Source organism: Leptospira koniambonensis (genome assembly GCF_004769555.1).
Lineage (GTDB): Bacteria > Spirochaetota > Leptospiria > Leptospirales > Leptospiraceae > Leptospira_B > Leptospira_B koniambonensis.
Window position 1 is genome coordinate 173,015 of the sequence record NZ_RQFY01000012.1, and the last position, 115,343, is coordinate 288,357.

Annotated in this window: 100 protein-coding genes, 1 tRNA gene and 1 riboswitch (2 of these 102 running past the window's edge); of the genes, 57 read left to right on the plus strand and 44 right to left on the minus strand. The window is 39.2% G+C overall.

Annotated features, from left to right (window positions below; all coding sequences use genetic code 11):
• On the plus strand, positions 1-60 hold the final stretch of the coding sequence (locus tag EHQ52_RS18700) for an acyl-CoA dehydrogenase family protein (RefSeq protein ID WP_100710386.1). 1,104 nt of this gene lie to the left of the window's left edge; 60 of the gene's 1,164 nt are visible here — the last part of the coding sequence; its start codon lies beyond the left edge, outside the window; it ends in the stop codon at positions 58-60.
• A 53-nt stretch (positions 61-113) separates the two neighbouring features.
• On the opposite strand, the gene EHQ52_RS18705 is transcribed toward EHQ52_RS18700, so the two are convergent.
• The 4 genes from EHQ52_RS18705 to EHQ52_RS18720 all read right to left on the minus strand — a co-directional run bounded on the left by EHQ52_RS18705 (position 114) and on the right by EHQ52_RS18720 (position 4,070).
• A complete protein-coding gene (locus EHQ52_RS18705; RefSeq protein WP_135616892.1) occupies positions 114-704 on the minus strand; it encodes a Crp/Fnr family transcriptional regulator in 591 nt (196 codons plus the stop codon).
• Positions 705-808: 104 nt separating this feature from the next.
• The gene (locus tag EHQ52_RS18710; RefSeq protein WP_135617124.1) at positions 809-1,645 is read right to left on the minus strand and encodes an alpha/beta fold hydrolase; all 837 of its coding nucleotides are present in this window, start codon (positions 1,643-1,645) and stop codon (positions 809-811) included.
• Positions 1,646-1,890: 245 nt separating this feature from the next.
• Entirely contained in the window at positions 1,891-2,886 is a 996-nt protein-coding gene (gene sigJ, locus EHQ52_RS18715) for an RNA polymerase sigma factor SigJ (protein ID WP_135616894.1), read from the minus strand.
• Positions 2,883-4,070, minus strand: coding sequence for an NAD(P)/FAD-dependent oxidoreductase (locus tag EHQ52_RS18720; RefSeq protein WP_135616896.1), 1,188 nt, complete (start codon positions 4,068-4,070; stop codon positions 2,883-2,885). The genes sigJ and EHQ52_RS18720 overlap by 4 nt, the downstream gene beginning before the upstream one ends.
• A gap of 157 nt (positions 4,071-4,227) precedes the next feature.
• Here EHQ52_RS18720 and EHQ52_RS18725 point away from each other — a divergent pair, with 157 nt between their 5' ends.
• A complete protein-coding gene (locus EHQ52_RS18725; RefSeq protein WP_135616898.1) occupies positions 4,228-5,166 on the plus strand; it encodes a cytochrome-c peroxidase in 939 nt (312 codons plus the stop codon).
• A 12-nt stretch (positions 5,167-5,178) separates the two neighbouring features.
• On the opposite strand, the gene EHQ52_RS18730 is transcribed toward EHQ52_RS18725, so the two are convergent.
• Positions 5,179-6,822 (minus strand): TolC family protein, encoded by a 1,644-nt coding sequence (locus EHQ52_RS18730; protein WP_135616900.1) that lies wholly within the window; start codon positions 6,820-6,822, stop codon positions 5,179-5,181.
• A 95-nt stretch (positions 6,823-6,917) separates the two neighbouring features.
• Here EHQ52_RS18730 and EHQ52_RS18735 point away from each other — a divergent pair, with 95 nt between their 5' ends.
• Positions 6,918-9,005, plus strand: coding sequence for a thioredoxin domain-containing protein (locus EHQ52_RS18735; RefSeq protein ID WP_135616901.1), 2,088 nt, complete (start codon positions 6,918-6,920; stop codon positions 9,003-9,005).
• On the opposite strand, the gene rsfS is transcribed toward EHQ52_RS18735, so the two are convergent.
• From rsfS to rplU, 10 genes are all read right to left on the minus strand, one after another.
• Positions 9,002-9,379: a ribosome silencing factor gene (gene rsfS, locus EHQ52_RS18740; protein ID WP_135616902.1), complete on the minus strand. Its 378-nt coding sequence runs from the start codon at positions 9,377-9,379 to the stop codon at positions 9,002-9,004. The genes EHQ52_RS18735 and rsfS overlap by 4 nt on opposite strands.
• A 2-nt stretch (positions 9,380-9,381) precedes the next feature.
• Positions 9,382-10,530 (minus strand): LCP family protein, encoded by a 1,149-nt coding sequence (locus tag EHQ52_RS18745; RefSeq protein ID WP_135616903.1) that lies wholly within the window; start codon positions 10,528-10,530, stop codon positions 9,382-9,384.
• 42 nt (positions 10,531-10,572) lie between these two features.
• Complete coding sequence (yqeK, locus tag EHQ52_RS18750) at positions 10,573-11,166, minus strand: bis(5'-nucleosyl)-tetraphosphatase (symmetrical) YqeK (RefSeq protein WP_135616904.1); 594 nt, start codon at positions 11,164-11,166, stop codon at positions 10,573-10,575.
• Positions 11,167-11,186: 20 nt separating this feature from the next.
• Positions 11,187-11,795 (minus strand): nicotinate-nicotinamide nucleotide adenylyltransferase, encoded by a 609-nt coding sequence (locus EHQ52_RS18755; RefSeq protein WP_135616905.1) that lies wholly within the window; start codon positions 11,793-11,795, stop codon positions 11,187-11,189.
• Between the two features lie 17 nt (positions 11,796-11,812).
• Positions 11,813-13,075 carry a glutamate-5-semialdehyde dehydrogenase gene (locus tag EHQ52_RS18760; protein ID WP_135616906.1) on the minus strand — a complete coding sequence of 421 codons (1,263 nt, stop codon included), beginning with the start codon at positions 13,073-13,075 and terminating at the stop codon, positions 11,813-11,815.
• On the minus strand, positions 13,072-13,938 hold the full coding sequence (gene proB, locus EHQ52_RS18765) for a glutamate 5-kinase (RefSeq protein ID WP_208653543.1): 867 nt from the start codon (positions 13,936-13,938) through the stop codon (positions 13,072-13,074). Before proB ends, EHQ52_RS18760 begins: the two co-directional genes overlap by 4 nt.
• Positions 13,919-14,974, minus strand: a complete 1,056-nt coding sequence (gene obgE, locus EHQ52_RS18770; protein WP_135616908.1) for a GTPase ObgE — start codon at positions 14,972-14,974, stop codon at positions 13,919-13,921. Before obgE ends, proB begins: the two co-directional genes overlap by 20 nt.
• Before the next feature lie 96 nt (positions 14,975-15,070).
• The gene (gene rpmA, locus EHQ52_RS18775; protein ID WP_135616909.1) at positions 15,071-15,325 is read right to left on the minus strand and encodes a 50S ribosomal protein L27; all 255 of its coding nucleotides are present in this window, start codon (positions 15,323-15,325) and stop codon (positions 15,071-15,073) included.
• 2 nt (positions 15,326-15,327) lie between these two features.
• Positions 15,328-15,648 carry a ribosomal-processing cysteine protease Prp gene (locus EHQ52_RS18780; protein WP_135616910.1) on the minus strand — a complete coding sequence of 107 codons (321 nt, stop codon included), beginning with the start codon at positions 15,646-15,648 and terminating at the stop codon, positions 15,328-15,330.
• Positions 15,645-15,956, minus strand: a complete 312-nt coding sequence (gene rplU / locus EHQ52_RS18785) for a 50S ribosomal protein L21 (protein WP_008593635.1) — start codon at positions 15,954-15,956, stop codon at positions 15,645-15,647. The genes EHQ52_RS18780 and rplU overlap by 4 nt, the downstream gene beginning before the upstream one ends.
• 177 nt (positions 15,957-16,133) lie before the next feature.
• Between rplU and EHQ52_RS18790 the strand changes: the two genes are divergently transcribed.
• From EHQ52_RS18790 to EHQ52_RS18810, 5 genes are all read left to right on the plus strand, one after another.
• Positions 16,134-16,991 (plus strand): pirin family protein, encoded by an 858-nt coding sequence (locus EHQ52_RS18790; RefSeq protein WP_135616911.1) that lies wholly within the window; start codon positions 16,134-16,136, stop codon positions 16,989-16,991.
• A gap of 126 nt (positions 16,992-17,117) precedes the next feature.
• The gene (typA, locus tag EHQ52_RS18795; protein ID WP_100723037.1) at positions 17,118-18,932 is read left to right on the plus strand and encodes a translational GTPase TypA; all 1,815 of its coding nucleotides are present in this window, start codon (positions 17,118-17,120) and stop codon (positions 18,930-18,932) included.
• A gap of 950 nt (positions 18,933-19,882) precedes the next feature.
• The gene (locus EHQ52_RS18800) at positions 19,883-20,803 is read left to right on the plus strand and encodes an esterase/lipase family protein (RefSeq protein WP_135616912.1); all 921 of its coding nucleotides are present in this window, start codon (positions 19,883-19,885) and stop codon (positions 20,801-20,803) included.
• Between the two features lie 161 nt (positions 20,804-20,964).
• Positions 20,965-21,396 (plus strand): SRPBCC family protein, encoded by a 432-nt coding sequence (locus tag EHQ52_RS18805; protein ID WP_135616913.1) that lies wholly within the window; start codon positions 20,965-20,967, stop codon positions 21,394-21,396.
• A gap of 21 nt (positions 21,397-21,417) precedes the next feature.
• Entirely contained in the window at positions 21,418-21,867 is a 450-nt protein-coding gene (locus EHQ52_RS18810; protein ID WP_135616914.1) for a MarR family winged helix-turn-helix transcriptional regulator, read from the plus strand.
• A 63-nt stretch (positions 21,868-21,930) separates the two neighbouring features.
• Here EHQ52_RS18810 and EHQ52_RS18815 read toward each other — a convergent pair whose 3' ends face one another.
• The gene (locus EHQ52_RS18815) at positions 21,931-22,899 is read right to left on the minus strand and encodes an LIC12353 family lipoprotein (RefSeq protein ID WP_135616915.1); all 969 of its coding nucleotides are present in this window, start codon (positions 22,897-22,899) and stop codon (positions 21,931-21,933) included.
• A gap of 105 nt (positions 22,900-23,004) precedes the next feature.
• On the opposite strand from EHQ52_RS18815, the gene EHQ52_RS18820 reads away from it, so the two are divergent.
• On the plus strand, positions 23,005-25,086 hold the full coding sequence (locus EHQ52_RS18820; RefSeq protein WP_135616916.1) for an adenylate/guanylate cyclase domain-containing protein: 2,082 nt from the start codon (positions 23,005-23,007) through the stop codon (positions 25,084-25,086).
• Between the two features lie 9 nt (positions 25,087-25,095).
• Here the strand turns inward: EHQ52_RS18820 and EHQ52_RS18825 are convergent, their stop codons facing one another.
• From EHQ52_RS18825 to EHQ52_RS18835, 3 genes are all read right to left on the minus strand, one after another.
• Positions 25,096-26,448: a DNA recombination protein RmuC gene (locus EHQ52_RS18825; RefSeq protein ID WP_135616917.1), complete on the minus strand. Its 1,353-nt coding sequence runs from the start codon at positions 26,446-26,448 to the stop codon at positions 25,096-25,098.
• A 111-nt stretch (positions 26,449-26,559) separates the two neighbouring features.
• Positions 26,560-28,095, minus strand: a complete 1,536-nt coding sequence (locus tag EHQ52_RS18830) for a DEAD/DEAH box helicase (RefSeq protein WP_135616918.1) — start codon at positions 28,093-28,095, stop codon at positions 26,560-26,562.
• A 182-nt stretch (positions 28,096-28,277) separates the two neighbouring features.
• Positions 28,278-29,036 carry a DNA alkylation repair protein gene (locus EHQ52_RS18835; RefSeq protein WP_135616919.1) on the minus strand — a complete coding sequence of 253 codons (759 nt, stop codon included), beginning with the start codon at positions 29,034-29,036 and terminating at the stop codon, positions 28,278-28,280.
• Between the two features lie 134 nt (positions 29,037-29,170).
• Here EHQ52_RS18835 and trhO point away from each other — a divergent pair, with 134 nt between their 5' ends.
• The 3 genes from trhO (at position 29,171) to ygiD (ending at position 31,646) form a co-directional block, all read left to right on the plus strand.
• Positions 29,171-30,220, plus strand: a complete 1,050-nt coding sequence (trhO, locus tag EHQ52_RS18840; protein WP_135616920.1) for an oxygen-dependent tRNA uridine(34) hydroxylase TrhO — start codon at positions 29,171-29,173, stop codon at positions 30,218-30,220.
• 107 nt (positions 30,221-30,327) lie between these two features.
• Positions 30,328-30,768, plus strand: coding sequence for a nuclear transport factor 2 family protein (locus tag EHQ52_RS18845; RefSeq protein ID WP_135616921.1), 441 nt, complete (start codon positions 30,328-30,330; stop codon positions 30,766-30,768).
• Positions 30,769-30,770: 2 nt separating this feature from the next.
• Positions 30,771-31,646 carry a 4,5-DOPA-extradiol-dioxygenase gene (gene ygiD / locus EHQ52_RS18850; RefSeq protein WP_135616922.1) on the plus strand — a complete coding sequence of 292 codons (876 nt, stop codon included), beginning with the start codon at positions 30,771-30,773 and terminating at the stop codon, positions 31,644-31,646.
• On the opposite strand, the gene EHQ52_RS18855 is transcribed toward ygiD, so the two are convergent.
• From EHQ52_RS18855 to EHQ52_RS18865, 3 genes are all read right to left on the minus strand, one after another.
• On the minus strand, positions 31,643-32,245 hold the full coding sequence (locus tag EHQ52_RS18855; protein ID WP_135616923.1) for a 2-hydroxychromene-2-carboxylate isomerase: 603 nt from the start codon (positions 32,243-32,245) through the stop codon (positions 31,643-31,645). The two genes, ygiD and EHQ52_RS18855, sit on opposite strands and share 4 nt — an antisense overlap.
• Positions 32,245-33,144 (minus strand): bile acid:sodium symporter family protein, encoded by a 900-nt coding sequence (locus tag EHQ52_RS18860; RefSeq protein ID WP_135616924.1) that lies wholly within the window; start codon positions 33,142-33,144, stop codon positions 32,245-32,247. The genes EHQ52_RS18855 and EHQ52_RS18860 overlap by 1 nt, the downstream gene beginning before the upstream one ends.
• A gap of 65 nt (positions 33,145-33,209) precedes the next feature.
• Positions 33,210-34,337, minus strand: coding sequence for a TauD/TfdA family dioxygenase (locus tag EHQ52_RS18865; protein WP_135616925.1), 1,128 nt, complete (start codon positions 34,335-34,337; stop codon positions 33,210-33,212).
• A gap of 108 nt (positions 34,338-34,445) precedes the next feature.
• Between EHQ52_RS18865 and EHQ52_RS18870 the strand changes: the two genes are divergently transcribed.
• The 4 genes from EHQ52_RS18870 to EHQ52_RS18885 all read left to right on the plus strand — a co-directional run bounded on the left by EHQ52_RS18870 (position 34,446) and on the right by EHQ52_RS18885 (position 39,038).
• Positions 34,446-35,597: an LLM class flavin-dependent oxidoreductase gene (locus EHQ52_RS18870; RefSeq protein WP_135616926.1), complete on the plus strand. Its 1,152-nt coding sequence runs from the start codon at positions 34,446-34,448 to the stop codon at positions 35,595-35,597.
• Positions 35,594-36,499, plus strand: coding sequence for an aldo/keto reductase (locus EHQ52_RS18875; RefSeq protein ID WP_135616927.1), 906 nt, complete (start codon positions 35,594-35,596; stop codon positions 36,497-36,499). Before EHQ52_RS18870 ends, EHQ52_RS18875 begins: the two co-directional genes overlap by 4 nt.
• Positions 36,500-36,588: 89 nt before the next feature.
• The gene (locus EHQ52_RS18880; protein ID WP_135616928.1) at positions 36,589-38,004 is read left to right on the plus strand and encodes a jacalin-like lectin; all 1,416 of its coding nucleotides are present in this window, start codon (positions 36,589-36,591) and stop codon (positions 38,002-38,004) included.
• Positions 38,005-38,141: 137 nt separating this feature from the next.
• Positions 38,142-39,038 carry a DUF4349 domain-containing protein gene (locus tag EHQ52_RS18885; RefSeq protein ID WP_135616929.1) on the plus strand — a complete coding sequence of 299 codons (897 nt, stop codon included), beginning with the start codon at positions 38,142-38,144 and terminating at the stop codon, positions 39,036-39,038.
• 1 nt (position 39,039) lies between these two features.
• Here the strand turns inward: EHQ52_RS18885 and EHQ52_RS18890 are convergent, their stop codons facing one another.
• Positions 39,040-40,887, minus strand: a complete 1,848-nt coding sequence (locus tag EHQ52_RS18890) for an SLC5 family protein (RefSeq protein WP_244244959.1) — start codon at positions 40,885-40,887, stop codon at positions 39,040-39,042.
• Positions 40,888-41,005: 118 nt separating this feature from the next.
• Between EHQ52_RS18890 and EHQ52_RS18895 the strand changes: the two genes are divergently transcribed.
• Positions 41,006-41,404, plus strand: coding sequence for a SufE family protein (locus EHQ52_RS18895; protein WP_100710609.1), 399 nt, complete (start codon positions 41,006-41,008; stop codon positions 41,402-41,404).
• Positions 41,405-41,410: 6 nt separating this feature from the next.
• Here EHQ52_RS18895 and EHQ52_RS18900 read toward each other — a convergent pair whose 3' ends face one another.
• The 4 genes from EHQ52_RS18900 to EHQ52_RS20145 all read right to left on the minus strand — a co-directional run bounded on the left by EHQ52_RS18900 (position 41,411) and on the right by EHQ52_RS20145 (position 43,705).
• The gene (locus EHQ52_RS18900; protein ID WP_135616931.1) at positions 41,411-41,965 is read right to left on the minus strand and encodes a TPM domain-containing protein; all 555 of its coding nucleotides are present in this window, start codon (positions 41,963-41,965) and stop codon (positions 41,411-41,413) included.
• Positions 41,966-41,970: 5 nt separating this feature from the next.
• The gene (locus EHQ52_RS18905) at positions 41,971-42,867 is read right to left on the minus strand and encodes a TPM domain-containing protein (protein WP_135616932.1); all 897 of its coding nucleotides are present in this window, start codon (positions 42,865-42,867) and stop codon (positions 41,971-41,973) included.
• Positions 42,868-42,881: 14 nt separating this feature from the next.
• A complete protein-coding gene (locus EHQ52_RS18910; RefSeq protein WP_135616933.1) occupies positions 42,882-43,493 on the minus strand; it encodes a LemA family protein in 612 nt (203 codons plus the stop codon).
• A 74-nt stretch (positions 43,494-43,567) separates the two neighbouring features.
• A complete protein-coding gene (locus EHQ52_RS20145; protein WP_165780257.1) occupies positions 43,568-43,705 on the minus strand; it encodes a hypothetical protein in 138 nt (45 codons plus the stop codon).
• Positions 43,706-43,846: 141 nt separating this feature from the next.
• Between EHQ52_RS20145 and EHQ52_RS18915 the strand changes: the two genes are divergently transcribed.
• Positions 43,847-45,577, plus strand: coding sequence for a SpoIIE family protein phosphatase (locus EHQ52_RS18915; RefSeq protein ID WP_135616934.1), 1,731 nt, complete (start codon positions 43,847-43,849; stop codon positions 45,575-45,577).
• Positions 45,578-45,665: 88 nt separating this feature from the next.
• Here the strand turns inward: EHQ52_RS18915 and EHQ52_RS18920 are convergent, their stop codons facing one another.
• A complete protein-coding gene (locus EHQ52_RS18920) occupies positions 45,666-46,592 on the minus strand; it encodes a DMT family transporter (RefSeq protein ID WP_135616935.1) in 927 nt (308 codons plus the stop codon).
• Between the two features lie 2 nt (positions 46,593-46,594).
• Entirely contained in the window at positions 46,595-47,281 is a 687-nt protein-coding gene (locus tag EHQ52_RS18925; RefSeq protein ID WP_135616936.1) for a hypothetical protein, read from the minus strand.
• Positions 47,282-47,386: 105 nt separating this feature from the next.
• Between EHQ52_RS18925 and EHQ52_RS18930 the strand changes: the two genes are divergently transcribed.
• The 4 genes from EHQ52_RS18930 (at position 47,387) to EHQ52_RS18945 (ending at position 49,979) form a co-directional block, all read left to right on the plus strand.
• On the plus strand, positions 47,387-47,881 hold the full coding sequence (locus EHQ52_RS18930; protein ID WP_135616937.1) for a hypothetical protein: 495 nt from the start codon (positions 47,387-47,389) through the stop codon (positions 47,879-47,881).
• Positions 47,882-47,923: 42 nt separating this feature from the next.
• Positions 47,924-48,655 carry an LIC_13076 family protein gene (locus tag EHQ52_RS18935; RefSeq protein WP_135616938.1) on the plus strand — a complete coding sequence of 244 codons (732 nt, stop codon included), beginning with the start codon at positions 47,924-47,926 and terminating at the stop codon, positions 48,653-48,655.
• Between the two features lie 130 nt (positions 48,656-48,785).
• Positions 48,786-49,307, plus strand: a complete 522-nt coding sequence (locus EHQ52_RS18940; RefSeq protein WP_135616939.1) for a hypothetical protein — start codon at positions 48,786-48,788, stop codon at positions 49,305-49,307.
• Between the two features lie 141 nt (positions 49,308-49,448).
• On the plus strand, positions 49,449-49,979 hold the full coding sequence (locus EHQ52_RS18945; protein ID WP_135616940.1) for a hypothetical protein: 531 nt from the start codon (positions 49,449-49,451) through the stop codon (positions 49,977-49,979).
• A 3-nt stretch (positions 49,980-49,982) separates the two neighbouring features.
• On the opposite strand, the gene EHQ52_RS18950 is transcribed toward EHQ52_RS18945, so the two are convergent.
• Positions 49,983-50,852, minus strand: a complete 870-nt coding sequence (locus EHQ52_RS18950) for a class I SAM-dependent methyltransferase (protein WP_135616941.1) — start codon at positions 50,850-50,852, stop codon at positions 49,983-49,985.
• Between the two features lie 157 nt (positions 50,853-51,009).
• Between EHQ52_RS18950 and EHQ52_RS18955 the strand changes: the two genes are divergently transcribed.
• Both EHQ52_RS18955 and EHQ52_RS18960 read left to right on the plus strand, forming a co-directional pair.
• Positions 51,010-51,519 (plus strand): hypothetical protein, encoded by a 510-nt coding sequence (locus EHQ52_RS18955; RefSeq protein ID WP_135616942.1) that lies wholly within the window; start codon positions 51,010-51,012, stop codon positions 51,517-51,519.
• A 61-nt stretch (positions 51,520-51,580) separates the two neighbouring features.
• Positions 51,581-52,627 (plus strand): CapA family protein, encoded by a 1,047-nt coding sequence (locus EHQ52_RS18960; RefSeq protein ID WP_208653537.1) that lies wholly within the window; start codon positions 51,581-51,583, stop codon positions 52,625-52,627.
• 104 nt (positions 52,628-52,731) lie between these two features.
• On the opposite strand, the gene lsa26 is transcribed toward EHQ52_RS18960, so the two are convergent.
• A complete protein-coding gene (gene lsa26, locus EHQ52_RS18965) occupies positions 52,732-53,472 on the minus strand; it encodes a surface adhesion protein Lsa26 (RefSeq protein WP_135616943.1) in 741 nt (246 codons plus the stop codon).
• 442 nt (positions 53,473-53,914) lie between these two features.
• Positions 53,915-54,091: riboswitch (cobalamin riboswitch) on the plus strand.
• Between the two features lie 26 nt (positions 54,092-54,117).
• On the opposite strand from lsa26, the gene EHQ52_RS18970 reads away from it, so the two are divergent.
• The 3 genes from EHQ52_RS18970 (at position 54,118) to EHQ52_RS18980 (ending at position 58,116) form a co-directional block, all read left to right on the plus strand.
• Positions 54,118-56,220 carry a TonB-dependent receptor gene (locus tag EHQ52_RS18970; RefSeq protein WP_135616944.1) on the plus strand — a complete coding sequence of 701 codons (2,103 nt, stop codon included), beginning with the start codon at positions 54,118-54,120 and terminating at the stop codon, positions 56,218-56,220.
• A gap of 1 nt (position 56,221) precedes the next feature.
• Positions 56,222-57,382, plus strand: coding sequence for a YncE family protein (locus tag EHQ52_RS18975; RefSeq protein WP_135616945.1), 1,161 nt, complete (start codon positions 56,222-56,224; stop codon positions 57,380-57,382).
• Between the two features lie 95 nt (positions 57,383-57,477).
• The gene (locus tag EHQ52_RS18980; RefSeq protein WP_167492242.1) at positions 57,478-58,116 is read left to right on the plus strand and encodes an ankyrin repeat domain-containing protein; all 639 of its coding nucleotides are present in this window, start codon (positions 57,478-57,480) and stop codon (positions 58,114-58,116) included.
• On the opposite strand, the gene EHQ52_RS18985 is transcribed toward EHQ52_RS18980, so the two are convergent.
• The 3 genes from EHQ52_RS18985 to EHQ52_RS18995 are packed head-to-tail and all read right to left on the minus strand — an operon-like array spanning position 58,106 to position 60,944.
• Complete coding sequence (locus EHQ52_RS18985; RefSeq protein ID WP_135616946.1) at positions 58,106-58,720, minus strand: tetratricopeptide repeat protein; 615 nt, start codon at positions 58,718-58,720, stop codon at positions 58,106-58,108. The genes EHQ52_RS18980 and EHQ52_RS18985 overlap by 11 nt on opposite strands.
• Positions 58,717-60,078 (minus strand): Kelch repeat-containing protein, encoded by a 1,362-nt coding sequence (locus tag EHQ52_RS18990; protein WP_135616947.1) that lies wholly within the window; start codon positions 60,076-60,078, stop codon positions 58,717-58,719. Before EHQ52_RS18990 ends, EHQ52_RS18985 begins: the two co-directional genes overlap by 4 nt.
• A complete protein-coding gene (locus tag EHQ52_RS18995; protein ID WP_135616948.1) occupies positions 60,075-60,944 on the minus strand; it encodes an LA_3334 family protein in 870 nt (289 codons plus the stop codon). Before EHQ52_RS18995 ends, EHQ52_RS18990 begins: the two co-directional genes overlap by 4 nt.
• A 437-nt stretch (positions 60,945-61,381) precedes the next feature.
• Between EHQ52_RS18995 and EHQ52_RS19000 the strand changes: the two genes are divergently transcribed.
• From EHQ52_RS19000 to EHQ52_RS19010, 3 genes are read left to right on the plus strand one after another with little or no spacing between them, the layout of a single operon-like run.
• Positions 61,382-68,473, plus strand: a complete 7,092-nt coding sequence (locus EHQ52_RS19000; RefSeq protein WP_135616949.1) for an FG-GAP-like repeat-containing protein — start codon at positions 61,382-61,384, stop codon at positions 68,471-68,473.
• Complete coding sequence (locus EHQ52_RS19005; RefSeq protein ID WP_244244960.1) at positions 68,470-69,147, plus strand: hypothetical protein; 678 nt, start codon at positions 68,470-68,472, stop codon at positions 69,145-69,147. Before EHQ52_RS19000 ends, EHQ52_RS19005 begins: the two co-directional genes overlap by 4 nt.
• A 51-nt stretch (positions 69,148-69,198) precedes the next feature.
• Positions 69,199-69,636 (plus strand): TIGR04452 family lipoprotein, encoded by a 438-nt coding sequence (locus EHQ52_RS19010; RefSeq protein ID WP_135616950.1) that lies wholly within the window; start codon positions 69,199-69,201, stop codon positions 69,634-69,636.
• Positions 69,637-69,644: 8 nt separating this feature from the next.
• Here EHQ52_RS19010 and EHQ52_RS19015 read toward each other — a convergent pair whose 3' ends face one another.
• The 4 genes from EHQ52_RS19015 to EHQ52_RS19030 form a co-directional block, all read right to left on the minus strand.
• A complete protein-coding gene (locus EHQ52_RS19015) occupies positions 69,645-70,286 on the minus strand; it encodes a TetR/AcrR family transcriptional regulator (RefSeq protein ID WP_135616951.1) in 642 nt (213 codons plus the stop codon).
• The gene (locus tag EHQ52_RS19020; protein ID WP_135616952.1) at positions 70,283-71,740 is read right to left on the minus strand and encodes a phytoene desaturase family protein; all 1,458 of its coding nucleotides are present in this window, start codon (positions 71,738-71,740) and stop codon (positions 70,283-70,285) included. The genes EHQ52_RS19015 and EHQ52_RS19020 overlap by 4 nt, the downstream gene beginning before the upstream one ends.
• The gene (locus tag EHQ52_RS19025) at positions 71,740-73,383 is read right to left on the minus strand and encodes a DUF3556 domain-containing protein (protein WP_135616953.1); all 1,644 of its coding nucleotides are present in this window, start codon (positions 73,381-73,383) and stop codon (positions 71,740-71,742) included. Before EHQ52_RS19025 ends, EHQ52_RS19020 begins: the two co-directional genes overlap by 1 nt.
• Before the next feature lie 70 nt (positions 73,384-73,453).
• Positions 73,454-74,959 (minus strand): ATP-binding cassette domain-containing protein, encoded by a 1,506-nt coding sequence (locus tag EHQ52_RS19030; protein ID WP_135616954.1) that lies wholly within the window; start codon positions 74,957-74,959, stop codon positions 73,454-73,456.
• A gap of 239 nt (positions 74,960-75,198) precedes the next feature.
• On the opposite strand from EHQ52_RS19030, the gene vapB reads away from it, so the two are divergent.
• A complete protein-coding gene (gene vapB, locus EHQ52_RS19035) occupies positions 75,199-75,429 on the plus strand; it encodes a type II toxin-antitoxin system antitoxin VapB (protein ID WP_135616955.1) in 231 nt (76 codons plus the stop codon).
• A complete protein-coding gene (gene vapC / locus EHQ52_RS19040; protein WP_135616956.1) occupies positions 75,426-75,827 on the plus strand; it encodes a type II toxin-antitoxin system tRNA(fMet)-specific endonuclease VapC in 402 nt (133 codons plus the stop codon). Before vapB ends, vapC begins: the two co-directional genes overlap by 4 nt.
• A 296-nt stretch (positions 75,828-76,123) precedes the next feature.
• On the opposite strand, the gene EHQ52_RS19045 is transcribed toward vapC, so the two are convergent.
• Positions 76,124-76,195: transfer RNA gene (locus EHQ52_RS19045), tRNA-Arg, on the minus strand.
• A gap of 70 nt (positions 76,196-76,265) precedes the next feature.
• Here EHQ52_RS19045 and omp85 point away from each other — a divergent pair.
• Together omp85 and EHQ52_RS19055 are read left to right on the plus strand one after the other, a co-directional pair.
• Positions 76,266-77,708 carry an Omp85 family outer membrane protein gene (gene omp85 / locus EHQ52_RS19050; RefSeq protein WP_135616957.1) on the plus strand — a complete coding sequence of 481 codons (1,443 nt, stop codon included), beginning with the start codon at positions 76,266-76,268 and terminating at the stop codon, positions 77,706-77,708.
• Between the two features lie 275 nt (positions 77,709-77,983).
• A complete protein-coding gene (locus tag EHQ52_RS19055) occupies positions 77,984-78,328 on the plus strand; it encodes an LIC10421/LIC12816 family protein (RefSeq protein WP_135616958.1) in 345 nt (114 codons plus the stop codon).
• On the opposite strand, the gene tmk is transcribed toward EHQ52_RS19055, so the two are convergent.
• Positions 78,322-78,915 (minus strand): dTMP kinase, encoded by a 594-nt coding sequence (gene tmk / locus EHQ52_RS19060; RefSeq protein ID WP_135616959.1) that lies wholly within the window; start codon positions 78,913-78,915, stop codon positions 78,322-78,324. The two genes, EHQ52_RS19055 and tmk, sit on opposite strands and share 7 nt — an antisense overlap.
• 93 nt (positions 78,916-79,008) lie before the next feature.
• Here tmk and EHQ52_RS19065 point away from each other — a divergent pair, with 93 nt between their 5' ends.
• Genes EHQ52_RS19065 through EHQ52_RS19075 form a run of 3 tightly spaced genes read left to right on the plus strand, consistent with a single transcriptional unit; the run spans position 79,009 to position 82,102 of the window.
• Positions 79,009-80,148: a trypsin-like peptidase domain-containing protein gene (locus tag EHQ52_RS19065; RefSeq protein ID WP_167492237.1), complete on the plus strand. Its 1,140-nt coding sequence runs from the start codon at positions 79,009-79,011 to the stop codon at positions 80,146-80,148.
• 9 nt (positions 80,149-80,157) lie between these two features.
• Positions 80,158-81,189, plus strand: coding sequence for a Holliday junction branch migration DNA helicase RuvB (gene ruvB, locus EHQ52_RS19070; protein WP_135616961.1), 1,032 nt, complete (start codon positions 80,158-80,160; stop codon positions 81,187-81,189).
• Positions 81,167-82,102 carry an energy transducer TonB gene (locus EHQ52_RS19075; protein ID WP_135616962.1) on the plus strand — a complete coding sequence of 312 codons (936 nt, stop codon included), beginning with the start codon at positions 81,167-81,169 and terminating at the stop codon, positions 82,100-82,102. Before ruvB ends, EHQ52_RS19075 begins: the two co-directional genes overlap by 23 nt.
• A gap of 34 nt (positions 82,103-82,136) precedes the next feature.
• Here the strand turns inward: EHQ52_RS19075 and EHQ52_RS19080 are convergent, their stop codons facing one another.
• Positions 82,137-84,182, minus strand: a complete 2,046-nt coding sequence (locus tag EHQ52_RS19080; RefSeq protein ID WP_135616963.1) for an adenylate/guanylate cyclase domain-containing protein — start codon at positions 84,180-84,182, stop codon at positions 82,137-82,139.
• 224 nt (positions 84,183-84,406) lie between these two features.
• Here EHQ52_RS19080 and EHQ52_RS19085 point away from each other — a divergent pair, with 224 nt between their 5' ends.
• The gene (locus tag EHQ52_RS19085) at positions 84,407-84,637 is read left to right on the plus strand and encodes a type II toxin-antitoxin system Phd/YefM family antitoxin (protein ID WP_135616964.1); all 231 of its coding nucleotides are present in this window, start codon (positions 84,407-84,409) and stop codon (positions 84,635-84,637) included.
• Positions 84,638-85,048, plus strand: coding sequence for a type II toxin-antitoxin system VapC family toxin (locus tag EHQ52_RS19090; RefSeq protein WP_135616965.1), 411 nt, complete (start codon positions 84,638-84,640; stop codon positions 85,046-85,048).
• Between the two features lie 5 nt (positions 85,049-85,053).
• Here the strand turns inward: EHQ52_RS19090 and EHQ52_RS19095 are convergent, their stop codons facing one another.
• A complete protein-coding gene (locus tag EHQ52_RS19095; protein ID WP_135616966.1) occupies positions 85,054-85,413 on the minus strand; it encodes an LIC12806 family lipoprotein in 360 nt (119 codons plus the stop codon).
• A gap of 3 nt (positions 85,414-85,416) precedes the next feature.
• Positions 85,417-86,409, minus strand: a complete 993-nt coding sequence (locus EHQ52_RS19100) for a hypothetical protein (RefSeq protein WP_135616967.1) — start codon at positions 86,407-86,409, stop codon at positions 85,417-85,419.
• A 106-nt stretch (positions 86,410-86,515) separates the two neighbouring features.
• Here EHQ52_RS19100 and EHQ52_RS19105 point away from each other — a divergent pair, with 106 nt between their 5' ends.
• The 13 genes from EHQ52_RS19105 (at position 86,516) to EHQ52_RS19165 (ending at position 105,692) form a co-directional block, all read left to right on the plus strand.
• Positions 86,516-86,707, plus strand: coding sequence for a hypothetical protein (locus EHQ52_RS19105; RefSeq protein ID WP_135616968.1), 192 nt, complete (start codon positions 86,516-86,518; stop codon positions 86,705-86,707).
• On the plus strand, positions 86,677-87,279 hold the full coding sequence (locus tag EHQ52_RS19110) for a hypothetical protein (protein WP_425269409.1): 603 nt from the start codon (positions 86,677-86,679) through the stop codon (positions 87,277-87,279). Before EHQ52_RS19105 ends, EHQ52_RS19110 begins: the two co-directional genes overlap by 31 nt.
• On the plus strand, positions 87,276-87,869 hold the full coding sequence (locus EHQ52_RS19115; RefSeq protein WP_135616970.1) for an RsmD family RNA methyltransferase: 594 nt from the start codon (positions 87,276-87,278) through the stop codon (positions 87,867-87,869). Before EHQ52_RS19110 ends, EHQ52_RS19115 begins: the two co-directional genes overlap by 4 nt.
• Positions 87,850-90,111, plus strand: a complete 2,262-nt coding sequence (locus EHQ52_RS19120) for a sulfatase family protein (RefSeq protein WP_135616971.1) — start codon at positions 87,850-87,852, stop codon at positions 90,109-90,111. The genes EHQ52_RS19115 and EHQ52_RS19120 overlap by 20 nt, the downstream gene beginning before the upstream one ends.
• Before the next feature lie 70 nt (positions 90,112-90,181).
• Positions 90,182-93,493: a carbamoyl-phosphate synthase large subunit gene (gene carB, locus EHQ52_RS19125; protein WP_135616972.1), complete on the plus strand. Its 3,312-nt coding sequence runs from the start codon at positions 90,182-90,184 to the stop codon at positions 93,491-93,493.
• A 1,213-nt stretch (positions 93,494-94,706) separates the two neighbouring features.
• On the plus strand, positions 94,707-94,904 hold the full coding sequence (locus tag EHQ52_RS19130) for a hypothetical protein (RefSeq protein WP_135616973.1): 198 nt from the start codon (positions 94,707-94,709) through the stop codon (positions 94,902-94,904).
• Positions 94,905-95,149: 245 nt separating this feature from the next.
• Positions 95,150-96,703: a catalase gene (locus tag EHQ52_RS19135; RefSeq protein WP_279638309.1), complete on the plus strand. Its 1,554-nt coding sequence runs from the start codon at positions 95,150-95,152 to the stop codon at positions 96,701-96,703.
• A gap of 110 nt (positions 96,704-96,813) precedes the next feature.
• Positions 96,814-97,332: an ankyrin repeat domain-containing protein gene (locus EHQ52_RS19140; protein WP_167492238.1), complete on the plus strand. Its 519-nt coding sequence runs from the start codon at positions 96,814-96,816 to the stop codon at positions 97,330-97,332.
• Positions 97,333-97,473: 141 nt separating this feature from the next.
• Positions 97,474-98,949: a flagellar hook-length control protein FliK gene (locus EHQ52_RS19145; RefSeq protein WP_135616976.1), complete on the plus strand. Its 1,476-nt coding sequence runs from the start codon at positions 97,474-97,476 to the stop codon at positions 98,947-98,949.
• Positions 98,950-98,959: 10 nt separating this feature from the next.
• Positions 98,960-99,676 carry a flagellar hook capping FlgD N-terminal domain-containing protein gene (locus EHQ52_RS19150; protein WP_135616977.1) on the plus strand — a complete coding sequence of 239 codons (717 nt, stop codon included), beginning with the start codon at positions 98,960-98,962 and terminating at the stop codon, positions 99,674-99,676.
• A 30-nt stretch (positions 99,677-99,706) separates the two neighbouring features.
• On the plus strand, positions 99,707-101,101 hold the full coding sequence (gene flgE / locus EHQ52_RS19155; protein WP_135616978.1) for a flagellar hook protein FlgE: 1,395 nt from the start codon (positions 99,707-99,709) through the stop codon (positions 101,099-101,101).
• 157 nt (positions 101,102-101,258) lie between these two features.
• Positions 101,259-103,613 carry a patatin-like phospholipase family protein gene (locus EHQ52_RS19160; RefSeq protein ID WP_135616979.1) on the plus strand — a complete coding sequence of 785 codons (2,355 nt, stop codon included), beginning with the start codon at positions 101,259-101,261 and terminating at the stop codon, positions 103,611-103,613.
• A gap of 96 nt (positions 103,614-103,709) precedes the next feature.
• Entirely contained in the window at positions 103,710-105,692 is a 1,983-nt protein-coding gene (locus EHQ52_RS19165) for an HD domain-containing phosphohydrolase (RefSeq protein ID WP_135616980.1), read from the plus strand.
• Positions 105,693-105,694: 2 nt separating this feature from the next.
• On the opposite strand, the gene murD is transcribed toward EHQ52_RS19165, so the two are convergent.
• Complete coding sequence (gene murD, locus EHQ52_RS19170) at positions 105,695-107,044, minus strand: UDP-N-acetylmuramoyl-L-alanine--D-glutamate ligase (protein ID WP_135616981.1); 1,350 nt, start codon at positions 107,042-107,044, stop codon at positions 105,695-105,697.
• A 73-nt stretch (positions 107,045-107,117) separates the two neighbouring features.
• Here murD and EHQ52_RS19175 point away from each other — a divergent pair, with 73 nt between their 5' ends.
• The 5 genes from EHQ52_RS19175 to EHQ52_RS19195 all read left to right on the plus strand — a co-directional run.
• On the plus strand, positions 107,118-107,456 hold the full coding sequence (locus EHQ52_RS19175; RefSeq protein WP_008596972.1) for an STAS domain-containing protein: 339 nt from the start codon (positions 107,118-107,120) through the stop codon (positions 107,454-107,456).
• Positions 107,457-107,459: 3 nt separating this feature from the next.
• The gene (locus EHQ52_RS19180; RefSeq protein ID WP_135616982.1) at positions 107,460-108,212 is read left to right on the plus strand and encodes a beta/alpha barrel domain-containing protein; all 753 of its coding nucleotides are present in this window, start codon (positions 107,460-107,462) and stop codon (positions 108,210-108,212) included.
• Between the two features lie 401 nt (positions 108,213-108,613).
• Complete coding sequence (locus tag EHQ52_RS19185) at positions 108,614-109,687, plus strand: TMEM43 family protein (protein WP_135616983.1); 1,074 nt, start codon at positions 108,614-108,616, stop codon at positions 109,685-109,687.
• Between the two features lie 431 nt (positions 109,688-110,118).
• Complete coding sequence (locus EHQ52_RS19190) at positions 110,119-113,757, plus strand: hypothetical protein (protein WP_135616984.1); 3,639 nt, start codon at positions 110,119-110,121, stop codon at positions 113,755-113,757.
• Between the two features lie 32 nt (positions 113,758-113,789).
• A protein-coding gene (locus EHQ52_RS19195) for an Ig-like domain-containing domain (protein ID WP_135616985.1) crosses the window boundary here: on the plus strand, positions 113,790-115,343 show its 5' portion. The gene runs 1,545 nt beyond the window's last position; the window shows 1,554 of its 3,099 coding nt (coding positions 1-1,554); its start codon is at positions 113,790-113,792; its stop codon lies off the right edge, out of view.

A 115,343-nucleotide genomic window follows, 5' to 3' on the forward strand; every position in this document is an offset into this window, starting at 1 on the left:
CAAATTCAGAAAAATGAGATCGCAGCTTATGTGATCCGTGAAGCAGCTTCCGCAAAATAAGAATTTTCTAATATTGCAAAGCTTTAAGAAGGCGTCGGTTTCCGGCGCCTTTTTTATTTCCTCTTCGCTCTAATCCTGCTTAAGGATACTGGTGTGATGCCCAGATAAGAAGCGATATGATATTGAGGAATAAGTTCTTCAATATCAGGTCTGGATTCTAAAAGTAGATTGTATCTTTCTTCTGCGCTTAAGGCTAAGAGTTCATATTCTCTTCTGGCTTTTTTTAAAAATAAGTTTTCGGCAAAAATCCGGCCCAATCTTTCCCAGGCGATGTCTTGGGAGAATAGTTTTCTGAATTCTGAAAACTTTGCAACTGCAAGTTCACAATTTGTAATTGCTCTAATATTGCAGGTAGAAGGTTGTTCTGTGAGTAGATCAAAATAAGATCCTGTAAAGTCTCCAGGGAAATTGAAACTTTTGATATATTCGTTTCCTTGGTCAGTGAGATAATATTCTCTCAAAACGCCAGAGAATACAAATGCAAACTCTGTGGGCCTGGCTCCCTGTTTGATCAGAAAATCTCCGTATTCTAATTTGCGGATCGTATATAGCTGTTCTGATTTTTTCCAGACTTCTTTTGGGATGGGAGAGACCTGGTTCACAGTTTGATAAATTTTTTCCCAATTTAGATCTTTCTGATCCATACAATTCCCGTTAACGGATTTCTAAGGAAAGTCCGCAAACGGAAATTTTACAAATCTAATTATTGGGAATATCCAAAAACATTCGAGGTTCGAGTGTAAGTCCCTTAGATAGAATCTAGAAAGGGAAGGGTGACCTTTAGGAATTCTTTTGGATTTTCTGCAAAAGGCACATGTCCTGTTTTTAGATAAGCTAACTTAGATCCTTTTACTTTTTCATGAAGCCTGAGTGCGAGTTTTGGATCTATGACTGGATCATATTCTCCCCATACGATCAATGTAGGCGCTTGGATCTGGGAGACTTTTTCTCTTAAGTCATGTCTTTCGTCTAAAAAACTTTTCCAAATGGAAGCATTCACTTCTTTTGCGCCTTCTACATCTTCTCTTTCTTTGATTCGGGATAGAATGGACTCTGTATATTTATTTCTGATCTTGATATAATGATTTGGGAAGAAGTTCCAGACGAGCCCTGTAAACCAAACCTTGGATTTTAATCCCGCAAAACTTTTAGTGATCCAATCTGGATCATTTAATCCGCCAGAGTCCACGATCACGAGGCCTTTTACCAATTCAGGTTTTTTCAGGGCAAGATTCATGGAAGCGAATCCTCCAAGTGAATTCCCTATAAAAATCCCACCTTCTGGAGCTAACTGTGCAACCAGGTCTGGCAAAATTTCTGCATATTCTACTGCAGAAGCTGAAGTTGCAGGTTGCGGATTCTCCGATAATCCATGACCTGGCCAATCCAGAGAAATCACTTTATATTTTTCTGATAAACTTGGCAGAATAGATTCAAAATCATTATGATCATGACCGGCAGAATGGAGTAGAAAGATCGGTTTTCCTTTTCCTTCTATCCAATAAGCTACCTTTCCTAATTTAGAAGTATAATATCCGCTTGGTAATTTTAGTGATGTAGTTTTGTTTTCTAAAACTGTTTCCATCTTCTCTCCTCCGCTGCAATGAATGAGTAACAAACTTAGCATTAGGTTTGTCATTAGTATTCGTTTCATGCTTGGATCTTCTCTTAAAGATGGATCAAAGTCAAGAGAGGAGAAAGGTATCTATAGATAATCAGATTATCCTATGTTAATTGCTTTTATAGTCGCAACACAACGCAAGGCGGCTTCAGGAGCGAAGCGACTATAGTCGCAACACAACGCAAGGCGGCTTCAGGAGCCGTAGGCTCTTATCTTACGATTGCCCATTTAACTAATTTGGCCACTGGGTTTAACCATTTAGCTACCTTCTTACGATATGTATGGGGGAATAATAAGAAGTTCTCTAATGGGAAGATCAGTCCTTCTTCTATCAATTTATGTTTGTTCTCCATCGATTTCAATTTATCAGGATTGAGAACTGAATAGATTTTTGAAATTCCGTCTTCCTCTATGAAGAAACTTTGCATATATGCAGGTTGATCATTATAATATCCGATCAATGTTTCCGCACCATTAACCATTCCGAAATAAAAATCCAAAGTATGTTTGAGCTTGTTACTTCCTGTCCGGATAAAGAAATGAGAAGCCCTTTCTTGCCCAATGATAGGGATCCTGGCGGCGTTTACTTTTCCTCCACCATCAGACCAAAGAACAATTTCTTCCTTTAAAAAAGGAACAAGCAGCTCTGGTTTCCCTTTGGAAGAAGCGAGTAAAAAATCTCGAAAGATCTTTTTTCTTTTTTCAGAAGGTGCATCATACTTTTTACGATCCGATTTGAGTGATTCTTTGGCTCGTTTTAAGATTTGCCTACAATTCTCCTGATTTTTTCCGACCACTTTCGAGATGGAGTCGTAACCCATCTCGAAACTTTCTCTTAATAAAAAAACTGCCCTTTCAATAGGATTCAATTTTTCTAATAAATGTAAAAATGCCAGATCTAAGGTTTCAGGATCAGGTTGTTCTTCCATAGGTTCCGGAGCCAGCGGCTCCGGTAACCAAGGACCGATATACGTTTCCCTTTTTCTTTTTGCTTTTCTTAAAGAGTCCAGGGAAAGTCTGGCTGCAACCGTAGATAAGAATGCTTTTGGAGATCTAATCTTTTCTTCTTTGGATTTTTCCCATCTCAGAAAAGTTTCCTGAACTATATCCTCGGCTTCTACCACACTCCCTGTCATCTTATAGGCGATCCCAAAGACCAAACCTTTGTTTTCTATAAATTGATCTAGTCTTTCTTGGGTGTTCATTTTTCTGCCGTCGCTAATCTTTCGTTTTGTTTAACTAAAGTTTTTTCTTTAGGCTGAGGGATCGCATAAAAATCGAAATATTTTTCGGCCTTAAAGGAGAAGACAGTGAATTTGCAAATAAGCTCTTTCACGAATGCTCCCAATCTTCCGGTCCAGAATTTTTCCTTAGGACTATCATCATAGTTTAAGAATTGGAATAGACCTTCTTTTCTTCCTAAACTTACACAACGTCCTACATATGCCAGCTCGAAAGGTTTTTCCCCGATTGCAGATTTATTTCCGATTAGGTTTGAGATCCTTTCTCCCAAATAAATCCCCATTGGAAGTGCTGTTGCACATGCCATTCTTAAATAAGAATATTCTTCACCCGGGACTTTTACGGCATCTCCTGCTCCTATAATATTGGAATATTCAGGAACCTGCATGTACTCGTTCAGATATACCTGGCCGATCTTATTTGATCCTAATCCCGAATTTTTTCCAAGATCAGAAGCTACTAATCCGGCTGAGATCACACAATAATCATGAAGGACTTGAGTTCCACTAGAAGTTTTGATCTTATCTTCTAACAGATATTCTCCTCTTTCTCCTTCTATCAGATTTACATGAAGATTTTTCATGACTTCTTTCATATAGAGAACTGCGCTTGAAGAAAAATTTTTCCCAATCTTATCTGAATCCAAAAGTGTTATTTTTGCATTTGGATAATTTTCTGCGAGTTCAGTTGCTACTTCTATCCCAGAAAGTCCTCCGCCTAATACCGTAACTCTTGAATCAGGGTGGGCGCTTAATTCTTTTCTCAATCGTTCCGAATCCTGGAAACTTGCCACTGAGAAATAATTGGTCCCTTTTGTGCCTGGATCTCCTGCTCTCATTCCTGCAGTATAACCCAGATAGTCGTATTCGAAGTAGGTCCCATCATTTAAGAGAACTTTGTTTTCCTTTGGAAATATTTTTTCTACTCTTTGGATGATAAGGCTTACCTTAGAATTCAATAAATTTCGGATCTGGAAATCTTTTCCTTTGGTTCCTGCGATTATTTGGTGGTTTCTGATCTTTTCTCTAAAGATCGGCTCTGCAGTGACTAAGGTAATTTCTACCTCTGAACTTTTGCGGGCTAATCTGTTTGCCGCAGCGATTCCTGCATAACCTCCACCTACGATCAATACCTTCTTCTTTGACATAGTTGCCTCCGGTTCTAAAGACAAGACGCGTGAGGGTTATTGCTTGTGACATTGGTTTGAATTTTCTTTGAGAAGAGGTCTCAGGTGGCTTTTGGAGCAGTCTTGATTAGGAGATTGACAGAGGCATTCTTTTGGGCATCCTGGATACCGAAGAACTATGAAGCGTATTTTTTTCCTGATCTTATTCTTGGTTTCGATCTTAGGATTAATTGTATGTAAGGAAAAAAAGCCAATCCCTGAACTGGAAGGATTTGTTGTTAAGAATGTAATTCATCCAAGTAATAACCCATTCAATCAAGAAAAGGTGGAGCTAGGTAAGACCTTATATTTCGATTCCAGACTTTCTTTCAACCAAGATGTAAGTTGCGCAAGCTGTCATAATACTGCCTCTCCTTCCGAAGGTTTTCCTCGTACTAAAATCCATAATCCTGCTCCTTCTCTTACTAACGTAGCATTGTATAAGGATGTATTTAAAGATCCGGAAGCAAGAGAGTTAGAGGATCTTGTAAAAGACAAGGTACATTCTAAACTATTATTCCAAAATGAAACAAAACTTATCCAAAGGATCTCTTCTATCCAAGGTTATAAGGAACTTTTTGAAAAGGCGTATGGAGATCCTGAAATTTCAGGAGAAAGAATTGTTTTGGCTCTTTCTACATTCCAAAGAACCATCGTAAGTAAAAATTCAAGCTTCGATAAATTTGTAATGGGGGAAGAGACTGCGCTCACTCCTGCTCAGATCCGTGGTTGGGATGTTTTCCAGAACAAGGCAAAATGTATCCAATGTCACCAAGGTCCTAACTTCTCCGATTCCGAATTGCATACAACAGGTCTTGCAGGTATCAAAGATAAAGTTAGAACTCCTACATTAAGAGATGTTACCAAAAAGAAAACTTTCATGCATAATGGGATTTTCGGATCGATTGAAGATACAGTGAACCATTTTGCAGAAGGTGGTCATTCCAAAGCGGTTCATGATCCAATGTTAAGACCTGCGGAACTTTCGGATCAGGATAAAAAGGATTTGATTGAGTTCTTAAAAGCGTTAGAAGGGGAACCAATCCAATTGGAAATCCCTTCTATTCCAAAAGCTTAATTAGATATAAATTTAATTATTAGATGGAGTAGCTTGGCGCGCGCGTTCTACTTCATTTTTGATGATCGTATCTACGATCTCATCCACATTCACTCCGAACTTTTCGAAAACAGAGTTTCTTGCTAGTTCGTAACGGATGATATCCACGTTAAAATTGATCCTTGCTTGAGCCACTTGTAACTCAGCTTGGATTAAACCATCTAAAGCAGACTTAACTAATACAGCAGTAAATCTACCTTGATTGAAACGTGCTTGGACACCTTTGTAAAACTTCTCCGCTTCTTCTTTACGAGTATTAGCGGTTTCTAAAAGTTCCTGTCCTGCAACGATTGCATAATATCTATTATCTAATTCTTCTTTGATCAGAGTTCTGAGTTCGGTCTCTTGTTTTGATAAGATATCCAGTTTGAGTTTTGCATCTCTAATATCCGTTTGGATCCCGGTATCGAATAGAGGATAAGATAAAGCAAAGTTTAAAGTTTTTTCAGGATACTTAAAGGACATCATCCCTGTATCAGGATTTACGTAGTTCGTTTGAGGATTTAAGAATGTTTGCCCTCTTGTAGAGTAACTTCCAGTAATCTTTAAGGAAGGCATATCTTCTGCATTCTTGATCTTCAGTTCTAATTCTGCGATCTGTCTTTGGCGGATTAAATTTTTAAGATCGATCCTATGATCTAACGCATATTGGTAATCTTTAGTAGGATTGATATCGTTTGGAACTTTTTCTTGAAGATCAGTGATCCCAGAAATTTTAGAACTTGGATCTACATTTAAAACTCGGATCAAATTTCTTTCTGCTTCTGATCTTGAAAGTTTTGCTCTTTCTAAACTATTCTCAGTTTGAGTGAGAGCACTATTCCATTGATTGACCTCGAAACCTTCTGAAAGACCAAGATTACGTTTTCTAACAGTCAAATCCCTGATGTTTTTGGTATTCTTTTCCAATCTGTCGAAAGTTTCTACCTGAGAATCGTAAACACTCAAACTCCAATAATCTACCAGAGTTTTTACTACAAGCTGTGCTAGAATATTGACTAGCTCATCTTTACGAATGACTGCGTTTTGTTGTAAGACTTTCTGTTTTTCTTTCTCAGTCTGCCCGAAGGAATACTTTAAAAGTTCCTGACCAAGAGTCACAGTCAATGCATCAGTGTATTGAGGAGGAGCAGCTAAATAAGAACCTACTGCACCTAGTCTTGCAGCAGCAGCCTGGGTCTCGAATGCGTCCGCGTCAAATCGTGTATGGCTGAGTTCTAAGCTAAAATAAGTCAGAGTTTGGAAGTTTTTTTGGATCCCAACGTTTATCCGATCGTTGGAGATCTTTGTTCCAGAGAGAACGTTATTATTATTCAGAGGAAGATTAGTTTTTGTTTTCGAAAAACCGCCGACCAGCGTCCATGCATATTGAGATAGATTTTTTAACTCGGCAGTATCCGCTTTCACGAATTCCATCCCAGCGTTTCTAACTGTGATATTATTCGCTAGGACATAATTGACCGCTTCTTTCAGAGTAAGCTTAAGAACTCTAGGCTTATTTTGAAGGGAAGGGTCTAACTCTTGGGCGAAGTGTGAAGCTGGAAAACCAAAAGCTCCGACAAGCAAGAGTCGCAGATAAAATTTCCTTAACGAAGGAATATTTACAGGCCTAAGCATAATGTCGTTGGTCTTCCTACGGAGCATGGTTTTTGGTTCGGAAGAATTTGCCAAATCGAAAAATCTAAAGTAAAAGTCTAGACAGCTTAAAATCGATGAAAACTCCAGATAAAAAATTGAACCGACTCGCGTCTGAAAAAAGTCCTTATCTACTCCAACATTCTACGAATCCTGTGGATTGGTTTCCTTGGTCAGAAGAAGCCTTTGCAAAGGCAAAATCCGAGAATAAAATGATCTTCTTATCCATTGGTTATGCCACCTGCCATTGGTGCCATGTGATGGAGAAGGAATCGTTTGAGAATGAAACCACTGCAGAAGTTTTAAATAGAGATTACGTTTCCATTAAGGTGGATCGGGAAGAAAGACCAGACGTGGATCGGATCTATATGGACGCGTTACATGCCATGGGGCAGCAGGGTGGCTGGCCTTTGAATATGTTCCTAACACCTGAAGGTAAGCCGATTACAGGTGGGACTTATTTTCCTCCGGTTCCTAAATATGGCCGAAAAAGTTTCACAGAAGTTTTGGGGATTTTGACCGGATTATGGAAGGATAAAAAAGAAGAATTACTCGAAGCTTCCGAAGATCTGACCAAACATCTAAAAGAATCTGAGGAAACAAAAGCTCTCTCTGCAGAAACATCCGGCTCTTCTCCAGGACCAGAAGTATTCGAGAATGGATTTTTATTATATGATCGACTTTACGATCCAGATTATGCGGGTTTCAAATCCAATTCTGTAAATAAATTTCCTCCGAGCATGGGCCTTAGCTTTTTATTACGTTATCATAAATCTACAGGCGAACCAAAAGCTCTAGAAATGGTAGAAGAGACACTTACTGCTATGAAAAAGGGTGGGATCTACGACCAGATTGGCGGGGGACTTTGTAGGTATTCCACTGATCATCATTGGCTCGTTCCTCATTTCGAAAAGATGCTCTACGATAATTCACTCTTCTTAGAGGCATTGGTAGAATGTTACCAAGCGGTGGGAGAGGAAAAATACAAAGACTATGCCTACGACGTAATCGAATACCTTCATCGTGACATGAGATTACAAGGCGGCGGGATAGCAAGTGCAGAAGACGCAGATTCAGAAGGGGAAGAGGGACTATTCTATCTTTGGACAAAAGAAGAAATAAGAGAAATCTGCGGACAAGACTCTTCTCTTTTAGATGAATTTTGGAATGTAACTGAAAAAGGAAACTTCGAAGAGAAAAATATTCTGCACGAAACATTCAGAATGAATTTCTCCAGATTACATGGTTTGGAACCTTCCGAGTTAGAAGAGATTGTTTCCAGAAACAGAAAAAAACTTTTAGAAAAACGTTCCGAACGGATCAGACCTCTTAGGGATGATAAGATCTTATTCTCTTGGAACTGTTTGTACATTAAGGCTCTAACAAAGGCTGCGATGGCATTTGGGGACGGAGATCTATTAAGAGAAGCAGAAGAAACATATAAATTTTTAGAAAAAAATCTGATCCGAGAAGACGGAAGATTGCTCAGAAGATTTAGAGAAGGAGAAGCGAGATTCCTGGCTTATAGCACTGATTATGCGGAATTTGTATTAGCTTCTTTATACTTATTCCAAGCAGGAAAAGGATTCAGATATTTAGAGAATGCGATCAGATATACTGAAGAAGCGATCCGACTTTTCAGAAGTCCATCAGGTGTGTTTTTCGATTCAGGAAGCGATGGAGAGACATTACTCAGAAGAACGGTAGATGGTTATGATGGAGTGGAACCTTCTGCAAATAGCTCTTTTGCGACGGCTTTTGTTTTACTTTCAAAATTAGGTGTAGTAGATTCAGAAAAATATCTGCAATATGCGGATTCTATCTTCTCCTATTTCAAACCTGATATGGAAACCTATCCAATGAATTATCCATATATGCTTTCTGCATTATGGCTTAGAAAATCTCCAGGAAGAGAACTCGCAGTGGTATATTCTTCCCAAGAAGAATTATTACCTATTTGGAAAGGAGTAGGCTCCTTATTTTTGCCGGAGACAGTTTTTGTTTGGGCTAATGATAAAGAAGCAGAAGAGAATGGTGAAAAATTCCTACTTCTAAAAAACAGAAATTCAGGAGGGGGAGTGAAAGCATACGTTTGCGTAGGATTTCACTGCGAACTTCCTGTATCAGATTGGTCTAGCTTGAGAGCAAGATTGGTAGAAGATTAAGAGAGTTCAATTCTCTCTGCGTCTCTCCAGAGTCTGTCCAGATTATAATATTCTCTTTTTTCAGGGGTCATGATATGGACTATAAATTCGCCATAGTCCAGCAAGGTCCAACCTGAAGAAGAGGATGTTCCTGTTTTATCAGTTTCCTTATGAGGTAGTTTAAAACTTTTTAATGCTTTTTTGATCTCTCTTGCTACTGCATTTGCTTGTACAGCAGAATTTACAGTACAGATCAGAAAGAAACTTAAGTATGAATGCACAGATTCCAGGTTTAAAACCGCAATCTCTTCGCATTTTTTATCCTGCATGATCTTATGGATAGTTTTCAGGATTTCCATTGTGTTTTCCGGGGTATTTTTAGGAGAAGGACTCATATTTATTTTTTAGGCTCTATATCGGATCCTAAGAGCACGGTAGAGTCCAGTCCTAGATCCTTTCTTAATACATGATATACTTTTGTTTTTTCTAATATGGAGGAAATTTTATCCGCCACTGCAGTATTCCCAGAACGATCTAATATGATCGTTTTTTTGATATCTTTGGTCCAGGCGTTATCAACGGAAAGGACCTTGATCCTTTTGTCAGCCAATGTGGTCCTTACATCTTTTGCAAGACCAGCAACTTCAGTTCCGTTTAGCACTTCTGTTCTTGCATATTCTCCATCTGTGAAAATTTCAGCAGATACATCTTTATGAAATTTTCGGATGGCAACCGATGCTCTGGCAGGATCTGCAGTTAAGAATAAACGTCTTGTTTTTGGATCTAATGCAGGCTCTCCAGGAAGTTCTGTAATTCCAAATGCGAGTCTATGAGAAGTAGCAAATTTTAGAAGAGTGTAAAAATCTTCTTTGGAAAAATCAGAATCTACTAAACTGAAAACCATCTCTGACCAAAATGAATTTAGTAATTCTTTGTTTTCGTATAAAGTTTCGTAAATAGACAAAACTGCACTTTCTTGCCTGCTGATACGATCCAGATAATCCAAGGTTTCCTTCTTATCCATATAAGAAACGTAATCATACGCATCTTCTCCAGAATAAGAATACAAACCAGGTTCTCTTACATAAGAAGGAGAAATTCTGTTAGTACGATTATCAGTGTATAAATTCACTCCACCTAAGATATCTACTATCTTAATAAAGGCGGAAGCATTTATCTTTACTGTATAATTTGGCTTAGAACCTAAAATATCTTGGACAGCATCTTTTACTGCAGAAGTAGCCTTGGATTTAATTTGTTCTAAACTATCTTCCGGATCTTCGAACGTAGTGATCGGATGAAAGAAGAATAATCCGACTCTTTCTTGAGAAGGGAAGATAGTCGCTAAAAATCCAAATTCATATACATCGTCGTTTCCTACAGCATGGAAAAGTATATGGATCGGTTTACCTGAACTGATCTTTTCGTCCAGGCCTGTTCTTCTGAAATTGCGGAATAGGAAAAATAATAACGCCAAAAATAGAAAGCCTGCAGCGATCCATAATGGAATAAGATTAAAAGGTCGAATCGGTTTGTTAGGACTCAAATCAAAGCCTCGGATTCCATTCAGAAAGAAAAATTAACCCTGTCAATTGGTTAATTTTCCCAAGGCGAAATGATACATGGCGATCGTCCTTTTATGGATTTCTCTTTTATGATCCAAAAGGTCCTGCATGGTATGGACTGCCTTATTCAAAACGGCAGAGTACAGATTTTCCTTGGCATTGTTTCTCCATTCCGAATATTCTGTTTGTCTTTCCGCAAATTCTGAACCCAAAAAGTCAGCCGCATATAATATATAATCCAAAAGATTCAAGTCATCTCCACCAAGTGTATGGTGTTTCACTGCATCTAAAACGGATCTTGTTTTTAAGCCATATTCTGTTTCCAAATAATAAGCAGCGGATCGGGAATGCCAGGCAGCTTCCGGAAGTTTAGAAGATTCTGAATCTCCTAATTTTGCAAAAAGTTCCAAATGGAATTCTTTGGTTTTTTGTTTGGTGATATCGTGAACTACGCCGGCTAAATAAGCTTCTTTGCTTTCATTTGGAGAATGAATATTTGCGAGTTCTTCTGCGATCTCGGCTACTCTAAGGCTATGTTCCCAACGGGTTTTAGTGATCTCATTTGGAACAATATCTTTAAAATATTTTATCTGTTCAGGGGTAGTGGTCGGAAGCATCTGTAAGTATGATTGGTCGTCTAAATGTAAGATCTATTCTTAAGTATGATATCCCACACTTCATCCGACAATGCAATCGGTTTCCTATGATCCAAAATACATTTGGGAAGTTCTTCTCTCAAATCAACAGAAGCAGCTTCTATGATCCGATTTTGTAAAAATACGATCTTATTTTGGGATTTTTGCAGGTTTTCATTCAGGGGAATAGATTCTGAGAACCTTCTGAACACCAAAAGAGAATGCAGTTTATCTAAGATATTCTCCCAATTTTTCCATTTATGGAATTCCGAATAATTATCTTCTCCGATTAGAAGTGCGAGTTTTGCATCTGGTTTTATATTCAAAAGTTCTAAAATAGTTTCTTCAGTGAAACTGGGAGTTTCTCTTTTGATTTCCCAGTCCCAAACTTTTGTATTTGGAAAATTTTTAAACTGAGCCTGAACAAGATCTAAGATCAGTTTCGGAGGAGTTTTTTTATTCTGTTTCCAGGGAGATGTATGATTCGGAACGATCAGAAGTTCTTGGGCTTTTGGAAAATTCTCCCAAAAACTGGATGCCACTTCTGCATGGCCTAGATGAGGAGGATCAAAACTCCCGCCAAAAACTCCGACCAAACCGGAAGAGCTCATGAAAAAAAGAAGGTCCCTTATCCTCGGACCTGTCCTTCTCCTTCCGCGTATGTTGTAGTAGTTGTAAGATGTACAAGACCCATCGGACCTCTTACATGTAATTTACCTGTTGAAATTCCAACTTCTGCTCCGAGTCCGAATTCTCCTCCATCATGAAAACGAGTGGAGATATTCACAAAGATCGCAGCTGAATCTAAGGAGCGACTGAAAAAATTCGCTGCACTTACATCCTCGGTCACAATTGCTTCTGTATGACCAGAACTAGTTGCCTCAATGAATTCGATTGCTTCTTCTATCTTATCTACTGTTTTGACTGAAAGTCTTAGATCTAAAAACTCTTCTAGGTAATCTTCTTCCTTAACAGGTTGGCCTTGAGGGAAAATTGCAAGAGATCTTGGATCTAAAAGGAGTTGTACACCTTTGGATGCGAGTCCTTCTAATAATTCTTTAGTATAAGGATATTCAGAATGTATAATTAAGTTTTCTGCGGCGTTACAAACTCCAGGTCTTTGTACCTTGGAATTGATTGCGATCGGTAAAACTTTTTTAGGATCTGCCGATCTATCTATATAAAGATTCACCACTCCTTTATCATGTTTCACCACAGGGATAAGAGAATTTTCAGAAACGAAGCGGATGAGACCTTCTCCGCCCCTTGGAACAACAATATCAATATAAGAAGTTTGTTTTAGGAAAGGGATCATATATTCTCTTTCCGTTCTATCTACGAAGGTGACTGCATTTGGAGGCAGACCTTCCTCTCTTAGACAATCTTGGAAAATTTTAGCGAGTATCGTGTTGGAATGAATTGCTTCAGAACCACCACGCAAAATACATGCGTTCCCTGATTTGAAAGACAAAGCTCCCACATCAATAGTAACATTCGGTCTGGATTCGTAAATCACCATGACCACACCCAATGGAACTCTTTTCGTATTTAAGCGCACTCCGTTTGGAAGAGTAGTTCCTCTTACAGTTTCTCCCACTGGATCAGGAAGAGCTTTGATCTCTAAAACTGCATTAGATAAACTTTGGATCCTTTTTTCATCCAAGGTCAATCTGTCCAAAAGCGCGGAGGATAATCCTTTTGATTTTCCTGCTTCTAGATCTTTTGCATTCTCTTTTAAAATTTCGGATTTTCTGGAAACTAACGCAGAGGCAAGTTTTTCTAAAACCTTATTCTTTTTGGAAGTATCGATCGATCGAATTTGTCTATAAGCATCTTTCGCGGATTTACAAAGTTCGTCTACGTAGATGGATTCTGCGGATCTTTGGATCATTCCTGACCTCCGTTACGTTTGGCTCGGAGAATGGATTTAATTTCCTCCTCCGTAAAGTTTTTCTTCTTACCGTTAGAGACAACCAATGTCCCGAGTGTATTCTTTTCTATAAACTCACGCACGCAATTTTTAAGATTACCATCTATGATCCCGCAAGGAATTCCTGCCTCGCTGGAGATAGAAGCCGCCTTGAGTTTTGTATACATTCCTCCGGTGCCTGGGCCGCTTGGGCCTCCCGCTTGGGAAAGTTCGGATTTTCCTACTTCTTCCAAGAATGGGATCAGTTTTCCATCTTTTAGAAAACCTTCTACACCTGTGAGAATGATCAGAAGATCTGCTTCTACGATTAGACTTACGATAGCGGAAAGAACGTCGTTATCGCCGAATTTTACTTCTTCCGTGGCGACTGAGTCGTTCTCATTTACGATTGGCAGAATGCCCCAATCTAAAAGTTGTCGGAAGGTATTTTTCAGATTTTTAAATCCTTCCGGATTCTCCATATCTAAAACACCGAAAAGTATCTGAGCGATCGGAAGATTTACCTTAGAAAAAAAACTATCGTATAAGTTCACTAAGCGGTTTTGGCCCATTGCAGCCAGAGCTTGCTTTTCGGGGAGAGATTCTCCTGCTTCTGCCGGGTTGGAAAGTGTGGATAAAAGTTTTCTTCCTCTTGCGATTGCTCCAGAGGAAACTAAGATCACTTGTTTTCCAAGATCTCTTAGATGTCGTATGTCCGAAACCAGACTGAAAAGGAAATCATTCACTTCCTCTTCTGAGCCTGAAAGTCTTGCGGAACCTATCTTAATTACTATTTTATTGGATGTTTTGATTCTCTCGTTCAGATCATTTCTGTTCATCTGAATTTTCCCGGTGTTCTTCTTCGTTAAAATGTAATTCTTCCAATTCTTTTTGGAAGAAGGTGGAATCCATTACGGAAAGTAATTCTTCTAAATTGAGTTCTTCTTGTGCGGAGATTGGGATCACCCTTCCCAAAGAAGAAACAGATTTGAGTAATTCTTCCGTAAAACTCTGGTCTTCCCAGATATCTATTTTATTTAAAACAATCAAATGGGGTCGGTTTAGAAGTTCCGGATTATAAGATCTCAATTCTGACTGAAGCATTTTGAAATCTTCTATAATATCCAATGCAGCTGCATCAAAAACGTATAATATACCTTTTACTCTTTCTATATGTCTTAAAAAGGAAAGTCCTAGGCCCACACCTTTACTTGCTCCTTCTATAATCCCAGGAATATCCGCCATAGTATAACGGTAGATATCTCCCTTTCTTTTAACCACTCCTAGGTTGGGTGCAAGAGTAGTGAATGCGTATCCTGCGATCTTAGGGTGGGCTTCCGTAATTTTAGAAAGTAGGGTAGACTTACCTGCATTAGGAAGTCCTACAATCCCAACATCTGCCAAAAGTTTTAGACTGAGTCGTAGATGTTTATATTCTCCATCTTCTCCAGGTTGAGAAAATTTAGGAGTTTGGTGGGTAGAAGATTTGAAATGGGTATTCCCTTTTCCCCCTCTTCCCCCTTTGACAACTTGGAATTCTCCGTCGTCTTTTACAAAATCGTAAAGTAGTTCTCCACTTTCTTCGTCGAAAACTTGGGTTCCGAGTGGAACAAAAAGGATTAGATCTTCTCCTTTTTTACCGGATCTTTCGTTGCCTTCTCCAGGAAATCCGTCCTGAGCTCTAAATCTTCTTTTAGTAAGATAACGATCTAGGGTAACCATGGAAAGGTTAGCGCGCATGATAATATTGCCGCCAATTCCTCCGTCACCACCATCAGGTCCTCCGAATTCTACATACTTCTCTCTTCTGAAATGCATAGATCCGGCTCCACCATGCCCGGCGGTAACTTCGATCAATACTTCATCTAAAAACTTTTCCATGTGAATCAGAGGCCTAAAAATAAAAAAAGAAAGGCTCGAGGAAAAAATCCCCGGAAGGCCTTTCTTTTTCCACGCACTAAATCTGAGATCTAATGCTTATTTCGGGTAAACGGAAACTTGCATTTTAGTTTTGGAAACTTGTTCAAATTTAACGTGACCTTCGACGAGAGAGTAAAGTGTATGATCTTTACCTACACCTACGTTTCTTCCAGCGTTCAGTTTAGTTCCTCTTTGACGAACAAGAATATTGCCCGCTAAAACCAACTCTCCTCCGAAACGTTTTACACCAAGACGTTTGGATTGGGAATCACGTCCGTTTTTGGATGAACCGCCACCTTTCTTATGTGCCATGTTTATTCTCCTATGAGTTCAATTTCTGAAGGATATTGTTCCTTCAAGTTGACCAATCCACTTTTCACGAGATCGAAACTCGTAAGAACAATTGGATCAGTCTTTTTTCCGGAGACGATCTTGAAGTCCAAGAGTCCGTCTCCGATCACCGCTTCTTCTGCCAAACCCTCTTTGCTTAAATGCAAGTAAAGAGTTTGGATGAGTACTCCGACAGCGGCACAGAGAAGATTTTGTCCTTTGGATCCGTGCATCTTAGAAGCGTGCCCGGAAGATTCCAAACCTAGGATTTCTTCTCCTTTTCGGAGTATCTTAATCCGGATCAAACTGCCGAAAGAGAAACTACCTTAACTTTTTGCAGTTGTTGTCTATGTCCCCAGGTTCTCTGAGAGTTTTTACGTTTTTTGTAAACGTATCCTCTTACTTTTTCTCCCTTTACGTCTTCCAATACTTTCAGGGAGACTTTAGCGGATTTGAGTTCCGGAGATCCGATATGGACCTTATTATTTTCAGCGAATAGTAGAACCTTAGCATCGAAGGTATCACCAGCATTTTTACCGGTTTTTTCAGTCAGGAATTCAAGATCCTGAGTGACTTTGAATTGTCGGTTGCCGACAGAGATGATCGCGAACATGATTACTGGCCTAGTTTTCTCGAGTTTTGACCAGTTTTGACTGGTCCGAGCCGGTGTCAAGGGTTTTGGGGTACGATTTGCAAGGAAGAAGATTGGCTTTCACTAAAGGACTTCCGTTATTCGGGTTTTAAATCTTGCTTAGATTTCTGGGACTCCGATCTAATAGTCTATACTATTATGAGATATCTTATCGCTAAGAAAAAAGATTTGGGAGACGGTTTTTTTGTAAGAAGGGTACTTCCACAGATCGAATCCAGAAATGTGGGACCTTTCGTTTTTCTGGATCATATGGGTCCACTTCCCATTAAGACAGGTGCCGAAATTGTAGTTCGTCCTCATCCTCATATAGGTCTTGCAACAGTTACTTATCTGTATGACGGAGTGATCACTCACAGGGATAGCATAGGAAAGGTAGAAGATATTCGCCCCTTCGAAGTCAACTGGATGACTGCTGGTTCCGGAATCGTACATAGCGAAAGATCTAAATTAGATCCTGAATTTAATATTTTAGAAGGTATCCAAACCTGGGTGGCATTGCCCAAAGAATTCGAAGAGACTTCTCCTGAATTTTTCCATCATGGAAGAGAAGAATTGCCGACAGTCAGCGGCGGAGGCTGGGAACTCAGGCTGATCGCAGGTTCCTTCATGGGAGAAGTTTCCCCTGTTAAAGTATATTCTCCCTTATTCTATGCTGACCTAGAAGTTGAGGCTGGCGCAGAAGTAGAACTTCCGGTTCCAGCTGAACAAGAAGCAGGCATTTATGTTGCCAGAGGTAAGGCCGACGCAGAAGGAAAGATCGTTTCTATAGGAGATATGGCTATCTATCCAAAAGGTGGGGCAGTAAAATTTAGAGCAGAAGAAACTTCCAGGATTGTGCTCTTAGGCGGTGTCCCACTTTCTACTCCAAGGCATATGTATTGGAACTTTGTATCCAGTTCTTTGGAAAGAATTGAACAAGCAAAAGTGGATTGGAAAGAAGATCGATTTGCTCATGTGCCAGGGGAGACTGAAAGGATCCCATTGCCTGAACATTAAGAATAGCCGGATCGTTTAAAACCGGTTATTAATAGCGATTTAGCGCGTTCTTTTTAATCTCTTTGAAAAGAATTTCCTAAAATTCCACCTTGTCACCCTGGCCCTTACGTAAATTTTGGTCATAGCATGGAAATCCGCAATATCGCCATTATCGCACACGTTGACCACGGTAAAACAACCCTTCTAGACGGTATTTTACGCCAAACAGGCGCAGTTACTGCAAAAGAAGACGGTGAAAGAATCATGGATAGTAATGATCTCGAAAAAGAAAAAGGGATCACGATAAAGGCCAAAAACACCGCAGTTGTTTATAAAGGCACACGTATTAACGTGGTAGATACCCCAGGTCACGCAGACTTCGGAGGAGAGGTGGAGCGAGTTCTTTCCACAGCGGATTCCTGTCTTCTTCTTGTAGACGCATTCGACGGACCTATGCCTCAAACAAGATTCGTACTTGGAAAGTCCTTACAATTAGGACATAGACCTATCTTAGTTATCAATAAGATCGATAGAGATGGAGCTCGTCCTGACGCTGTAGTCGATATGGTTTTCGACTTGTTCAGTGATTTGGGAGCAACAAACGAACAATTGGATTTTCCAATTGTATATGCTTCTGCAAAACAAGGTTGGGCAGTTAGCAAATTAGAAGATGCTCCTAGCACAAATTTGGACGCATTACTTGATACTGTACTTTCTCATGTTCCTCCTGTAAAAGCGAATATAGAGGCTCCTCTGCAATTCCAAGTTACTTCTTTGGATTATAATGATTACGTTGGTCGTATTGCGATCGGTAAGATCTATAACGGAAAACTGCAAAGAGGAATGAGTGTAGTTCAACTTTCCCCTAAAGCAAACGGCAGGGACGAGACCCAAGTTTTAAAGATTACTAAACTTTATAATTTCGAAGGACTCAAAAGAAACGAGATCGAAGAAGCAGAAGCAGGAGATATCGTTTCCATCGCTGGGCTACCTGATGTATTTATCGGAGATACAGTTTGTGAACCCGGAAAGCCGGCGCCAATGCCTGCGATCGAGGTAGAAGAGCCTACCGTATCCATGTATTTTATGGTAAACAATTCTCCTTTTGCGAGTAAGGAAGGTAAGTTCGTAACTACCCGAAATATCCGCGAACGTCTAGACAGAGAATTAGAAACAAACGTAGCAATGCGTTTGGAAGAAACTGAAGATAAAGACCGTTTCAAGGTTTTAGGTCGTGGTGAATTACATCTTTCCGTACTCATCGAAACAATGAGAAGAGAAGGTTTCGAGCTGCAAGTTTCCCGTCCTGAGGTAATCATCAAGAAGGGAGAAAACGGAGAAAAACTGGAGCCGTACGAATATCTCGTAATGGATCTACCAGACCAATTCACCGGAAGTATTATTTCAGAGTTAAACCGTAGAAAGGGAGAGCTTCAATTGATGGATGCTCATCCGTCCGGAATGACCAGAGTGGAATTCGTAATTCCTACAAGAGGTATCATCGGATTCAGAGGTTACTTCGTAACTGAGACTAAGGGAGAAGGAGTTGCATCCAGCCGATTCCTTAGATTCGATGCCTATAAGGGAGAAATTCCTGGAAGAAAGAATGGCGCATTGATCTCCATGGACTCCGGAGAAACGACAGGTTACGCTCTATGGAAAATCCAGGAAAGGGGAGAGTTACTAATCGATCCTCAAACTGCTGTATATCCAGGAATGATCATTGGTATCCACTCCAGAGACAACGACCTGGAAGTGAACCCTGTAAAAGAGAAAAAGCTTACGAACGTAAGATCTTCTGGAGCGGATGAGGCCATCAGACTTGTTCCTCCTCGTAAGTTCAGCTTAGAGCAGAATATTGAATTCTTAGACGATGACGAACTTCTGGAAGTAACTCCTCAGAGTATGCGTCTTCGTAAAAGACATTTGGATGCAAACGCAAGAAAGCGCGCTGCCAAATAATCAATTTCGAAAAGTTATCTAAAGAAGAAGGCTCGCTTTTGCGGGCCTTTTTTTGTGTCCTTCAATATGATTCAAAGGGATTTATAATCTGATAATCATTTGGTCTCGGATATTCAATATGAATGACTTTTGTCGGAATAGGGTTGTAATAGCCTTCTTAATAATTCCTTTGATTAACTGCTTTGGGTTAATGTTTTCTTCTACAAGGGACAGCTACGTAGAACGTCGATTCGGGGCCGAGGACATAAATTATTATCAAAAATCTTTGGCTACTTATCCGCCTTTAAGGATTGAGAATAAGGGCACGTGTGCTTTGCATTACCATAAAGGATATTCTAATAATAAGAATGGGCTTATTTTCGGTCCCATTCCGATCTCTTGGTCTTCCATTTCGACACGAGAATCGGTTGTTTTTCTAAAAAGCGAAATCCCAGTCATGGAACTTTCAAATCGTTCTGCAAATTGCGACTATGGTTGTTTTTGTAGTTTAAAACTCTCCCTTTGGAGTAGTGGCGGTTGTTCGTGCTCTTGGGGATGCTCTGATACTATTTCCCTTTCTGAGAAGATTGAAAATATGTGTTCTAAATAACTATCTCTCCTTCTTGTATCGATCGTTACAGAATTTTCATTACACCAAATGGTATAAAACATATTATAATTTTAGAATATTCCCCTCTTTTATTTTTGATTGAACGATCGATTTAAGATTATTTTTTCCTGTACACTTATAATTCTCTTATTTTCTCAATTGACAATTTAACACTGTTCTATAATCAACTTTCTGAGCTTGCGTTCATATATAACGAACAAGAGTTCAAATAGCGAACGTTCGAAATTAAATATTTAAATCGATTGTTTGTTATATATAAAAAGAACTCCTTCCAAAAGAGGCGAAGCCAGGGAAGAGAGATCCGTAGAGAGAATAGTTTAAAAGAAGAGGGTTAAGGAGAATGTTAAAAAGAGCAAAGTTAATGGTAGCTGGGGTTCTATTCCTAGCAGCGGGAGCAGTGAGCGCGTCTGGGGGAGGATCTTCAAGTAAGCCTCTTGCAGGAGCTTATCCAATCGTATTGACTCATGGTATTTTCGGTTGGGGTAAATCTACTGGTATTGTTGATTATTGGGGCGGAAACGCAGCTTATCTTCAATCTCAAGGAGCCACTGTTCTTACTCCTACTGTAACTGCTACAAACTCTTCTGCAGCAAGAGCAGCTCAGTTAAAAACAGCAATCCAAACTGCAATGGCAGCAAATAACTACACTGGAAAAGTTCATATCCTTGGACATTCTCAAGGTGGATTGGACGCTCGTTATCTTGTTTCAAATCTTAGTTTTGCAAGTAAAGTAGCAACTCTTACCACAATCAACACTCCTCACAGAGGAAGCCCTGTTGCGAGCGTGATAGAAGCTGTGATCCCTAATTGGGCACTTCCTTATGTAGGAACTGTTGTAAATGCTTTGGTAGGAGTTGTTTACGGACAATCCAGCCAAAACGCAGTTGCTGCACTAAAACTTCTTACTGTAAGCGGAGCTGTTACTTTTAACGCAAGCGTTCCGAACGCTTCTGGAGTTAAGTATTTCTCATACGGATCTTATATGATCGGGAATGATCTTATCCAGCACCCTGCAATGGGACTTCTTGCACCAATCTGTTCCATCGGAGCACCATTCTATGGAATGAGCGTATGGAATGACGGTGTGGTTCCTGACGATTCTCAAAGATGGGGAACTTGGAAAGGTGGACCTTCTTACGGAGTTCTTACCACAGGTGTTGACCACTTAGAAGCAACGAATGCATTATACCTTGGACAAACTTGGTATGATACTAATGCTTATTACTTAAAAATGGCTTCCAACGCAAAAAGTAATCAATAAGAAGCCAGTTTCGATCTCGTAAAATAGGATGCGCCTCCATTTGGAGGCGTTTTTTTTATTCCCAATTTAGTAAGTATACTTATTAAATTGCTTGCATAATATGTGCACTTATTATATAAGAGTTCCAGATAGTAAGTATGCTTACTATCTGGAGGAATAGGATGTGGAAGTATGAGTACAATACAACTGTAAAAGGAATAGATGCGAAATCACTTTGGGAGGCCAGATCGGATGTTTCCAATTGGTCCAAATGGGATTCTGATATCGAATGGACTAAAATAGAAGGAGAAGTTTCCGTAGGTAAAGAATTCGTCCTGAAGCCTAAGGGAGGATTTGCATGTAAGGTCCTGATCACGGAATCGGAGAAACCATTCGTATTCGGGGACGTGACCAGTCTTCCTGGAGCCAAAATGAAATTTATACATTTTTTTAAGCCCAGTAAAGAAGGAACAGAGATCAAGGTAGAGCTAAGTATCTCCGGACCATTAGGATTTCTCTGGAAAAAGATCTTGGGAGAAGAGCAGGCAAAAGGAATGGAAGAAGAGATCCGCAGATTTTCTGAACTGGTCAGGGAAGGGATCTCGAGGTCTTAAATTTTAAAGGGATGGGTTTGAGTGTCCAAGGAAAAAGTATTTAGATACGATAAATCCGACGATAGTCCTGGATTTTTATTATGGCAGGTCACGAATCTTTGGCAAAGGGAGATCCGAAAGGTTTTAGAACCTTTGGATCTAACCCATGCCCAATTTGTTCTTTTAGCAGTTACACATTGGTTGGAACTCCACGAAGAAGAGACTACTCAGATCAAAATTGCAGATAGAGCTAAAACGGATCCAATGACTACTTCTACCGTACTTAGAACTCTTGAATCTAAAAAGTTAGTGAAACGTATCTCTCATCAAACTGATACTCGCGCAAAATTAGTGAAGACTACTTCTGAAGGGCAGAAGGTTCTAAAGCAAGCAGTCAAAGTGGTAGAAGATTTTGATGAGGATTTCTTTTCTATTTTGGGCGGGAAAAGAAAGGATATGGTTAGCGGACTCCAGATACTTTCCCGGAAATAATCTGGAAAAGTATCTTATGAGTTTTTCTAAAATGTATAGGATCTTGAAACTTGCGGGTTTAACTTAGTCTTTGTTCTTAAGTTTTTCAAGTTCCCGAATTAGTTCGTCTTTAGAAACATTAGGATCTTGTTTTAGTCTTCTGATCAACTCTTCAGTGCTTTCTTTTTGAGAGAATGCCTTAATATCTACAATCCCATCTAAAATCACAGAAGAGAAGTTTTGGATCTTGGGAGGAGCAATCCCTGGCTTTGTTTTATTCAATTCTACGACGGCTAAATGTTCGAATGATTCTTGGACCTGGCCTGGGAATTCAGCAATCCTGATTGGAGTTCCTACTGCAAGAGAATCTGTTGTAGAAAATAAGGCGATGAAGTTTTGTTTTCCTTCTGTCTGAGGAAATGCCTCTGCATCCAAAGGAAATAATACTACTCCTGCTATTTCATTATCTATGGTTTTCTTAAATTTTCCTAGATTGATGGAGATCCTTCCTAAGAGTGGATTGCCTATCCTTTTATAAACATCTCCGTTTGAAAATACGATGGAGTTTTTGTCCTGGGAAAGTTCTGCAGATCTTCCGGTCCCTTCTCCTATTAATTTATTAAAATCTTTTACCTTCATAAAAGGCCCAAAAGAACGGACTGCCCAGCTTTTAGGATCTTCTGTATTGGTGCCGTTATAATTACGATGGAATTCTTTACCATTCGTTTCAAAGAATAAAAGTTCCCTATCGCTAGTCTGAAGTTTTCCTGATTTAACTCTTAGCTCTTCTCTGTTTTCGCTCAAGCTAAATTGGAGTCTTGTCAATATCTGATGATTGAATTCCATCTCTCCTTTTGCGGTACGTCGGATCCAAAGAGTTTGTATTTTGATTTTTCCTTTTTCAAACCATTCTTTGGATCTTTCATTCACATAAAATCCTGCCAGTTCCGGGATTGCAGGAGTGGGTTTACCTCTTAAACTATCTCCGCAGTTTATGAGGATACTAAACAGGGTTAAGAGAATTACAGATATTTTGAAACGGTTTCGAAACATTTGAATTACGTTAGTTTTCTACTGAAAAGGGTAAAGAAAAAAAAGGAAATTCATATTATCTTGACAAAGTTGTCGTTTTCATAGATCAATGAGCGGATAAAAACGATGGATCCTGAGCCGACAGCTTTCCGATTTCAATATTTACTTTCTATAATTTTCTGTATCTTCTTAGTTTCTTGCTCATCTGCGGATGCACCAGTCGCTCAAAAAGGGGTCTTAGATTTAACCCATTGGGATTATAGATCCAACCCCACATTCAATTTGCAGGGAGATTGGTCTTTTTTTCCGAATACTTTTCAGCCTGATCTTAATTCCGAAAAATCTCTTGAATTTCGTAAAATTCCTGGAGTTTGGCCAGGAACAGGTTACGCACTTCTCAAATTAAAAATACTCCTTCCGGAAAAACATGGGCGTTTGGCGATCTATTCTAAGCACCAGGCAACTGCTTTTGAAATTTTGATAAATGGCGTTTCAGCAGGTAGTTCAGGAGAGCCTGGAACTTCTTTTGAAACAAGCGCTCCCGATAATAGGCCAGTTTATTATGAATGGGACGAATCCACTAAGGAAGTAGATATTAGTTTCAAAATTTCTAATTTTCATCATAGGCTTACTGGCTTGTGGTTTGATATACGATTTGGGGATGCGGTCGCGCTTTATAAAGAAACCCTAATGCTTAGGGATTGGGATCTTTTTCTGTCTGGACTTTTTTTCATGTCCACCATCTACCATCTTGGACTTTTCTTCTTGAGAAGACAGGATCGTACTCCTCTTATATTTGCATTATTCTGTTTTTGTTTATTCCTGCGTATATTTGTGACTGAGGAAAAATTGATCCAATTCTATTTCCCTTGGGCAGATTATCCACTTTCCATGAACTTGGAATATCTAACTATGTATGCGGCCTTACCTCTGGGGCTTCATTTTTTGAGGCATTCCTTTCCTGCATATTTCCCTCGGAAATGGATGTTATTATTCTATCTGATTTCATTTACATTTTCTTTAAGTACAATTTTTCCTTTTCCAATCCCTTCTAAGCCTGTTCCATATTTTCAATTTATATTTTTAGGAGGTGTGGCATTTGCAATTGTGGTACTTTTTAGGGCAATCATTCACAAAGAACAATATTCTCTTTCGATAGGATTTGCCATTTTTGCTCTGATAATTGCAGGAATTTTTGATATGCTTGCTGCCAGACAGATCATATTCGCAAGGTTTATTATTCCTATAGGATTGTTTGTCGCCATTCTCACTCAAACATTCATTTTATCTTCTAGATACAGAGACCTATATAGCGAGAAGGAAAAACTTTCGGATCGCCTGCAACGTTTGAACGAGACCTACAGTAGATTTGTTCCTATTAGCTTTTTAGAATTTTTAGGAAAAGGAAAGCTGGAGGATATGCGACCTGGTGACCAGATCAAAAAGGAAATGACCATCCTGTTTGCGGATATCAGATCTTTTACTGAAATTTCTGAAAGTCTGGATTCCAAAGAAAGTTTCGAATTATTAAATTCTTATATTTCAGAGATGGAACCTCTTATCCATTCTAACCACGGCTTTGTGGATAAGTATTTTGGAGACGCGATCATGGCTCTCTTTCCTGAAAGTTCAGATGACGCAGTGAATGCAGCTATTTCCATGCAAAATCGTATTTTGGATTATAACCAAAGAAGAATGGACCAAGGAAATCGTGCGATCGGAGTTGGGATCGGGATACATACTGGTTCTTTGATGATGGGTCTTGTTGGTTCAGGAGATCGTATGGAAAGTACTGTGATCTCTGATGCAGTCCATCTTGCTTCTAAATTGGAAGCTTTGAATAAATATTATGGTTCTAGTATATTGATTAGTGAAGATACTTATTCTAAATTAAAATCTCCAGAAAACTTTTTACTTCGTAAATTGGATAAACTTAAGTTTAGAGGAAAAACGGAACATAGGGCGATCTATGAGTTGGGAGATCATTTAACTAAAACAGAAAAAGAGGCCTTCCAAAAATCCAAAAGTAATTTTGAAAGGGGAGTGGAACTGTTTTATTTCGGAAAATATTTGGATTCGGGAGAATCTTTCAGAGAGGCATTGAGGATCTATTCCGGAGACAGGGCCGCGAACTTATATTTAAAACGTTGCACGGAACAAATTTATTCTTCCGCAGTAAAAGTACAGCCCGGTCCGGATCTAGCTTAAATTTTTAGATCATTCTCCATTTAAGAATAAAGTTTCTTCTGCATCTTCCCCAGAATCTTCGGAACTGGAATCTAAGGACTTACGGACTTTCGCTCCTAGTTTGCGAATATTCTCCGCTCTTCCTAAAAGATTTCCTCTACCAGATTTTAATTTTCCGAGCACAGCATCATAATTATCTTTAGATTTATCTAAAGATTTTCCTAATACTTCCAAAGCGGTGACAATTTCTACGATCTTGTCGTACATCTTACCAGACTCTTCTGCGATCTGTTCAGAGTTTTTGTTTTGTTTTTCCTTTCTCCAAAGATTGGCCACCATCTTTAAGGAAACCATCAATGTAGAAGGAGTAACTATCAGAATATTTTTTGCGTAGGCATCTTCTAAAAATTTAGGATCTGTACGAACTGCTTCATAATAAGAAGGTTCCACTGGAAGGAACATCAACACAAAGTCTAATGATTCTATTCCATAGAGCGACTGATAATTTTTCTTATATAATCCAGAGACATGGTCGTATAAACTTTTGAGATGTCTTTGTAGTGCTGCCTTTTTTATATCTTCTGATTCTGCAGAAGCATATTCTACGTAAGCAGTTAAGGAAACTTTTGAGTCTATGACGATTGATTTTCCTGAAGGAAGTTTGACTACTATATCCGGCCTTAATCTTCCGTCTTCCGTTTGTACGGATTCTTGTGAGGTATATTCTCTTCCTTTGACTAGACCGCTATTTTGAAGAATATTTTCTAAAATACCTTCTCCCCAATCTCCTTGGGTTTTAGAATTCCCTTTCAGAGCAGAGGCTAGACTTTTAGCATCTTCAGAAAGTGTTTTATTCATTTCTAATAGATTATTGATCTGAGCCTTTAAGTTTGCTGTATCATCCTTATGCTCTTTATGAGAAAGTTCTACTTTAACTCCGAACTTTTCTATTTCTTCCTTAAAAGGACGAAGTAGATCATTCATTTTTTCATGAGTTTGTTGGTTAAATTTTTGTGAATTGTCCAGCAGTGCCTGATTGGCTGCATGTTTGAACTTTTCGTCCAACTTGGACATTAATTCTTCGAATTCTTTTTTTTGGTTCTCTAATCTTTCTTTCAAAAGATCAGATTCCTTTTTCATGGCTTGGTAATAGCCGATCGCTTTTTCTGTTTTTTCAGAATTCTCTTTGAACTCTTTTTCTAACTGAAGGATCCTTTCCTTGGATCTTTGTTCAGAAGTGAGAAGGCCCGCTCTTTCTAATTTTAATTTTTCGTGCTCATTCGGATTGATCCCTGACTCTTTGGAATAGAGTGCTTTTGCCAAGAAGAATGCCAGGCCAAAGCCGATCAGGAGACCGGTGAGTAATACGATTGCAAATTCCATTTTGACTCCTTTTTGGAATTCGGTACAATTCAGGATACCACATTCCAGGATAGAATTTCCATTTTATAGGGACCCCGGACAAATCAGGGTCCTTTGAAAAATTTTAGAAAATTAACGTTTCCCGGCTTTTTTGCGAGAAGGGCCGCCGGAACTGGAGCCAGAACTTTTTTTTCCACCGCCGTTACCGCCGCGGTGGTGATTTGAGTTTCGGTTTTTATCTTTATGATCCCGTTTTCCTTTCTGCTTTGGTCTTCCACCAAAACGTCTGTCACGGTCATTGCGAGAAGAACCTTCTTTTTCTCGGAAGCTTCTTTGATCTTGGTCGAAACGCGCGCCTGAGTCGAATTTTTCTGACTTATCTGCGAGAGCTAATTTGAAAAGTGCTGCTGCTAAACGTTCTGCAGGAACTCCTTCTGAGGTGAGCTTCTTTACAAGTTTAGAATATTCGGAAACATCTCCTTCTTCCGCAACTTCTTTAACTATATGAGAATATTCTTCAAATTTCTTTTCAGTAAGTTCTGAAATATCAGGGACTTTTCCGAGTTCCATTTCGAATTCGTGGTCTTCTCTGATTTTGCGTAATGTTCTGAATTCTTTATTGGAAACAAAACTGAGTGCGAGTCCTTTTCTTCCTGCTCTTCCTGTTCTGCCGATGCGGTGAACATAATCTTCAGAATCTCTTGGAATATCGTAATTGAATACTGCTTCTACATCGCTTACGTCGATTCCTCTTCCAGCTACATCTGTTGCTACAAGAACTGTAACCAACCCCGAGCGGAATCCGGACATTACCTTGTTTCTTTGATTTTGGGAAAGATCTCCGTGTAATCCTTCTGAGAATATTCCCTTGGATTTCAGAAATTCTACAAGTTCGTCCACTCTGACTTTAGTATTACAAAATACTAATGAAGCTTTAGGAGTATGGAATTCTAAAAGACGGATCAATGCCTCAGATTTAAGACCATCTCTCATTTCAAAATAGATCTGTTTGATCTTAGGTCTATCCGCTTTTCCACCTGTAACATCTACGATCTTAGGAGAATCCTGGAACTTTTTAGTAATTCCCATTACCTTTGCAGAAAGAGTCGCTGAAAATAGGATTGTTTGTCTTTCTTCAGGAATTTTTGCGAGGATGATTTCCATATCCTCTAAAAATCCCATATCTAACATTTCATCAGCTTCGTCCAGGATCACCATTTTGATCCCGCTTAGGATCAAGGTTTTTCTGTCCATATGATCCATGGTCCTTCCTGGAGTTCCAACGATCACTTGTGGTTTTCTTTTTAATGCCTTGAATTGTTTGGTGATATCATCTCCACCATAGATTGCAGCTACTTCGAAATCTTCTTTATATTTTCCTAATTTTCTATACTCTTCTGCGACTTGGACTACCAATTCTCTGGTAGGGCAGAGTACTAATACTTGAGGAGACTGTTCTCCTTCTTCCAATATTTCTAAACTTGGAATTGCAAATGCTGCTGTTTTACCTGTTCCAGTACGGGAATGACCGATTACGTCCCTTCCGGAGAGAATAAGAGGAATAGCTTCGGATTGAATGGAAGAAGGTTCTGTAAATCCAAGATCGGATACTGCTTTTAAGACGTCCTCGGATAGTCCGAGTTCATGAAATGTTTTTTTGGGTTTCAAAGATTGCTCCTAGGATATCTCCGTGTAAATTTTCACGGTATCCCCACGATTATGCCTGTCTGGCTAAGAGCTTGGATCTTTATAGAATGGTCCTACTTAAAACATAAAGGAAAGATTTAGGCTCTGGTATCGTTTCTTCCATGAATTCAAAGCCGCTTGTGCAGCATAGCATTAAAGGTCTTTTATTCCTTGCCAGCCTTCATATATTTTGATTTTAGCTTAGTTGGAAACTTTTCGATCGCATATCTAAGCATAGTTCTGGGCATCTTATGTGCATGTTTATCCAAAAAGTCTGTCTCAGGTTTAAGACTTCTGTTCCCAACTTCTCTTAGCATCCAGCCCACTGCCTTATGAATTAGATCTTCCTTATCCGTTAGGAGCAATTCGGAGATCTTTAAGGTATCTTTAAAGTCTCCTTTGCGAATAAAAGCATAAGTAGAAATGATAGCGATCCTTCTTTCCCACATATTATTCGATTTAACAAGTCTGTATAAGATGTCTCTTTTCTTATCTATAAGATAATCACCGATCAATTCTCTGGAACTTAGATCTACGATGTCCCAATTATTAACGTATTTTAAGTTTTTTAAATAGAATAGATGAAGTTCTTTGCGATCTTCTTCAGCAGTTTTTTGGAATTTTTCACATAGTATAAAAAATCCTAAAAGTCTTTCTTCATGATATTTAGATTTTACGATTTTCTGAAGTTCGGGTAAAGGAAGTCCCTTATATAATTTGGAAATTTTTCGAAGAGGCGGGACCTTTATTCCTAGGAAAAGATCACCTTCTCCATATTGCCCTTTTCCTGTTTTAAAAAATCGAGAGAGTATTTCCACTGCCTTTGGATCGGCGAGTTTTCGGACTTCTTGGATCACATCGTCGGCCTTGGAATTTTCTCCCCCCAATAATTTCTTTGAGACTTTTGTTTTGGGGTTGGGCATGGGACAAAATCTATTTTTGATCCAAGGGGAGGGCAAGCATTATAGAAGGACAAATGTCACCTCTAAATTTCAGTTTTTGGGCTTGCCAGTTAGGAGGTCCAACAAATCCTAATTTTTAGGAATATTCCGTTCTCATGAAACATAAACCTCTTCATAATATTTATAGTAAGGATATTCTAAAGAAAAAGATCGAGGCAGAGGATTTCAAACGTACTACTATTTCCTTTTATAAATATGTGATTATAGAGAATCCGAACCTTCTCCGCAACGAACTATATAGGGAATGGGAATCCTTAGGAGTTCTGGGAAGGATCTATATTGCAAGAGAGGGGATCAATGCACAATTATCAGTGCCTGAATTCAATTTTCAAAAATTCAGAGATTCTATAGATGCAAGAAAAGAGTTCAAAGATGTTCCATTCAAGATCGCAGTGGAACAAAATTCTTATTCATTTTTAAAATTGGACATCCGAGTTCGAAATAAGATCGTAGCAGATGGTCTTGCGGATGATACTTTCGATGTAACCAATGTTGGAACTCATTTAAACGCAGAAGAGTTTAATAAGAAGTTAGAATCTTCTGAAACTATCGTAGTGGATGTTCGTAATCATTATGAATCAGAGATAGGACATTTCGAGGGTGCATTACTTCCCCAAGCAGATACGTTTAGAGAGGAATTACCTCTGATCATAGACCTTCTGCAAGATAAAAAGGATAAGGAAATTGTAATGTATTGCACCGGAGGGATACGATGCGAGAAGGCTTCCGCTTATCTGAAACATCATGGATTCCAAAATGTGTATCAGTTGCATGGAGGGATTATCTCTTATGCTTCTGAAATTAAAGAGAAGGGACTGGACTCCAAGTTTAAGGGAAAAAATTTCGTGTTCGACGCGAGACTCCAGGAAACTGTGGGAGAGGAGATACTAAGCGAATGCCACCAATGTGATCAAAAATCCGCAAGGCATATCAATTGTGCAAATCCTGCCTGCCATATTCTATTCATCCAATGTGAATCCTGCGCGGAAAAATTCGATAACTGCTGCTCTGTGGAATGCCAAAAGATCGCAGCCTTACCTGTGGAAGAACAGAAAAAATTGAGAAAAGGTAAAGCTGCTTCCAACCAACATTTTTCCAAGTCGAAGATCAGACCCAAGGTTTTCGAACTTTACAAAGGAAAATAATCCGGATTTATTTCCCGGTATCGAATAAAAAATTAAAAATCTTGTAATAATTTTGATTACAAGTTGTCTAAGATATATCCTTTTACCTTAACAGGTTGGAACTTAATATGAAAAAATTTGTAGTGCTTACGCTGGCGATCTTGAGCCTCTTTAACTGCGGAAATTCCGCACAAGAGGAGAAAAATAAGAAGTTAGTATTAGACTTTTATAAAATGGCCCTAGTTGACCATAAACATAGGGAAGCTGCAGATCTGTATCTGAGTGAGGATTATAAACAACATAATCCTACTGTTGCTACAGGCAAGGAAGCCTTTAAAGAAGCGTTCGACGGGCTTTTTAAAGTTATGCCCGACGCTTCCATAGAGATCAAACGAGCACTAGTCGATGGAAATATGGTAGTTGTCCATTCTCATCTGAAGTTGGACAAGACCTCTAGGGGATTCGCAGTAGTCGATATTTTTAGGGTCGAAAAAGATAAGGTAGTGGAGCACTGGGATGTGATCCAAGAAATTCCTGAAAATCCTAAGAACGAAAATACAATGTTCTAAATATGAAAAAGATCGGCCGAAAAGAATTCTTACTAGTAACAGGCGGAATTTTATTCGGCTCGATCGGATTAAGAGAAATCTTAAAATATAAAGAAGAAGAAGGAAAGATCATGGAGAAGTTACCGGTATTTTTTGTGGGCCATGGAAGTCCAATGAACGCTCTTGGGCCGAATCCGTTAGCCGACACATGGGCTGAATCCACGAAAGATTTTCCGGAGCCCAAAGCAATTTTAAGTATTTCTGCGCATTGGTTTACTAGAGGAACATATGTAACTTCTAACCAGCTTCCTCCTACCATTCACGATTTTTACGGATTCCCTCAGGAATTATTCGATGTTCAATATCCTGCACCGGGAGATCCGAAACTTGCAGAAGAACTTTCTAGGTCCAAGCAAGCACAAGTGATCCAGGATGATTCTTGGGGATTGGATCATGGGACTTGGAGTGTCCTTAGAAACATGTATCCCAAGGCAAATATACCTGTAGTTCAATTGAGTTTAGATGCCACTAAATCTGGAGAATGGCATTACGAATTTGCAAAGTCTTTGTCTAAGCTTCGAGAGCAAGGTGTTCTAGTTTTGGGAAGCGGGGACTTAGTTCATAATTTACGTCTTTACGATTGGAAAAACCAAGATACGCCTCATGACTGGGCATTGGATGCGAACGAAACATTCAAGGATCTGATCCAAAAAAGAGATTGGAAGAGCTTGGCAAATTATCAAAAATTGGGAACTGCAGTGCAGATCGCCATTCCGACTCCTGAACATTATTTTCCTATGTTATATGCATTAGCTTTGGCAGGAGAGAAGGAAGAGATCCATTTTTATAATGATATTATCCAGAGTTCTGTATCTCTGACTAGTATGAAGATCAGTTAAGATCTGGTTTTTAGGAATTCGATCGCATCTTCTAAACGGTCGTCTCCCCAAAATAATTCTCCGTTTACAGTAAAGCTAGGTGCTCCAAAAATCCCGAGGTTCCTCGCTTGTTCTGTATTTTCTCTGAGTTTATTTTTGTTCTCTTCTAGTTCAGAGGAAGCGATTATCTCCTCCGGATTTTGGTCCAAGGATTTTAATATCTGAGAAAGAACAGGAATATCCGAGATGTTTTTGTTTTTAGAAAATTCTACTTTAAATACTTCTAATATAAAATCATAGATCCAGGGTTTGTCCAGATTTGCAATTGTGATCCTGGCAGCTTTTAAACCGTTTTGAGGAAAAATATCAGGTTTAGAAAAAGGAAGTCCATATTTTGTGGTCCTTCTTTCCAAATCTTTCCACATATACTTTCCTTTTGTAGGATACAAATTGAAAGGAGAGTCGGACATTCCTTGGTCTTTAAAAATTGGTCCTAATAAAAAAGGTTTCCATTCGATTTGGAAACCTTTTTGATCCGCTAATGATCTGATCCTTCCTGCAGTTAAATAAGAATAGGTGCTCGCAAATTCAAACCAGAAGGACAGGATCGGTTTTGACATTAACTTGTTTTTTCCCTTCCCCAGATGGAAGCTAAGAAGAGTCCGCTAATCAAATGCCATACTCCCCACCAAGCTGCGATGAGTGCCATGGATCCGATCCCTTGGAAGAATGTAAAAATTAAGATGAGTCCAAGCCCTGAGTTTTGGAGTCCTGTTTCTAAAGAGATTGTTTTTCTTTCTTTATGAGCAAGGCCTGCGATCCAAGAAGCAAGATATCCCACTATCAATGCAGAACCGTTATGAAGAAGTACTAACCAAAACAGAACAGGTCCAAACTCCACAAAGGATCTCCAGTTACCAATAAATGCGATGAGTATAAAAACACCTAGTAGAACTGTGGATCCAATTCTCATTGGCTTTTTTAAGGAAGAAGCAACCTTAGGAAGGAAACGATTTGTAAGAGCACCTAAAATTAAAGGTAAAACCAATATTAGAAAAATAGAAAGGAATACATCTACAGGATTTAAACTGATCTCTTTTAATCTGTCTGCTGCAGGAGAATATAGTTTTCCCCAGAAGAAAAAGTTAAATGGAGTAAAAAACCATGCAAGAACCGTTGTAGTAGCAGTTAATGAAATAGAAAGTGGAACATTTCCTTTTGCTAAAAGACTGATAAAATTTGACATATTTCCGCCTGGGCAGGCTGCCACTAAGATCATTCCAAGAGCCAGACCTGGATGCGGCTTCAGAATATAAAGTAATCCTACTGTGAGTGCTGGCAATAATACCAATTGAGAAAATAGGCCTACAATCGCTGCCTTCGGCTGTTTTCTTAAGTTTGTAAAATCGGCGATCGTTAATTCTAAAGAAACCCCGAACATGATTAGTCCAAGGCAGATATTCAGGACAAAAAGTCCTCCCGGACTGAAATTCAATCTGACTAAATCGTAATCTTGCATGTATTTCCCTAAGCGGATGAGTTATCCGCTTCCGTTTAATATTTTAGATTTTTTTAAACTATATTTTAGTCCGTCCAGGTGACTAAAATTTCCCTTGGTCCGGAGAATGGTAATCTTCCGTGGGAAACAGAATAATTGTCTATCAAAAGAACATCTCCTTTTTGCCAGGAGAAGATGGATAAATGTTTCCAGAATGCCTGACTCACCTTACCGATCTCTGAAACACTGATCTCAGAATCATCTCCAAAGACCACATTTGTGTCCTGGTCCTTAGGCTCGACTAATGTTTTCTTTAAGAATGTAAGAACATATAGAACTCCAGCTAAGATCAAGCTTCGGATAGTTCCTTGTTGTTTTAGAATTTTTGCATATTCTAATCTTGCTGCGTCTTGGTGGAATACTTGGCTATGGTTATGCCATGCCTTTGTTTTGGCGATCGGGTGTTTACGAACTGCGACTTGTTTATTAGTGAGTTTTAATCCATCTTCTGGCAGCCATTCTACCTGGAACCTTTGTTGTGCTGCAATTTTCTCCACCTGCTTTTTTTCCTTGGTAGAGAACATTTCGTCCCAACGTTTAGTTTTCCAAAGATTATAGCGAGAAGCGTTTGGTCCGTCGTATTTGCGGATATATTTCACTCCCTTAGATTCAAACTTCTTTAATAGATCCGGATCCAGGTCCTCATATATTTTTCGAAGGTCTGTGATTGGAGTTTCTCCATGTGCATTGGGTGCAACAGCACAGAAGAACATCAGTTTACGTGGAGGTTTGTCTAAAAAGCTCATCTCAGCATGTTGCATGATAGGATAATGAGGGGGAAGCTCGCTTGCAGTATGGACAAACTGAGTAACTTTATTTCTGGGAGAAGTTCCCAAATAGTCTGTTTTTAAATTTTTATCCAAGCTAAGAGCAACGTCTTCGAATTCTTGGGCAGAAGAAATTTGAAATCCTCTGAATAATACTGCACCGTATTCCAATAGATCTGCTTCGATCGATTTTTTATTTTTAGAGATCCATGCAGGTAAAAATCCAGACTCCAAAGCATTTGTGTCACCAGGGCCGTAAATTCTGGGAAGTTCCTTTCCGGGGAAAAAAGATCTTTCTACCCGGCCTACACCTTTCGGCTTAGTTTTGTTAGAGGAAACTTTCTTAATTGTGGATTTGCCAGATCGGGAAATTGTATTTGTTTTCATAGAGACTCTCCCGTTAGAGAATGAAAACTTTTATAAAACTACAGAATGGAAAGGCAAGTCTTTTCATTTCCGCCTTGATCCGTGGGCTTCTTCTAAAATACGTATACCATGAGTTCTATTGAAATTCGTTCGGAAGATCCTAAGGTTGAGATGGCATGGTTTTGTGATCTCTGTAACGGAGACTACGAATATCTGGGAGTTCCAGACCCAAAATTAAGATCGAGTTTCGAACATTGTGCCGAAATTATCCGACTCGCGGATGAGCTGGGCTATCAGAACATTCTTCTTCCTTCTTCTTACCAAGTCGGGCAGGACACTTTGACATTCGCTGCCGCGGCTTCTCAATTTACTAAAAATATTTCCTTACTCACTGCGGTCCGTTGTGGAGAAATACATCCTCCTATGCTCGCAAGAACCATTTCCACATTAGATCATATGTTAAAGGGAAGATTGAATATTAATATTATTTCATCCGATCTTCCTGGAACGATACGAGATTCAAAAGAAAGATATCAGATCTCTAAAGAAGTTATAGAAATATTAAAACAATCTTGGACCCGGGATGAGATCGATTTCCAGGGAGAATTTTATAAAATAAAACTGAGTTCAGATCCTTCTAAGTCTTACCAAACAAACGGAGGTCCTTTGTTATACTTCGGAGGGATTTCAGAAGATGCAAGACAACTCTGTGCAGAATATTGCGATGTTTTTTTGATGTGGCCCGAAACTGAAGAAAGATTAGCCGACACAATGAAAGATCTGAGTAGAAGAGCAAAGATCGCAGGAAGAAAAATAGATTTTGGCTTACGAATACATGTCATCGTAAGAGATACTGAAAAAGAAGCAAAAGATGCAGCCTCTAGATTATTATCCAAACTGGATCTACAAAAAGCAGAAGAACTCAAACATAGAGCCTTGGATTCTAATTCGGCTGGAGTCAAACGGCAGGATGAACTTAGAAAAAGTGCAGGATCTGATCTATTCATAGAACCTAATATTTGGTCAGGGATAGGTCTTGCCAGGTCAGGCTGCGGTTCTGCGATTGTAGGAACTCCAGAACAAGTATTAGAAAAAATTCATAGATATATTAACATGGGAATTAGAGCATTTATACTCTCTGGATATCCATTGATGGACGAATGTAAAGTGTTCGCAGAAAAAGTTTTGCCTCATATCCAAACAGTTTCTTTGCCTAAGGCCCAAGGAAGAATTCCTGATAAAGAGCCTGTTACTCCTTTAACTAGTGGAGAAAGAAAATGAAAATTTCACTTTCTAAAGAAGGCCCAAATTTTTCCAGATTGGTTTATGGTTGTTGGAGATTACATTCAGATCCAAAAGGATCAGGCGTTGATCGGATCTTGGAAAAGATAGAAGTTTGTCTGGAATCAGGAATAGATACATTCGATCATGCGGATCTATATGGAGAATACGGGAACGAAGAAAAATTCGGTGCAGTCGTAAAATATAAGCCTGGGCTAAAAGACAAGATCAAGATAGTTACTAAGGCAGGGATTCAGCTTCCTGGACCAAATCGCCCGGGAATTTCAGTGAAACATTACGATACTTCCGGCAAATATCTAATAAATTCTGCGGAAAGTTCATTAAAAAAACTGAATGTAGATAAGATCGATCTACTTTTGATCCATAGACCTGATCCGCTTATGAATGCGGATGAGATCGCAAAAACCTTCAAATCCTTGAAAGAAAGTGGTAAGGTCTTACATTTCGGGGTCTCTAATTTTACACCTTCTCAATTTTCACTTTTGCAATCCAGATTGGATTTTCCTTTGGTTACAAACCAAGTGGAGTTCCATCCATTTTATCAGGATCCGTTGACAAATGGAGTGTTCGACCAGGCCCAAGAATTTCGTATTAAGCCGATGGTTTGGTCTCCCACTGCTGGTGGCAGGATCTTTCAGCCTAAAACGGAACAAGAAACTGTTTTATATAAAATATTAGAAGAGTTGGCAAAGAAGAAGAACACAACTATAGATGCAGTATTATTCTCCTGGTATCTAGTTCATCCTGCACAATTGGTCCCAGTTTTAGGGACGAATGAGCCTGATCGGATCAGATCTGCTACAAACTCTTTTCAAGTTCAGTTAGAAAGAGAAGAATGGTTTCAGATTTTAGAAGCAGGAACAGGTAAAAAAGTTCCTTAATAGAAAAAAATGACCATATAAGAAATTTCTAATTAGAATATAATACTTATATTTATACTGCCCGTTCGATATCAAACGGAGAACCAAAAATGAAAATCGAACAAAGCAGAAAGGGGCTCACCCTTTTGACAGGGATCTTATTATTCCTGCTTAATTGTAACGGTGAGAAGGCTATTAACACGGAAAGTTTACTGGGGCTGATCCAGAAACCGGACCAAACGAAAATTGGAACAAATTACTCGGACCTTGCAGTTATTGATACTGTGAACGGGACAGGAACATTTTCTTTACTCACTTATAATGTGGCCGGATTGCTGGAACCATTTTCCAGTTCGAATCCAAGTGAGAACACTCCTTATATGGGGCCTTTGATGACTCCATTCGATCTGATCCAAGTTCAGGAAGATTTTAATTACCATGCAAGTTTGTATGCAAACGATGTGCATCCGTACAGATCCGCTACAAGTGGAGGGATGGGAATAGGCGACGGTTTGAATACATTATCCTATTTTCCTTTTTCTGATTTTGAAAGAGTAGATTGGGATGCTTGTAATGGAACAGATTGTTTAACTCCTAAAGGATTTACTTTGGCAAGACATAAGGTGGCGTCTGGAGTGTTTCTGGATGTGTATAATTTACATACGAATGCAAGTACAGAAGAAGCGGATCTTGCTGCAAGAAGGTCGAATGTATTACAAATTCTGAATTTTATCGAATCCAATTCTGCAGGAAACGCAGTCATTGTGATGGGGGATACGAATACAAGATATACCAGATCTGGAGACAATATCAGAGAATTTATCAATCATGGATTTACTGATGTTTGGATCCAATTAATCCGAGGAGGATCTTATCCTACACAAGGAGCAGATGCTTTGACGGATTGTGAAGGTCATAGAACAAGTGCTGGCTGCGAGGTTGTAGACAAAATATTCTACCGTGGGAATTCCTATATTTCCTTATCTCCTAGTTCCTATTTGTTAGAAGACGCAAGATTTGTTCACCCGGTCACTGGAGTTCCTCTTTCGGACCATTACGCTGTCTCTTCTACATTCAATTATTCTCTTTTGCGGAATTTATTGTATAGCGATACATTCGGCGGGCCGCATGGAACTGCATTCAATGATGTGAATTCTCTACCTTCTTCTCCAGCTGCGCTTAAATTAAGTTTAAGATCCGGATCGAGAGTGGACGCTGTTTCTTTACAATTAACGAACGGAACAGTCTTGAGCCATGGAGGAACAGGAGGAAGTTTGCAAGCTTTGACTTTAGGAACGACAGAGTACTTAGACCAAGTAAAACTATGTAGTGCACAAAAAAGTGGTCACACTCGGATTTTTTATGCGCAATTTCATACGAACTTAGGAAGATTCTTAACTGGAGGATCTACAACATCTTCCTGCACTACATATTCTGCGCCTAACGGCTGGGGAATCGTAGGATTTCATGGAAGAAGTGGGGACGAAATTGATCAACTAGGTGTGATCTTTGCTCCTATACAGTAAGTGATCCATAAATTATTTAGTACGAACATTCGATAAAAATTGAGGAATAAAAAAGTGATCCATTTGTTTCTAATAGAAAGTTTCCTAAATATGTCCGAGGTTCGATGCGGGACGTATAGGATTTTTAGGAGAAATGAATGTTTCGCTTTCTAACTTCAATCTTAATCGTATCTTTTCTTTTCGTCTGTAAGGCCGAAAATTCCCAAAAACAATCTGAAGATCTTTCAGACTTACGTTCTAGATCCGCAGCGGCTCCGATGCCTTCTGCGGATGGACAATCAATGCAAGAGGCCGAGAAAAAATTGGCCGGCAAAGCAGAAGCGGGTGAAAGGGAAGAAGCACTAGAGGATCAACTCAAGACCTTTGCTACTCCTAAAATCGGAAACCTAAAGATAGGCCGTCTTTTAGAATATAAGGTAGATCTAAATTTCGAGACCAAGGATTTTATCGCTGCTCGAAAATTCTTATTAGAACTTTCAGGCAAGTATGGATTCGTTCAGAGTGAAAGCCTTCAAAATTGGGGAGGAGACACTGAACCTAGTATGACTGCTGTCATTCATGTAAAGTCTTCCGATCTATATCAGGTTTTAATGGAATTGGAGAAGATAGGAACTCTCACTTCTGAAAATATCCAAGTAGAAGATCATACTGAAAATTATACATTAGAACAGATCCATGCAAAAAGAGAGAAGATCAGGATTGCAAGAAGAACAGATCTTGGTGCCAGATCCACTCCTAAAAATGCGGCCGAGATCGAAGAACTTATCGGACAATCCGAAGATTCTGCTGACTCTGCTGAATTCGAAAAATGGAAAATTATGGATAGAGTCAATTGGGCAAAGATCAGCATCCATATGTACGGTCCTAAAAAACCAAAAGTCGTAGAAGTTCCAAGTTTTGGAGATGCGTTTATTGATCTGGCAAGTCTTGGATTAAAACTGATACTTTCTTTGATCTATATTATTCCTTTAGCTTTGGTCGCTGCAGGGATTTTTTATATAGTCAGGTTTACCAGAAATAAATGGTCCAAATAAATTAAGAAAATATAAAGTATAACCAAAGGGTCGCAGAGATCAAAAGTCCTGCGGCCCATATATCATTCCTGAAAAATCCCCTCACTCTATATTTTTGGGGAAAACGTTTAGCTTTATGCAAAGAAACCCCCAAAAAGAATAATCCTGAAAATGCAAAACTTGTCCAAGCGCAAGTTTTAGGATCTATACCTAATCCAATTCTGGAATACACTAATAATCCAAAACCAAATAAGAAGACGACTGCCAAATAAATAGTCTTTGTAGGAATTTTTACAGAAAATCCAGGTTTTGCTTTATTTTCGTTTTCATTCTTAGAAAAAATTAAGCTTAAGAAAATTTGGGAGAATATTCCAAAAATACATACGATAAACACTCTATGCAGAAAATTTAATTTTTCTCCAAACGTAATATGTATTTCTGGAATTCCGGAAGATAAGACCGAATAAAAATAAGGCAAAGAAATAGATAAGATAGGGCAGATCAATATAGTGACCCAGGCTGCTCTCGCATTGGATCTTCTCCAGAAAACTCCCACTAAAAATACAGAAAGTAATCCTAAAGTGAAATGAGCGCTTTGTCCTGAGATCTCTAAGAAAAAATTCCCTTTAGAATTTGGTGTATAAGTATATAACGCTAAGAATATGGTTAACGCGGAGAAGAAGAGCAAAAACATTCTTCCTACACGAACCACTTCTTCGTCTTCTAGTCTTTCGCCTAAGAACTTTCTCCCTAAGAGAGTTTGTTTTGCTTTAGTATAAAAATCTACTGTAAATAATGTAGATGCAGAGTTTAACATAGAGTCCACAGAGGAAAAGATTGCTCCTAGTAATCCTGCAAGTATCAACCCTCCAAAACCATAGCCGCTCGGAACCACTAAGGATACTAGTCTCGAAAATGCTTCGTCAGGATCTACTTCTGAGACTAAGTTTGTTTGGTTCCAAAGATGATAGGCTGCAACTCCCGTAAGCACCGTAAAAAATGGAATGATTAAAGTTAAAAAACCATCTCCTAAGATCCCGACTCTTGCTTCTCTTAAACTTTTAGCTCCTAAAGTTCTTTGGACTATAAATTGGCTTGTTCCCCAATAGAATATATGCAGAAAAAATAATCCAGTTAATGCACCAGTCCAAGGAAGAGAAGAATGATCGCTTGGTAAGAATAGATCCATTCTTTTTTCAGATGCCGAGACTAAAGCTTCTTTAGCCCATAAACCTTCCCAGCCTCCGACGGCGGGATGCCAGATTGTAAGATAGGCAAGTAAAACTCCTGCCAGTAATATCAGAACGGATTGGATTACATCCGTATAAACAACGGCCTTCAGTCCGCCAAACCAGGTATAGGCGGTAGAAAATATCCCGAGTAAAAGTACACCTTCTATATAACCTAAATTCTCCCAGCCTAGATCTTTCCAGAAGGGTAGAAGGGACCGAGATCCAATATACAATCCAGCAGCAAGTTGGATTGCGATGAATACTAAGAGTATTCCAGAATAGAGTAGTTTAGAAGATTCTCCGTATCTATTTCCTAAAAATTGGGAGAGAGTAAAAATTTTTTTCCTTCTATATAATGGAAGAAATATATAAGAAAGAAGTAATAGAGCAGGAATAGCCCCCCACATATAATTACTTTGTGCAAAACCTACTGAGTAACCAATTCCCAACATTCCAACGATATGGTTTGCTGAGACATTCGTTCCAAAAAGAGAGCCTGCCACTCCCCACCAAGGAAGAGATCTTCCTCCTAAGAAATAATCTTCTCCTGAGTTTTCTTTTCGACCGACGTAAAATCCAACTCCTAAGACTAACCCCAAGGTTGATAGAAAGATGACTGCGTCAATATAGTTAAACACTGTATGTATCTCGAGAACCAGCTTTCATAGGGTTTTACTTAACACAAGTATTCCAAATTATTTTGTTTCCGGGGAAACAGTAGTTTTTAGCCTAGAATAAATTAGCCTGAGGGAAAAGATGCCGACTCTGGAAGAAGCTCAAAAAGAAATTATCGCCGAGTTCTCGGAAGCTGCAGACTGGGAAGAAAGATACCAGATGCTGATCGAGATTGGAGACGAGCTTCCTGTTTTGGCCCCCGAATTAAAAACAGAAGATAGATTAGTGCCAGGTTGCCAATCCAGAGTTTGGGTTGTCCCGGAAGAAAAAGACGGCAAATTATTTATCCAAGCGGACAGCGATTCTGCGATCACGAAAGGAATGATTGCACTACTCTTAAGAGTTTTTTCAGGAAGAACAAAAGATGAGATCAAGTCAGCATCGTTGGAATTCCTGAAAGAGATCGGCCTAGATAAACATCTTTCCATGAGCCGTAGAAACGGTCTCTATTCCATGGTTAATAAAATTAGAAGTTTCTAATATCTATCAATTTATATAAGGTTCATTTGAGATCTCGTTTGGATTTTTCTTTCCAGCTGGGAAATGTTTGCTCAATTCTTCAGTGAGCTCTTTGATCCCGGTGAGTATTGCATTCTTGGGATCGCCAGATTTAAAACCTTCTCCTATTTTCGAAGAGATTAGATTTAATTTTTCCTGTCCTATTTTTTTATAGATCCCACGATCCGCCAAGGTAACGATCTTTTTTTCAGAAAGAAGAATATAGATCAGTATTCCAGTATTTTCTTCTGTGTCCCAAACTTTTAAGAAAGAGAACATTTCTACAGCTCTATCTCTTGCGGTTTTGCCGGAGAATATTTGGAAAAGTGGGATCTTTGTTTCGACCGCTACTTTTAATTCCCCTCTATGGCTTTTTTCAGAATCTGCAACTGCAGATGTGATCTCTCTCAGGTCTTTAGGACTAAAATATTTTCTTAATAAAGTAAAACCTGATAAAGGGCTGTTTCCTATCCTGAATAAGTCTAGGAATCCAGCAAAAATATTACGTATAAGTCTTTCGATTAAAGAAGGATTTTTGCTCATAAGAATTACCAGTCCGAAGAAGATCCTCCCCCGCTAAAATCTCCACCGCCACCGCTGAATGAATCACTGGAAGAAGATGAGGAACTCCAACCAGAATCGCTGGAACTATAGGAACTCCAAGAACTATCAGACCATCCACCTCTTCCACCAGATCCTGGATTTTTTGCAGCTATGTAAATGATACAGAGTAGTATAAAGAAGATCACTAAAAGTGGAAGCATTACTTCTAAAGAAAAACCTAAAAATCCTCCCGCCAAGTATCCGAAATAAGTAGCAAGTCCTGCTTGGAGTAAACTGAATAGTTTCTTAAATAAGAATCCTATCGCGATCCCTATTACAACCAATGCACCTATATAAAGACCAAAATTATCATCTTCTTCTGCGCTGCTTGATGATTCGTAACTTGTAGAACTTGGTTCAGGTAATTGTTCTCCGTCAATCAGTCCTAGGATCTTCTCGATCCCTTGGTCGATTCCTTCGAAATATTTGCCTTCTTTAAATAAGGGTCTAACGTATTCTAACTGAATTCTTTTACTAACTACGTCAGGTATGGCTCCTTCTAACCCTCTGCCTATTTCGAAACGCATTTTACGATCGTCTTTTGCAACTAAAAAGATGACTCCGTCTGCAGTTCCCTTTCTTCCAATTTTCCAATCTTCTGCAAGACGGATGGAATACTGTTCTATGGTCTCATCTCCGGTCGTTGGGATGATGACTAAAACAACCTGACTTCCTTTACGTTTTTCGAATGTTTTTAATTTATTTTCTAAATTAGAAACTTCTTCTTCGCTTAACGTAGAAGTCAGGTCAGTGACCCTATGCGCCAATTTGGGAATAGGGATCTGGTCCGCAAAAATCCCGGAACAGAATAGTAAAATTGGAAGAAAAAGATACCTTCTCATATCGAACCCGGTTTTTAGAATTGGACTTGAGGAGGTTTAGAAATTTCTTTTTCGTTTTCTACGCTGAAATTCGGTTTTATATCATAACCAAAAATTTTAGCAGTGATCACGTTCGGAAATGTTCTGACTGTGATATTATACTCTTGGACTGAAGTGATATAACGGTTTCTTGCAACAGCGATCCTATTTTCAGTACCTTCTAACTGAGCTTGTAGCCCGATAAAACTTTTGTCCGATTTTAGGTCAGGATATTTTTCTACTACTACCATCAATCTAGATAGAGCAGAGGTCATTTGTCCTTGCGCCTGATTGAATTTTGCAAATAGTTCAGGATTATTTAATACTTCAGGTGTTGCTTGGACAGAACCTACGCTGGCTCTTGCACGAGTTACTTCGATCAAGACTTCTTTTTCTTGAGCGGCGTAACCTTTGACTGTATTGACCAGGTTCGGGATGAGATCCGCTCTTCTCTGGTACATATTGATTACTTCTGACCAGGCAGCTTTTACCTGTTCATCTTGGACTTGGATCGTGTTATAGCCGCACGAGCTTGTAAAAAACAGAGTCAGACCGGTAAAACCGATCAGAAAACTTTTACGGATCCGAAAAAAATCGCCTTGGGACATTCCCACCTCCGACCTGCGGAATTCTGTAAGGAAAACGTCCCTTGGCAATCGGTTTTTTCTGACAACATTCTGTTTTATGCCGCCTCTTTTGGGAAATTTTGGTGTTTTTCCAGGGCTCTTTTGCGGATTTCCTCGATGAGTTTGTCCGCGAGCATTTCTGCAAGGGCAGATATTTTTTCTTGGTTGATTGAGTTTCTATGTTCGGTTTTCATTGGCGCCTCCTTGTGGTCCGTATATAAAAATACAGCGGGCCCCGGACAAATTGGGCGGGCAGAAAATAAAAAAACCGGGAAAATTCTCCGGCTCCCTCACCCGATAATAAATAGAAAAATGGCAAGGGCCGCCTGGTACGAATGGAATTGGATTATAAAACCCGACTCGAGGAAATCGAGAAGGTAGAAGGTTATTTTCGTAGGTCCCCGGAAGGGATCTGGTCCTACGAATTGGATTCTCCTTTAGACATCACTTTTCCGATCGAGGAACAGTGCAGGTTGATCTATGAGACTGCAAGACTCACTCATTGCAATGATACCATGGCTCGGATCTATGGGTATCATAACGCAGAAGAGATCAAAGGTGTTTTATTAAAAGATCTTGTTGGACCTACTAACAAGATGAATATATTCGGCATTAATGAATTCATTCGCTCAGGTTATAAAATTCACGATAGCGAATTAGAAGAGATAGATCTAAGAGGAAAACGTAAATATTTTCTAAGCACTGCATTGGGAGTGGTTGAGAATGGATTTTTACTTCGAGCATGGGGAGTGCAGAAGGACGTAACCTCTATTCGTGCAGCAGAGTCTCGGCTCAAAAGAACAATCGCTTTAGAAAGTTTACTCACTCAGCTCTCCAGATATTTTTTAAGCGTAGAACCCGGAAATACCACAGATGCAGTGAATCATGCTTTAGGCGAACTTGGAAAATTCTGCGGAGCAGACAGAGCTTTTTTATTTTTATATACCCATGCTGGTCTTACTATCTCTAACACGAATGAATGGTGTGCAGATGGAATAGAACATAGGATCCATCTATTACAAAATCTTCCTATAGAAACATTTCCTAAATCGGATTACGATACAATTAGCAATAAGGGCCATGTCGTTTATGATTCTTTGGATAATGTTCCTTCTACCCATGCTTCTCTAAGAAATCTTTTGGAGAGAAGAGGAACTCGTTCCTTGGTAGTGGTAGGTCTTTCTTCTCGTGATGAAGAGCTTGGTTTTATAGGATTCGATTCAGTAAAAGGCCATAAACTTTGGACAGAAGAAGATATTTACGTTCTAAGACTTGTGGGTGATTTAATCGTTTTGGCTTTCGATAGACAAAAAAGAGAATCAGATCTAAACGATTTTTATGAAAGAATGAATCATGATTTGGAACTGGCGCGTCTTACGCAAAGATCTTTGGTCTCGAGAGAATTTCCTAGTTCACCTTTTTATAAAATGGATAGCTATTTCCGTCCTTTCGAAAAAGTGGGAGGAGATATCATAACGTACATCCAACATGAAAATGGAGTGTTGGATATTTTATTTGGAGATGTTTCCGGTCATGGAATTTCTTCTGCAATGGTTTCTGGAATGGCAGTACTTTCCTTCAGACATCATGCTAAAGCAGGTCTTTCTCCTGCGGAAGGTATACAACAATTTGTGAAAGATCTTAAGCCAATGGTAGTGGAACATCATATCGCTGCTGTATGGGCCAGATTTTTTCCTTTGGAGAAGAAGTTAGTCTATTCTTATGCTGGTCATCCTCCTATTGTTGTGTTTAGGGGAGAGGAGAAGATGGAGCTGAAAGGTATGAATCTTCCTCTTCTTATCTTTGATTCCATAGAATATTTTAATGAATCTATTAAATTACAAAAAGATGATAGAATCGTATTCTATTCTGACGGAATGTACGAAGTATTCAATGCGGAAGGTAGGATTTTAGATCTTCCTGGATTTCAAGATATTCTATTCCAACATAGAGATCTTGGAAATTTAGATGAATATTTAGATCAGGTTGTCTCAGATGTATTCCAATTTTCGGAAGGAGTTTTCGGAGATGATATGGCGATGCTTGTGATAGATATAAACGGCTAGGGATTTCACGCGAAGCCGCGAAGAAAAGAAGGTTTCTGCACAAGTTTAGTTAAATATCTTCTTAACTTAGCGCCTTGGCTTGAACGAACTACTCTGGGACTTTCTTTTTTCTGCCGAGTAGAAAGACCCCTGAAAGGACGATCACGGTCCCAACTATGTTTTCCCAGGTGATAATCTCTCCTAAGAGAATGGCCGCTAAAAATAAAGTAAAGACCGGGCCGACACTTCCCGCGATGGATGCCTTATTGGAGCCAATCCTTTGGATCCCTGCGGTAGTTAAGAATGCAGGTACTACAGTGGTCAAAAACCCTAAAGCAAATCCATATCCATAAACTTGCCAAGGCTGATGCATTAGGATTTCATAATTCTTTGTGAAGAAAAAATGGATGAGCACAAAAACGCCGGACCAGATCATCAAAAGAGCAGTGAATTTTCGAGAACCCAGCTTTGGGATCATCTGCCCGCTTCCTATTAGATAAATTGCATATGCTAATGCTGAAAGAAATACCAATGTTGCGCCGATCCAAGCTGACTTTCCTTGGGTTTCTGCATCTGGTAAAAATGCTAATAGTATACCTGAGTATGTGAGTGCAACTGAGTAGATCTCTATTTTGTGGACCTTCTTCTTTAAAAAAACAAAACCTAAAAGAAGAACGAGTGCAGGGAACGTAAATAGGACCAGTCTTTCCATGGATGCGGATAGGTATTCTAATCCCCAAAAATCAAAAAAGCTCGCCATATAATAGCCAATGAATGCGAGCAGAACTACGACCCCATAATCTTTCCGAGAGATCGGTTTGTCTGGATTTTTATTGGATTCTTGGTAAAGAACGAATGCGAAAAATGGAATGGCGAATATCATTCTAAGTGCAAGAACTGTAACTGAGTCTATTCCAAATTTATAAACTAATTTTACGAGAACTCCTTTTGAGGAAAATAGCACTGTCCCCGCCAGAGCATATAAATAACCCAAGGTTTCTTCGTTGGATCTAAAAGTGAGAGAAAAATTTTTCAGGTTTAACGTCCTAAAAAGAAATAGTTCAATTGTTTTCTGGAAGTGATAAATCCTCCTCCAGGACGAAGCGCTGGAAAGAAAGAATCCCCTGCAATTTCGGAAGTCGCCTTTAAGTCACGGATTTGCCCGTAACATTCTGAAAGATAAAATGCATGTCCGCATCCTAATAGATGATAGCCTTCATGGACCATCGTACGGGAAGCTCCTCCTACAAGTAAATGTCCAAGTGATGCAGTATGAGCTAAAACAAATCCTCTGGTTCCGGTGGGGCTGTCCACGGCTCCTAAAACTTCAAATGTAGGAATAAAAAATAAGGCTAAAATATAAGATGCGAATTCATATGCGATGTCCGAGAATCGGACTCCTGCCAATGCTAAGATCCGATCACAACTATCTGGCAATTCAGCGTTATAAAGTTCTTCCATGATCGCTTTGCCTGTCCAACCAGGCCTTTTCCAATCTTTTACCTGGGCAATGTTTGCTTGAAGATTATAGAGGGCCAACTCTTCATTCCAAGAATTGAATAGATAGTCCATTCTTTCGGTAGAAACGTTTTCATCCTTCCATACGCATACTCGGACGGATTTCATTTTTCCGTATTCATAGCTCTCTCTCTCGGAAGATCTATGAAACCCAACTGTAGTGCAGGAAGTTAATAAGATAAGAAGAAGGAAACGAATATGTCGCATGTTTGCAATTCTTTAGAACCTTAGAAAAACTCCTTGGAAAAGCAAGGACTTTCGTTCGATACTAATAGAGGAAGCTTGTGTTAGCACAGTCAAAGTTTTAAGTAAATGAGCTCAGCAAAATCAAAGAATAAAAAGCAAGTGAAGAAGGTTCCTACAAACAAGAGATCTTCTTCTCCTTTGTTCCTACTATTGGTAGGAATTCCATTCTGTTTTTTTCTGATAAGCGCAATGCTCGGCAGTGTATTAAAATTAGATAGGGTAAGTTCAGAATCTGCATTTGAGAATAGGTTAAATCCGATTGAAAAGGCTTGGAGAGGCCTGAAATTGAAGGTGTATGCTTATGAATACGGCTCTGACTATCGAAATAAGATCCCGGAAAATGAGGGGCGTGCCTTAGGTTTAATACGTGAATCCATTCTAGAATCCACTCTTCCTAGATATCTTTTTTTATTTCTGGCGATCGCAGTACCATTTTACTTTTTCGTAAGATTGTTTAAGGACAAACCAAAGAAGAAGGCTTTATGGCCGGTGGCTGTAACTGCTAATCCTAAGGTTAGAAGAACTTCTACACTTCCCCCAAAAAAAATCGGACAGAATTAAAATAGATTTGATTACGTTATTATAGCATATTGAACATGTCGTATGCTTCCAAGTAGACGATATTCGAACTTTTGTAAAATTATTACCCTAATCGGTATAACCGCATTATTCCTCCAAAACTGTACTTTAGATAAAAGGATAGAATTCGCAGGAGAAGATAAACTAGGCCTGGAATCAGGAAGTAAACCCTGCGAGGAACTAACACATTATAATCGTTGGTTCGCTCTTTATGGTCTATGGCGTATCCCTGGTTCGAGGGATATTGAAATAGAAAAGAAAGAAGGTAAGGTCTACTTCGCAGAACATTCTGTAAACGGATTACAGGCAACTTTGAATGTGCTTACCGGTTTTTTCAGCACAATAGTATTCTATAAAGTTACAATTAACGAATGCGATCTAGGAACTAGATTCGTTCATAAGGACCAATACGAAAAATTCTTCGAAGAAGAAAAGAGCAGAGCTCATGCAGAGTTCTTTTCTAAAACGGAAAAAGAATTGGAAGATGCTCTACGTAAGTATCTGGATAAGACAAGCCCGGCGGAACATGCAGGTAAAAATTACAGCATGATCATTCTAAGAACTGGTAAAACAACTGAAGCCAGAGTGGTGGGCCAAGATGTGGATTCCCTCAAACTGGAAACAGAAGATTCTAACGGTCAAAAGCATGAATTTACTCTTTTGAAAAAAGAAGTATATAAAGTGATCTTTGCTACTAAGATTATTAAAGTAAAAGATGCTCCTCCTGTAAAAGAACCAGGTAAAGAAAAACACTAATATAATTATCGCATCCCTTCTTTGGGGGATGCGATCTCTCATTTCCAATTAATAAATTTTCCTTCTACAAAAATCCTACTTGTGCCTAGCTATGATATTCGCTTATCATACCGACAAGAGAATTCTTCTGATGTCATCTTATCCCTTAATGTCTAAATTCATACTTTACAAATTTATAATATTTCTGATTGCGGCATTTACACTGAATTGCGGACTCGCTTTAGGATACCAGGCAGAAGAAGAAGCCAAAGCATCCCAAGAGGATAATAACAATCCGATTTTAGCTGCACTTGGATTGTTGAACGGAAATTCGAGTGGTTTGCTTAGTTTTTCTCCTTCCCCTTTGGCATTTTCCGCGTCCTCTGGAAAAGCAGCCTATGATATTACAGTTAATTATTGGCCCGGTTCGGGAACCGGAGAATTACGTTTCGAAACAGTTTGGAACGGAACCATGTCTTGTACAGCTCATGAAGGTGTGTTTGCGGTATACGATGATGATATATATCCTTTAACTTTTGCCGAAGTTTCCTTCAGCTGTATTTTTACAGGAACGGGCCAAATATTGCATAATGTGGCTACTGATACTACCGGACCTGGACTTCCTAGTGTAGGTACTAACGTAGGGACTTTAGACGTAACCGTAACTCAGTAATTCTAGTTTTATAGAAGTCTCTATATCCCTCTTTTTAGGGATGCGCCTGCCCTTTTTAGTCAATAAATTTACCTTCTACAAAAATCCCACTTGTGTATAGGCCCGATATTGGTTTATCATACTTGGCAGGGGAATTCTCCGATGTTATTCTATCGTTTTTTATCCAATTTGATACTTTATAAATTTATAATATTTATGTTTGCGGCCTTTACATTAAATTGTGGTCTCGCCTTAGGATACCAAGCGGAAGAAGAGGCTGCTAAGGCGTCTCAGGAAAATGATAATAGCCCAGTTTTAGCTGCGCTTGGATTGAGTTCTGATGGCGGAGGGAGCAGTGGTATAATAAACTTTTCGGTAAGCAGTAGCCAGACGATTACTACATCTGGAAGCATTGTTTATACGATTACAGTTCCTAAGTGGCCGACTACAGATTCCGGCGACATCAATCTAAGTATCACTTGGGTTAGCGAGGTTGTCGCCTGTACCGATCCAAGTCCGAACACATTTACTTTTATAAGTGATCAGGGTTATCCAAGAATTTCTTCCAATATTACCTTTTCTTGTGGTAAAAAAGGGGATGGGAAAATCTCGCATATAGTAACTTCAGCGCCAGCTTCCGCGTCTTCATTGGTCGGGACTTCCCTCGGTGATATATCGGTGACTATTAAATAAGATTTATCTAGCCACTCCAAAACAAACAGCCATCATATCACCTTGGTCAAATTTTTTGACTGCCCAATCTGCAATCTTCTTAGAAGTTTTGTAGAAGACTCCAGATCCTTTTTTAGCAGTGAGACCACTTCCATAAGAAATATGTCCAAGTGGAATATAACCTAGTTCGTTCCCTAAAGAAATGATTCCAGGCAAACTATAATAATAAAGATGTTCCGGAACATTTAGATATCTCCATTTAGGTCCTAGATATTTTGCAAGAACTCCGTATCTGCAGGTAGAAAGTATCATTCTTCCTCCTGGTTTTAAATGTTTTAGGATTTTCTGAAGTGTTTCTTTAGGATGATGAAGATGTTCTATACTCGCCCAAAGAGTGATCAGATCGAATTTTTCTTTTCCATCTAGATCCCAGCTTAAAAAATCCTTTTGTTCAACATCTAAACCTAAGGTCTCTTTTGCAAAACGTACTGGCCCGCTTGCAATATCTAATCCTTTGGTTTTCCAATTTCTGCTCTTTAGATAATCTAAAAAATAGCCAGCGGCGCAACCCACATCTAATGCGGATCTTTCGTTTCCTAACATTCTTTCCCAATCAAAGAAACCTAGATCTTTCAGATTCAAATTGAATACTCTCGCGATCTCTTTTTTGGTTTCTTCAGAATAATAATTATCATAACCTCTGTCTGTTCTTTGGGTGAAGTATGAATCTTCATAATACTTGGAAACTTCTTCCAAGCTAGGCTGAGGGTTGACCTGAACCAATTTACATTTTTTGCATTCTACTATTTGGAAGATCTCTCCTTTGGGGCTTGCCTTGGAGAAGAGAGGAGTGAATTCAGAATTAGAACAAGTATTGCATGGAATAGATTGCATACTATAAGGATCGGTGATTTAAGAGGTTTTCCGACATAAAATGGGTATTTGATCTGATTTTTAAGGCTTGCTTTTTCAGTAAATATATTGTTAAACGTAGGAGATGCGAACTTCTCTTTACCTTAAAAATAAACTTATAATAAGTTTTATCTCCCTTATGCTCATTACCCATAACGTAAGTTGTGGACTTGTGCTTACTGGTACAGATGTAGGTAAGGAATTTCTAGGCCTATCGGAAGAAGATAAGAATGATCCCGAAAAGCAAGCTGCTGCGGCTGCCATTTTATCCATGGCAATCGGTGGAGGTAATTCTTTACTTGTATTTACACCGGCAGCACTATCTGTAACTGAAGGTGGAAGCGTTGGTTATCAGGTAGCGCTTAGATCGGTTCCTTCTGATTGGACTAGCAATGATGTGTCAGTAGGTTTTGATATAGATGTGTCTTCTTGCCCTAATGGTACATCTCCGAATGTTTGGCCTTTTACTTTTGGTCCCCCATATAGTCCCGTAAACTTGAGCTTTAATACCATGAATGCTGGAGCATGTATAGTGAACTATACTGTCAGCGGAGAAGTAACTTCTCAAACTTCCGGTTTAATAATCGGTGCATATGCTGGATCTCTTCCTTTGTTAATTCAACCGATTGCTGTTGTTGTGGGTCCTTGAAAGGATCGAAAGTTTAGAAAAACCGCTTTGCCAGGGACAGGGTTTCTAAAATCCTTCCCCTATGTATAGAATCCTTGCGCTGTCCTCTCTTTTAGGACTTTCTCTTTTATTCTCTCAATGCCAGCCGATCGAATCTGTAGAACCTGAAACTTTGAAGATCAAAGCGGTGGGTGATTTGGTCATGGGAACTAATTATCCAGAGAATAAACTTCCTTCAGATCCTAAGAAAACTTTGTTCTCTCAAGTTGAGCCAAGTTTAAGAGGTGCAGATATACTATTTGCAAATTTTGAAAGTACTCTAACTGATTATCCTCATTGTGCTAAAAATATAAATCGTCCTCTTATCTTTGCTTTCAGAACTCCTCCATCATATGCAAAAATCCTAAAAGATGTTGGATTCGACATAGTTTCCATCGCGAATAATCATAGTTTAGATTTTCACCAACAAGGTTTTGACGATACAGGTAAAAATCTTTCCGAAGCTGGAGTCAGATATACTGGCAAAAAAGGTGCTATCACTTATATGAATGTAAAAGGAATTTCTGTGGCTTGGATTGGCTTCAGTCATATGCAAAGCGCTCATAATCATGTGAACGAAATCGAAGAAGGTGTGGCTCTCGTTAAAGAAGCCAAGAAAAAAGCGCAACTCGTGTTTATCTCTGTTCATGGTGGAGCAGAAGGCGGACCAGCTTTACATGTAAAAAATGAACAGGAAAGATTTTACGGAGAATATAGAGGAAATCTAGTCGCTCTTTCTCATTCTCTGATCGATGCAGGTGCAGACTTATTTATTGGACATGGTCCTCATTTGCCTAGAGCATTCGAATTATATAAAGGAAAACTGATCGCTTATTCTTTAGGAAACTTTTTAGGATATAGAGTATTCTCTACGAAAGGATACGGGGGTTATTCTTTGGTCTTGGAAGCAGATTTAGATAAACAAGGGAATTTTATCAAAGGTAAGATCCATCCATTACAATTAAGCCAAAATGGAATTCCTGCTCCAGATCCAGACGCTAAGACTACTGAACTCATCCAATCTTTGACTAAATCTGATTTTCCAGGAAAAGGACCTAAGTTCCAATCTGATGGAAGTTTCCATCCTTAATTGAAGTTTGCCTTGTAGGAATTCCTAGAGCGACATTCTAAAATAAAAAAGCCGATGTAGGAATTCCCGCATCGGCTTTCTACTTAATAAAACCTTAACGTAAATTATTCGGTTTTGCTAGCTGGTTCCAATGCACCCGCAGGAGCTTTGAAGTTGATCTCATAAATATCATAATGAGAATCTCTCAAGCCAGTTACATAAGCTACAGAAACTCCTAAGAAATATCTAAGACCGAATTTAAGAGTGTTTGTCGCAAAGGTTGCGATCTCTTCGTCAGTGACTGAAAATGGATGAACTTTATTTCTGGTCTCATCCAGATATAATCCTTCCCAGGTTCCGATCATAACTCCTTTATATTCTAAACTTAGAATACGTCCAGTAACGGAAAAATTTCTTTTTCCTCCGGATTTATTTTTGCTTACAATCTTATCAGGTAGACCTTTAGGAAGAGATCTTTCTTGGAGTTGTGCTCCTACCACTTCGTATTTGGAAGATAAAGCGATTGCCTCGAATCTGTGGATCCTGTATTGGACCAAAATTTCTTGGTTTAAATTTTTACTTAAAAAATTCACTACGTCTGCGTTTTCAGGACGTACGCTGAATTCGATCTTTTGTTTTGCAGGAACAAAACATTCGTCCTTCATTTCATCACAAGCTTCTGAATCGTTTATAGTATAAACTTCAATAAGACCTTCGTAAGATTCAAAGATGACCCCTCTGCTTTCGAATTGGATCAATTTTGCAACTGTCCAACCTTCGGAATAAGTTCCGGCTGCTGATAAGGATGAGGTAGTTAAAAGAAAGATCCCTAATAGAAGAAATCTTAAGGATGGAATTCGTTTCATTCGAGTTCGGTGCTCCATATTATGTAGGTAGACCCCAAGCTGTTTCCTTTGGGGCACGAATTCGTGAATCCTTTCCGGTTTTTATCTTACATCAAGAAAATATTTCTTTCTGAATTTGAAAATGTAGGAACTCCAATATCCGATATTAAGTAAAACCTTGGCCGCCTCTTCGCTACGCGAAGACCGGGCTGCTCTGGGTTCGCTGGCGCTCATCCGGGCTTTGCCCGGATTAAAGCCCTTCGCATCCCTGGCGGGGATTCTGGATTAAAAACCTTCGCGGTCTTGGCGCCTTGGCGTGACTCAAAAGTCGCTGTATTTGCGTCTCACACAAAGCCGCGAAGTTGAGAAGATATACATTGTAGGAGTTCCTACATGGCAAACAAACTCTGTGAGCTCTGTGTTCTCCGTGCGAACCTGAGCTCCTTTTTGAGATTGCCCCTCCGACTTGGGTTGGGAACCTGGTCCTTGCAAGTAGATCGGAAAAGGGAATCCGGTGAAAATCCGGAGCTGTACCCGCAGCTGTAAACGCCTAAACGGTCGGACAAAACCACTGTCGAAAGACGGGAAGGGTCCGAACCTTCGCGTGAGTCAGAAAACCTATCAGAGCTGCTTTCAATTCTCTGGCTTTCGGGAGTTAAGGCCTCAATGCACAAAAGACCCAAACGATTCGGAAAGATACTTCATCTAGGGCTTTTTTTATTTTCTGTCCAAGTATTTTCTCAAGAATCCCAGAAGACTGAAACTTCCACTGTCAAAGTAGTAGGAAAGACCAGTTCAAATTCTCAGCCTGAAAATTTCAGAAAGAACCCAACAGGTTTCCAGACTTCTATCGATCTGGACCAATACAATGCACGTTATACGAATCTTCCGGATGTTTTAGAAAGAGAAGCAGGAGTCAGGATCAGAAGATACGGCGGATTAGGTTCTTATTCTACTCTTTCTCTTAGAGGAACAAATCCGAACCAAACCAGGATCTTTATAGATGGAGTTCCTTTTAATAATGCGCAAGGTGGAGAGGTAAACCTTGCGGATCTTCCCTTTGACAATTTACAAAGTATAGAAGTATATAGAAGTGGCGCGCCCGTCGGGTTTTCTGGTTCGGCAATCGGCGGAAGTGTAAACTTAGTTACAAGAACTGGATCTGGCCCTCCTAAAACTCGCGTAAATATAGGCGCGGGAAGTTTTAATACGGGAAAGGGCAGCATAACGCATACAGGAACTTACGGTGGAATTGGGACCAGTGTATTCTTGCTGGGAGAAAAATCCGACCAAAACTTTTCCTTCTTAAACAATCATGGGACCGTGCTCGTCAATCCTCTGGATGATACGATTGATAGAAGAAGAAATGCCCAATATGAAAGAACTTCTGGTATGATCGGTCTGAGCGGTGATATCGGAGCTACAAAGATCAAGTTTTGGAATGATCTGAATTATAGATTTCATGGAATTCCTGGACCTGCAAGTAACCAAACACAGAAAGTTCATCGAAGATATCTTAGAAATACTTCTTCCCTCGGAACGGATACAAAAGGTTTATTTGATGGGTTATTAAGGCTTGAAACTCGGATGTTTACTTCATTCACGAATGATGATCTTTTTGATCCTAAATCTGAATTTTCCAAAGGTACTCCCAACTCGACTGCTTATATGGGGCAATCCGGATTTCAGGTAACTCCTACTTTTTATTTATTAGAATATTATCAAATTTTGAAATTCCATGCAGGTATTGAAAGAGAGACTTTCGAAAGGTCCAGAAGTACACCTCAAAATATAGATCTGAAATATGAACCTGGAAAGGCTAGGACTTATACCACTTTTCAAGTAGAGGACGAGTTTAGATTCTTGGATGGAAAATTAATTTTGACTCCAGGAGTTTCTTGGGATTCTTATAAGGATAAATTTCAATCAGACGAACCTTGGTATAGAAAACAAGATCCGTTTGCTTCTGCCATAAAAACTACAGAGTTTTCGAATCCTAAAGCAGGACTTCTGTGGAGGTTTTGGGAAAAAGAAAATTATTCTTTAGAATTCAAATCTAATATCGCTAGACAATATAGGATCCCAAGCTTCTTGGAACTTTTCGGAGAAGTCGGAACAATCATAGCAAACGATTCACTTAAACCGGAACGAAGTGAGAATGGTGATGCAGGGATCACTGGGAAATATAAAAAAGGAGAACTTAAATCTAATATTACAATTTCCTATTTTAGAAAAAGGATCAAGGATATGATCCTTTTCATCCCTAATTCACAATTTACCTTAAGACCTGAAAACGTGGACTCAGCAAGGATTGATGGAGCAGAAATTTCTCATAAGACCGAATATAAGGGCTGGAAATTTTTATTAGAATATACTTACCAAGAAGCGATCAACACTTCTCCCGCACCTTATTTGAACGGCAAATATCTTCCTCTTAGGCCTAAACATGAGATCTCAGGAACAATCGCTTATAGAGGTAAAACCTGGGAACTCGGTTTTGAAGGAGTGTATGTAGGAGCAGTTTTCAAAGATAGAACAAATGAATATGTGAATTACCAGCCTGCTCGCCAAATTTGGAACGCGTATCTTACGCTTGTATTATATACTTCTCCCGAGGAAGAAGATCCTAACAAAAAAGGAGAAAAAACTCCTAAAGAACTGCTCTTAAGTATAGATCTTAGGAATATGGGAGATAAAAGAGTGGAGGATATTGTAGGATACCCTCTTCCAGGAAGAAATTGGTTTATCACCTTAAGCGGGAGATTTTAATATGAGATCTGTATCGTATATCATCCTTGCCTGCTTAGTTATCTTCTTTTCCTTCTGTGGAGATATAGAAAGGCCACCTTTATATACTTTATTCTTAACCCCAGATCTTCCAAATAATATTGGAGTAGTTACCACTGATTTTGCAAGCGGTGGTAGGTTTAAAGTTTTAAATCCTGAACTTCTTCTTTCTTATCCCGGACTGACGCCTATTCATTCTGACGCAGTGGCAAGATTCGGGAATGGTAAAGTATATATTCTAAATCGTTTAAATAGAGATAGTGTGCAGGTCTTGGATCCAGATTTCGGATTCCAAACCGTTGCTGAATGGTCCATGGGTTCCGGGACAAATCCTGCAGATATAGCGATTGCTGGCCAAAACAAGGCTTATATATCACTTTATGGATCTAGAATATTAAAAATAATTCATCCTTCGACTGGGGCAAGTCTTGGCCAGATTGATTTGGGAGGATATTCTGAGCCCAGTGCCATCCCTGATAATCTTCCTGAAATGTCTGGAATGCAAATTGTAGGAACAAGTCTTTTTATAGTATTACAACGTTTAGATAGAAACGACCCAAGCGGATATTTTCCACCCGGAGCCTGGGGATCCCTGCTTTTAGAAATAGATACTGTAACAGATTCTATTATTTCTGCTTATACATTCCCAGTTCCGAATCCGGTTGGCAAACCGCAGATATTGGAACTTTTCGGAGAGACTCATATAGTTTTTGCTGCAGCAAATAGAATGGGTTTTTTAAGCCAGATTGACGGCGGAGTAGTGGCATTTCGACTTTCTTCTCGGACTTTTCGATCCGGTTTTTTATTTCCGGAAACTGAAGCTGGAGGGGATATACTCGGAGTCCAGATCAAAAACGAACAACTGGGTTATGCTAGCGTTCTGGATGCTTCTTTTAATAAAACATTACAAGTATTTAATCCAAGCACAGGGCAGAAGTTGGCGAGTTTACTTTTTATTCCTTCTTCTTATGACGCGAGTCTCACCACAATTTTACTTGGGGACGATCAAATTCTTTACGTTTCCAATACACAGTTTACTCAACCGGGAGTTACGATGTTCGATACCAATGATAATCGACTTTTAACTCCCGCTCCGATCTCGGTGGACCTCCAACCTTTCGACTTGATACAGCTCAAAGAATAATTCTAATAGAATTCTTTACCTGAAGTCGAAACCGGATTGACAAAGCTTTAAAAGAATGGATGATCCTTCGTTGTTTTTCGGAGGCCTATTCCTTGATTTCCGATATGTTCCAAATGATTGCCGCTGGCCATAAGGCCCAGGTTATTTATTCTTTAAGAGAAAATCCGGACCTAGCCTCCAAACAAAATCCGGAAGGGATTACTCCCGTACTATTTGCTCTCTATTATGGCAAAGAAGATATAATCAATTCTTATCTTACCCTAGGAATTCCTTTGAATCTATTCGAAGCGGCGGCATTGGGGAATGAAGATAGAGTCAAAGAGCTTGTAAATTCCAATTCGAGTATTGTCCGTTCTTATAGTCCCGATGGTTGGACACCTTTACATCTAGCATCTCATTTCGGAAGACTTTCCATTATTCAATTTTTATTGGAGAAGGGAGCAGACATACACGCTAAATCCAAAAGTAAATTATCGATCGGTAATACTGCATTACATTCTGCTGTTGCTTCTTGGAGAGCAGATGCGGTTGCATTACTTTTAGAGCATGGTGCAGATCCGAACTTCACTCAAGATGGTGGATTTTCTCCTTTGCATATTGCCGCTTCCAGACAAGGGAATGAAGAGATTGTTTCTTTATTATTGAAGAAGGGAGCAAATCCGGATCTTAAAACGGAAGATGGTAAAACTGCAAGAGAGATCGCGGCGGAAAGGGGAGTCGCTTTTAGCGCTTAATTTTTTTAAAAATTCCGAATAAGGCTACAATTTGTATGCCTAAAAGCAGATAAATCCAATAAAATCTATTTACGTTTGCGCTCTCATTTATTCGTTCTATTTCCAATTCACCTTTTAGTTTTTCAATTTCTATCCGAAGAAGGTTGATACTGAGAGCGAGTTCTTCTGTGTTTTTGTTGGATACGTTTTGTGTGCGGGAATTATTTCCAGAAGGTGCGGTTGATTTTTTGTTTTTAAGAGGCGCTTCATTCAACTCCGCAATTTCGTTTCGAATACTTTCATTCAAAGGCCATTTCCTATAGGCTTTTTCTAAATATTCCTTTGCCTTTAGGAAATTTCCTTTTTTCCTTTCTTCTCTGCCCATTCCGATCCAGGCCTGAGTCAAAATAAATTCCGCCTTAACGTTAGATGGATCTGATCCTAAAATAGAATTTGCTAATATAGAGGCTTCTTCATATTGTTTTGATTCTAATAGAATATTACCTTCTTGGATCCATCTGTTTTCGATTGGCTCTTCTTCTGATAATAAGAATAAAGGAGAGATGATTAGAATAGAGAAGATTGATATTCTAACAATTGCAGATTTCCAAGTTACAACTCTCATCTGTCGATCCGAATCGCTTTATGAGCATATCTTCTTCTTGGCATAGTTGAAGTATGAGTTACCCAAGCAGAACCCAATGGATTTCCAGAATCCAAAGAATATATAGTATCTTCTGGAATATTAATGGAAGAAGCTCCTCCAAAGGAAAAAATTTTTCGAGTCTCGTAAGACGTTTGGACTGCAGGAAAATATAAAGAAGTAGGAAGACTTGGACCCAAAGAAAAGGACCCTGAACCTAATTGGTAAAATTCAGTTCTATTTGTAGGAATGATAGAAGTTGCTGGTTGGAACACATTTCCTGAACCTGTTGAACCTCCTATAACTGCAAAATAGACTCCATCAGCCGGAAAAGGATCATGGGAAGAAGGTAAAATACAAACTCCTGCTGCTCCATGTTTAGATTCTCCTAAACTAGGTTCGCTGAAAGAAGTGGTAGTATTTGCAGAAGCAGCAAAACCATCCGTGCTTGAGTTTGCACTTCCGTTGTTGTAGGTCCTACCACCAGTATAAAAAATAACACCATTGATTGCACAACCAGACATATCCACTCTACTGAATATTGTAGATGCGGAAGAAAAAGAGATCCATTGACCACTAATTCCAAGTTCCGGATAGAACTTTAAGATCGTATTAAATACTGGTCCATTTGTCATATCTGTGGAATTAGAACCGGAAAGAATATAAATCTCATCGCCAACAGAACCCGCCACTGCGCCGATTGATCCGGAAGGTAGAGAAAACTTTGTTTCCCAAATATCAGAATAAGGATCATAGACTTCTACCTTGGATGAAGAAACATAGGTCCCTGAAACATTTTCCATTCCTCCAATCACGTATATTTTGTTTTTATGATGAAGGATCGAAGCGAAAATCCTTGGAGTTGGAATGTTTGTAATAGAAGAATACCAGTTATCTGTTACAGGATCGAATAGATCCACTTCTTTGATAGGAAGTCCATCATTTCCAATTCCACCTAAGATCCAAATTCCTCTAGTTTTAGGAGGATCATTCGAGATCCAAGTCGTAAATTCTAAAATACTACCTTCTTCTAACTTTTGAGATCCACAGGTCAGGATTAACCTGTAGGAAGTATTCGGGGTCAAATATTTCCATTCTAAAAAATGAGTTTTAGAAGTTTGGACACTCGGAATTATGCCATCGCTTGTATACATTGTACCTTTAGAGGCCTTTGAACAATTCCAGGAAAGAATAGCTGAGTCAGGACCTAATTTGGCAACAAATGCAAATTCTGCTCTGGCGGATTCTTCCCCTAAAATTTCAGACAAACCGGAAGTGGCACAAAAGAAAAAATGTGGAGATAGAAATAGAATTATAAAAACAGAATATACTATTTTCATATTGCAAACCCCCAGGAAAATCGAAGGCCTGATCTGCAAAAATTTGTTCCTTCTTCTATACTACATTGAGAACGGAAACCTATTCGGATGGAAGACCTGGATTCAGTCTGCCAATTCCAGCCAAATTCAAAGATCAAATCAGGGTTGATAGCGGAGATCTTTTCATCTCCAGTTCGTATCATATTGCTAAAACCTGCTCCTGCTAACCAATAGGGAGAAGAATATCCGTAATACTTACCAAGATAAACAGATTGGCTCCATATGTTTAGATTTCCGTTATTCCCTTTTCCGAAGGTTGCCTCAGAAGAAACTCCATAAAGCCAAAATTTAGAGTTTGTATCTCTTTCTAAAAATGCACCTCCTCCATATGTGACTGGAAATGCTTCTGCCCATGGTCCCCAGGAATAGTATCCAGATCCGAAAAATCCGATCCTCCAATCTTTTTGTTTAGAAGTTTCTAATAGATAATTTTCTGGAAGAGTAGGCGGCTCTGAAGATATCTCATCAAAATTATGAGAAAGAATTTTGGTTCTATCTAACTCAACGAAGCCGAGTTCTGTTTTTAAGATGAGTTTATCCTCTTTCTTTTCGATCAAGATCCCTTTGAGTTGGGTCCCATCCGTTAGTCTGAATTCAGAATAACGATAGGAAGAATCCGGTCCCTTCTTCCTTGGATCAATTCGTTGGAGTTCCAACCTGGGGATTTTGTATTTTTTCTCCTTCCAGGAAAAAAGAATGAACTCTGGTTCTTCCGAAACTTCTTCCGCGATAAAAGCATCCCCATTCTTGAATAATATTTCGGCAGCGAAAAGATAGGAGGGAAGGAAGAAGATCCCGTAAAAAACAAATACAAACTTTTTAAACATAAACTGAATTTGAGATGAAGAAGAGCCGAAGAAAAAATTCGGATCGTCCCTAATGGATGGGATGTGACTTCTTCGAGTAAAAAGAAAGAAAATTATTTTGAATTACGATAAAATATCCCAATTTAGTATATTTTAAATATTGTATGTTCTATCTGTTAGATCTTCTTTTTCTCTAAATTGCCGAATTTATGCGGAATATGGATTCCAAATTCAAAATTAGGCAGTTTTACTGAATCCTAATTCAGGATATTTATAAAAAGAGTATGGATATTATGACTTTAATATCCTAATTTGGGATATTTGTGTTTGACATTGGAAATTTTAAACGCGTTAGTGCTTTTATATATAAAGATCACCTTTAGGTGAACCGCTCACAGCTCGGCTAATTCCAGACCGGAACACAGTTCCGGAAATTTACAGAAGGATTTGGCAAGCTAATGTTTAGAACCGGAAGATATTATGTAATTATTATATTTTGTAGTGCAATTCTGCTTTTAGCTTGGAATCCTCTACGCCCGATTTACTCTTTTTTTTCCACATTATTTGGATTAGAAACAGAGATACCTCTCCCATTTCCGGACGTTAGTGTAAACTCTTATGGGAAACCTGGGTTTTCACTTTCTATCCAGGTTCCTCCTGGAGCAGGGGATGTAGTTCCTGCAATTAATATCCAATATTCAGGATCTTCTTCCGGGATTTTAGGCAAGGGTTGGTCCTTGGGTGGATTTCCTCAGATCTCTAAAAACCCAAACTTAGGTGTTCATTTTGGTTCTTCCGATGGATTCACTTCTTCTCAATTTGGTGAGATGGTCTCAGATGTTAGTGGGAATTATAAATTCAAATTCGAAAGTTTTTCTAAAACAGAATTTGATGGTTCCGCATGGAAGGTCCGAGATAAGAACGGTATTATTTACGAATACGGTAAAAATATTTCTGGAGGTTCAAATTCTAGATTGGATTCAGATGGAGCTCCTATCGTTTTCTATTTGGATAAGGTCAGAGATAGATTCGGGAATGGTTATGATATCCAATATGATACTGAAAATTTACAATCAGCTGATGTTTTACCAAAAGAGATTGTATACGCCAGAGGGAATGGACGGATCCTTTTTATCTATGAGGACGGGTCAGAAAGATTTGGAGAAAAAATATTCTTCCTGACAAAATCATTTTCTCGAAAGAAAAGATTAGAAAAAATTGAAGTATATGCAAAAGACTCTTCAGGTTCTGAAAATTTAAGCGAGATCTACGAGTTCGATTATGATGTTATAAACGGAGAAACATTTCTTTCTTCTTTCCATCGCAAAAATTATAAACCAATTGTATTCTCTTATTCGAACGGATCGAATCAGGCCCAATACGTAAAATCTTCCGGAAAAACATTCCAAAATTCTTATAGAGCATCTGACCCGAGTGTAAGGACTTTTTGCGATGCTACTGCTTCGGCCTGCGCTTGCACTGCTGATTGGGGTTGTATAGTTGCAAGTCAATACAGTGCTCCTTCTATTTGCCAGGCAGGAATCGAAAATTTCCAGGATATTTGTACGAACGGAGTGGAAATGTCTTTTGCAGTTCCCGCGGATATAGATGGGGACGGAAGTCCTGAAATGATCCGCATTTTGGGAAATATGGACAGCCAAAAATTTTCAGTCTCTAAACTTTCTTCTTGGGATAATGAAAACTTAGATCCAATCTCTATGAGCGGGGAAACGAAAGGAAGTCCAATCGGAGTCACAACAGAAGGTAAAATTTTTCCGGGAGATTTTAATGGAGACGGTAAGACTGACTTCTTAGTTCTAAAGTCAAATGGTGCTAAAGGGATCGTGTATTATGGTCCCGATCTAAATTCAGTAGAATATTCTGAACTGATCGCAGAGAATTTGCGACAAACTAAACCTTATCATTTTTTAGCTGATGTAAATGGAGATGGTAAGACAGATATTTTGCAGGCAAAAACTTCTACCAAAATCCAAATTTATCTTTCTACGGGTTCGGGTTTCCAAAAATCACAATTATTGAATATTACAGATCCAGGAAATTCTTTCCAAGGATTTGCGGATATGGATAGGAATGGGGTTCCAGATCTACTTAGGATCAGTGGGACATCTGATCCAAGATTGATCGTAACATTCTACGATTTTAAAGATGGAAATTTGGTAGAATTAGAAGAAACAGAAATTTCAAGATCCTCCTTTGGAAATGATGGAGACCAATTCATTTCGGATCTAAATGGAGATGGTTATCCAGATTTTGCATTTTTCTCAGGTGCTACAAGCCAAGGGACTATTCATTATTATCCATTCGATGGAAGAAAATTTAGAACGAATGGCGGTGGAGCATTCCAAACTGTTAATGTAAATGGAGCTTATGCTTCGAAAGAAAAACAAAACTCTTCTTCTGATACTCAGGTATATGTAGAAATTGATCTTACTGGGGATGGAATTAAGGATAGGGTTACATATAATTATTCTGATCTTAGTAATCCATTTTTTACGGTAGAAGTTTATGATACTTCAGCTTCTGGTTATCTTCCCGGTTTTTCTTTATATTGGAATCAAGATTTACCCAAAGACTTAAATGGAGATGGGGTTCCAGATATTCTTCGGGCAAATGTAAGCACTACAGAAGAGCCGGATAATGAGGATGAAGATTCTCTTCCTCAGATCATAACTGTTCGGAATTTTTCAATAAATATTACAAATATCACATATTATGAAATCTCTATTGATCTGAAAGATTATCTCTCTGCTTCAGACTCCTCCGGAACTCCTTCAGAGAATGCTTATTTCAATTGGAGAAATAAAAAAGAATTCATAGATCTAAACGGAGATGGAAGAGCTGATTTTTTGAGATACGATTCTTCTGAATCTAAGCTGATCGTTTCTTATTCTAAAACCGATTCAGATGGAAATTTATTTTATTCTGCGGATGGGGATGAGTCTTGGGTGACTGGAGGGTATCTTCTCCCATTAGATATCAATGGAGATGGAAAGCCTGAACTTTTAGGTCTAAATGGTGATAAAAGACCTATGCGATATTCTATACCGTCTGGTATTCCATTTGTGAATACAGTTGCGTATAGACAATTTTCCTATGAATCCAATTTAGAATTACATCTTTTGAAATTTCGTCCTGGTATTCCCGCAGGTCTTTTGACTAAGATTGAAAACGGTTCTTATGTTTCGGATGGAAATGTAAGTGCCGAGTTGGAATATGTACTTTCTAAAAATCATCCAACTGCAAATGGACTAGCTGTAGCTGATCCGGATCATCCTGAAATTCTTCCTTTAGTGTTTCCTGATTTTCTTACAGTAAAACTTTCTCAAAAATCTGGAACTACGATCTTTGGAGAAAATTCATATAAGTATTTTTCTTCCAGATTTTATAGAGGTGGATTCAGGAATTCTGGATATTTGGGGTTCCAGAAGGTAGAAGAGAAAAATACAATTTCAAACTCTATTACGGAAACGAAATATGAGTCTCCGTTTTTGGAAGCGGCCGGAATTCCTACATCTCAGACAAAATTTAAAAATGGGATCAAAATTTCAGAATCTTATAAAAACTTCCAAAAATCTTTTTCTTCAAATGGCGGAGTTCAGATCCAAGAAACAGATAGTTTAGAGAATGTATATCAGTCAGGACAGTTATTCCAATCTTCGACGGTAACAAAAACCTACGATAGTTATGGGAATATTATTCGCAAAGATACGAGCATTAATGGTACCACTGCGAGCGAAAAAGTTTCTTATTTGAATGATTGGATTGAAGGTGTACTCGGAAAACCTCAAGATATCCAAGTTTTGAAAAATGGGGAATTAGTTTCTCATCGAATAATAGAATATTCTAATTTTCAAATATCTGGGGTGAAAGAGGAGATGAGCCCTGGCATTTGGAAAACTGAATCTATCCAAGCATACGATTCTTTTGGAAATCCAAATCTTGTAAAAGAGTCTAACGGAAATTTAGTCACTATAGAATATGATAATATTCTACATAAATTCCCTCTTAAGATAACCAATGGTTTGGGCCAGGTCACATTAAAATCATATGATTTTTCGAATGGTTTGGAATTATCCAGCACGGACGAAAACGGGAGAATTTCCAGGACGGAATACGATTCCCATGGAAGGCCGTCAAAAAGTTATCTACCTGGGGAAAACGATTGGTCTGAAAAAATCGAATATGAAAATACCGGGGACCTAGAGAATCAGCTTGTCCGAAAAATCTTCCGTCGTAGTAATGGAGAGACTTGGCAGGAAGATTTGAGTAATAATATTACTAAGATTTCTAAACGAAGAAGCAGCCTTGTGAACGGATATATTCTGGTTGAGGAAACTCGCCTGAATTTAGAGGGTCAGGTCACCAGGAAAATCGATCCGTATATAGAAGGTTCCAATCCTTTCTCCTGGACGGATTATACGTATGACCAAGCTGGCAACCAAATCAAAAGTGAAAGAAATGATGGAACAGTAATCGAATCTGAAACTAGTGGTTTGATCTTTAAGACCAGGGAGCTTCTTAACGGAAATCTAATTAAAGAAACCGTTGAGGAGAAAAATTCACTGGGCCAGGTAATTTCTTCTACACAACAAGGAAAGACCACGCGTTATTCTTATGATTCCGCAGGAAGAATTTCTGAGATCATCGATCCTGAAAACGGGACCACATATATTGAAACAGATTTCGGAGGAAGAAAGACCAAGGTTATTCATCCCGACTCTGGAAAGATAGAATATGAGTATGATCCTAATTCTGGAAAATTATCCAAACAAAAATATCAGAACGGCTCTAGTTTACAATATTTCTATGATAGTTTAGGTAGAGTTTCCCAAGTTAAGGGGGATTCTCCTGAAACAGGTGCAGTATATTATACATATGAATATGATGATCCAGAAAAAGAGAATGGGATCGGACGATTAACTAAGGTTACGGACCCGCTTGGAACAACTGAATTTGGATACGATATAAGAGGGAACCAAAATTTACTCATAAAAAAATTAACGGAAGAGGATCTAAGTTTTGTAATTCGTAAAAAATTTAATCTTCAAAATCAGATAGAAGAAACCATTTACCCCGACGGAAGTATTTCGAAAAACTTATATTCCGAAGCAGGATTTCTTTCCGGGATTATATTAACTCCTGGAGATGGAAGCGGTTCAGATTTTCCAATCGTTCAATACCAAGGACCAATATTGGAAGATGGAGAACTAAAGATCCAAAGACAATTGGGGAATGGTGTCAGAACGGATATATATTATGATTTAATAAAACGAAGACCTAGCAGATTTGTTTCCGTTAAAGATACAGAAATTTATCAGAACATAGAGTATAATTACGACCAATTCGGAAATTATCTTTCTATCCAGGATAAAAAGAATCCCGTTAGGACACAAAATTTCCAATACGACTCTGTAAATAGATTGGTAGCAGCTTCTGGAGTTTATGGAACGGAAGAATATACATATTCTGATTCAGGAAAATTACTTCAAAAAGGAAATCTATCTTATTTTTACGAAAACCCTTCTCATAAGAATGCGGTTACCAAGGTAACTGGACAAAATCATTCTTACCAATATTCGTACGATGGTTCTGGAAATATCATTTCCAGGAATGGAGAAAGTTTTCGTTACGATCCTTTCCAAAAATTAAAAGAGATAAAAACAGAAGACCAAGATAGTATCCGATTCGATTATGATTTTTCGGGAACCAGGATACGAAAGACAAAATCCAGTGATTCCACCAAGACAATCAGTTTGGGCGGGTTGTATGAGGTCGTAATCTCTCCAGGAAAATCTCCACAGCATACATTATACTTCCGAGGAAACTCTGGAGATCTAGTCGCACAATGGACTAGAACAGATGCAGTACTTGTAAATTACCAAGATGGTAGCGCTTCTTCCCGAATCTCTGGAATAGAAACCACTTGGAAAACATTGGCATGGGCAGCGAAAGATAACTCAATTCGAGGGATTAAATATCTATTCTTAGTTCCAGGAACTAATTTAGGATTTTTGTATATAACGATTCTTTTAGGGTTTGGATTTGGACTTCTTTCCTTTAGGGAAGGCGTTTGGAGATCCGTCTTAAAGTTTACTTCTCCGATCTTGATCGTTTCTTTTTCTAACTGCTCGATTTTGATGCCTGGTGGTAATGGAAATCCTCCTTGGCTCATTCCTCCTCAATTCGATTCCAATACTCCTAATGTAAATACTCCATATGAACCTGGAGGGCCAGGTTCTGGAGCGGGACTTCCTGTCGGCGGTTTCTTATTTCTACATCCGGATCATTTAGGTTCTATCACGATGGCCACAGATGGAAATGGAAACCGGATCGCTGGTGGTGACCAGGGTGGAGCTTCACATATTTCTTATAAACCTTATGGAGAGATCCAGCGAAATGATTCCTCCGGACCTGATGTATTTCGTTATAAGTACAACGGACAAGAAGAAGATAAGGAAACAGGTCTCTATTATTTCAAAGCAAGATATTATGATCCTCTAATAGGAAGATTTTTGCAAGCAGACTCGGTCATGGACACAACAAGACCGATGGGAATGGACTTGTACATGTATACCGAAGGTAATCCAGTTAGATATACGGATCCAAGCGGGAACAGTATCTTGAGTAGTTTTTTGGAAAGAAATGGGCTCGGGTTTTTAAATTTTAATATTTCATTAAGTACCTTCTTTAGAAATGCATTTTATGTAAGTTCTCAACGTTGGAGTGACGCAGGCCTAGGTATTGCAATGGCGTTAAACCCAGTCGGCATAGTGGGTACTGCTTTAGGAGCTGGGGCAGTGGCTTCGATGGCTGCGACTACTGCAATTGCTACTGGGCTTGGACTTGCACTCGGAGCTGGAATTGCCGCTGCAGGAGTAGTGGCCTTGGCGAGTGCTGCTGCATTTACATTAGGCAGTACTGTCGCCGTTGTGGCTGCAGCTTCCGGTGTTGCCGCTGGTACTCTTGCTACTGGACTAGCTGCGTCTGCGGCGGGAACAGCAGTGCTTATTGCTTTAGCCGCATTAGCAGTTGCATCCATTTTAGCAATTACTGCACTCGTGGCTGCAATTGGGACTGCTCTTCTTGTGAGCGCTCTCATTCCTATTTTAGCATTCACAGGATTAGGTGTTGGATTAGGGCTCCTAGGTACTACGTTGTCTCCTTTTACTCTTCAAGCATACATCGCAGGTGGATTTTCTAAATCAAGTTTCAATAATATACATTGGGACGAGCAGAACGCGAGAACTGCCGCGTGTTATGCAGTAGTGGGGCAGGTGGCTGCGATGGCAGGATTTGCTGGATATTATGTTTATACAGCTGTTGTCGGGCAAGCTTCGGTAATTGGAACAATTCTTAAATATGGTGGTTATGCCTCCTCAGCAAAAAGTGCTTTAGAGAAAGACTGGTCATCGGTCGGCACTGATCTCTTAGGTTATGGAATTCAACTTATTTGGAACGTCTCGATCCCTCTTGGTTTAATCGTAAAAGGTGGAGCTGCAGCTCAACAAGCTTGCGGAGGAACTTTGTGAGAATTAAAGTTCTTCTTCCGCTTTTTGGCTTACTGATTACGTTTATTCAGTGTATTCCTTTAGCAGGTTTTGGCGGTTATGATAGAGGATGGACTCCTAAAGAATTTCATCAGAATTTTCTAAAATTCGAAATTAAAAATTTCAAAGAGAGGAAGAATTACGAACCCGATCGTTTTTTTCATCAGGTGAATCAATATCGATTCATTCTGAAATGGTTGGATCCTGATATATATTTTCCTTATGCCAAAAATGATAGGATTCCTCGTCATATCAATCCTTCTGAAAATTATTATCTAAATAAGAAAGATTTTCTTAATCGAAATAAGATTAGGCAAATATTCGAGGGTGATCGTAGGGACTACTTTGCTTACGATTGCGAATATTGGATGCCTCTTTTGCCGGGCAAAAACCAGTATAAAATTTTTATAAATGATGAAATGGAAGGCAGAAGAGATGGTGTTGAGCCTGAATTCGATCTTCCGGAAGGACACTCGATCAGAATGAAAATTACTCCTGCTATGAGGACGAAAGGATCTGACCCATTAAATGGCGGAACTGGTTGGTATTCGACTGATCCTGAACTTACTAGAAAAGGATTTATTATTGAATTCACGGTTGAGAAAAATCGTCCCGGCGAACAGGAACCAATTTGTGATCTTGGAATTGGATCTTAGCAATATAAAAAGTACTAAATCTAAAATAACAAAACATAAGGAAATGATAACATGAAAAGAATCTACATAGTTATGTTGATCTTACTTTCTGTTGCGAATTGTCTCGCGATAGATACATTAGGATTAACTGATACTTATAAGGGAGATGTTGCAAAAGAAAAATTGTTAGCAGCTGCCAAAATAGGAGATTATTTGACTGCCACTGCATATTTTACTGATCAAGGTTATACAGGATCTGAATTAGATTCTTATGTAGTTGCACAGGTCGTACTTGTTTCTTTGATAGATGAGGCAGTTTTTAATATAGATGAATCTAAATATTACAAAAAGAAAGACGTGGACAAATGTGCTCAAGTGATCCAATATTTAGGAGTCATAGTGGATTATGATTCTTTTACAACATTCACGACCAATCGAACTTGCCGTTTAAGTCCGAATGATATGTTCTTTGATCAAAATATTGGTAATAGCTCGAATAGCGGTAGTTGATACCGCTTTTAGCCCTCCAGCAACTCCTTATCTTCTTGGATCACTGTGGAAACATTAGTGATCCCTCCTTGGAAAAGAAGGCCAAGATAATCGGATAATTTTCTAAGATTATAGCCGTCCTCTTTTGCAAGAAGTACCATCGCCTCAAAGCCTGCTGCCACCATCATGACTGAAGTGATCCGGATTGGATGTGCAGGGAAGCCGCCTTGTCCCACCATTCTTTCTAGGTCACTGTCCAATTCTTCCAAGATATAGGTCATGGAACCACCTTGGAATAAATAACCACGTATAATGTCTCTGTTCCTGGTCAATAGATCCAAATGGATTCTTTCCTGCATCATCACATGGAAAACTGCGTAATATGCATCGCTTAAGAAAGCGAGAGGAGTTTCTGCTTTTGCTCTGGCCTCTCTAATTCCTTTCCGGATACCTTCTGCTAATTCATCTGCGATATCTTGCATTACAGATTCTTTATCTTTATAATAATTATAGAATGTGCCTTGTGCAAGACCACTTTCTCTGATAATTTCTCTAGTAGAGCATGCCTCGAATCCTATCGTAGCAAAAACCCTGCGGGCTGCGTTTAGGATCGCGTTCCTATTTTTTGTTTTATTGTCCTGTCTTCTGGACCCTGAAGTTGCTATTTTCATTTTGAATAACGAATCGATTTTAGTTTATGAATTTTTTTTAATACTGTTTTGGCTGCGTAGTAACCGCACATTCCATGTACTCCTCCTCCAGGAGGTGTGGATCCGGAACAAATATAAATATGAGGATTTGGAGTGGTGTATGGATTCATTCTTGCGATTGGTCTGAAGAATGCCTGAGGAAGATCTGCTGCTCCCCCAGTGATTGCTCCGCCCACATAGTTTAAATTATAAGAATAAAAGTCCTTTGTATTCATGGAATGTCTGGCTAATATTCTGTCCTTGAATCCAGGCGCGAATCTTTCGATCTGATTTTCTAAAATTGCAGTCATATCCTTTGTAGAACCTGAAGGAACATGGCAATATGCATATCCGGTATGTTTTCCTTTAGGCGCTCTGGTAGGATCAAATTGGCTTTGTTGAACTACCAACATATAAGGACGATCCGGATGTTTTCCTGACCATACTTCTGATTCTGCTTTCGCTATTTCAGATAATTTTCCACCTATATGAACTGTAGATGCCTTTAAACAATTTGGATCTTTCCAAGGAATCGGTCCATCTAAAGCCCAATCCATCTTGAATACTCCAGGTCCATATTTATAAGATGAGATCCTGCTAATATAAGAAGAAGATAATGTATTTCCTGCAACTGACCCTAATTGATCAGGACTTGTATCAAATAGAACCGCCTTTGTTTTAGGAAGTTGTGATAAGCTGGAAACCTTATAATTGGTTTGGAATTTTACTCCGAATCCTTTCAAATAAGACTCCAGAGATTTCGCGATCATCACCGATCCGCCTTGTACTACTGGCCAAGAACGAACATGCCCAGTCAAAGAAAACAAAAGTCCGAGTGCTCCACTTAAGAACTTCTCTAATGGAAAAATAGAATGTCCAGCGCAGCCTGCGAATAATGCCTTGGCTCTTTCTTCTTTAAACCAAAAGTTTGCGAGTGATTTTGCAGGAAGAATGCCCAATAAACCAAACTTTGCTAATAAGAAAGGATGTTTTGGAATGCCAAGAGGAGCTAACGCATCAGATAATAGTCCTTCTGGATTTTTTAGAAATGGAGAGATCAGTTTTATATAGGATTTTTTATCTGCACCTAATTCTTTCGCAGTTTCTTCTAATGATAATTTTAATAATACTGCAGATTCTCCATCCAAAGGGTGGGCCACGGAAGCTTCTGGTTCAATCCATTTGAGTCCGTGTTTTTCCAAAGGAAGTGTTTTTAAATAAGGGGATAAAATTCCCATAGGATGAGCAGCGGAACAAACATCATGATGAAAACCTGGCAAGGTTAACTCTTTCGTTCGTAAGCCGCCGCCTATCGTATCCGAAGCTTCCAATATTAAAACTGAAAGTCCAGAACCCGCCAAAACGGAGGCCGCAGCCAATCCGTTCGGGCCGGATCCTATGATACAAATATCATATTCTTCGGAGCTGAAATCCATTATTTAGTCGGCCAAGGTTGGAGTTCCTTCAAATCGGCAACTTCTATCTTTCCGTCTTCTATCAAACCTTTTTCAGCGTCATGGATCCTGTAGTTAATAGTAGATTTTCCTAATGGTTGACCTTCTATAAAGATACAACGTAGTTCTTCATCCTTGAATCCACATTGTGCTTGTACGGATCTAAGAAGTTGTTCACTATGAAGGTGACCTTCTCCGAAATTCCAACCAACAACCATTCCTGCTACTAGTTCACCTTCTACCCATTCGTACTTTTCAAAGTTCTTAACTGCTTTTGGTACTAATTTTTGGAATGCTTTTCCGTGTAAGTGCATGAGTCGGAACGCCATTACCTTACTCACTAAACCTACAGATACTTTTCTTTCGTAGAACATATCCAACTGATCGTATAGCCATCCAGAAGTTTTGGTAAGCTTCTCTAATTTTTTATAACTATCTTCTTTGAACATCCATACACTTACTGCCCAGTTTCCTGCGTAATATCTCATCGCAAGTAAGAAGGATACCCAATCAGGTCTGATATTTCCGATGATCGGAAGTGCAAAAGAGAACACGAATAAGAATGCTGCAACTGGTACAGAATCTAATTGGAAAGGTGTGATATTTGAATTTGCTCCGAATAGGAAGAAAGCAGAGTAAACTACCAAGAAGTTCCATTCTATTGGAACTCCCATTGGGAAGTTACTTGTGATATAACTATGTAGGAATACCATCATCCCGAGTCCTAAGTATAGAACTGTTTGAGAACCTGTCATGATCGCAGTAAATAGAACGATAGGAGTTCCCATTTCCAAAACGATCCCCATATTCGCCTTTGCTACCGCAGTAGAAGAAGGACGAAGATCTTCCGGATAATTTTTATACATCGCCTTTCTGAACCAAGCAAAAGGAGTGAAAGGGCTATTACTTGCCATCACACAAACCACACTCGGGAAGTGAGAGTTGAGTTTAGAAAACCCTGCGAATAACCAGATAGAAAGTTGAACGATCATCGCGCCTGCGATCCAGTTTTGCGCGAATGCAAATACCACTATTGTTACCCAATAATGTTCTGCTCTTGCCGCAAGAAAAACAGTTTTATCTAATATACCTGCGATAACCAAGCCGATGATGATCGGTAAAAATTGTTCGAAGCCAGGAGCAGGGTGGATTAAACATAAAACAGAATAAACTAAAACCGAAGCATAAGCTACGATTTCTAGAATTCCTCTTGTTCTTCCTCCAATGATTGGAGCTCCTTCGAATAAAGGCATTTTAGTGGTTTTAGGTCTTAAGAAATATAAGAATCCGCCAACTGGAGGAAAATATCTTCCCGTTAAAGGACCGCTTCCGCATCCAAGTCCTAAGACTTCGAATAACAAACTCCAAACGATTGCTTTTTGAAAAGCAACCGGAACAAACCACCAAGAGATGGTGTCCCAGGTTCCTAGACCAGGACTAAAAGAGCAGAAATAAATCCAACCTGCGATGTATAATGCTATCTTTAAGACGTAAACGATATATGCTCCAAGAGGGGAGCCGTAACCTTGGACTGCCCAGGCTTGGCAGGACAAACGAGCCCTGTCCGCGAACGACATTTTCGCCCAGGCCAAGGCATCATAGGGGGGAGCTTTAGGAAGGAACATCTTTCTCTCCGTATTCTATATTTAGAGGGAGTGATATACGGGAGTCGATAGAATTGTCAAGGAAAAATGACTAATTGGTCACATTTAGAATGTGTTTTATAGCAAATTCTTCTTGGATCCCACAGTTTTCTAAAAACGACTCATCGTGAGAAATGACTATAATCGCCGCCCTGAACTCACTGATCAGCCTTTCCAGAAATTCTATATTGCCCAAATCCAAATTATTTGTGGGCTCATCTAAGAGTAGAAGTTCCGGTTTTTCAGTACTTAATAGCCCTCTTGCTAATGCTGCCCTCAATCTTTCTCCTCCGCTTAGAGTATGTACTTTTTGAAAAACTGTGTCCTTGAAAAACAAGAATTTTGCCAATCCATTCCGGATCTCACTTTCATCTAAGATAGATACATCTCTCACATTTTCAAAGATGGACCTGGAATCATCTAATTGATCGCATCTTTGGTCAATATAGAGAGTATTCAATTTCCCTAATGTAATCGATCCTCTTGTTTCCAAGTCTGATCCCAGTAATGCTTTCAATAAGGTGGATTTTCCGGATCCGTTTAGCCCTTTAATTGCCATCCTTATATTTCCTTTCCAGGAGAAGTTTAGATCTTTCTCATAAATCCAATCTTGGAATCGAATATTAAAATCCTTTGCCTCTGCCACTAATTTTTGAGAAGGTATTTCTTTTCCGGAAAGATTTGCATACATGATCGGATCTATTTTTAATCGATCCATTGCTTCATATACTTCTGTGATCTTTTCATTCGCTTTTTCTAAACTGGAAGTATTAATTTTCCCGGAAGTGATCTGAGCATTACTCTTACGAGCCCCCAGTAATATTTTAGGTGTTCCTCCTTTTGCCGCTGATTTTGCACCTTTACGATTTCTTTTTTCTTGTTTTTCAATCTGTTCTATTCTTTCTGCTTGTGCGATATCTCTTTCTCTTCTTGCTTTTTCCAAAGCTGCAGCCGAATTTTTTCTTTCTTTTTCTTTTGTTTCTTCGTAGGAATTCCAGCCGCCTCCATACTTGTTTAAACCTTGATTAGAGAGTTCCAAAATAGTCTCGCAGAGACTCAGGCATTCCCTGTCATGGGATATGAGTAAAAATCCGTATTCATATTCTTTCAAAAATCGTATCAAAACTTTTTTTGCTTCCTGATCTAGATCGTTTGTGGGTTCATCCAATATTAAAAATTGGTCTTCCAATTTTTCTGCCAGACGAACTCTCATCCATTGTCCTCCACTCAGGTTGTCACAAAAACTTTTACGATCAATTCCTGTTAAAAGTTTTTCTCCGAGTAGTGACCAAGAGTAATTTTGTAAATATTCTTCTATAGTGATCCGTTCCGGTTTTTCTCTTTGGGGCAAATAAGAGACTGTAGAATTTCTGGAAATTTTTCCTTTGCTAGTTTCCATTTCTCCTACGATCAATTTTGCAAGACAGGTCTTTCCAATGCCATTTGGACCTACAAGAGCAGTACGTTCTTGTCCGAGAGAAAAATGTAGATTTTGAAATAAGATACGCCCGTCCGAAAATTCGAAAGAGACGTCATTTGCGACGATACTTGATTGCATAACAAACCCTTTGCGCGGTTACACGCAGATTAATAAAATCGATTGGGGTGGGTTTGTTTAAGATGCCATAAGACTCCGGTTGCCCAGAGGACTATTAGACTAAGGAAGAAGCGTTAAAATTGCAAGGAAATTATAAAATGCCTTATCTGGACTAAGTCTTTAAAAACTTCGCATCGCTGTCGCATAGTTTTCGAAAAGAAGCTCTTGACATAGTCAAAAATATATATTTCAGTATATATATGAATAAAGCGAAAATATTTAAAAATGGAGACAGTCAAGCAGTTCGTCTTCCCAAAGAATATAGATTTAAGGGTAAGGAAGTCTATATCCATAGGGAGGGAGAGGTCGTTATATTGACTCCTATTCAGGATGCTGTTGATAGACTTTGGAATACTTTAAACGAATTTTCCGATGACTTCAAAATAGAAAGAGATCAGCCTAAAGAATATGATCGGCGCGATCCTATATGAATAAGTATCTCTTAGATACGAACATCTGCATTTATATTATAAATCAAAGACCGGATTCAGTTTATAAAAAATTTAAGAAGGTAGCTTTAGAGAATATCTACATCTCTTCTATCACTGAATTTGAATTATATTTTGGAATTGAAAAGAGCCTTCATAAAGAGAAGAATAGAAGAGCATTGGCTGATTTTATCGGGTATTTGAATATCTTACCCTTTAATAGCAATTCATCAGCAATCGCTGCTAAAATACGTTTCGGTTTAGAGAAATCGGGCAAGCCGATAGGTCCTTTCGATCTATTAATAGCATCTCAAGCTATTTCTAATGATCATATCCTTGTGACTAATAATGAAAAAGAATTCAAAAGGATTAAAGAGCTAAAAATTGAGAATTGGATTTAAATCTACCTACCGGGACTCGCCGTTGATGCTTGGAAATAGAATTTCTCCCTATGGGTCGAAATTCTGTGCAATCTCGCATCCTGCTCGATTTGGCTCCACGGCGTCTTTTGCACTCGCTTCACCATCCATGGCTCGCGGCACATTTGCGACGCTCTCTATCTGTGGTTTTGATTATAATACAGCCTGTTTGATTTAAGATTTGGCTTCACTTCGCTCGCCACCCTTTGGGTATTTTGCTCCCTATGGGTCGCAAAATAGATCGCTGCAAATGTTTACGTGCAAAAGCTTCGAGTCCTTGTACCTACCGGGACTCGAACCCGGACCCCAGGCTCCGGAGGCCTGTACTCTATCCGTTGAGCTATAGGTACTTATGTTGGTGAGTTTTTGTGACTTGTCCAAGCAGTCAATCTTATTCAATTTGCCCATAGGCGGTTGTATTTGTTTTCTCTTCGGCATTTTTTTTTAGCCTGTGTATTGGTCCCCGTTTCGATCTTTTCAGAGGGGGAGAAGGTTGCAATTGACCTTAACGAATCCAAACGTCTCTCTAAACAAGAGCTGGAAGAAAAAAGAAACGGTTGGTATGCAACTGGTCTTCCTGTTTTTTCAGAAGATCCTGTTAGAGGCCAGGGGTATGGTGCCAGAGGATTTTTATACCAGAATGGAAATCGTTCTGATCCTTATTTTGAATTCCAACCTTACAAATATAGATTCGGTGCCCAAGCTTACAAGACTACTAAAGGTGCAGACTATTATGAATTCACTTTTGATAGTCCCTTTCTTTTCGATACTGCTTATAGATTGAAGACAAGTGTTTCTTATAGCACCAATAAAAATTCTCAGTATTTCGGGATCGGAACTGATACGTTACGCGAAATCCAATATAGAGATAGGAATCAACCTACAGGCGAACTGAAAAATGGAGGAAGTTTCTCCGATCTAGAGGATGCACTTTCCTATCGCAGACCTTCTTCTCCAGGATCTGTATATCCGTATGAAAGTAATCAGTTGTACAATACTTACGAATTTCGTTCTTCTACAGCGACATTCTCGGTGGATAAAACTTTTTGGGGAGCTTTCCGTTGGATTGTTGCTCCTGAGTTTTCTCAAAATGTGATCCGCACTTATGATTATCCAAACGGAAGAATTGCAACGAATGGAGATTATTATTCCGTAGCGAGAGATCCTGCAACTGGTTGGGGTTCTACTTACCCAAACGGAATGTCGAAACTAACCAAGGACTACCAAGCTGGTCTCATCAATGGTTATCATGGTGGAAATGTAAATTATATCCACGTCGGTCTTGCTTACGATACTAGAGACTTCGAGCCGGATCCTGATTCTGGCGTTCTATTAGAGATGAATTATTCTTCTTCTTCCAAACGTGCTGGTTCAGATTTTGAATTTGAGAAGTTTTTTACTCAGGGTAAATTTTTCTATATGCCTTTCCCAAAACTTTTCGAAGAGCTTGTGGTTGCGGGAAGAGCAGGTCTTCATTATTCTAAAGGAGAAGTCCCTTTTTCAGAATATCGTTATATGTGGTCCATTGATGGGCCGATCAACGGACTAGGTGGTCTACAAACTTTAAGAGGTTATAGACAGGAAAGATTTATCGCTCCTATGATCGGTTTTGGGAATTTAGAGATCCGCTGGAGATTTGGATCATTCAAATTTTGGGATCAATTGATTACTTTAAGCCTTGTTCCCTTTTATGATTTTGGTAGAGTATGGAATGGATATCATGATATAAGCACCCAAGGTTATAAATTTTCTTATGGAACGGGCCTAAGAATTATCTGGAACCAAGCCACAGTCATACTTATAGATTACGCTAAGTCCAGAGAAGATTCTCAGTTATTCATCGATATAGGCCAGATTTTCTAGACCAATCCTCAAAATACTTTAAAATAAATTGAAGTGAATTTTTTGCCTTCCCCTCCGCCTGCACTTCCTGTGCAGAGCTTCGGGTCGCTTCGCCATCCTGGCTTCGCTCTCAGGCAAATAAATCCACTTCAAACATTGCTTTATAGACTTCTGAGTATGGGCTCTAGAAAATCTGAATATCGAAATTTGCTATTCAAGATTTGTATCTTCGAAAGACTTGAGTTCGGCCGGACCAAAAATACAAATCGGTTTTAGAACAATCAAAGAGAGTCAAGATGAAGATCCAATCACTTGTCGTATTAATTTCAATTCTGTCCTTGTTTCCATTCGCACTTTCTTCCTTCTCCGCAGAAGAAGAAACAAAACTGATCGAAAAAGCACTGGTGGAAACTCTATCCACCCAAGAACAAAAAGAAGCACTTCAGAAATACCTGACCAATCTTTCTAAAAAGAAAAGAAATGAAGCGACTCATTTGAGAGAACTTGCTTCTACAGAACCAAAACATCATTCTTCTCAGGCTCGAAAGAAGAAGTTAGTGGAACTTGCAGCTCAACTGGACAAGGAAGCTTCTATCCATGAAGAGACCTTGAAAACTCTGCAACAGTCCTTAGTTCAATAAGAGATTTTTTCAGTTACTAATTTTAATAATTCTTCCGTTGGGAGTTTCGCATCCAAGCGGATGGTATTCTCCGGAAGAATTTCTTCGTAGGCTTTTTTGATCTTAGTCAAAGCGCTGATCGTTTCGAATCTATCCTTAGTAGTATCTCTTCCCTTCAATCTCGCCAAAGCTTCTTCCGGTTCAATTTCCAGATAAAAAACCTTTTCAGGTTCAGGAAATCCTCTATCTAAATTCTTTTTTAGGATCTCATTTGCGGAGAAAAATTTTCCAGACTGATAAGCCGCAGTGGAATACATGTACCGATCCAGTAGCACGATCTTTTTTTGGGAGAGGGAAGGTAGAATATTCCTTTGGAGTGAAACTTCTCTATCTTCTAAAAATGCCTGGATTTGTTTTTCCGGAGAAAGTTCAATTTCTCCGCTTAAAAATTTTCGCAAGTATAGTCCGGATTCGTACCGAGTTGGTTCTGCAAAACAAATTGCTGGAACATGTTTGGAGGTAAGAAGGTCTAATACTCGGACAGATAGGGTACTTTTGCCACTTCCGTCTAAACCTTCAAAAACGTAAAATCCTGGTATTTGTGCCATGCGTTTGGATTCGAAAGCCACTTGACATGAGTGGTTTTGCTTCGAATGCTGAAAGCTCATCTACCGGAATCCCATTCCCGAGGACAGGAATCCATGAAAAAAACCGACAGATTCAAAAATTTCCTGGTGATAGGCATATCCGTAATGGCCGGAGTGATCCTCTCTCCGATCCTATATTGCGGAACAGGAAACGACAGCGCTTTATTTTTAAACGCAAAATCAGATAGAGAACCAAGTGCATCCGCAAAAGCCGCAGTCTCCATCCAAAAAGCATTCGAAGAAGTTTATGAAAACGTTTCTCCAAGTGTTGTTTTGATCGCCACCGAAGGAACAGTAAATGTTCCTCAATACAACGATCCATTCCAAGAATTTTTTTACGGACCTCAAGGTAGAGTAAGAAACCAAAAAAGAAAAGTGAGCGGACTCGGTTCCGGATTTATCCTCAACAAAGAAGGATATATTCTCACCAACGATCACGTAGTTCGTAATTTCGATAAATTTAAAGTAGTTTTTAAGAATGTAAAAGAACCGGTTTCCGCTAAATTGATCGGAACAGACCCAATGATCGACGTTGCACTTCTAAAGGTAGAAGCGAACCAAGATCTACAACCTATCGAGATCGGAGATTCTTCCGCAGTGAAAGTAGGGGACTGGGCAATTGCGATCGGTGCTCCATTTGGTTTAGAACAATCTATGACTGTAGGAGTGATCTCTAAGGTAGGAAGAGGTGGTATCGATAATTCTGGAGTTCATTATATCCAGACAGATGCTGCTATCAACCAAGGAAACTCAGGCGGTCCGCTTCTGGACATCAATGGAAGAGTAGTTGGTATCAACCGTATGATCGTTTCTCCGAGTGGTGGATCTATCGGTTTAGGTTTTGCAATTCCTATCAATGAAGCCAAATCAATCGTAGAAGAATTAAAATCCGGCGGAAAAGTCAAACGTGCTCGGTTGGGAGTCGCTTTAGATGATCTTACTGAAGAGACGGCAAAGGAACTTAAACTTTCCGGACCAGAAGGTGCATTTGTTCGCCAAGTCCAGAATGGTAGCGCTGCCGCAGAAGCTGGTATCGATGTAGAAGACGTGATTCTGGAGATAGACGGAGCTAAGATCAAGAACGCAAATGATGTAGTTTCTAAGATCAGAGCTTCTAAAGTGGGACAACGTGTTTCGATTGTTGTATTTAGAAAAGGCCAGATCTTAAAAATTTCGGTTAAGCTGGCGGAGTGAATAAACCCTTTGGCAGGACATACCTTAAATCCGGAGGATAAATTTGACGATGAGATATCTCTTCGTCCCTCCTTATTCTCCGAGTTTATAGGACAAAAAGAGATCCTGTCCAATCTAGGTGTCTTCGTAGGAGCCGCCAAAAAAAGAGGCCAGGCCCTGGATCATGTACTTTTATCCGGGCCCCCAGGTCTTGGCAAGACCACACTTGCAGGTATCATTGCCCAAGAGCTTGGCACTCGGATCGTAGTAACTTCTGCTCCTGTTTTAACAAGAGGAGCAGACCTCGCAAAATTACTCACAGATCTAGAAGAGAGAGATATATTATTTATAGATGAAATACATTCCCTAGGCCGCAAGGTAGAAGAGATCCTATATCCTGCGATGGAAAATTTCATGATCGATCTCCTCGTGGGAGAGGGGATCACAGCTCAAACCATTCAGATCAAATTAAAACCGTTCACTTTGATAGGAGCCACTACTCGCAGTGGGCTCATCTCTGATCCACTCAAGAGTAGATTTGGTATCCATTTCCGTTTGGAATATTACGACGATGCCGAAATGAAAGATATCGTCCTAAGGTCCTCCAAGATCCTGGGTTATGAGATAGAAGAAAACGCTGCTTTCGAGATAGGAAGAAGATCCAGAAAAACCCCAAGGATCGCGAATCATCTTCTCAAAAGAGTAAGGGACTTTGCAGAGGTAAAAGGAGAAAAAACAATCCGGATTCCCTCCTGCGAAGAGGCATTTTCCCGCCTCGGGATAGATGAATTGGGCCTCGATAGAATGGACCGCCAGATCTTGGAATGTATGATCGATCGGTACAAAGGCGGGCCAGTAGGTCTAAAACCGATCGCCGCAGTAATCGGAGAGGAAGAAAGGACTTTAGAAGACCATTACGAATCCTATATGGTAAGAGTTGGCTTGATCAATAGAACCTCTTCCGGTAGAGTAGCCACGGAGAAGGCTTATAAGCTGATGGACAGAGTCCCTCCGGCTTTCGGCAAAAGAATAGAAGAAGATGCGGCTCCCGGCCTTTTTTAAAAGCGAAATAGATAATACAGGAGATTTAGGAGAAGACGATCGTCGCCTTCTATTCGCCGCGTTTTTCGTATTTGCATTTGCTTCCTTCTTAGTCGCTCACCTATTTACACGCAATATTCTATTCAAAATTTTGGGAGAAGACCCGATTGTTCAGGTAAAAGAAAGAGCGGAACGAGAAAAAATTTACGAAGTACTATTAGAACAAGAATTCGTTGATAAAAAGATCAAGGATGAATACAAAGCACTGTCTAACGTAGAATCTGCAGGTTCAGGCGGAATTACAAAGGAAAAAGGATTTCATACACTTTCTCCTTTCCGTGAATTTGTGATGGGAAATATTTTCAGAAATCCTTCCAAGGCAAGTCCTCAAAATTCTCAAAAGAAAACGGAAGAAGAAAAAGTATACGAAGTCGCTATCTTAAAACAAGATCCTGTAGAATTTACAAATCCAAATGAACAAACTCCGGAGCAAACTCCAGCTACCGGAAGAATGACTAAGATCCCATTCAATTATCGTTTCCAACAAGACATGTTATTTCGCTGGGACGGAAGTTCTTCTATGAGTATTCCTACTAAGAAACTCGTGGGTTACGAATATTTTAAAAGAATGCTCCGCCAGATTGAACAAAGTTTTTCGCCTCCGGGTGGAGGAAACTTTGGATATCGTGACGGTGCTGGAACTGTTATCAGAGAGGCAATCGAACCAGGAGAAGCAAAAGTCCAATTTTTGCTAAACGATGCAGGTCAAGTCATCGATACAAAACTTATCTCTTCACAAGGACAAGCTCTCGTAGACCAATCCTGTGTAGATGCACTACGAGGACAAAATTTCGGAAAAGTTCCTGAAGATGTAAAAGCGCAAGGAATGATCTACGGAATTACTTTTATCTTCCCTCGTATTTATAGAAGATAATCTAGTCCAATATTTCGCTCTAAGCTTGCGAAGATCAAACAGCGCTTAATTTCAGATTTAATCCTTTTCTTAAAGATTCGAATTTTTCATTTGGAGAAATTCCTTTTGCATCCATTGAAAGTTCAGGGCGAATCGAATTTACAAAGTACATATCCACTTCTCCCTTTCCTTTTGCTTGGACTTTTCCTCTATGCTCGCATACAAAAAAATCTTTAACTAATTCATAAGTAGAACCTGAAATATTTAAATGCCCTGGTTTACCCGAAGATTCCATTCTGCTTGCAAGATTGACTGCATCTCCCCAAACATCATATGCGAATTTATTAGAACCTATCACTCCGGATGTAACAGGTCCTGTATGAACTCCCACTCTTAATTCCCAAAATGGAAGTCCCATTTGCGATTTGGATTCTGCCATTCTTTGCATGAATCTGAGAAATTCTAATCCAGCTAAACAATTATCCACTGGGTGAGTAAAGTTTGTATTTGGGATCCCTCCTGCGCACATATAAGAATCACCGATCGTTTTTAGTTTTTCCAAACCTAAACGAGATACGATTGAATCAAATTCAGAAAAACAATTATGTAGATCTTCTACTAGATCTTTGGGTACCATCTCCGCTGCAATTTTAGTAAATCCCACAAAGTCTGTGAATAGTATACTTGCAGATTCATAATATACAGGAGTAACAGATCCTTTGGATTTTAATTCTTCTGCTACAGGTTTAGGAAGAATATTCAATAATAGTAAATCTGTTTTGTCTCTTTCATCTGCGAGTTCTTTTGTTCTTTCTATTACCTTTTTCTCCAGATTGACAGATAATTCTTCACTGGTATTGAATGCTGTTGCGATCCTTCTCCCCAATGTAGCTGCATCTGCAAATGTCAGTATGAACAGTCCCGCAGGAGTAAGATATCCCGGTCCTATATGGAATTGATAAAAAATAAAGTCGTTCAATATAGCTGCGTAGAAGATCCCTAAGCCGAGTAACATCAGTTTCGCGCCCTGTAAACCTTTGAATATGGCTATGGTCAACATGATCATACCGTAAATCCCTGAGAATACGATCAGCGCTTGGTAATAAGGAAGTGTATAACTGAAGAGCGCGGGAGGAAGCACTATAATAGAAAGACAAGGCGGAATAGAGACTGCCATAATAACGATCATTGCAGTCTTCCCGAACTGAGCAGGATACAAAGTTCTCATAAACATCGCCATAAACGGGACGCCTAGATAAAAGGAAAGATATTCTATTCTGACCATGATATTCCAAGGAGCGTCCCTAAGAGCCTCCCCTATAAATCTATCTCCGCTGAAAAATACCCTGGAAGTGATTGCAAGACAGGTAAGGGAGAACCAAAGGATCTCCATTTCTTTTTTGCGAAATAAAAATAGACCCATATGATATAAGCCCATGATGAGTAAAGATCCTGCCAAAAACGCGCTCACCATTCTGCTCTTGTCTCTTGTCGCAAAAATTTCGGAAGAGTCGCCAAGTAAGATCGGCATTTGAAAACCACCATTTCTATGATAGTGATTTGAAATATACATCACTAGATCAACTTGTTTGGCATGAGGAACTGAACTTGTTTGAGCAAGATATTCAGGACTTTCTTCTTCGGGAGAAGGTCCAGGATGCCCATTATAAGCGACTAACTTGCCGTCCCAGTATAAGGAGTATGCGGAGCCTTGGCCGTCGTCGATTCGTATTGCAAGATCGGGAGAATGTTCTGGAAGATATAATCTTAGATGATATGTGATGTAACCTATTTCAGGTAAAGGTTCTCCCTTTAAAAGATGACCGTTCCATACACCCGGAACAGGGATGAAGCCACTTGGATCAGAAACAAGATCGTCTTGGAAATTTTTAGGAGGAATGAGTTCCTTCCAATAATATCTCCAATCTCCGTTTAATTCTACTGCTCCGTCTTTTTTAAAATCCCAGTTGCTTAGGTCTAAGGTTCCATTTTCTGCCTTGGGTCTTTCTTTACCTTTTGCTTGGCTGCAAGCGGAGAAGGATATAAAACAAAGTAGAATTCCTAAAATGAAAAAACGAGCCCGTCGACCTGAATCACTCATATGCGTAGATCAATAAGGGAGAAAAAAGCCATTCCAGCGAGCATTTTTTATAATTCGGTCGATTCTTCGGAGATTATTTCATAGAAGAATTTTCATGTCGCTCGTTTGAGTAGTGTGCACATTGAATCGTTTTTCTAAGATATTTTTTAGGTAATTCTGACGGAATACAGGTTCCAAATTTAAAAAACTGGACATCTATGACTGGTCATATTATAATTCGAGGTATGCAACTATCCGCTGCCGAATTCAAAACAAAATGCCTTAGCCTTATGGACAGAGTTCACGAAACCCAGGAAGAAGTGATCATCACTAAACATGGAAAACCAGTGGCCAAGTTAGTAACCATCAAAGATAGTACTGCAGCTCGTCTATTTGGTTATCTAAAAGGCCGGGTCATAGAGAATGAAGATATCGTTCCGAGCCTAGGCTTACATTGGGATGCGGATACTAAATAGATGATCGTTCTGGACACTCATGCTTGGATTTGGTTGATGGAAGGAGATCCTAAAATGGAAAAAGAACCCATTCTTAGGAAATTATATAGGCATATTCCTCATAGAGGATTATTCATCTCCGAAATATCAGGCTGGGAAGTAGGGATGCTCGTAGCCAAAAAAAGGATCCAGATCTCTGGAACTTTAAATCGATGGTTGCAGGATGCATACAATGCTCCAGGCATCCAACCTTATCGTTTAACTCCTGAAGTAATTGTAGAAAGTGTAAATTTACCTGACTCCTTTCACGGAGACCCAGCAGACAGAATGATCGTAGCGACTGCGAGAGTTTTGAATGCAGAACTGGTCACCAAAGATAAAGAAATCATTAAATACGGAAAAAAAGGAAACCTAAAAGTAATTTCCCTCTGACCAGATTAAAAAAGGTCTTTAATCGCCTTCCAAAGTTTAGCAAATTCCTTTTTTCTTTCGTCTTTGTCTTTTAGTTTTAATAATGTCTTTTGGAACCCGTTTGTGCCGGTTATCTTAACACGGTTTTCATTCAGAACTTCTACTTCGTAGAAGACTTCGTCCACTTTATAAGAAAAATTCAATGTGCTTGTAGATTTCATTGGATATTCTTTATCTTCTAAAATTGCCTTTGCATTTCTGAAGTCTAAAAATACACATTGGGTATTTTTGAGCATAGGCTCGCAAAATTTTCCTGCAGGAGGAGGAACTGGTTTAACTCCACATCCAAAAAATGCTAAAAGCAGAAGTATGAAAGAATATTTCATTTCTTAATCCTCTACCGGGAGTTTTGTTTTTAGGGTCTGGTTTTTGGAGAGAATCTCTCTTGCGAGATTCAGAACTTCTTCCTTTCTATCTCCTGAATTCGGATAATATTCTTCTAATAATAAGATCGCTTTTGGCGAAAGGTTTTGGTAATAGAAGATCCTTGCTTCTAAAATTTTAGAACTTCCTGTTAGAAAGTCCTCATTTATAGTTTTGACCCTTCTTAAATAATTTAAGGAAGAAACATATTGTCCTGCTCTAAATTCGGACAATGCGATCATAAAATCTGATTCCCTTGCAGAAAGTAGTAAAGAGCCTGAGATATCCTGTCTGGAAAGTATCTTTTTCAAGAACTCAGTATTTCCAGAAAGTGCACTTCCTGCCAAGCAGGTCCAAGCATAACCGGATTTTAATTCAGGACTTAATTTTTCAGGTTCAATCGAGATCAAAAGTTTATTCAATGCGGAACGACTTAATTTTTGTCGTATGGATTCACCGAATGCGATCAGATAGCGGTTATCAGTTGATTCTAAAAATTCAGGATCTATTGCCTGTGCTCTAAGCGCTTGTCTGTAAGAATCTTCTACAAGAGGAAGATAAGAACTATCTTGTTCTAAAAATTCCTGGAAACCGGTGTATGCAATTTTAGAAAGAGTAACAGAGTCGAATCTAAAGCCTAATAGTAAAAATTCGTAATATCCCGAAAGTGCGGCATAATGATAAGAGATACCTTCTTTAGGATTAGATGTTACAAAATCTTTTGCAGTAGATTTGAATTCTTTGATCTCTCCTTCTTTTGGCTCACCTTTTACGATCCCTTCTTGGAGTAGTTTTCTTTCCTTTTCAAGAAGTAAACGTCTATCTCCTGCGAACAGGTTCTTGATATCTTGTCTGAAAAAAAACGCGATCCCCGCCAAACCTAGCAGGATCAAAAAGAACACTAACGGTTTGTAATTCGCTTTTTTTCTGTAACTTCTGTGGTTGGCTTGGTAGAGCATGTATAAAGTCAGATTCTAAAAAAAGCCTGGACCTTTCACTTATTTTTTGGGGTTGGAATTCCTACTCTAGCTTGACTCTCGGACCCCTGCTGGATTCCGTGTAAATATGCCTTATAATTATGATTTTGACGAGGATTACGAAACAGACGGCGACGCGGATTACCTCGACGAGGACGCCGTAACTTTTGTATGTGAGGATTGTGATCATCGTTGGGAAGATGATGCAGACGGATCTTATGACGGCCCAGAAAATCATATTTGCTCCATGTGTGGCTCTTCAAGCGTAATCGAACTCTAATCTTTTTGCGGTCCGGCTTTTATTCTAAAGCATCAATTCGGGCCGCGTTCCCAATACTTACTGTAATCTTTTTATTTTCGAGTTCTATTCATTCGGTTGATTTCGATCAAGTGTATGAATATTATAAAAAAGGAAACTACGACACTTTAGTAAAAGTTTCCAGATCTGGTCTTAGATCCGGAGAGCTGGATTATAAGATCCTTTTATTATACGTTGCTTCTGAATCCAGTTTAGAAGAGATAGATAAAACTCTTTTAAGCATTTATTCCAGATCCAAGGATCAACCTTCTATTTTTTATAATTCTGTTTTTTTATTTTTAGAACGTGCATTGGTTTTAGAATCATATGAATCGGGCACTCGTTGGGGAAAAATTTTCCTAACTAAGGGAGAGTCTTCTGTTCGGTATTCCGAAGGTGTTTACACATACGCTTGTATATTGTATTCTTCTCAGGACTATGAAGCTGCGAATTCCATTCTTGCAAAACTTAAGTCTGTACCTACAGATTCTAAACTAGGAAAACGGATCCGGATCTTAGAGATGAATCTGGAAAAGAGAAAAGAGGAAAAATGAAACCTGGAAAAAAAACAAAGGGTTCAAAGGGTTTAAGGATCCAAACCGGAGAATTGAAGGGGAGATTGATCCCTTCTCCGGTTAGTCCTGAGGGGAAGAGTAATTTTACTCCTGCGATCATTAAAAAATCATTATTTGATATCATTGAATCTTTGCGGCTACAAGGCCTCTTGAATTTAGAAGATTCTGCATTTGTGGATCTATTTTCAGGTTCAGGTCAAATGGGGATCGAATCATTAAGTAGAGGTTTCGCAAGAGCAGTGTTTTTGGAGCTTGCTTGGGACAGGTTCGAAAGCCTAAAAGGTGTTTTGGATAAATTAGGAAAACCTCATTTAGTTTTACGTAAAGATGCCTTCAGATTCTATTCCGGTTTTGATATTCCTGAAAAAACAAAAGTTTATTTTATGGATCCTCCTTATTCTTTCTGGGATAAGAAAACTGAAAAATTGAAAACAATAGTAGAAGAGATTGCTCAAAACGAACCGGGTGTTGCGGCAATTATTGTTCAGTCTCCTCTTCCTTTGAACTGGGAAGGATTTATTCCTCGTTCCTTCGGAAGGAATACTTTGAATGTCAGAATTCTGGCTTAAATTCAAAAACCTAATCCGATCAGAATGGACCTCCGGAAATCCTTGGATCCATTCCGGAATTTTTGTATTTGTTCTTACTCTTCTTTGTTTACTTACCAATACTTCCTTGCATGTGATGGGAGTGGATATCAGCGAATTTATTTCTCTTTTTTACGGACTGATCCCTTTATTGTTAAAAGATTTAGGCGGAGTATTTGTTTCTTCTTATGCATTTTTTGTAGGCACGGCAATTTTATTTTTAGGTCCCGATTTTTCTGAATGGAAGAAGGGGAACAGGATTGCAGTATATAAAATTTATCTAATTCTATCTTCCGTTTTATTTCTTTTGTTCTGTGGATCTGTTTCGGAATATCCTCAAGTATACGGAGAATTTTTCTATTATAGACATTCTTGGATGCTAGGATTTCTGTATTTTATTACAGATCATTTTTCTCCCTTCTTCTTTAAATCTGTTCTGTTCTTATTTTTAGCTGTCCAAGTCGCTCGAGCAGGGGTTCATTTTTGGAAATCCAAATCTTATGAATCTTTGATTCGGTATGCGGTTTTTATAATATTATTTTATTCTTTTCATCTTTTGGGATCTGCTTGGGGAGTTTTAGTTGTTTCTTCATTTTATTCCTTGGATATTCAGATTTCTCGTTCTAAAAAGAATTTGAGCTTTGTAACAATTGCGCTCTTAGGTTTTGGATTTTCTTTTTTTAACAGATCTCAGAATGGGGGCCCTGTATCTAAAGAAGCAGTGGCGCATTCTTCTAATACGAACGTTCTTATCATTTCTGCAGATAGTATCCGCCAGGACCAGTTAGGTTTTGTGAAAGGGGAGAAGGATAAAACTCCGAACATAGATCGGCTTGCTTCTGAATCTCTTGTGTTTTTAGATCATCATTCTACGATCCCTAGGACATTTCCTTCTTGGGCAGATTTCCTAAGTGGGAAATATTCTTTTGAACATGGGATACAGGATATGTTCCCGGATCGAGAAGATCGTTCTAAATTAGGGAATTCTATTTCTACACTTCCTGGTATTTTAGGAAAATCTCATAGAACATTTGTGGTTTCTTCTTTTGCGGGAGATATTTTTCCTAGAGCGAATTGGGGATTTCAAAATGTAGATGCTCCGAATTTTAGTGCGGAAACATTAACTCAGCAGAGAACGATTGAGTCTCAGGTCTTCTTCCTTCCCGTTTTGACAGGGACTTTTTTTGGAGGAGGAGAATATCTTTCTTCTATCAGATCTCTTCCGAGCCTTGGGGATGATTCTCGGATCCTTCCAGATCTCTTTTCAGTATTTGAAAAAAAGGATCATCCTTTTTTTGCTCTGTATTTTTCTTCCGTAACTCATTTTCCATATAGCCCACCTTATCCTTTTTATAAGAATACTGATCCGAACTATTACGGACCTTCTAAATATTTCCGTTTCGTAGATCCTAGTAATTCTGAAAAGCCTGATAAAAGAGAACAGGAGCAAATTCGTTCTATCTATTCTGCCTCATTGACTGCTTTCGATTTTTCAGTCGGAAAAATTTTGGAAGAGCTGAAAAGAAGAGAGTTATACGACGATACACTTATCATTCTCACCTCCGATCATGGAGAGTCCTTATTTGAAGAGGATCATAGTCATGGTCATGGAGAACATTTGAGAGGGGAGGGTGTGACCAAAATCCCTCTTATTATCAAATTCCCTAAGTCTTTTGAGAGAAAAGAAGTCCGGTATTTTAAAGGGATCACAACCTCTTTGGATGTGTTCCCTACAATTTTGTCAGTTGTTGGAGTTCCTACAGGTCCGGAACTTTCTCTTAAGGGAAGAGATCTGACCAAACTTCCAAAGGCAGATACTTGGGCAGAAGATCGTTCTGTCTATTCTGAGACCGGGATTTGGTTTTCGGATAGAGGAGATCATTTTTTTCAGAAGGATAGGATCCGATATCCGAATATTCTCGAATTACATACAATTGATCCGAATGACGGAAATAGTGTGACTGTTTCAGATCCTTATGCAAAAGAGACTGTTCTTTTTTCCAAACATAGAATGCTCCAAACCAGGACCAAAAAGCTGATCTATGTTCCTAGCCCTTCCGGTGTTTTATATACCTGTTACGATCGGATTTCTGATCCCTGGAATACAAAACCTCTCCCTGCTTCTTATTGTGGGGATTTACAACGCAAGTTGGAGCTCCTACTGATAGGTTCCGGGAAATGGAAGAAGGCGGGAGAATATTTCCTTCCAAAAACCGAACCTTGATTGAACTGTTTTTTCTTTCTTGTTCGGAAAGACTTGAAGTACAGGCCAGAATAAAAATCCTGGAAATAATATGCCCAAAAGGGAAGATCTCCGCTCCGTTCTGATCCTGGGATCCGGGCCGATCGTTATCGGCCAAGCCTGCGAATTTGACTATTCAGGCACCCAGGCCGCCAAAGCCCTTCGTGAAAAAGGAATTCGAGTTATTCTTCTCAATTCCAATCCTGCTACTATCATGACTGATCCAGATCTTGCGGATGCCACTTATGTGGAACCTCTGACTGTCGCAGTCGTCCAAAAAATTTTGGAAAAAGAAAAGCCGGATGCGATCCTGCCTACTGTAGGAGGTCAAACGGCATTAAACCTTGCTTTGGCCTGCCATAACGCTGGGGTATTAGAAAAATATAATGTAGAACTCATCGGCGCCAAAATAGACGCGATCAAAAAGGCAGAAGATAGAGAACTTTTCAAAAGAGCAATGGAGAAGATCGGGGTAAAAGTTCCTCGTTCAGGGCTCGCAAATAATTTAAAAGAAGCAGCAGAGATCAAGGCTCAGATCGGACTTCCTCTGATCGTAAGACCTGCATTTACTTTAGGTGGAACCGGAGGAGGGATCGCTTATGACGAAGAAACCTTCGACGAAGTGGTTGGCAGAGGTCTTAAGGCTTCTCCGATTAGCCAGGTATTATTAGAACAATCCGTTCTTGGTTGGAAAGAATTCGAGTTAGAGGTCATGAGAGACCTCGCGGATAACGTAGTAATTATTTGTTCTATTGAAAATATAGATCCGATGGGAGTTCATACTGGTGATTCGATCACAGTTGCTCCTCAACAAACACTTTCCGATAAGGAATACCAAAATTTAAGAGATATGTCCATCAGTATCATCCGAGAGATCGGAGTGGAAACAGGTGGATCTAATATTCAATTCGCGGTAAATCCTGAAGACGGCGATGTGATCGTGATCGAGATGAACCCTCGTGTTTCTAGATCTTCTGCGCTTGCTTCCAAAGCAACAGGATTCCCGATAGCAAAGATCGCTGCGTTACTCTCCATTGGATACTCCTTGGATGAGATCAAAAACGATATTACAAGAGTTACTCCTGCCTCTTTCGAGCCATCTATTGATTATGTGGTGACTAAGATCCCAAGGTTTGCTTTCGAGAAGTTCCCTGGAACAGACGACACTCTCGGGGTCCAGATGAAAGCCGTGGGAGAAGCCATGGCAATTGGAAGAACTTTCAAAGAAAGTTTCCAAAAAGCAATGCGCTCTTTAGAAATCGATCGATTCGGTTTTGGTTCAGATGGAAATTTTGCGGAGTTAGTTGAATTCCATACATTATCTACTCCTCAAAGAAAAGAAAGGATAGATTCACTCTTACGGAGACCGAACGATAAACGTATCTTCTATGTTAAAAAAGCATTAGAAGAAGGTTATAGCGTAGAAGAGATCCATAACCTTTGTAAAATAGATCCTTGGTTCTTATACCAATTCGAAGATCTACAGAACTTAGAAAAAGAATTTGTACAAAAAGGAAATTCTGTCTTAGGAAAACTGAAAAAAGCAGGATTCTCTAATAGGCAATTGGCTTTCCTTGGCAAAAAAGCTGAGATAGAAAAGATACTTTCTTCTTCCCAAACTCCTGATAAGAAAAAAGCAGAAATAGGTTCCATCCTCAAAAAAGAAGAAAAGAATCTGGAAGAAGTATTAGAGTCTTCTAAAATAGAACCAATCTATAAGAGGATCGATACTTGCGCTGGTGAGTTTGAAGCTTATACTCCTTATTTCTATTCTTCTTACGATGAAGAAGATGAAACAAATGTCACCTCTAATAAATCAGTTATCATCTTGGGGGGCGGGCCGAATAGGATCGGACAAGGGATCGAGTTCGACTATTGCTGCTGCCATGCTTCCTTTGCTTTGCAGGATCTGGGCTTGGAATCTATCATGGTGAATTCTAACCCAGAAACAGTTTCCACTGACTACGATACTTCTGACAGATTGTATTTTGAACCTCTGACTTTAGAAGATGTAATCCAGATCTATAAGAAGGAAAAACCGGATGGAGTAATCATCCAATTCGGTGGACAGACTCCTCTTAAACTTGCAAAAGATCTGGAAAGTAGGGGAGTTCCAATTTTAGGAACAAGCCCTGATTCCATTGATAGAGCAGAAGACAGAAAACGTTTCGCAGAAGTATTAGAAAAACTGAAATTGATCTCTCCTAATAACGGAATTGCTACTTCTATGGAAGAAGCAAGAAAGATCGCAAATAATATCACTTATCCAGTGCTTGTCCGCCCAAGTTATGTACTCGGCGGAAGAGCAATGCTTATCATCAACGAAGAAAAAGAGTTGGATAAGTATATGGAGAAGGCTGAAGAAATTTCAGAAGACAGACCGCTTCTTATAGATTCCTTCTTAGAAGACGCAGTAGAAGTGGATGTAGATGCACTTTGTGATGGCAAAGACGTATTCATCGCCGGTATCATGGAACATATTGAAGAAGCAGGGATCCATTCTGGGGATTCTGCATGTGTTCTTCCCCCTCAATCTTTATCCAAAAAAGTATTAGAAGATATTAGAAGCGCCACAAGAGCACTTGCATTAGAATTACAAGTCAAGGGATTGATCAATATACAATACGCAGTTAAGGAAGAAGTTGTATATGTGATCGAGGTAAATCCTCGCGCATCCAGAACAGTTCCTTTTGTATCTAAAGCTCTTGGGCATCCAATCGTAAAATACGCTACTCGTATCATGATGGGAGAAACATTAAAACAACTTCCTCTTCCGAAAGAAATGGCATTCCCAACCATAAACGTGAAGGAAGCAGTATTACCTTTTAATAAATTCCCTGGAGTGGACACAATCCTTGGACCTGAAATGAGATCCACAGGTGAGGTGATGGGAATCGCTGATACTGCGGGAGAAGCATTCTTAAAATCTCAGTATATGGCCGGAGAAGAACTTCCTTCTCAGGGAACTGTATTCGTTTCCGTCAATGATAAGGATAAAAAAGATCTACTAAAGTATATCAAGGATCTTTCCGATCTCGGATTCATTTTGATCGCTACAGAAGGAACTCATAAATTCTTATCAGAAAATGGAATACTATCTTCCAAGATCAATAAGGTATATGATAATCAGTTTCCAACTGCATTGGATTATATCCGTGAGAATAAGATCCATCTTATACTGAATACACCTCTTAGCAGAGTGACCAGAGATGATAGTTTTGCGATCCGCCAAGCAGCGATCCGTTATAAGATCCCATGTTTGACCACTGCAAGTGCAGCTAAGGCTTTGATCAAAGGAATGGTGGAGATGACTGATAAAGGTTTCACCATTCGTTCTCTACAAGAGATCCATAGTTCTCGGTAAGTCCAAGGTAAACGCGGGCTTTACTCTAACTCTCCACCTAGATTTGTACAATCTACGCCTGCGGAATTTTCGTCCCAAGGTGTAGAGCCAGTACTATAATAGATTTTTTTCAAAGAATAATTTCTTACTGAGCAAGTTGCAACTCTACTAATCTTTGAACATTCGCTAATTGGATCAGAATTCGGGAGATAAAGAGCACAAAGTCTCTTTATAGATTCATTTGCACTTGTATTTAAATTGATGCAGCTGGATGAGTTCTGTGTGTCGCAGGAAATGGATTTTGGAAAATCCAACCAATTATTGGCGGGTGCGCTGCAGCATCCCGGCGAATCATTCGGGAAAGGCGCAGATAAATAAAAAAATAATAGAATTAATAAACTGAAAGGAAAGAGGATCTGTAAGAAGTTTTTTGTATTCATAAATTGGAATAAACTCCTTTTAACCTTGTTTCGCAATGTTCAGTTGATTCATTGTTTCCCCAGGAACTTCCATAATAATATTTTAATCTAAAAATAGATGATTCTTCGATAAGAGAACATTTTGCCGATTTCCCAGTTAGGTCACAACTTACATTATGTTTATATTGACCTCCCTGGAAATTGCACATGCTCAAATGGATAGATTCATGAGTTGTATCTTTAAATTCGATACAGTCATCTAGTAAAGTGCAAGAACCAGAAAATTTAGGAGTTTGAATAATTAATAGAGAGAAGACAGCTTTTTCGAACGGGTCCAGAAGATTTTCTCCACAGGGTGGAGGGCATTGACAGTCGTTCATAAAGAATGGAATGAATAGAAAAATTATTATTTTAAGATATAGTTTCTTTCTGTTTATCATTTTATTGAAAATATAAATTTAACGTTAGATGCTCTTTTATATGGGACAAGCGGTTTTTCTGAAAATTATTTCTTTTCATAGATATGTAATAGGTTTCTGAATTTATTTTATACAAATTGGGTATGACTAAAGGACTTACTGAAGATCCTTACCGACTACCCGCGGCAGCGAAGCGTAGATCTTTAGTCCGGGCTTCGCCCGGATGAGCGATAGCGAAATCGAAGCAGCGCGACCCGAGCAACGCGAGTGGGGCCGCCCGAATCTTTCCTTTATTTTATCAGTTTTAGTAGTTTGAAATTATTTGTCAATAATGAGTCTCAAAATCAATTTGACAATTTTCTCCTGGGAAAGATCGTAAGGGGAAAGAGGACAATAATGGAAGAATACTGCCGCCCGATCCGGATTTCTGAGAGGAACTACTTTATTGTGGATCTATGCGCCAACTGCGGACATGTGCATTTACATTTTGAGAATGGCTCATTGAAAATGGACCTTCATAAATTGGAGGACCTTCATAAAACAGTTCAAGATGCCCATGCTTGGATCCTGGAAGAATTCGCCGGTTATAACTGAAGTTCAAGAACTCCTATCTTTCTACTATTTGGATCTCCACTTGAGTTTTATAAACCAGTGGAGATTTTCTTTTTAACCCTTCTTAGTATTGGAACCTGATGCAGTTCCTTCCATCTCTAAAAACTAGGTTATTTGCGCCTATTTGTCATATTAAGTTTAGAATCATTCTAAAAATTTTTCTTTTCTAAATATTTAGAGTTGATCTAGATTTAGAATAATTCTAAACTATGAGCAGAGGTAGAAATATGAATATTAAGATGATTAGCACATTTCTGTTTCTTGGGGCTATTTTTTCTCATTCTTTGAACGGAGAAACTTTGACCCGAGAGAATGGGGCACCTGTTGGGGATAACCAAAATTCTCAAACAGCAGGAGAAGCGGGTCCGGTTCTACTCCAAGATTCTCATTTGATTGAAAAGTTGGCTCGTTTCGATCGGGAAAGAATTCCGGAGAGAGTAGTGCATGCAAGAGGCACTGGAGCTTACGGAACATTTACAAGTTACGGGGATCAGAGCGAATTAACTAAGGCTGTCTTATTCTCCAAAAAAGGAAAACAAACCAAAGTATTCGTTCGTTTTTCTTCTGTTGTACATCCGAGCGGATCACCGGAAACTCTAAGAGATCCGAGAGGATTCGCAACTAAGTTTTATACAGAGCAAGGAAACTGGGACTTAGTTGGAAATAATCTACCGGTGTTCTTCATTCGAGATGCAATGAAGTTCCCTGATATGGTGCATTCTTTGAAACCTTCTCCGGTAACTAATTTGCAAGATCCGAATCGATTCTTCGATTTTTTTGCACATGTTCCAGAAAGTACGAATATGCTGACTTACTTATATTCTGATTTGGGAACTCCTGCTACCTATAGAGAAATGGATGGAAACGGAGTACATGCATTCAAGTTTGTGAATTCTTCCGGTAAAGTTTCCTATATTAAGTTTCATTGGAAAAGTTTACAAGGGATCAAGACCTTAAACTCGGACGAATCTGCAAAAGTCCAGTCCCAAGAATTCAGTCATATGACAAAAGATTTATATGATTCGATTAAAAAGGGAAATTATCCTTCTTGGGAATTGGAAGCTCAGATCTTAGATCCGGAAAAATTGAACGATTTCGATTTTAACCCTTTGGATGCAACCAAGGAATGGATTAGAATTCCTAATCTGAAAATTGTAACTCTTGGAAAAATGACCTTAAACCAAGTTCCTGAGAATTTTTTTGAACATACGGAACAGTCCGGTTTTGCTCCTTCTAATTTAGTTCCTGGGATTGAACCTTCTGAAGATAGACTCTTGCAAGGAAGATTATTCTCCTATGCGGATACTCAAAGATATAGATTGGGTGTAAACGGTATTCAACTTCCTGTGAATCGTCCAATCAGTGTAGTTTCTTCTCATGGTCAAGATGGAGCTCTGAAGTTTTCTGAAGGAAAAGGAAATATAAATTACCAACCGAATTCCTACCAAGGAGGACAGTCCAGGTCCGGAGGAATTTATTCTGAAGAATCGAGCTATAAACTTTCTAACTTTAAACTTAGCGGCGCTACCCAACAGGCGATGATTAGAAAGACCTTAAACTTCAAACAAGCGGGGGAAGTATACAGAAGTTATAGTGAGAAGGAAAAATCCACTCTGATAAAGAACTTCTCTGGGGATTTGAAAGCAGTTCAGAATCCTAAGATCAAAACCAAGATCATAGCTCATACTTATGCTGCCGATCCGGAGTATGGAGAGAGGCTTGCGAAAGAAGTTGGGATCGATCTGAAGGAAGTGAAAAAGATCGCAGGTGAATTGGAGTAAAGTTTCTCCGAAAAACCAAAACATAGCGGCCTCTTCGGGGCCGCAGGGAGTGGGTTATGAGATTATTTTATTTTTTTCTAATATATTTTGTGTGTGGAATTTTCTACTTTTTGCTAGCCCAGGAGGATGGGTATAAGGCAGTTCAAGATGAAAATGCTAAATTTTACGATTCTGCCAAAATTGGAGATATAGTCGTTCTGGAAAAATTTTTGGATTCTGGAACGAATATAGAATCTAAGGATTCCAAAGGATATACCGCTCTTATTTATGCCGCCTATTATGGACAGGAAGAAGCGGTGGAGTTCCTACTAACGAAAGGAGCGGATCCTTGCTCTAAAGATAATAGAGGAAATACGGCTCTTATGGGTGCAGTTTTTAAAGGGCATCTTGGGATCGTAAAAAGACTGTTTCAGGCAAAATGTGTGGTGGATCAAAAGAATATTTCTGGGCAGACCGCGCTCATGTATGCAGCTCTTTTTGGAAGAGCGGAAATTTTCAAATCCCTCCTGAATTACGGTGCGGATCCAAATTTGAATGATGATTTGGGAAATACTGCATTTTCTCTCGCGGAAGGACAGGGACATACGGAAATTCTGGATCTTCTTCTGGTAGGAACTCCTTCCCATTAAGGAAAAATTGTAATCTTTCCTTTGGGATCCGGCTGCCTATGAAATCTAATACGACATAATTCAATAAAGGAAGAAGATAATCTTATAATTATATCAAGGAATCCACAGATCTTTCGATCCTTATACTGCAAGGGGCAAACTATGCAGATCAGAACGGAAGGACCAGGCAGAGAAGAAGGATATTCATCGGCGGAGCCAAAGGTATCTAATGTTCCTGAAAAAACTTCCGCGCCTTCTGTGAGTTTTATGGATCTAATGAAGTCAATCCAACTCCGCTCTCAAAAGGTCTTGGAAGAAGGGCAGAAGTCAGAGATCAAAGAAGAAAAACCTTCCGAAATCGAAGAATCCAAAGAGCCTGAATTATTTGTAAGATCCGAAGAAGAAGATGTAGAAGAAACCGATTCGGAAGAAGAGAACGAAAAATTAGTTCGTCTTTCTGAGAAGAAGGCCCAAAAGGCCGAACTGGGAGAAATCAATTCTGAGCTGGAAGAAGAGATCGATACCGAGTTTGAGGCGGAAGAATTAGATTCTCCTTTTATCACTCAGATGAGCGTGTTCTTGGCAGGACTCGAGGCCAAAAAAGAAAAAGAAGTTTCGGGCGCAGCAAACCAAGAAGAGTCTGTATCATTTAAAAAAATCCAAAAACATTCCAAAGAAGAAGCCCCTAAGGTTGAACAAAAAGAAGAAGCAGGAAATGTTTCTGTTCTAAAATCAAATCAGCCGGAAGAAAAACGTTCTGTTAAAGAAACCAAAAAAACTCCAGAAAAAGAAAGTCTGGATGAAGGTTTAAAAAGTTTGGAAGAAGCACGCAAATTTTCCAAACCAGCAAACGAAGAAAAAATCCTAACTGTATTAAAAGATTCTCATAAAGAAAATTTTATCCCTGAATCAGAGAACTGGAAGATCACCAGAGATAAAAAACAAGAAACTCTTTCAATGGTTTCCAAAAACCAAGCAGCGAAAGCGGCGCAGGTGGAAGAAGCTTCCAAATCGGATACTTCCGGTAAAGGTTCCGGGAACCAAGACTTCTCCCAAAGAAATGGGAACGAAACCACATTTACTCTTTTGAAGGCAGGCCTTGGTGTAGTAGAGAAGAACCAAGAAGTTTCAGGACAAAATTCTAAAACTTCTAAAACAAATCAAGGTTCTGGTATGGATCGTTCTCAAATGAAGGAGAACTTTCAAAGATTGGTTCAATCAGCAAAATTGAATATTGTTGAGAATGGAAGATCAGAGGCTACTCTTAGATTGAATCCAAGAGAATTAGGAAGAGTTTCCTTACGTATTACTGTAGAGGACGATAAGGTCCAAGGTAAAATTTTAGTAGAGTCAGATCAGGTGAGAAAATTATTCGCAGGTGATCTGGAGCAACTTCGCAAAGATTTTAAAGAACAAGGATTAGATCTTCAGTCTTTGATCGTGGAATCAGAGGACTCATTACGCATGAGTTGGGATGGACAAGATTCTTCCCGATTCTTCGACCAAGAAGGTTTTGGATTTGAGGCTTCTGGTTTTTCAAATTCTTCTGATTTAGAAGAAGTTTCAGAAATGGACTCTATAGAAAATTCAGAATTCGCCGAAAAGAATACTGATAAACGCTTAAACATTTTGGTTTAAGGAGAGGATCATGCCTGAAGCAAACGCAGTTTCTAATGAAGCTACACGTAGCCGTTATCTCGAAGGAGACAGAAGTTACGATTTAAGGAAGCACTTTGATAAATTGGAGAAAGAAGAAAAAAGTGGTCTCCAAGGTATCGAGGTCCGCTCCACTGCGAAAGCATTAGGAAAAGATGATTTTCTAAAACTGTTGATCACTCAACTTTCTTCTCAAGACCCTACTAATCCTGTTAAAGACCAGGACTTTATTGCTCAGATGGCTCAATTCTCTTCCTTAGAGCAGATGAATAATATCTCTCAAGGAATTGGTAAGATGACCAATCGCCAAAGTTTCTCTCTTGTGGGTAAAATCGTTTCTGGTCCTGATTTTGTGACCGGAGAGAATGTGGTAGGAACTGCTGGAGCTTTATTCTTCGATGGAGAAGGAAAGTCTTTCGTAAGAGTAAACGGTAGAACTGTAGAGATCGACGCGATCACTTTAATCACAGATCCTGCAATATTAAATCAGCAAGAAGGACAGACTGGAGCACCAGCCCCGAAAGTTGGGGCTTCTGCTGATGGTCCTAATACAGCTGTAGGAACTCCTACGGCTCAACCTTCGCAATCAATGCAAACACAACAATTCCAGAATACATTACAAAATCAGAATGATTCTGGTTTTGAAGAAACAAGTTCCGGGGCTCCTGGTTGGAGTTTTCCCGGAAAACCGAACGATAGCAATTATTAATTAAATAGAAAATTTCGAGGTATAAGCGCCATGATGAGATCCCTTTATTCAGGAGTTTCCGGTTTAAAAAACCACCAAGTGCGGATGGACGTAATCGGTAACAATATTTCCAACGTGAACACTCACGGTTTTAAAACGGAGCGTGTTACTTTCCAGGATATGATCTCCCAAGAGTTAAGAGGAGCCTCTGAGCCTAAGGAAAACATTGGAGGGGTCAACCCGCAACAAGTTGGTCTTGGATCATTGATCGCTGCGATTGATAAGATCATGACCCAAGGTTCTTTGCAAACTACTGGTAAGAACACTGACGTTGCGATCTCCGGAGAAGGTTTCTTTATCGTTAAAGATGGAGACAAACAATTCTATACCAGAGCTGGTGCGTTTAACTTAGATAAGAATGGTTATTATGTAAATCCTGCAAACGGATTGAAAGTGCAAGGTTGGAATTCCCGCCTCGATGAAAAAGGGAATAAGTATATCAACTCTTCCGCATCTATAGAAGACATCGTAATTCCAGTTTATTCAAAAGAGCCTGCAAGAGCCACTTCCAAAGTAGATTTCAGATCCAACTTAAATTCTTCCGTGCAAGCTGTTCCACCTGATGCAACTCCTGAAGAGATCACTGCAATGATCAATGATCCGGATCCTAAGGCGAGAAGAGGACACGTAACTACTATCAAAGTTTTTGATGACCAAGGTGCTGAGAGAGAATTCAAAATGGAATTCTATAAAGTGCGTGAGAATACTTGGAAGGCAAGAACGTCATTAACTGATTCTACTCAACTTTCCGTAGATGTTGCTGCTACTGGTGGACAAAACACTCAAATGCCTGGCTTAACTGAACTTGAGTTTGGATTTACTCCTGATGGAAAGATCGTTTATGTTTCTGACGGAACAGATGTGATGAACACTGGAAAACTGAGCGCAAAAGTTTCTTTCAAACTTCCTGGTAATCCACAAGTTCAAAGTTTTGATCTTTCTTTAGGCGAGACTGGAATGGTAGACGGGATCACTCAGTTTTCTTCTGACTTTACTACCAAAGCGGTAAAACAAGACGGATACACTATGGGATATCTGGAGTCTTTCTCCATTGATAATTCAGGAACTGTTACTGGTGTTTATTCCAACGGGATCAAACAACCTTTAGCAAGAATTGCAACTGCAGTTTTTAATAACCCAGCTGGTTTGGATAAAGCAGGGGATACAATGTTTGCATTCTCCAATAACTCAGGTGAACCTTTGATTGGAGAAGCTGGTATTGCAGGTAGAGGAAAGATCAACGCTGGTCTATTAGAAATGTCGAATGTGGATCTTTCTGATCAGTTTACTGATATGATCGTTACACAAAGAGGTTTCCAAGCGAACTCCAGAACGATCACTACCACAGACCAAATGTTGCAGGAAGTCCTGGGTCTGAAACGTTAATCGTTAACTTAGATCTCCTATTCATTTTGTTTGCGCCCGTGGGATCTTTTCCTTCGGGCGTTTTTCTTTTGTAAGTCGTATAAGAGTATATTTCCGATTGCAGTATCTATTTCTTCGACTTAGCTTGTTTTTTTAGATTATACCAGAGACTAACGCAGTGAGAGAAAAAAAGAAAAAAACCGGAACAAAGAGCAAATCAGAAGGAAAGAATACTAGGTTCGGATCTATATTTTCATCCAACCAGGAATTGTTCCGGGATTGGGATCCAGAAGAGGCCTCCTCTTTTGCAGGACTTTTCGAATACAAATCTGTAAGCTCTGGCACAGTTCTAATTGCTTCTGAAAAATCTTCAGCCTGGTTCTATTTTCTTTTAGAAGGAAAATGTGAAGAATTCACTAAGGCTTCTTCTGGAGAAGAGCTGATGATCCGAAGCCTGGGGCCTGGTTCTCATTTTGGAGAAGCAGGATTTTTCCATTGGAAAGAAGGTAAGTTCGGAGTAAGAACAGAGACCGATTCTAAACTTTTGAGGATCAGCACTAAGAACTGGCATAAATGGGAAACGGAACATCCAGAAACTTCTAAACGTTGGAAAGAAAGATTAGAGACTAAAAGATTTTTTAGAATGGCTTCTTACGAGCCAAGTCATAAGGAACTTTTAGGATTTATTTCCAATCTAGAATTATTATTTCATATAGATCGTAGAAAGATTGGAGAATTGACTCCGTACTTGCGATGGTTATACGTTCCAGGTGGAGAAAGGTTGATGCTCCAAGGTGAACCTGGAAATTCACTTTTTGTAATATTATCCGGAAGATTTAGATACAGCGTTTCTGACGACCAAGGAAATATCACCGGAGAAGGTGAATTTGCAAAAGGAGATATTATAGGGGAGATGTCTCTACTCACTGGAGAACCTCGTTCTGCTTCCGTATATGCGGTTCGTTCTTCTCAGGTAATCCAAATTTCCAGAAATGGTTTTAGAAAATTTATCTCTGAGTCTCCAGAGGCTTTATTCCATGTGACCGAAACTATTGCCAGAAGATTGGGACAAAAAAATAAAGAATCCTCTCGATTTGGTAGAAAAGTCCATACGATTGCGCTCGTTCCAGTCACAGAAGGTTTTCCTCTCAGAAATTTTTCAAACGAACTTTCTAAATCCTTAAAATCTTTTGGTTCTGCTCTCCCTGTAAACGAGGAAAAACTTTCTAAGTTCTTAAAAGATAAAAAGATATATCAAAAAAATGGAATACGATTTGGGATCCCTGATATTCTCTCTTGGTTTGCGGGTTTAGAGAAGGAATATGATAATGTTGTCTTCGAAGTGGGGCCTTCTGGAGATCCTCTTTGGACGGAGGCTAGTCTTAGACAAGCGGATCGTATCCTTCTTCTTGCCGAAACTGGAAGACCTATATTAAAAAACTCTTATTCTTGGAATTTGATCCAAGGAGAAAGTTTGGGTGAAACCACAAAAGAATCCGTAATCTATTTGGAAGATTCTTATAATCGTTGGGAAGAATTAGAAGATACTCTTCACGAATTGCCTGGCCAAAAGCTTATCTTGAGAAAGAAAAGATCAGGAGAATTTGATCGTATTGCAAGAAGATTAGAAAGTAGGTCTGTAGGAGTTGCTCTTTCTGGTGGAGGAGCAAAAGGTTTCGCGCATTTAGGATTACTCAGATCCTTAACGGAAGCTGGTATCCCAATAGATCTGATCGGAGGAACTAGTTCTGGTTCCATCATGGCCGGATTATTTGCAATGGGTTACGGATTCGACGAATCTCTTAGACTGATCAAAGAAGTTTGGATAGAAGCAAAACTTACAAGAGATTATACTCTTCCTTTCGTTTCTATTTTGAGAGGTGTAAGATATTCTAAGGCTATCAAAGAATTTTTCGGAAATAGAAAGATAGAAACTCTATTGATCCCTTTTTTAGCAGTAGCATGCGATCTTACAAATTCAAAACCGAAAGTATTCGAAGAAGGAGAAGTTTGGAAGGCAATCAGAGCAAGTACTTCTATACCAGGGATTTTTCCTCCTTTTTATACTGACGGCGCTTTGTATGTGGATGGGGGACTTTGGGATAATCTTCCTGGTTCTTTAGTGAGAAGAAAAGGCGCTGATGTATTGGTTTCCGTTGATTTAGGAGCTGGATCTCAGCCGAATAAGGATCAAACTTACGGATTATTGGTAGAGTCAAGATTTCCTGGCGAAGGCCCTTCTGCCTTAAAACTTTTGGGAAATCAGTTTATGAAAAAGGAAGATAGATATTCTTTCCCTCATATAGGTGAGTTGTTCATGAGATCTATGTTATTATCCAGCCGAAATAATCTTCTTAAAACAAAAGAAAATTCTGATATATTCGTCGAATTACCAGTGAGAGATTTTTCTACCTTCGATTGGGATGAATATAAAAGATTATATGAGATAGGTTACGAACATTCTCAAAAATTCGTAAAGGATTGGTCCAAGATCATTAAGGATAAAGTATATTCCGAAAGAAAGACGAATTAAGCCAAACGGCCGTTTTTCGAAGGAATATCCAAGGCTAAAACTTGAAAAAAACTCCTTTTCACGATTTTAAAAGATGCTTAGGATGGGATAATCAGGATGGAATCCAAGTTTAAGCAATATATCGTAACGGATTCCGCTACTCTTGCAGGAAGACTTTCGATCCTCCGTACCAAGATGTCGGCTGAGCTGATCAATCTGAAAGACTTTTTTGAGTCTAAAGAAATCAGAGATACTCCTCAGTTCGTAGACATTTTATTTTATATCTCCGACAAAACTTTAGAGTCGGAACATAGTAAGATCAGAGAACAACTCAAGAATAATCCTCTAATACTAGCCCGGTTTATTTTGAACGCTGACCTTGGTTACGAAGGTTATAAAAATACGGAAATCGAAGATGATCTGATTTTTGGAATATTGCCTGAGATCACTTCTGATCTTCATCTTTCTAAAACATTAGCAAACGGATTTTTGCATCTGCATATGATCACGGATCAGTTTGATCTATTACATAAGATCAATACTGCAAAATATGAGATCAACAGATTGACCAGGATCGGTATCAGCTTAGCTAACGAAAAAGATTTTGATAAACTTTTAAGAGAGATCTTATATAGTGCAAGAGAGATCTGTAATGCAGACTCAGGTTCCTTATATCTTGTAGAACAAGACGATATAGGATTTATTCGAAATTTACGTTTTAAAATTTCAGCATTGAGCATTGATACAGAAGAATTCATTCTTCCGATCAATAAATCCAGTATTGCAGGTTATGTTGCGGAAACTGGTAAAGTCCTGAACATACAAGATGTTTATGATCTGCCTGCCGATGCAGAATTCTCTTTCAATAGTAATTTTGATATATTATCGAATTATCATACAAAATCCATGTTAGTCGTTCCTATGAAAGGTCATAGGGGAGATGTAGTAGGTGTTCTTCAGCTCATTAACCGCAAAAGGAATTTTAGCCAGAAATTGAGTGTAGAACAGATGAAAGGGGAGGAAATCCAACCTTTCGATGATTATTCCACTCAACTTGTGCTTGGAGTTGCGGGACAAGCAGCCGTAGCCATCCAAAACAATTATCTATTGAGAGAAATCGAAACATTATTCGAAGGATTTGTAACTGCATCAGTAAATGCGATCGAAGCCAGGGACCCAACCACAAGTGGTCACTCTTTTAGAGTTGCTGTATTGACAGTTGGACTTGCGGAAACATTAGATCGAGTAGACTTCGGAAAATATAAGGAAACAAAATTTTCCAAAGAACAGCTCAAAGAGATCCGATACGCTTCTTTACTTCACGATTTCGGGAAGGTTGGAGTTCGAGAAAAAGTTTTGGTTAAGGCCAAAAAATTAGAAGATCTTGAGATCGGTCTGATTGATTGGAGATTCCGCTACTTAAAAAAAGATTTCGAATCTAAATTAAACTTAAGAAAAGTAGAATATTTAAAAAAACATGGACCTACAGGATACATAGATTTTGAAAAAGCGATAGAATTTGAGTTCAATGAAGAATGTAAAAGACTTACTTCTATGTTCCAGATCATCAGCCAGAGTAATGAACCTTCTATATTAGAAGAAGCGAATTCTCAGTTTTTAGAAGAGATCGCCAAGATACAGTACATCACGACAGAAGGAGAAAATTTAGAACTTATCTCTCCTTATGAATTTGGATTTTTAACCATCAAAAAAGGTTCTTTGGATTTTGATGAAAGAAAAGAGATTGAATCCCACGTAGAGCATACATTTCAGTTCCTAAGTAAGATCCCTTGGACAAATGATCTAAAGATGGTGCCAACCATTGCACATGCTCACCACGAAAAATTAAATGGAACAGGATATCCAAGAGGACTTTCCGGAGAAGATATCCCGATCCAATCTAGGATCATGACTATCTCAGATATATTCGATGCATTGACTGATCAAGATAGACCGTATAAAAAAGCGGTTCCTGTAGATAGAGCCTTGGACATTTTAGAAATGGAAGCCAAGGAAAATCATTTGGATGGAGATCTATTAAAAGTATTCGTAGAGTCCAAGGTCTGGGAAAAATTAAACCACCAAGGACATCTTAAATAAATCTAAGGTTCCTCTCTGGTCCAATCGGAGACTAATTTTAAAAAATGTTCTCCTCTTTCTTCAAAGTTTTTATATAGATCAAAACTTGCACAAGCTGGTGAAAATATTACAGACGAAACTCTTGCTCTTCCTGAACGCACTGCAGTTTTGATTTGAGAAAAACCTTCTTCCAAATTATCCGCTAATATTAAATGAGCACCTAGGATAGGAGAGATCACTGGAGCCCAGGTCTCCCTTGCTTCTCCGATCAATAAAACCCATCCGACTCCTGTGGCCAAAAATTCTTTCAGAGGTCCTAAAGGTTCAGCTTTTGGTCTTCCACCTAAAATAAGAAAGGTCCCTTTTTTGTCCTTCCAAGTGTTTAAACCGGCAAGCATACTATGAAGGTTCGTAGATTTGGAATCATTGATAAAAGAAATACCTGCCGCTTTTCCTGCATGTTGGAAACGATGAGGAAGTCCTTTAAAAGTCCCAATTAGGTTTTGGATATGCTCCGGTTTAGCACCGATAGCTTCTGAGGCTAGGATAGAAGCTGCCAGATTATCTAAATTATGACCGCCTGGGAGAGGAAAGTTTTTAGCATCATAAATTGCTTTTGCAGTTTTGATTGTTCTTTCTTCTTCCGAGATGATCGCATCATTTCCTGATTCTCTGCCGAAGACCAAAATTTTACAAGACCATCCCAATATCTGGATTCTTTCTTTAAAAAGTTTAGAACTGGTCACAAGAGTATGACGAGGGTTAGTGGAATCTACAATTCGAGTTTTTGCTGCAAAATAATTATCTAAATTTTTATGCCTTTCTAAATGATCCGAGGCAAGATTTAATATTACAGATACGTTAAGTTCTAAAGGACCAGAATCTTCTAACTGATAGCTAGAAAGTTCCAACACTGAAAGTGGAACCGGTTTTAGACAAAAATCGCTGAAGGCCAAACCAATATTTCCACCTGCAGTCGCTCCAGGAAAATCTTCAGAAACTAAATGAGTAGTCAGAGAAGTTGTCGTGGATTTTCCGTCTGTGCCTGTTACTCCTATCAATTTTCCGGAATAGAATGCTCTTGCTAATTCAACTTCGGAAACTACTGGGATCGCGAGAGAATTTGCTTGGGAAATTACAGAATGAGAAGGAGAAATGCCTGGACTTTTTATGATGAGTGCGATTGGAAGAAGGTCAGCTAAGATTACATCTTCGCCTACGAACGTTACATTTGAATCTGGCACGGCTTCCGAATTACAAAGAACGGCATTCGCCTGTCTCTCTTTCAAGAGTCGGAGAGCCGCCATGCCGGAAACTCCCCCGCCGAGAACCAGGACTCTTTGGCCTAATAAGGAGGTAGGAAAATTCTTCATCTTGGGGAACTTGGTTGACAGGCTATTTTTTGCATCGAGAATTGTCTCTAAATTATCGCTAGGGTAGGTTCCTTTGCTCGATCATAAGGTACAGGACGGAGTTCTAATAGTTTACCTCAAGGGACGTTTGGACGTTTCCATCGCAAACGAGGTGGAAGAAAATCTGAACGATCTAATCGATAACCAAGGACATACCAGGGTTATTCTGAACATGCAAGACGTAGATTATATGTCTTCATCCGGATTCAGGGCTTGTATTTCTACACTCAGAAAATTGAACGCAAAAGAAGGCGGTCTCAAAATTTGTGGGATCAAACCGGCGGTTAAAAGAATTTTCGATGTGATCGAACTTACTTCTTTATTTGATATCCGCGAAACTGAGGACGAGGCGCTTCGAACCTTTCGTGCATAACCGATGATGGCATTACATCGGGTTCTCCAAGAAATCGTAGAAGAAAAAAAAAGGGAAATCGAAAGTATTCCCGAATATAAACCTGCTCCATTTTCTGGAGTGGGTTTGTGGCAATCTCTACGTTCTCGCAAATTTTCAATCATCTCAGAATGTAAAAAAATGAGTCCTTCTTCCGGCATCATCCGGCAAGAATACGACGCAGTTTCTATCGCAAAAACTTATTCAGAATGTGGAGCTACTGCGATCTCAGTTCTCACTGATAAAAAATTTTTTGGCGGATCCCTTGAAGATCTCAAAAATGTTTCTTCTCAGGTCAATATACCTATATTAAGAAAAGATTTTATAATAGATACAAAACAAGTAGCTGAAGCTCGAGAATTTGGAGCAGCCGCGATCCTTCTTATTGTTCGTATACTTACACCTGAAAAACTCACTGAACTGATCAAAGAAGCCAAAAAATATAATATGGATGTTCTTACAGAGATCCATACAGAAGAAGAAGCAATCATCGCTACGAAAGCAGGAGCGAATATTGTTGGGATCAATACTAGAGATCTGGACGATTTTAGCATTCATCAGGATCTGGTTCCTAAGGTAGCTTCTAAACTTTCTCCTAATATAGTGAAAGTAGGAGAATCCGGGGTCAAAAGTAAGGCTGACTTGGACGAATTTCGTTCCCATGTGGACGCTGCACTTATCGGGACCTATTTTATGGAAAAGTCAGATATCCGTAAAGCCTGGCTGGAACTTTTCTGAGTTTGGGTTTTCACAAAAACTTTTATAATATTCAAAAATTAGAATATACCTAAAAAAGTTTGGGCGGCTCTTCGCTTTGCTCAGACCAGGCTACTGCGGGTTCGCGCATACGCGCTCATCCGGCAAGCCGGACTAGCGCCCTGCGTATCCTTGCCGCGGGCTGCAAGTTTTGCACGCAGAGTCGCGAAGCCGCAGAGAATTTTTGTAGTAATTTCCAATATCACAATATTCCCTCCGCGTCTTTGCGCCTCTGCGTGATTTTACCGCCCTAATTTTCTAAAACGTACGTTTGGAGAACGGATCTTCTTCTTTTCGGATTGGAAAAAAGATATTGCCTAACGAATTGTGTGGAATGTAGAATGCCCTTTCGTCTTTTTTAAGGCCAGTTGGGAGGTTTTTACATGGCGTTTGAAGAATCAGGGGAAGGTTCGAGCATATTCGGATCGATTGGTGACTCGTTCAAAGGAATGTTGACTGGGGTAGTTTTATTCCCTCTTTCCTTATATTTGATATTTCAAGTGGAAACTTGTGAACAAGCAAGTGCGGCTCTCAAAGGTGCATTACCTGCATCCCAAGCAAAACCTGGGATTGCGTCTTATGTTACGGGTAAATTGAGCGCTGATGCATTGGGTGGAGAATTCGTAAAACCTGGAAAGTATATTTCCTATTCTCAATCTTCCGAAGTATACGCTTGGGAAGAAACTAGCAAAGAAGATTCTAAAACCAAAAAAACAATCTATGATTGTGAATTGGATTGGATCTCTTCTCCTAAAAATCCTAGAAATTTCAAAGATCCTGCATGTAAGTCTAAACCTTTTTACCAGGCTACTGTAAGGGATAGTGACCCTCTCTTTGCTTCCGACGGGAAAATTAAAACCGACGAAGGCAAAACCTATAGCGTGAATTTAAGCAAAGTGGATCTAACTTCTGCGGTACCTTCTGTGAGCCCAGGATCAGCGGAGTTGGTAAAAGGAATTGCTGAAGGGGATTATATCTACCTATCTCAAAAATGTGCAAGCAACCAAACTGAAGGTTGTGAAAGGGTCAGTGTATCTCTTGTCCCAGTTCCGGAAGAAAATATGACTTTCGTGGGATCAGTGAACGGAAACTCGATTGGTCAATTTATTAGCGAAGAAGGTAATAAATTTTTAAATGCCTCTGTGGGTGATTTCCAATCCACAATGAAGGACATCCAAAGCGATGATAATACAATGAAATGGATCATGAGAGCTGGTTGTTTTATCGCTATGTGGGTAAGTTTTAATCTTCTTGCGGGACCTTTACTTTCTCTTTTAAGTTTTATTCCTCTTGTGGGAGAATTTGGCAAAACCGCTCTTTCTCTAGTATTCGGAGTTGTGGCTTTCGTAATTACTGCGATTACCATTCTTCTTGTGAAGTTCTGGTATATTTGGTTAATATTGGGACTTGCTGCGATAGGTTACGCTATATACAAAAAGAAAGCGGCAACCGCTTAACTTACATATTCAAAATGTAATAAAGAAAAAGGCCGAGAATTTCTCGGCCTTTTTTATTTTCTGTGGCTTTCGAGACCACTCATTGTAAATAAAAACTTTCCAAAAATTAAACGTGCGTTTACTCGAAAGCTAGATTAAATCATGATTTAGAACATGATTTTAAGTAGTATTCTTGAGAAATAAGAGGCGTATAAGGGCTTTAAAAATAACGTACGTTATCCTAAAAATCATCAATTATAGTGAAAAAAATCCTTGTCTATACCGTTATAGTATGTACCAGTATAGCGATCGATACACGATTAGAACAATTGATATAAAAAAAGATTGAAGGTTTTTTAGAACCACGGTATAAATAGAAGCCGTTCTGGTTCTAAAAAATAACAATTGTTCAAAAAAGCGAACATAGACCCAGAGAGGTTTAAGGGATGAAGATGCTGCCAATAGGAGAACTTACAGGGGAGAATAGTCGCCTCTTAGTTTTTAAGAAAAATATAATTTTCATTTCTCTTATATTATCATTATCCGCGGCCTGCTCTCATGCTGGAACGGATAAAAACGGAATTTCTCAATTTTCGGATAATACTGATGACTACAAAGGTGTTTCTTTATTCAGTTTTTTGAATCCTTATCCAGTGGTGAAAAGTTTTTTCACCACTTTGGACCCAGTTGGCTTCAATGAGGCCTTGGGCGATTCACTCTCCCAAGCTCCAAGACAGGACAATTTAGGCACAATTCGCGCCCTAGAATCTGCTATGTTGCAGAGTAGAACCAGCGTCCAAACACTTTCTTTGGGCCTTGCAGACGTGATCGAAAAGATGCAAACTTCGAATCCTGCTGCATATTCTTCAATCCAGCCGGTTTTTGAAAAGATCCGTCATTATAAAAAACCTGTGGTTCGTAATCTAATGCCTCTTGGTGCGAACCAACTTTTGATCGAATATAATACAAAATCTGCGAATCAGATCGCTACTTCTATCCATGATACTGCTGATCTTTTGGTAGATCCTGATACTGTAGATACTCTTCATGATATAGAAGATTTTCTTTATAAAGGATTACGTAAAAATACTACATTCCGCACAGGAGTGGAGAATTTGTTAGGAGGATTTTTTGCTCCTTCTCTGCTTACTGATCGTACTTTAAAAGAAGGTTTTATCTCTCTCGTTTATGATTTCGGCGAGATGATGTATAAAGCTGCTGGATTTGAGGATCAGATGACTCCTCAAACTTCATTTAAGAATTTTATAATAAACGCCGAGAACTTTTTCACAGCGAATACTGTTTCTCCTGCGGAGCCCAGCGCTAACGAATATTCTACAAACGCAGCTTATAATTCTCCAGGAGGCGGTTTAAAACCTGCTGAATTAAGAACAATGTTGCGAGATCTATTCGTAACGATTAAGGGATTAATTTTTGCGCAAGGAGATGTAACTGTAAACGTTCTGAAAGAAACCGCTAAGAATGCATATTTATTAGATTTTATGCGTAATTCTTCCGGTTCCAGCCAGACTTTTAGAGATCTTTTACAGTTAGATGGTGATGGAAGAAATCGCCAAACGGATGTGGAAAGCCGTCCACTTTCTTCTCTTGAGACTCTATTTATTGTTCTTACACTTGCTGATAATTACGGTTACAGATGGAATCCAGCCCAAACAACTCACAATGCTCTAACGGATACTGGACCTTTTACTACTGGAGGAGAATTAACTTTAGGTGATGCAATGTTCAGTATGGGATCTGTTATTGGATCCGGAGATTCATTCAATTTTAAGAATATTACAGAATTGAGCCGCACTAGTTCCAAGGTATTTAGAGACGGTTCAATTTATAAAATAGGTTTTAATACTAGAGTTCTTTCTATCTTAGAAGCTCCTTCTCGTGGAGAGGCTCAACAAATTACAGATCCTGCTTCGGAAGCAACATTCGATAAATTATATAATAAAACAATTCCTTGGATGTTGGATTGGATCGTTAAGGTTACCTTAGAAGGTTATGGTCCTTATTATAGCCAAACAGACGGTGGAGGACAACCTTTAGCTCCGAATGGAAATCCTTTGCAATACCAACCTAGTTGGAATACTTCCAAATATTATGTGCAAATCGATCCAGGAACAGGCGGAGAGAGAAGGATTTATCTTGGCGGCGTGGATCAAACCGCTGCTTCTGCTGTACTCACCAATAAAGGTTATTATTCAATAACTGAAACGGCTCCTGCTCCAATACAAGTTGCGAGTGCAGAAGAAGCATTTTATAAAAATCTGCAATGGTTATTATACGAAAAAAGATTCGTAGCAGTTCTTCCTGTAAGAGCTAAGTTAGCCGCAACAGTAACTTACCAAGAAGCATTATTTATTACAGCGATCGGAAACGGGATCATGGGAATGATGAATCTCAGCCCGAATTGTGGTCCTCTAAAAGATGATTGCACAAACTTCAATGGGTTTTGGCAGAAAAAAGGAACTCCTCTTAAAACTTTTGATTCAAGTACACAAGCAGGACCATGGGTAGTTCAAGATACAAATCTGCAGGATTTATCTAATGAACCTGGCGACGCAGTTTTCTTTGTAGAAGGCTGGGGATACGGTTTAGCAGGTAACGAAGGTTTTCAAGTTACTGCAGTATATTCTGCATTATTCCCTCTTTTAATTCCTGATCCAACTACTGTATATGGAATGATCCCTCCTGTAGTATCTCAAAATGCCGGTGTGATCAAACAACTCGGTTTCTTGGGAACTACTGATACTACTGCTTCTCAAGTAAATGCTAACTGGAATAAAAGAAATCGTCTGACTCCTTTCATTGTGGCGTTGGCAAAAGCTCTCGGAGACGATGCTAAGGACTCGGCGAATAGACCACTGGGAAAAAATCCTTATAAACTATTTACTGGTCTTGCGGAGATATTCTCTCGTCCTTATGTTTATTATGGCCCAGACCAAACTTACGGACCTAATGGAGTATATGACTCTAATGTAAGTCCGATCCAAGGGACAGGAATTCCTTCTCCGGGACCTTCTTTTATTCAAATTAGGACTGTAGGAATTAGTTCCGGTATCCGGAATCCTAAAGCTACTCCAGTAGAATACAAACCTTCTAAAAATTACAGAACTCTCTTAAGTGTTTTGATAGAAGGAACTTCTACACCTACAAGCACCGATCGTAACCGTATGACGGACGGTCCTTTGGATCTATTAAGTAAAACTGATATTCTTTCTGGGCTTATCAAGTTCACTACAAATCTGGGAGATCCTGCGAAGGCTGATGCGAGAGATAAGATCATGGACGGTCTTTCTGGGATCTTGAATCAAACAAAACTTTGGTCAGACTGTGGTGGAGAAGCAAATTTCCAAACCAACTGCCCGAACCAATTCGCTATTGATGAAGGGATTGATTGGTTAGTATATCGTGTTGCTGATAAATACGATGATCGTCCTCGTAATGATCTATATGATCCTTCTTGGGTGAAAGTAGATGATCTGGTCAGAAGAATTCGTGACTACGTTTCCAGATCTTCCGGCTGGTCATTAGTAAAATCTTTGGATTTCTTATTGGATCTCTTGTTGGATATCCAACTCACAGCAGGTGAAATTACAAATACTTTGGATCTTCTTTCTTCTCTCTTCTATGTGGGAGATGATACTGACCTGAATAATTCAGCCCTGGATACAAGAACGTATACCATTTCTGATATCGTGACAACAAGCCTTCCTCCTGTTTTGGATTCAATGGCTCCGTACGGAAGGAATTTATACGCAACCGGTTACCAATTGGGTAAACCAGGAAGCTTCTTCAGTTTCTTAGAGAAGAATGCAAACATGTCTGCTCAATACTCTGTAGAAGAACTATTCGAAAACACTAAAGTACTTCTGAGATCTGATATGATCCAAACTTCTCTTATGGATAACAGGGCGTTCCTGTATTCTGCAGGAACTTTGATTGGATTGTTCGGAGATATTTATGAAAGAGGTCGTCGTTTCTCCGGATCTGATGCCTTCTTCTATGATAATTGGAATAACGGACAGCCTACGTCGACGTACTGGGATGATCTGAATGCGATATTCTCACTAAGATGAAAAATAGATATATAACGGGACTACCGACACAAATGAAGACGCAAACATTCAAGGGATTTTTACTTATCAGTTTCGCTGTATTATTCGTATCTATTGGATGCGGGGCGGAAAAACAAGCTAGCCTTTCTGATTCAATCTTTGCAAGTCTCGGGATTGCTACTGATTCCGGGGGAAGTCTTCCTCCAAGTGCGTCTTTAACTCCTTATAAGGATACAGATGAGCCTGCTACTCTTCCTGTAGATTTTGGAACTGCAGGACCTCAAGCATTATTAAACTTATCTTCTACTGACCAAGTGGATCGTTATAAAAGTTTGGAGATTGTTTTCTCTGAACCAATGACACAATCTACAGTGAATGGTGATTTTATTCTGAAAGAAAAAGCCGGGGCTTTATTGCCAGGGCCTGCCGTTGAAAAGGGCGGATCCTTTTACTGGAAATCAGGTGGAAGATTGATCTTCGACCCTTACAAAGAATTAAAACCAAATACTACTTATCAACTCACCCTAACTAGTGCTTCTAAAGGTTTAGAAGGTGGAAATCTTCAGCCTTATACAATAGAATTTACTACTGAGCCCGATTATTTGATCAATGCTACGTTAAACGGAACAGCAGTTGGTCCTGCAAATTCTTCCAAGGATTTAACTTATACTGATGCTGCTCCTGGAACGATCGCGATGAACTTGAATGCGAGTTTCTCTTCTCCCATCAGCGGCGCAAATTCTATCCAGTCGATCAAACTGAAACATTTAAGTTCTACTGCTGAGCATGTGATTTGTGCGGCTCCTCCTTGTGATATGACTGCACCTTTGGCTTCTTCTTTGAACCTGAACACTTTCTCTGGAGCTAAAGCAGGTCTAAAACCATTCCAGGGCGGGAATGCTTATCTTTTCGAGATCACTACTACAAGCGGTAAGGTTTTCCGCAGATCTTTGGGATTCAATTACGGAAAAGTGAATACTACTCCGTATGCTATGATCACAAATGGAGCTGTTGCGATCGTAGATGAAACTCAGGCTTTAAAATTATTCGGTCAGATCTTAGAAAGATTCACTAAGAACGATTATAAGATATCCGGTAAATCATTCTCGGATTTTTCAAATGCTCCTAAAAGCACTTCGAAAAGAACAAGTTATTGTATAGATTATCATTCAGAGATTAACTTTATCCGTAGTTTCGGAGATTCTACCGACCCTGATAACGGAGATGGATACTGCGGTGGATCGGGAGCAAATCCTGGAGCATTCGTAGGTAATGGTTGTTTCTTGGGCTGTTCCGACTTCGATATGGATGTTTATATCACCGGGGTCAATATTCCTGCTATGACCGGAACCGATCCAACAATCACTGCAAGTTTAAGTGTTCCTGCAAATAACAACCTGAAAGTTAGCATTAACGGACGTAAGGCGATTATTAATCTTGCGATTATTGCAAGAAACAGAAATTCCATTGGTCTCGGACTTGTGGGTTCTGGTAGTAAGTTCTATTTTACTACCATTGCAGAAGTGAATTTAAACGAAACTGCAAACCCTCGCGCTGCTGTTGGGAATACAAATACTGTGGTGGATACGAATGGGGAATTTAATATA

What these genes read in the sequence shown, in the direction of transcription:
- EHQ52_RS19130 (WP_135616973.1), top strand. Translation starts at nt 94,707, where the DNA reads ATGGAAGAATACTGCCGCCCGATCCGGATTTCTGAGAGGAACTACTTT.
- EHQ52_RS19065 (WP_167492237.1), top strand. Translation starts at nt 79,009, where the DNA reads ATGAAAAAAACCGACAGATTCAAAAATTTCCTGGTGATAGGCATATCC.
- EHQ52_RS19105 (WP_135616968.1), top strand. Translation starts at nt 86,516, where the DNA reads ATGCCTTATAATTATGATTTTGACGAGGATTACGAAACAGACGGCGAC.
- EHQ52_RS18985 (WP_135616946.1), bottom strand. Translation starts at nt 58,720, where the DNA reads ATGAGAGTTGTAACTTGGAAATCTGCAATTGTTAGAATATCAATCTTC.
- EHQ52_RS18945 (WP_135616940.1), top strand. Translation starts at nt 49,449, where the DNA reads ATGTTATTCTATCGTTTTTTATCCAATTTGATACTTTATAAATTTATA.
- EHQ52_RS19000 (WP_135616949.1), top strand. Translation starts at nt 61,382, where the DNA reads ATGTTTAGAACCGGAAGATATTATGTAATTATTATATTTTGTAGTGCA.
- EHQ52_RS19100 (WP_135616967.1), bottom strand. Translation starts at nt 86,409, where the DNA reads ATGCTCTACCAAGCCAACCACAGAAGTTACAGAAAAAAAGCGAATTAC.
- EHQ52_RS18910 (WP_135616933.1), bottom strand. Translation starts at nt 43,493, where the DNA reads ATGTCCCAAGGCGATTTTTTTCGGATCCGTAAAAGTTTTCTGATCGGT.
- typA (WP_100723037.1), top strand. Translation starts at nt 17,118, where the DNA reads ATGGAAATCCGCAATATCGCCATTATCGCACACGTTGACCACGGTAAA.
- EHQ52_RS18900 (WP_135616931.1), bottom strand. Translation starts at nt 41,965, where the DNA reads ATGAGCAAAAATCCTTCTTTAATCGAAAGACTTATACGTAATATTTTT.
- EHQ52_RS18990 (WP_135616947.1), bottom strand. Translation starts at nt 60,078, where the DNA reads ATGAAAATAGTATATTCTGTTTTTATAATTCTATTTCTATCTCCACAT.
- EHQ52_RS18705 (WP_135616892.1), bottom strand. Translation starts at nt 704, where the DNA reads ATGGATCAGAAAGATCTAAATTGGGAAAAAATTTATCAAACTGTGAAC.
- EHQ52_RS18940 (WP_135616939.1), top strand. Translation starts at nt 48,786, where the DNA reads ATGTCATCTTATCCCTTAATGTCTAAATTCATACTTTACAAATTTATA.
- EHQ52_RS19115 (WP_135616970.1), top strand. Translation starts at nt 87,276, where the DNA reads ATGAAACCTGGAAAAAAAACAAAGGGTTCAAAGGGTTTAAGGATCCAA.
- EHQ52_RS18835 (WP_135616919.1), bottom strand. Translation starts at nt 29,036, where the DNA reads ATGCCCAACCCCAAAACAAAAGTCTCAAAGAAATTATTGGGGGGAGAA.
- EHQ52_RS18875 (WP_135616927.1), top strand. Translation starts at nt 35,594, where the DNA reads ATGAAAATTTCACTTTCTAAAGAAGGCCCAAATTTTTCCAGATTGGTT.
- yqeK (WP_135616904.1), bottom strand. Translation starts at nt 11,166, where the DNA reads ATGCTTCCGACCACTACCCCTGAACAGATAAAATATTTTAAAGATATT.
- obgE (WP_135616908.1), bottom strand. Translation starts at nt 14,974, where the DNA reads ATGGAAAAGTTTTTAGATGAAGTATTGATCGAAGTTACCGCCGGGCAT.
- EHQ52_RS18710 (WP_135617124.1), bottom strand. Translation starts at nt 1,645, where the DNA reads ATGGAAACAGTTTTAGAAAACAAAACTACATCACTAAAATTACCAAGC.
- EHQ52_RS18960 (WP_208653537.1), top strand. Translation starts at nt 51,581, where the DNA reads ATGTATAGAATCCTTGCGCTGTCCTCTCTTTTAGGACTTTCTCTTTTA.
- EHQ52_RS18995 (WP_135616948.1), bottom strand. Translation starts at nt 60,944, where the DNA reads ATGTTTAAAAAGTTTGTATTTGTTTTTTACGGGATCTTCTTCCTTCCC.
- rsfS (WP_135616902.1), bottom strand. Translation starts at nt 9,379, where the DNA reads ATGAGTCCTTCTCCTAAAAATACCCCGGAAAACACAATGGAAATCCTG.
- EHQ52_RS19150 (WP_135616977.1), top strand. Translation starts at nt 98,960, where the DNA reads ATGCCTGAAGCAAACGCAGTTTCTAATGAAGCTACACGTAGCCGTTAT.
- EHQ52_RS20145 (WP_165780257.1), bottom strand. Translation starts at nt 43,705, where the DNA reads ATGAAAACCGAACATAGAAACTCAATCAACCAAGAAAAAATATCTGCC.
- EHQ52_RS18860 (WP_135616924.1), bottom strand. Translation starts at nt 33,144, where the DNA reads ATGCAAGATTACGATTTAGTCAGATTGAATTTCAGTCCGGGAGGACTT.
- EHQ52_RS18755 (WP_135616905.1), bottom strand. Translation starts at nt 11,795, where the DNA reads ATGAGCTCTTCCGGTTTGGTCGGAGTTTTTGGCGGGAGTTTTGATCCT.
- tmk (WP_135616959.1), bottom strand. Translation starts at nt 78,915, where the DNA reads ATGGCACAAATACCAGGATTTTACGTTTTTGAAGGTTTAGACGGAAGT.
- EHQ52_RS19085 (WP_135616964.1), top strand. Translation starts at nt 84,407, where the DNA reads ATGCAACTATCCGCTGCCGAATTCAAAACAAAATGCCTTAGCCTTATG.
- trhO (WP_135616920.1), top strand. Translation starts at nt 29,171, where the DNA reads ATGAAACATAAACCTCTTCATAATATTTATAGTAAGGATATTCTAAAG.
- EHQ52_RS18970 (WP_135616944.1), top strand. Translation starts at nt 54,118, where the DNA reads ATGCACAAAAGACCCAAACGATTCGGAAAGATACTTCATCTAGGGCTT.
- EHQ52_RS18870 (WP_135616926.1), top strand. Translation starts at nt 34,446, where the DNA reads ATGAGTTCTATTGAAATTCGTTCGGAAGATCCTAAGGTTGAGATGGCA.
- EHQ52_RS18975 (WP_135616945.1), top strand. Translation starts at nt 56,222, where the DNA reads ATGAGATCTGTATCGTATATCATCCTTGCCTGCTTAGTTATCTTCTTT.
- carB (WP_135616972.1), top strand. Translation starts at nt 90,182, where the DNA reads ATGCCCAAAAGGGAAGATCTCCGCTCCGTTCTGATCCTGGGATCCGGG.
- EHQ52_RS19180 (WP_135616982.1), top strand. Translation starts at nt 107,460, where the DNA reads ATGATGGCATTACATCGGGTTCTCCAAGAAATCGTAGAAGAAAAAAAA.
- EHQ52_RS18725 (WP_135616898.1), top strand. Translation starts at nt 4,228, where the DNA reads ATGAAGCGTATTTTTTTCCTGATCTTATTCTTGGTTTCGATCTTAGGA.
- EHQ52_RS18935 (WP_135616938.1), top strand. Translation starts at nt 47,924, where the DNA reads ATGCTTCCAAGTAGACGATATTCGAACTTTTGTAAAATTATTACCCTA.
- vapC (WP_135616956.1), top strand. Translation starts at nt 75,426, where the DNA reads ATGAATAAGTATCTCTTAGATACGAACATCTGCATTTATATTATAAAT.
- EHQ52_RS19165 (WP_135616980.1), top strand. Translation starts at nt 103,710, where the DNA reads ATGGAATCCAAGTTTAAGCAATATATCGTAACGGATTCCGCTACTCTT.
- EHQ52_RS19055 (WP_135616958.1), top strand. Translation starts at nt 77,984, where the DNA reads ATGAAGATCCAATCACTTGTCGTATTAATTTCAATTCTGTCCTTGTTT.
- EHQ52_RS19090 (WP_135616965.1), top strand. Translation starts at nt 84,638, where the DNA reads ATGATCGTTCTGGACACTCATGCTTGGATTTGGTTGATGGAAGGAGAT.
- EHQ52_RS18825 (WP_135616917.1), bottom strand. Translation starts at nt 26,448, where the DNA reads ATGGAATTTGCAATCGTATTACTCACCGGTCTCCTGATCGGCTTTGGC.
- rplU (WP_008593635.1), bottom strand. Translation starts at nt 15,956, where the DNA reads ATGTTCGCGATCATCTCTGTCGGCAACCGACAATTCAAAGTCACTCAG.
- EHQ52_RS18925 (WP_135616936.1), bottom strand. Translation starts at nt 47,281, where the DNA reads ATGCGACATATTCGTTTCCTTCTTCTTATCTTATTAACTTCCTGCACT.
- EHQ52_RS18760 (WP_135616906.1), bottom strand. Translation starts at nt 13,075, where the DNA reads ATGATCCAAAGATCCGCAGAATCCATCTACGTAGACGAACTTTGTAAA.
- EHQ52_RS19185 (WP_135616983.1), top strand. Translation starts at nt 108,614, where the DNA reads ATGGCGTTTGAAGAATCAGGGGAAGGTTCGAGCATATTCGGATCGATT.
- EHQ52_RS18865 (WP_135616925.1), bottom strand. Translation starts at nt 34,337, where the DNA reads ATGAAAACAAATACAATTTCCCGATCTGGCAAATCCACAATTAAGAAA.
- flgE (WP_135616978.1), top strand. Translation starts at nt 99,707, where the DNA reads ATGATGAGATCCCTTTATTCAGGAGTTTCCGGTTTAAAAAACCACCAA.
- ygiD (WP_135616922.1), top strand. Translation starts at nt 30,771, where the DNA reads ATGAAAAAGATCGGCCGAAAAGAATTCTTACTAGTAACAGGCGGAATT.
- EHQ52_RS19095 (WP_135616966.1), bottom strand. Translation starts at nt 85,413, where the DNA reads ATGAAATATTCTTTCATACTTCTGCTTTTAGCATTTTTTGGATGTGGA.
- EHQ52_RS18885 (WP_135616929.1), top strand. Translation starts at nt 38,142, where the DNA reads ATGTTTCGCTTTCTAACTTCAATCTTAATCGTATCTTTTCTTTTCGTC.
- EHQ52_RS18855 (WP_135616923.1), bottom strand. Translation starts at nt 32,245, where the DNA reads ATGTCAAAACCGATCCTGTCCTTCTGGTTTGAATTTGCGAGCACCTAT.
- EHQ52_RS18805 (WP_135616913.1), top strand. Translation starts at nt 20,965, where the DNA reads ATGTGGAAGTATGAGTACAATACAACTGTAAAAGGAATAGATGCGAAA.
- rpmA (WP_135616909.1), bottom strand. Translation starts at nt 15,325, where the DNA reads ATGGCACATAAGAAAGGTGGCGGTTCATCCAAAAACGGACGTGATTCC.
- EHQ52_RS19030 (WP_135616954.1), bottom strand. Translation starts at nt 74,959, where the DNA reads ATGCAATCAAGTATCGTCGCAAATGACGTCTCTTTCGAATTTTCGGAC.
- EHQ52_RS18730 (WP_135616900.1), bottom strand. Translation starts at nt 6,822, where the DNA reads ATGCTTAGGCCTGTAAATATTCCTTCGTTAAGGAAATTTTATCTGCGA.
- EHQ52_RS19075 (WP_135616962.1), top strand. Translation starts at nt 81,167, where the DNA reads ATGCGGCTCCCGGCCTTTTTTAAAAGCGAAATAGATAATACAGGAGAT.
- EHQ52_RS19015 (WP_135616951.1), bottom strand. Translation starts at nt 70,286, where the DNA reads ATGAAAATAGCAACTTCAGGGTCCAGAAGACAGGACAATAAAACAAAA.
- EHQ52_RS19135 (WP_279638309.1), top strand. Translation starts at nt 95,150, where the DNA reads ATGAATATTAAGATGATTAGCACATTTCTGTTTCTTGGGGCTATTTTT.
- EHQ52_RS18735 (WP_135616901.1), top strand. Translation starts at nt 6,918, where the DNA reads ATGAAAACTCCAGATAAAAAATTGAACCGACTCGCGTCTGAAAAAAGT.
- EHQ52_RS18845 (WP_135616921.1), top strand. Translation starts at nt 30,328, where the DNA reads ATGAAAAAATTTGTAGTGCTTACGCTGGCGATCTTGAGCCTCTTTAAC.
- EHQ52_RS18880 (WP_135616928.1), top strand. Translation starts at nt 36,589, where the DNA reads ATGAAAATCGAACAAAGCAGAAAGGGGCTCACCCTTTTGACAGGGATC.
- EHQ52_RS19145 (WP_135616976.1), top strand. Translation starts at nt 97,474, where the DNA reads ATGCAGATCAGAACGGAAGGACCAGGCAGAGAAGAAGGATATTCATCG.
- vapB (WP_135616955.1), top strand. Translation starts at nt 75,199, where the DNA reads ATGAATAAAGCGAAAATATTTAAAAATGGAGACAGTCAAGCAGTTCGT.
- EHQ52_RS18950 (WP_135616941.1), bottom strand. Translation starts at nt 50,852, where the DNA reads ATGCAATCTATTCCATGCAATACTTGTTCTAATTCTGAATTCACTCCT.
- EHQ52_RS18820 (WP_135616916.1), top strand. Translation starts at nt 23,005, where the DNA reads ATGGATCCTGAGCCGACAGCTTTCCGATTTCAATATTTACTTTCTATA.
- sigJ (WP_135616894.1), bottom strand. Translation starts at nt 2,886, where the DNA reads ATGAACACCCAAGAAAGACTAGATCAATTTATAGAAAACAAAGGTTTG.
- EHQ52_RS18915 (WP_135616934.1), top strand. Translation starts at nt 43,847, where the DNA reads ATGGAATTGGATTATAAAACCCGACTCGAGGAAATCGAGAAGGTAGAA.
- EHQ52_RS19010 (WP_135616950.1), top strand. Translation starts at nt 69,199, where the DNA reads ATGAAAAGAATCTACATAGTTATGTTGATCTTACTTTCTGTTGCGAAT.
- EHQ52_RS18790 (WP_135616911.1), top strand. Translation starts at nt 16,134, where the DNA reads ATGAGATATCTTATCGCTAAGAAAAAAGATTTGGGAGACGGTTTTTTT.
- EHQ52_RS18930 (WP_135616937.1), top strand. Translation starts at nt 47,387, where the DNA reads ATGAGCTCAGCAAAATCAAAGAATAAAAAGCAAGTGAAGAAGGTTCCT.
- EHQ52_RS18720 (WP_135616896.1), bottom strand. Translation starts at nt 4,070, where the DNA reads ATGTCAAAGAAGAAGGTATTGATCGTAGGTGGAGGTTATGCAGGAATC.
- EHQ52_RS19020 (WP_135616952.1), bottom strand. Translation starts at nt 71,740, where the DNA reads ATGGATTTCAGCTCCGAAGAATATGATATTTGTATCATAGGATCCGGC.
- lsa26 (WP_135616943.1), bottom strand. Translation starts at nt 53,472, where the DNA reads ATGAAACGAATTCCATCCTTAAGATTTCTTCTATTAGGGATCTTTCTT.
- EHQ52_RS19025 (WP_135616953.1), bottom strand. Translation starts at nt 73,383, where the DNA reads ATGTTCCTTCCTAAAGCTCCCCCCTATGATGCCTTGGCCTGGGCGAAA.
- EHQ52_RS18815 (WP_135616915.1), bottom strand. Translation starts at nt 22,899, where the DNA reads ATGTTTCGAAACCGTTTCAAAATATCTGTAATTCTCTTAACCCTGTTT.
- EHQ52_RS18955 (WP_135616942.1), top strand. Translation starts at nt 51,010, where the DNA reads ATGCTCATTACCCATAACGTAAGTTGTGGACTTGTGCTTACTGGTACA.
- murD (WP_135616981.1), bottom strand. Translation starts at nt 107,044, where the DNA reads ATGAAGAATTTTCCTACCTCCTTATTAGGCCAAAGAGTCCTGGTTCTC.
- EHQ52_RS19120 (WP_135616971.1), top strand. Translation starts at nt 87,850, where the DNA reads ATGTCAGAATTCTGGCTTAAATTCAAAAACCTAATCCGATCAGAATGG.
- EHQ52_RS19190 (WP_135616984.1), top strand. Translation starts at nt 110,119, where the DNA reads ATGCTGCCAATAGGAGAACTTACAGGGGAGAATAGTCGCCTCTTAGTT.
- EHQ52_RS18800 (WP_135616912.1), top strand. Translation starts at nt 19,883, where the DNA reads ATGTTAAAAAGAGCAAAGTTAATGGTAGCTGGGGTTCTATTCCTAGCA.
- EHQ52_RS18895 (WP_100710609.1), top strand. Translation starts at nt 41,006, where the DNA reads ATGCCGACTCTGGAAGAAGCTCAAAAAGAAATTATCGCCGAGTTCTCG.
- EHQ52_RS18905 (WP_135616932.1), bottom strand. Translation starts at nt 42,867, where the DNA reads ATGAGAAGGTATCTTTTTCTTCCAATTTTACTATTCTGTTCCGGGATT.
- EHQ52_RS19080 (WP_135616963.1), bottom strand. Translation starts at nt 84,182, where the DNA reads ATGAGTGATTCAGGTCGACGGGCTCGTTTTTTCATTTTAGGAATTCTA.